The sequence below is a fragment of the Heyndrickxia coagulans 36D1 genome (assembly GCF_000169195.2).
GTDB classification, from domain to species: Bacteria; Bacillota; Bacilli; order Bacillales; family Bacillaceae_C; genus Weizmannia; species Weizmannia faecalis.
This window is the reverse complement of record NC_016023.1, coordinates 3,338,069-3,453,411: the sequence shown is the minus strand read 5'-3', so window position 1 is coordinate 3,453,411 and position 115,343 is coordinate 3,338,069. Positions and strand designations below refer to the sequence as shown.

General features: G+C 46.9%; 114 protein-coding genes, 2 rRNA genes, 1 pseudogene and 2 riboswitches. Of the genes and pseudogenes, 82 read left to right on the top strand and 35 right to left on the bottom strand.

Annotation, left to right across the window (positions count from 1 at the left end):
* Positions 1 to 86 precede the first annotated feature (86 nt).
* A complete protein-coding gene (gene odhB, locus BCOA_RS33870) occupies positions 87 to 1,355 on the top strand; it encodes a 2-oxoglutarate dehydrogenase complex dihydrolipoyllysine-residue succinyltransferase (protein WP_014098432.1) in 1,269 nt (422 codons plus the stop codon).
* A gap of 52 nt (positions 1,356 to 1,407) precedes the next feature.
* Here odhB and BCOA_RS33865 read toward each other — a convergent pair whose 3' ends face one another.
* Positions 1,408 to 2,892: an aldehyde dehydrogenase family protein gene (locus BCOA_RS33865; protein ID WP_014098431.1), complete on the bottom strand. Its 1,485-nt coding sequence runs from the start codon at positions 2,890 to 2,892 to the stop codon at positions 1,408 to 1,410.
* A gap of 304 nt (positions 2,893 to 3,196) precedes the next feature.
* Here BCOA_RS33865 and BCOA_RS33860 point away from each other — a divergent pair, with 304 nt between their 5' ends.
* Positions 3,197 to 3,751 carry a Rok-like winged helix domain-containing protein gene (locus BCOA_RS33860; RefSeq protein ID WP_225620986.1) on the top strand — a complete coding sequence of 185 codons (555 nt, stop codon included), beginning with the start codon at positions 3,197 to 3,199 and terminating at the stop codon, positions 3,749 to 3,751.
* A gap of 108 nt (positions 3,752 to 3,859) precedes the next feature.
* Here BCOA_RS33860 and yidC read toward each other — a convergent pair whose 3' ends face one another.
* From yidC to BCOA_RS33840, 4 genes are all read right to left on the bottom strand, one after another.
* Positions 3,860 to 4,636, bottom strand: coding sequence for a membrane protein insertase YidC (yidC, locus tag BCOA_RS33855; protein ID WP_014098429.1), 777 nt, complete (start codon positions 4,634 to 4,636; stop codon positions 3,860 to 3,862).
* Between the two features lie 13 nt (positions 4,637 to 4,649).
* A complete protein-coding gene (locus BCOA_RS33850; RefSeq protein ID WP_014098428.1) occupies positions 4,650 to 4,958 on the bottom strand; it encodes a hypothetical protein in 309 nt (102 codons plus the stop codon).
* A 203-nt stretch (positions 4,959 to 5,161) separates the two neighbouring features.
* Positions 5,162 to 6,052 carry a YitT family protein gene (locus tag BCOA_RS33845; RefSeq protein WP_014098427.1) on the bottom strand — a complete coding sequence of 297 codons (891 nt, stop codon included), beginning with the start codon at positions 6,050 to 6,052 and terminating at the stop codon, positions 5,162 to 5,164.
* 367 nt (positions 6,053 to 6,419) lie between these two features.
* A complete protein-coding gene (locus BCOA_RS33840; RefSeq protein WP_014098426.1) occupies positions 6,420 to 8,507 on the bottom strand; it encodes a DNA topoisomerase III in 2,088 nt (695 codons plus the stop codon).
* A gap of 204 nt (positions 8,508 to 8,711) precedes the next feature.
* Here BCOA_RS33840 and trhO point away from each other — a divergent pair, with 204 nt between their 5' ends.
* The 8 genes from trhO to BCOA_RS33795 all read left to right on the top strand — a co-directional run bounded on the left by trhO (position 8,712) and on the right by BCOA_RS33795 (position 18,135).
* A complete protein-coding gene (trhO, locus tag BCOA_RS33835) occupies positions 8,712 to 9,686 on the top strand; it encodes an oxygen-dependent tRNA uridine(34) hydroxylase TrhO (RefSeq protein ID WP_014098425.1) in 975 nt (324 codons plus the stop codon).
* Between the two features lie 380 nt (positions 9,687 to 10,066).
* A complete protein-coding gene (locus tag BCOA_RS33825) occupies positions 10,067 to 10,741 on the top strand; it encodes an SOS response-associated peptidase (protein WP_014098424.1) in 675 nt (224 codons plus the stop codon).
* 57 nt (positions 10,742 to 10,798) lie between these two features.
* A riboswitch (TPP riboswitch) is annotated at positions 10,799 to 10,899 on the top strand.
* Positions 10,900 to 10,947: 48 nt separating this feature from the next.
* On the top strand, positions 10,948 to 11,538 hold the full coding sequence (gene thiT, locus BCOA_RS33820; protein WP_014098423.1) for an energy-coupled thiamine transporter ThiT: 591 nt from the start codon (positions 10,948 to 10,950) through the stop codon (positions 11,536 to 11,538).
* A gap of 195 nt (positions 11,539 to 11,733) precedes the next feature.
* The gene (locus BCOA_RS33815) at positions 11,734 to 12,588 is read left to right on the top strand and encodes an MBL fold metallo-hydrolase (protein ID WP_014098422.1); all 855 of its coding nucleotides are present in this window, start codon (positions 11,734 to 11,736) and stop codon (positions 12,586 to 12,588) included.
* Positions 12,589 to 12,665: 77 nt separating this feature from the next.
* Positions 12,666 to 13,127 (top strand): CBS domain-containing protein, encoded by a 462-nt coding sequence (locus BCOA_RS33810; protein ID WP_014098421.1) that lies wholly within the window; start codon positions 12,666 to 12,668, stop codon positions 13,125 to 13,127.
* A 67-nt stretch (positions 13,128 to 13,194) separates the two neighbouring features.
* On the top strand, positions 13,195 to 14,724 hold the full coding sequence (locus BCOA_RS33805) for an FAD-dependent oxidoreductase (RefSeq protein ID WP_014098420.1): 1,530 nt from the start codon (positions 13,195 to 13,197) through the stop codon (positions 14,722 to 14,724).
* Positions 14,725 to 14,937: 213 nt separating this feature from the next.
* A complete protein-coding gene (locus tag BCOA_RS33800; protein WP_014098419.1) occupies positions 14,938 to 15,732 on the top strand; it encodes a 3D domain-containing protein in 795 nt (264 codons plus the stop codon).
* 237 nt (positions 15,733 to 15,969) lie between these two features.
* The gene (locus tag BCOA_RS33795; protein ID WP_014098418.1) at positions 15,970 to 18,135 is read left to right on the top strand and encodes a DNA topoisomerase III; all 2,166 of its coding nucleotides are present in this window, start codon (positions 15,970 to 15,972) and stop codon (positions 18,133 to 18,135) included.
* Here BCOA_RS33795 and BCOA_RS33790 read toward each other — a convergent pair whose 3' ends face one another.
* Both BCOA_RS33790 and BCOA_RS33785 read right to left on the bottom strand, forming a co-directional pair.
* Positions 18,136 to 19,497, bottom strand: a complete 1,362-nt coding sequence (locus BCOA_RS33790) for an amino acid permease (protein ID WP_014098417.1) — start codon at positions 19,495 to 19,497, stop codon at positions 18,136 to 18,138.
* A 72-nt stretch (positions 19,498 to 19,569) separates the two neighbouring features.
* Positions 19,570 to 20,202 carry a LysE family transporter gene (locus tag BCOA_RS33785; RefSeq protein WP_014098416.1) on the bottom strand — a complete coding sequence of 211 codons (633 nt, stop codon included), beginning with the start codon at positions 20,200 to 20,202 and terminating at the stop codon, positions 19,570 to 19,572.
* Between the two features lie 191 nt (positions 20,203 to 20,393).
* On the opposite strand from BCOA_RS33785, the gene BCOA_RS33780 reads away from it, so the two are divergent.
* The 10 genes from BCOA_RS33780 to hisIE all read left to right on the top strand — a co-directional run bounded on the left by BCOA_RS33780 (position 20,394) and on the right by hisIE (position 28,722).
* Complete coding sequence (locus tag BCOA_RS33780; RefSeq protein ID WP_014098415.1) at positions 20,394 to 21,341, top strand: magnesium transporter CorA family protein; 948 nt, start codon at positions 20,394 to 20,396, stop codon at positions 21,339 to 21,341.
* 601 nt (positions 21,342 to 21,942) lie between these two features.
* Positions 21,943 to 22,290 carry a CHY zinc finger protein gene (locus tag BCOA_RS33775; RefSeq protein WP_014098414.1) on the top strand — a complete coding sequence of 116 codons (348 nt, stop codon included), beginning with the start codon at positions 21,943 to 21,945 and terminating at the stop codon, positions 22,288 to 22,290.
* A 95-nt stretch (positions 22,291 to 22,385) separates the two neighbouring features.
* The gene (locus BCOA_RS33770) at positions 22,386 to 23,510 is read left to right on the top strand and encodes an ATP phosphoribosyltransferase regulatory subunit (RefSeq protein ID WP_014098413.1); all 1,125 of its coding nucleotides are present in this window, start codon (positions 22,386 to 22,388) and stop codon (positions 23,508 to 23,510) included.
* Positions 23,507 to 24,127 carry an ATP phosphoribosyltransferase gene (gene hisG / locus BCOA_RS33765; protein WP_014098412.1) on the top strand — a complete coding sequence of 207 codons (621 nt, stop codon included), beginning with the start codon at positions 23,507 to 23,509 and terminating at the stop codon, positions 24,125 to 24,127. The genes BCOA_RS33770 and hisG overlap by 4 nt, the downstream gene beginning before the upstream one ends.
* On the top strand, positions 24,124 to 25,407 hold the full coding sequence (hisD, locus tag BCOA_RS33760; RefSeq protein WP_014098411.1) for a histidinol dehydrogenase: 1,284 nt from the start codon (positions 24,124 to 24,126) through the stop codon (positions 25,405 to 25,407). Before hisG ends, hisD begins: the two co-directional genes overlap by 4 nt.
* A 5-nt stretch (positions 25,408 to 25,412) precedes the next feature.
* On the top strand, positions 25,413 to 26,000 hold the full coding sequence (gene hisB / locus BCOA_RS33755; protein ID WP_026683474.1) for an imidazoleglycerol-phosphate dehydratase HisB: 588 nt from the start codon (positions 25,413 to 25,415) through the stop codon (positions 25,998 to 26,000).
* Complete coding sequence (hisH, locus tag BCOA_RS33750) at positions 25,997 to 26,608, top strand: imidazole glycerol phosphate synthase subunit HisH (RefSeq protein ID WP_014098409.1); 612 nt, start codon at positions 25,997 to 25,999, stop codon at positions 26,606 to 26,608. The genes hisB and hisH overlap by 4 nt, the downstream gene beginning before the upstream one ends.
* Entirely contained in the window at positions 26,605 to 27,309 is a 705-nt protein-coding gene (gene hisA, locus BCOA_RS33745) for a 1-(5-phosphoribosyl)-5-[(5-phosphoribosylamino)methylideneamino]imidazole-4-carboxamide isomerase (protein WP_014098408.1), read from the top strand. Before hisH ends, hisA begins: the two co-directional genes overlap by 4 nt.
* Positions 27,306 to 28,067 (top strand): imidazole glycerol phosphate synthase subunit HisF, encoded by a 762-nt coding sequence (gene hisF / locus BCOA_RS33740; protein ID WP_014098407.1) that lies wholly within the window; start codon positions 27,306 to 27,308, stop codon positions 28,065 to 28,067. The genes hisA and hisF overlap by 4 nt, the downstream gene beginning before the upstream one ends.
* The gene (hisIE, locus tag BCOA_RS33735; protein ID WP_014098406.1) at positions 28,057 to 28,722 is read left to right on the top strand and encodes a bifunctional phosphoribosyl-AMP cyclohydrolase/phosphoribosyl-ATP diphosphatase HisIE; all 666 of its coding nucleotides are present in this window, start codon (positions 28,057 to 28,059) and stop codon (positions 28,720 to 28,722) included. The genes hisF and hisIE overlap by 11 nt, the downstream gene beginning before the upstream one ends.
* 63 nt (positions 28,723 to 28,785) lie before the next feature.
* Here the strand turns inward: hisIE and yedF are convergent, their stop codons facing one another.
* The gene (yedF, locus tag BCOA_RS33730) at positions 28,786 to 29,028 is read right to left on the bottom strand and encodes a sulfurtransferase-like selenium metabolism protein YedF (RefSeq protein WP_014098405.1); all 243 of its coding nucleotides are present in this window, start codon (positions 29,026 to 29,028) and stop codon (positions 28,786 to 28,788) included.
* A gap of 16 nt (positions 29,029 to 29,044) precedes the next feature.
* Positions 29,045 to 30,280 (bottom strand): selenium metabolism membrane protein YedE/FdhT, encoded by a 1,236-nt coding sequence (gene yedE, locus BCOA_RS33725; protein ID WP_014098404.1) that lies wholly within the window; start codon positions 30,278 to 30,280, stop codon positions 29,045 to 29,047.
* A gap of 157 nt (positions 30,281 to 30,437) precedes the next feature.
* Between yedE and rarD the strand changes: the two genes are divergently transcribed.
* The 3 genes from rarD to BCOA_RS33710 all read left to right on the top strand — a co-directional run bounded on the left by rarD (position 30,438) and on the right by BCOA_RS33710 (position 33,591).
* Entirely contained in the window at positions 30,438 to 31,391 is a 954-nt protein-coding gene (gene rarD, locus BCOA_RS33720) for an EamA family transporter RarD (RefSeq protein ID WP_014098403.1), read from the top strand.
* 213 nt (positions 31,392 to 31,604) lie between these two features.
* The gene (locus BCOA_RS33715; protein ID WP_014098402.1) at positions 31,605 to 32,903 is read left to right on the top strand and encodes a TrkH family potassium uptake protein; all 1,299 of its coding nucleotides are present in this window, start codon (positions 31,605 to 31,607) and stop codon (positions 32,901 to 32,903) included.
* Positions 32,904 to 32,913: 10 nt separating this feature from the next.
* Entirely contained in the window at positions 32,914 to 33,591 is a 678-nt protein-coding gene (locus BCOA_RS33710) for a potassium channel family protein (RefSeq protein ID WP_014098401.1), read from the top strand.
* Positions 33,592 to 33,728: 137 nt separating this feature from the next.
* Here BCOA_RS33710 and BCOA_RS33705 read toward each other — a convergent pair whose 3' ends face one another.
* The gene (locus BCOA_RS33705) at positions 33,729 to 34,481 is read right to left on the bottom strand and encodes a DUF1836 domain-containing protein (RefSeq protein WP_014098400.1); all 753 of its coding nucleotides are present in this window, start codon (positions 34,479 to 34,481) and stop codon (positions 33,729 to 33,731) included.
* Between the two features lie 480 nt (positions 34,482 to 34,961).
* On the opposite strand from BCOA_RS33705, the gene BCOA_RS33700 reads away from it, so the two are divergent.
* Together BCOA_RS33700 and BCOA_RS33695 are read left to right on the top strand one after the other, a co-directional pair.
* Positions 34,962 to 35,411 carry a hypothetical protein gene (locus tag BCOA_RS33700; RefSeq protein ID WP_014098399.1) on the top strand — a complete coding sequence of 150 codons (450 nt, stop codon included), beginning with the start codon at positions 34,962 to 34,964 and terminating at the stop codon, positions 35,409 to 35,411.
* Positions 35,399 to 35,692 carry a YxcD family protein gene (locus BCOA_RS33695; protein WP_014098398.1) on the top strand — a complete coding sequence of 98 codons (294 nt, stop codon included), beginning with the start codon at positions 35,399 to 35,401 and terminating at the stop codon, positions 35,690 to 35,692. The genes BCOA_RS33700 and BCOA_RS33695 overlap by 13 nt, the downstream gene beginning before the upstream one ends.
* A gap of 33 nt (positions 35,693 to 35,725) precedes the next feature.
* Here the strand turns inward: BCOA_RS33695 and BCOA_RS33690 are convergent, their stop codons facing one another.
* The 4 genes from BCOA_RS33690 to msrA form a co-directional block, all read right to left on the bottom strand.
* On the bottom strand, positions 35,726 to 36,919 hold the full coding sequence (locus tag BCOA_RS33690) for a CynX/NimT family MFS transporter (RefSeq protein ID WP_014098397.1): 1,194 nt from the start codon (positions 36,917 to 36,919) through the stop codon (positions 35,726 to 35,728).
* 16 nt (positions 36,920 to 36,935) lie between these two features.
* Complete coding sequence (locus BCOA_RS33685; RefSeq protein WP_014098396.1) at positions 36,936 to 38,606, bottom strand: ABC1 kinase family protein; 1,671 nt, start codon at positions 38,604 to 38,606, stop codon at positions 36,936 to 36,938.
* 65 nt (positions 38,607 to 38,671) lie between these two features.
* Complete coding sequence (locus BCOA_RS33680; RefSeq protein ID WP_014098395.1) at positions 38,672 to 38,968, bottom strand: phasin family protein; 297 nt, start codon at positions 38,966 to 38,968, stop codon at positions 38,672 to 38,674.
* Positions 38,969 to 39,065: 97 nt separating this feature from the next.
* Positions 39,066 to 39,596, bottom strand: a complete 531-nt coding sequence (gene msrA, locus BCOA_RS33675) for a peptide-methionine (S)-S-oxide reductase MsrA (protein ID WP_014098394.1) — start codon at positions 39,594 to 39,596, stop codon at positions 39,066 to 39,068.
* Between the two features lie 249 nt (positions 39,597 to 39,845).
* On the opposite strand from msrA, the gene BCOA_RS33670 reads away from it, so the two are divergent.
* Complete coding sequence (locus BCOA_RS33670; protein ID WP_014098393.1) at positions 39,846 to 40,097, top strand: hypothetical protein; 252 nt, start codon at positions 39,846 to 39,848, stop codon at positions 40,095 to 40,097.
* Between the two features lie 155 nt (positions 40,098 to 40,252).
* On the opposite strand, the gene BCOA_RS33665 is transcribed toward BCOA_RS33670, so the two are convergent.
* Positions 40,253 to 40,456 (bottom strand): cold-shock protein, encoded by a 204-nt coding sequence (locus BCOA_RS33665; RefSeq protein WP_013859272.1) that lies wholly within the window; start codon positions 40,454 to 40,456, stop codon positions 40,253 to 40,255.
* Between the two features lie 401 nt (positions 40,457 to 40,857).
* Between BCOA_RS33665 and folE the strand changes: the two genes are divergently transcribed.
* A complete protein-coding gene (gene folE, locus BCOA_RS33660; RefSeq protein ID WP_014098392.1) occupies positions 40,858 to 41,505 on the top strand; it encodes a GTP cyclohydrolase I FolE in 648 nt (215 codons plus the stop codon).
* 17 nt (positions 41,506 to 41,522) lie between these two features.
* Complete coding sequence (locus BCOA_RS33655) at positions 41,523 to 42,461, top strand: NAD(P)/FAD-dependent oxidoreductase (RefSeq protein ID WP_014098391.1); 939 nt, start codon at positions 41,523 to 41,525, stop codon at positions 42,459 to 42,461.
* Positions 42,462 to 42,613: 152 nt separating this feature from the next.
* Here the strand turns inward: BCOA_RS33655 and BCOA_RS33650 are convergent, their stop codons facing one another.
* Complete coding sequence (locus tag BCOA_RS33650; RefSeq protein WP_014098390.1) at positions 42,614 to 42,904, bottom strand: DUF1292 domain-containing protein; 291 nt, start codon at positions 42,902 to 42,904, stop codon at positions 42,614 to 42,616.
* 109 nt (positions 42,905 to 43,013) lie between these two features.
* Between BCOA_RS33650 and BCOA_RS33645 the strand changes: the two genes are divergently transcribed.
* Positions 43,014 to 43,313, top strand: a complete 300-nt coding sequence (locus BCOA_RS33645; protein WP_014098389.1) for a hypothetical protein — start codon at positions 43,014 to 43,016, stop codon at positions 43,311 to 43,313.
* A 95-nt stretch (positions 43,314 to 43,408) separates the two neighbouring features.
* Here BCOA_RS33645 and BCOA_RS33640 read toward each other — a convergent pair whose 3' ends face one another.
* From BCOA_RS33640 to BCOA_RS33625, 4 genes are all read right to left on the bottom strand, one after another.
* On the bottom strand, positions 43,409 to 45,352 hold the full coding sequence (locus tag BCOA_RS33640; RefSeq protein ID WP_014098388.1) for an ABC transporter permease: 1,944 nt from the start codon (positions 45,350 to 45,352) through the stop codon (positions 43,409 to 43,411).
* The gene (locus BCOA_RS33635; protein WP_088775938.1) at positions 45,342 to 46,103 is read right to left on the bottom strand and encodes an ABC transporter ATP-binding protein; all 762 of its coding nucleotides are present in this window, start codon (positions 46,101 to 46,103) and stop codon (positions 45,342 to 45,344) included. The genes BCOA_RS33640 and BCOA_RS33635 overlap by 11 nt, the downstream gene beginning before the upstream one ends.
* Before the next feature lie 96 nt (positions 46,104 to 46,199).
* Complete coding sequence (locus BCOA_RS33630; RefSeq protein ID WP_014098386.1) at positions 46,200 to 47,204, bottom strand: sensor histidine kinase; 1,005 nt, start codon at positions 47,202 to 47,204, stop codon at positions 46,200 to 46,202.
* Positions 47,201 to 47,893, bottom strand: coding sequence for a response regulator transcription factor (locus tag BCOA_RS33625; protein WP_014098385.1), 693 nt, complete (start codon positions 47,891 to 47,893; stop codon positions 47,201 to 47,203). Before BCOA_RS33625 ends, BCOA_RS33630 begins: the two co-directional genes overlap by 4 nt.
* 521 nt (positions 47,894 to 48,414) lie before the next feature.
* Here BCOA_RS33625 and BCOA_RS33620 point away from each other — a divergent pair.
* The 10 genes and pseudogenes from BCOA_RS33620 (at position 48,415) to BCOA_RS33580 (ending at position 58,030) form a co-directional block, all read left to right on the top strand.
* Positions 48,415 to 49,329 carry a DUF1672 domain-containing protein gene (locus BCOA_RS33620; RefSeq protein WP_014098384.1) on the top strand — a complete coding sequence of 305 codons (915 nt, stop codon included), beginning with the start codon at positions 48,415 to 48,417 and terminating at the stop codon, positions 49,327 to 49,329.
* Positions 49,330 to 49,549: 220 nt separating this feature from the next.
* The gene (locus tag BCOA_RS33615) at positions 49,550 to 50,170 is read left to right on the top strand and encodes a DUF1672 family protein (RefSeq protein WP_014098383.1); all 621 of its coding nucleotides are present in this window, start codon (positions 49,550 to 49,552) and stop codon (positions 50,168 to 50,170) included.
* A 32-nt stretch (positions 50,171 to 50,202) separates the two neighbouring features.
* Positions 50,203 to 50,424 carry a hypothetical protein gene (locus BCOA_RS33610; RefSeq protein WP_014098382.1) on the top strand — a complete coding sequence of 74 codons (222 nt, stop codon included), beginning with the start codon at positions 50,203 to 50,205 and terminating at the stop codon, positions 50,422 to 50,424.
* A gap of 10 nt (positions 50,425 to 50,434) precedes the next feature.
* Positions 50,435 to 52,525, top strand: coding sequence for an SA1320 family protein (locus tag BCOA_RS33605; protein ID WP_014098381.1), 2,091 nt, complete (start codon positions 50,435 to 50,437; stop codon positions 52,523 to 52,525).
* Between the two features lie 125 nt (positions 52,526 to 52,650).
* A pseudogene (locus BCOA_RS35760) lies at positions 52,651 to 53,039 on the top strand (IS1380 family transposase); the annotation flags it as partial.
* A gap of 54 nt (positions 53,040 to 53,093) precedes the next feature.
* Positions 53,094 to 53,396, top strand: a complete 303-nt coding sequence (locus BCOA_RS33595; RefSeq protein ID WP_026104548.1) for an ArsR/SmtB family transcription factor — start codon at positions 53,094 to 53,096, stop codon at positions 53,394 to 53,396.
* A 132-nt stretch (positions 53,397 to 53,528) separates the two neighbouring features.
* Positions 53,529 to 54,713, top strand: coding sequence for an MFS transporter (locus BCOA_RS33590; protein ID WP_014098378.1), 1,185 nt, complete (start codon positions 53,529 to 53,531; stop codon positions 54,711 to 54,713).
* Positions 54,714 to 55,014: 301 nt separating this feature from the next.
* Positions 55,015 to 56,046: a polysaccharide pyruvyl transferase family protein gene (locus BCOA_RS33585; protein WP_014098377.1), complete on the top strand. Its 1,032-nt coding sequence runs from the start codon at positions 55,015 to 55,017 to the stop codon at positions 56,044 to 56,046.
* A gap of 194 nt (positions 56,047 to 56,240) precedes the next feature.
* Positions 56,241 to 56,378 carry a hypothetical protein gene (locus BCOA_RS35425; RefSeq protein ID WP_014098376.1) on the top strand — a complete coding sequence of 46 codons (138 nt, stop codon included), beginning with the start codon at positions 56,241 to 56,243 and terminating at the stop codon, positions 56,376 to 56,378.
* A gap of 287 nt (positions 56,379 to 56,665) precedes the next feature.
* Positions 56,666 to 58,030 (top strand): amino acid permease, encoded by a 1,365-nt coding sequence (locus BCOA_RS33580; protein ID WP_199772173.1) that lies wholly within the window; start codon positions 56,666 to 56,668, stop codon positions 58,028 to 58,030.
* Positions 58,031 to 58,057: 27 nt separating this feature from the next.
* Here BCOA_RS33580 and BCOA_RS33575 read toward each other — a convergent pair whose 3' ends face one another.
* On the bottom strand, positions 58,058 to 59,143 hold the full coding sequence (locus BCOA_RS33575) for a DUF3900 domain-containing protein (protein WP_026104549.1): 1,086 nt from the start codon (positions 59,141 to 59,143) through the stop codon (positions 58,058 to 58,060).
* A gap of 141 nt (positions 59,144 to 59,284) precedes the next feature.
* Between BCOA_RS33575 and BCOA_RS33570 the strand changes: the two genes are divergently transcribed.
* Complete coding sequence (locus BCOA_RS33570; RefSeq protein ID WP_014098373.1) at positions 59,285 to 60,103, top strand: hypothetical protein; 819 nt, start codon at positions 59,285 to 59,287, stop codon at positions 60,101 to 60,103.
* An 840-nt stretch (positions 60,104 to 60,943) separates the two neighbouring features.
* Here BCOA_RS33570 and BCOA_RS33560 read toward each other — a convergent pair.
* Positions 60,944 to 62,296 (bottom strand): MFS transporter, encoded by a 1,353-nt coding sequence (locus tag BCOA_RS33560; RefSeq protein ID WP_014098371.1) that lies wholly within the window; start codon positions 62,294 to 62,296, stop codon positions 60,944 to 60,946.
* Positions 62,297 to 62,673: 377 nt separating this feature from the next.
* On the opposite strand from BCOA_RS33560, the gene BCOA_RS33555 reads away from it, so the two are divergent.
* From BCOA_RS33555 to BCOA_RS33545, 3 genes are all read left to right on the top strand, one after another.
* Positions 62,674 to 62,988, top strand: a complete 315-nt coding sequence (locus tag BCOA_RS33555; RefSeq protein WP_013859293.1) for a heme biosynthesis protein HemY — start codon at positions 62,674 to 62,676, stop codon at positions 62,986 to 62,988.
* A gap of 165 nt (positions 62,989 to 63,153) precedes the next feature.
* Complete coding sequence (locus BCOA_RS33550) at positions 63,154 to 64,905, top strand: ABC transporter ATP-binding protein (RefSeq protein WP_014098370.1); 1,752 nt, start codon at positions 63,154 to 63,156, stop codon at positions 64,903 to 64,905.
* Positions 64,905 to 66,923, top strand: a complete 2,019-nt coding sequence (locus BCOA_RS33545) for an ABC transporter ATP-binding protein (RefSeq protein WP_014098369.1) — start codon at positions 64,905 to 64,907, stop codon at positions 66,921 to 66,923. The genes BCOA_RS33550 and BCOA_RS33545 overlap by 1 nt, the downstream gene beginning before the upstream one ends.
* A gap of 59 nt (positions 66,924 to 66,982) precedes the next feature.
* Here the strand turns inward: BCOA_RS33545 and BCOA_RS33540 are convergent, their stop codons facing one another.
* Positions 66,983 to 67,258 (bottom strand): alpha/beta-type small acid-soluble spore protein, encoded by a 276-nt coding sequence (locus BCOA_RS33540; RefSeq protein ID WP_014098368.1) that lies wholly within the window; start codon positions 67,256 to 67,258, stop codon positions 66,983 to 66,985.
* 173 nt (positions 67,259 to 67,431) lie between these two features.
* Between BCOA_RS33540 and BCOA_RS33535 the strand changes: the two genes are divergently transcribed.
* The 4 genes from BCOA_RS33535 (at position 67,432) to BCOA_RS33520 (ending at position 70,850) form a co-directional block, all read left to right on the top strand.
* Positions 67,432 to 67,827, top strand: a complete 396-nt coding sequence (locus BCOA_RS33535; RefSeq protein WP_014098367.1) for a CidA/LrgA family protein — start codon at positions 67,432 to 67,434, stop codon at positions 67,825 to 67,827.
* A complete protein-coding gene (locus tag BCOA_RS33530; protein WP_014098366.1) occupies positions 67,796 to 68,476 on the top strand; it encodes an LrgB family protein in 681 nt (226 codons plus the stop codon). Before BCOA_RS33535 ends, BCOA_RS33530 begins: the two co-directional genes overlap by 32 nt.
* A 41-nt stretch (positions 68,477 to 68,517) precedes the next feature.
* Positions 68,518 to 70,137: a long-chain fatty acid--CoA ligase gene (locus tag BCOA_RS33525; RefSeq protein ID WP_014098365.1), complete on the top strand. Its 1,620-nt coding sequence runs from the start codon at positions 68,518 to 68,520 to the stop codon at positions 70,135 to 70,137.
* Between the two features lie 104 nt (positions 70,138 to 70,241).
* On the top strand, positions 70,242 to 70,850 hold the full coding sequence (locus BCOA_RS33520) for a lytic transglycosylase domain-containing protein (RefSeq protein ID WP_014098364.1): 609 nt from the start codon (positions 70,242 to 70,244) through the stop codon (positions 70,848 to 70,850).
* 32 nt (positions 70,851 to 70,882) lie between these two features.
* On the opposite strand, the gene BCOA_RS33515 is transcribed toward BCOA_RS33520, so the two are convergent.
* Together BCOA_RS33515 and BCOA_RS34910 are read right to left on the bottom strand one after the other, a co-directional pair.
* Positions 70,883 to 71,134, bottom strand: a complete 252-nt coding sequence (locus BCOA_RS33515) for a GlsB/YeaQ/YmgE family stress response membrane protein (RefSeq protein ID WP_013859301.1) — start codon at positions 71,132 to 71,134, stop codon at positions 70,883 to 70,885.
* Between the two features lie 168 nt (positions 71,135 to 71,302).
* Positions 71,303 to 71,449 carry a small acid-soluble spore protein P gene (locus BCOA_RS34910; RefSeq protein WP_014098363.1) on the bottom strand — a complete coding sequence of 49 codons (147 nt, stop codon included), beginning with the start codon at positions 71,447 to 71,449 and terminating at the stop codon, positions 71,303 to 71,305.
* 98 nt (positions 71,450 to 71,547) lie between these two features.
* Between BCOA_RS34910 and BCOA_RS33510 the strand changes: the two genes are divergently transcribed.
* Together BCOA_RS33510 and BCOA_RS33505 are read left to right on the top strand one after the other, a co-directional pair.
* Complete coding sequence (locus BCOA_RS33510) at positions 71,548 to 71,805, top strand: hypothetical protein (RefSeq protein WP_014098362.1); 258 nt, start codon at positions 71,548 to 71,550, stop codon at positions 71,803 to 71,805.
* A 125-nt stretch (positions 71,806 to 71,930) separates the two neighbouring features.
* Entirely contained in the window at positions 71,931 to 73,175 is a 1,245-nt protein-coding gene (locus BCOA_RS33505) for an aminopeptidase (protein WP_014098361.1), read from the top strand.
* A gap of 89 nt (positions 73,176 to 73,264) precedes the next feature.
* Here BCOA_RS33505 and sspO read toward each other — a convergent pair whose 3' ends face one another.
* Positions 73,265 to 73,414 carry a small acid-soluble spore protein O gene (gene sspO, locus BCOA_RS33500; RefSeq protein WP_014098360.1) on the bottom strand — a complete coding sequence of 50 codons (150 nt, stop codon included), beginning with the start codon at positions 73,412 to 73,414 and terminating at the stop codon, positions 73,265 to 73,267.
* 244 nt (positions 73,415 to 73,658) lie between these two features.
* Here sspO and acnA point away from each other — a divergent pair, with 244 nt between their 5' ends.
* From acnA to BCOA_RS33475, 6 genes are all read left to right on the top strand, one after another.
* The gene (gene acnA / locus BCOA_RS33495; protein WP_014098359.1) at positions 73,659 to 76,394 is read left to right on the top strand and encodes an aconitate hydratase AcnA; all 2,736 of its coding nucleotides are present in this window, start codon (positions 73,659 to 73,661) and stop codon (positions 76,392 to 76,394) included.
* 106 nt (positions 76,395 to 76,500) lie between these two features.
* Positions 76,501 to 76,635, top strand: coding sequence for an FbpB family small basic protein (locus BCOA_RS34905; protein ID WP_014098358.1), 135 nt, complete (start codon positions 76,501 to 76,503; stop codon positions 76,633 to 76,635).
* Positions 76,636 to 76,701: 66 nt separating this feature from the next.
* Positions 76,702 to 76,845, top strand: coding sequence for an acid-soluble spore protein N (locus BCOA_RS33490; protein WP_014098357.1), 144 nt, complete (start codon positions 76,702 to 76,704; stop codon positions 76,843 to 76,845).
* Positions 76,846 to 76,872: 27 nt separating this feature from the next.
* Entirely contained in the window at positions 76,873 to 77,103 is a 231-nt protein-coding gene (tlp, locus tag BCOA_RS33485; protein ID WP_013859310.1) for a small acid-soluble spore protein Tlp, read from the top strand.
* Positions 77,104 to 77,309: 206 nt separating this feature from the next.
* The gene (locus BCOA_RS33480; protein WP_014098356.1) at positions 77,310 to 77,729 is read left to right on the top strand and encodes an acyl-CoA thioesterase; all 420 of its coding nucleotides are present in this window, start codon (positions 77,310 to 77,312) and stop codon (positions 77,727 to 77,729) included.
* 15 nt (positions 77,730 to 77,744) lie between these two features.
* On the top strand, positions 77,745 to 78,047 hold the full coding sequence (locus BCOA_RS33475; protein ID WP_014098355.1) for a hypothetical protein: 303 nt from the start codon (positions 77,745 to 77,747) through the stop codon (positions 78,045 to 78,047).
* Positions 78,048 to 78,100: 53 nt separating this feature from the next.
* On the opposite strand, the gene BCOA_RS33470 is transcribed toward BCOA_RS33475, so the two are convergent.
* A complete protein-coding gene (locus BCOA_RS33470; RefSeq protein WP_014098354.1) occupies positions 78,101 to 78,394 on the bottom strand; it encodes a HesB/YadR/YfhF family protein in 294 nt (97 codons plus the stop codon).
* A 129-nt stretch (positions 78,395 to 78,523) separates the two neighbouring features.
* A complete protein-coding gene (plsY, locus tag BCOA_RS33465) occupies positions 78,524 to 79,123 on the bottom strand; it encodes a glycerol-3-phosphate 1-O-acyltransferase PlsY (RefSeq protein WP_014098353.1) in 600 nt (199 codons plus the stop codon).
* Positions 79,124 to 79,301: 178 nt separating this feature from the next.
* On the opposite strand from plsY, the gene BCOA_RS33460 reads away from it, so the two are divergent.
* From BCOA_RS33460 to BCOA_RS33420, 9 genes are all read left to right on the top strand, one after another.
* Entirely contained in the window at positions 79,302 to 79,715 is a 414-nt protein-coding gene (locus BCOA_RS33460; protein WP_014098352.1) for a CoA-binding protein, read from the top strand.
* 257 nt (positions 79,716 to 79,972) lie between these two features.
* The gene (gene parE / locus BCOA_RS33455; RefSeq protein ID WP_026683453.1) at positions 79,973 to 81,952 is read left to right on the top strand and encodes a DNA topoisomerase IV subunit B; all 1,980 of its coding nucleotides are present in this window, start codon (positions 79,973 to 79,975) and stop codon (positions 81,950 to 81,952) included.
* The gene (gene parC, locus BCOA_RS33450; protein WP_014098350.1) at positions 81,949 to 84,396 is read left to right on the top strand and encodes a DNA topoisomerase IV subunit A; all 2,448 of its coding nucleotides are present in this window, start codon (positions 81,949 to 81,951) and stop codon (positions 84,394 to 84,396) included. The genes parE and parC overlap by 4 nt, the downstream gene beginning before the upstream one ends.
* 9 nt (positions 84,397 to 84,405) lie before the next feature.
* The gene (locus tag BCOA_RS33445) at positions 84,406 to 85,269 is read left to right on the top strand and encodes a hypothetical protein (protein WP_035184925.1); all 864 of its coding nucleotides are present in this window, start codon (positions 84,406 to 84,408) and stop codon (positions 85,267 to 85,269) included.
* 113 nt (positions 85,270 to 85,382) lie between these two features.
* The gene (locus tag BCOA_RS33440) at positions 85,383 to 86,636 is read left to right on the top strand and encodes an MFS transporter (protein WP_014098348.1); all 1,254 of its coding nucleotides are present in this window, start codon (positions 85,383 to 85,385) and stop codon (positions 86,634 to 86,636) included.
* Between the two features lie 228 nt (positions 86,637 to 86,864).
* Positions 86,865 to 87,686, top strand: coding sequence for a pyruvate, water dikinase regulatory protein (locus BCOA_RS33435; protein WP_014098347.1), 822 nt, complete (start codon positions 86,865 to 86,867; stop codon positions 87,684 to 87,686).
* Positions 87,683 to 90,358 (top strand): pyruvate, phosphate dikinase, encoded by a 2,676-nt coding sequence (gene ppdK / locus BCOA_RS33430; RefSeq protein ID WP_014098346.1) that lies wholly within the window; start codon positions 87,683 to 87,685, stop codon positions 90,356 to 90,358. Before BCOA_RS33435 ends, ppdK begins: the two co-directional genes overlap by 4 nt.
* Positions 90,359 to 90,537: 179 nt before the next feature.
* On the top strand, positions 90,538 to 90,912 hold the full coding sequence (locus BCOA_RS33425) for a VOC family protein (RefSeq protein WP_014098345.1): 375 nt from the start codon (positions 90,538 to 90,540) through the stop codon (positions 90,910 to 90,912).
* A 162-nt stretch (positions 90,913 to 91,074) separates the two neighbouring features.
* Entirely contained in the window at positions 91,075 to 91,194 is a 120-nt protein-coding gene (locus BCOA_RS33420) for a DUF4023 family protein (RefSeq protein ID WP_014098344.1), read from the top strand.
* A 160-nt stretch (positions 91,195 to 91,354) separates the two neighbouring features.
* Here BCOA_RS33420 and BCOA_RS35420 read toward each other — a convergent pair whose 3' ends face one another.
* Positions 91,355 to 91,501, bottom strand: a complete 147-nt coding sequence (locus tag BCOA_RS35420) for a hypothetical protein (RefSeq protein WP_014098343.1) — start codon at positions 91,499 to 91,501, stop codon at positions 91,355 to 91,357.
* Between the two features lie 481 nt (positions 91,502 to 91,982).
* On the opposite strand from BCOA_RS35420, the gene BCOA_RS33410 reads away from it, so the two are divergent.
* Both BCOA_RS33410 and BCOA_RS33405 read left to right on the top strand, forming a co-directional pair.
* Positions 91,983 to 92,216, top strand: coding sequence for a YesK family protein (locus tag BCOA_RS33410; protein WP_230090544.1), 234 nt, complete (start codon positions 91,983 to 91,985; stop codon positions 92,214 to 92,216).
* Positions 92,217 to 92,264: 48 nt separating this feature from the next.
* Entirely contained in the window at positions 92,265 to 93,353 is a 1,089-nt protein-coding gene (locus BCOA_RS33405) for an NAD(P)H-dependent flavin oxidoreductase (protein ID WP_014098340.1), read from the top strand.
* Positions 93,354 to 94,115: 762 nt separating this feature from the next.
* Here the strand turns inward: BCOA_RS33405 and BCOA_RS33400 are convergent.
* The 4 genes from BCOA_RS33400 to BCOA_RS33375 all read right to left on the bottom strand — a co-directional run bounded on the left by BCOA_RS33400 (position 94,116) and on the right by BCOA_RS33375 (position 97,993).
* Positions 94,116 to 94,664 carry a short-chain dehydrogenase gene (locus BCOA_RS33400; protein WP_014098339.1) on the bottom strand — a complete coding sequence of 183 codons (549 nt, stop codon included), beginning with the start codon at positions 94,662 to 94,664 and terminating at the stop codon, positions 94,116 to 94,118.
* Between the two features lie 62 nt (positions 94,665 to 94,726).
* Positions 94,727 to 95,254 carry a signal peptidase I gene (lepB, locus tag BCOA_RS33395; RefSeq protein WP_014098338.1) on the bottom strand — a complete coding sequence of 176 codons (528 nt, stop codon included), beginning with the start codon at positions 95,252 to 95,254 and terminating at the stop codon, positions 94,727 to 94,729.
* A gap of 233 nt (positions 95,255 to 95,487) precedes the next feature.
* A complete protein-coding gene (locus BCOA_RS33385; protein ID WP_014098336.1) occupies positions 95,488 to 96,573 on the bottom strand; it encodes an isocitrate/isopropylmalate dehydrogenase family protein in 1,086 nt (361 codons plus the stop codon).
* Between the two features lie 592 nt (positions 96,574 to 97,165).
* Complete coding sequence (locus tag BCOA_RS33375) at positions 97,166 to 97,993, bottom strand: class I SAM-dependent methyltransferase (RefSeq protein WP_014098335.1); 828 nt, start codon at positions 97,991 to 97,993, stop codon at positions 97,166 to 97,168.
* A 437-nt stretch (positions 97,994 to 98,430) separates the two neighbouring features.
* Between BCOA_RS33375 and BCOA_RS33370 the strand changes: the two genes are divergently transcribed.
* Both BCOA_RS33370 and BCOA_RS33365 read left to right on the top strand, forming a co-directional pair.
* Positions 98,431 to 98,661 (top strand): hypothetical protein, encoded by a 231-nt coding sequence (locus tag BCOA_RS33370; protein WP_035184928.1) that lies wholly within the window; start codon positions 98,431 to 98,433, stop codon positions 98,659 to 98,661.
* Between the two features lie 111 nt (positions 98,662 to 98,772).
* Complete coding sequence (locus BCOA_RS33365; RefSeq protein WP_014098333.1) at positions 98,773 to 99,063, top strand: hypothetical protein; 291 nt, start codon at positions 98,773 to 98,775, stop codon at positions 99,061 to 99,063.
* A gap of 270 nt (positions 99,064 to 99,333) precedes the next feature.
* Here BCOA_RS33365 and BCOA_RS33360 read toward each other — a convergent pair whose 3' ends face one another.
* Both BCOA_RS33360 and BCOA_RS33355 read right to left on the bottom strand, forming a co-directional pair.
* On the bottom strand, positions 99,334 to 99,540 hold the full coding sequence (locus BCOA_RS33360; protein WP_231111528.1) for a hypothetical protein: 207 nt from the start codon (positions 99,538 to 99,540) through the stop codon (positions 99,334 to 99,336).
* Positions 99,537 to 100,280 (bottom strand): type II toxin-antitoxin system SpoIISA family toxin, encoded by a 744-nt coding sequence (locus tag BCOA_RS33355; RefSeq protein WP_014098331.1) that lies wholly within the window; start codon positions 100,278 to 100,280, stop codon positions 99,537 to 99,539. The genes BCOA_RS33360 and BCOA_RS33355 overlap by 4 nt, the downstream gene beginning before the upstream one ends.
* A gap of 137 nt (positions 100,281 to 100,417) precedes the next feature.
* On the opposite strand from BCOA_RS33355, the gene BCOA_RS33350 reads away from it, so the two are divergent.
* The 14 genes from BCOA_RS33350 to BCOA_RS33280 all read left to right on the top strand — a co-directional run bounded on the left by BCOA_RS33350 (position 100,418) and on the right by BCOA_RS33280 (position 115,202).
* Entirely contained in the window at positions 100,418 to 100,948 is a 531-nt protein-coding gene (locus BCOA_RS33350) for a GNAT family N-acetyltransferase (protein ID WP_014098330.1), read from the top strand.
* Entirely contained in the window at positions 100,948 to 101,442 is a 495-nt protein-coding gene (locus BCOA_RS33345; RefSeq protein ID WP_014098329.1) for a GNAT family N-acetyltransferase, read from the top strand. The genes BCOA_RS33350 and BCOA_RS33345 overlap by 1 nt, the downstream gene beginning before the upstream one ends.
* The gene (locus BCOA_RS33340) at positions 101,439 to 101,864 is read left to right on the top strand and encodes a GNAT family N-acetyltransferase (protein ID WP_014098328.1); all 426 of its coding nucleotides are present in this window, start codon (positions 101,439 to 101,441) and stop codon (positions 101,862 to 101,864) included. The genes BCOA_RS33345 and BCOA_RS33340 overlap by 4 nt, the downstream gene beginning before the upstream one ends.
* 332 nt (positions 101,865 to 102,196) lie before the next feature.
* Positions 102,197 to 102,637 (top strand): NUDIX domain-containing protein, encoded by a 441-nt coding sequence (locus BCOA_RS33335; protein WP_014098327.1) that lies wholly within the window; start codon positions 102,197 to 102,199, stop codon positions 102,635 to 102,637.
* 270 nt (positions 102,638 to 102,907) lie between these two features.
* The gene (gene cytX / locus BCOA_RS33330) at positions 102,908 to 104,245 is read left to right on the top strand and encodes a putative hydroxymethylpyrimidine transporter CytX (RefSeq protein ID WP_014098326.1); all 1,338 of its coding nucleotides are present in this window, start codon (positions 102,908 to 102,910) and stop codon (positions 104,243 to 104,245) included.
* Positions 104,246 to 104,346: 101 nt separating this feature from the next.
* A complete protein-coding gene (thiD, locus tag BCOA_RS33325; RefSeq protein ID WP_014098325.1) occupies positions 104,347 to 105,156 on the top strand; it encodes a bifunctional hydroxymethylpyrimidine kinase/phosphomethylpyrimidine kinase in 810 nt (269 codons plus the stop codon).
* Between the two features lie 95 nt (positions 105,157 to 105,251).
* Positions 105,252 to 105,363: riboswitch (TPP riboswitch) on the top strand.
* A 67-nt stretch (positions 105,364 to 105,430) separates the two neighbouring features.
* Positions 105,431 to 106,192: a 3-oxoacyl-ACP reductase gene (locus BCOA_RS33320; RefSeq protein WP_014098324.1), complete on the top strand. Its 762-nt coding sequence runs from the start codon at positions 105,431 to 105,433 to the stop codon at positions 106,190 to 106,192.
* Positions 106,193 to 106,204: 12 nt separating this feature from the next.
* On the top strand, positions 106,205 to 107,029 hold the full coding sequence (gene thiM / locus BCOA_RS33315) for a hydroxyethylthiazole kinase (RefSeq protein ID WP_014098323.1): 825 nt from the start codon (positions 106,205 to 106,207) through the stop codon (positions 107,027 to 107,029).
* A gap of 5 nt (positions 107,030 to 107,034) precedes the next feature.
* Entirely contained in the window at positions 107,035 to 107,841 is an 807-nt protein-coding gene (thiD, locus tag BCOA_RS33310) for a bifunctional hydroxymethylpyrimidine kinase/phosphomethylpyrimidine kinase (RefSeq protein WP_014098322.1), read from the top strand.
* The gene (gene thiE, locus BCOA_RS33305; RefSeq protein WP_014098321.1) at positions 107,838 to 108,482 is read left to right on the top strand and encodes a thiamine phosphate synthase; all 645 of its coding nucleotides are present in this window, start codon (positions 107,838 to 107,840) and stop codon (positions 108,480 to 108,482) included. Before thiD (BCOA_RS33310) ends, thiE begins: the two co-directional genes overlap by 4 nt.
* Before the next feature lie 294 nt (positions 108,483 to 108,776).
* Complete coding sequence (locus BCOA_RS33295) at positions 108,777 to 109,373, top strand: YkyB family protein (protein ID WP_013859340.1); 597 nt, start codon at positions 108,777 to 108,779, stop codon at positions 109,371 to 109,373.
* A gap of 117 nt (positions 109,374 to 109,490) precedes the next feature.
* Positions 109,491 to 110,147, top strand: coding sequence for an MOSC domain-containing protein (locus BCOA_RS33290; protein WP_014098320.1), 657 nt, complete (start codon positions 109,491 to 109,493; stop codon positions 110,145 to 110,147).
* 403 nt (positions 110,148 to 110,550) lie between these two features.
* Positions 110,551 to 112,104: ribosomal RNA gene (locus BCOA_RS33285) — 16S ribosomal RNA — on the top strand.
* A 165-nt stretch (positions 112,105 to 112,269) separates the two neighbouring features.
* Positions 112,270 to 115,202: ribosomal RNA gene (locus BCOA_RS33280) — 23S ribosomal RNA — on the top strand.
* The 16S and 23S rRNA genes sit together here, the layout of an rRNA operon.
* The last annotated feature ends 141 nt before the right edge of the window (positions 115,203 to 115,343 follow it).

Genomic DNA, 115,343 nt, shown 5'->3' with positions numbered 1-115,343 from the left:
TTCATCCTGCAGCCCGTGCTGCTCGGAAGATGAAGGAGGAGGCTTTGATATAAAAAAAGTGATACTTTTAAGGGAGGACAAGTGTTGTGGCTGAAATTAAAGTGCCTGAACTGGCAGAATCCATCACGGAAGGAACCATTGCACAATGGTTGAAACATCCGGGGGACCATGTGGACAAAGGTGAATATATTGTAGAACTTGAGACAGATAAAGTAAATGTAGAAGTCATTTCAGAAGAAGAGGGTGTCGTCCAGTCCCTCCTTTTTGAAGAAGGGGACACAGTACAAGTTGGCGATGTCATTGCAATTGTCGGCGAAGGAACAGGGGAAAACAGTGCAACGCCATCCGCGCCGCAAAAAGAAGCGGAAGCACCACAACCGGCACAAGCAGAGGCGCCGGCGCAAACACAAGCGCCTGCTCCGGAACAACAAAAGCCGGCTCAGGAAGAAAGCGAAAGCCGCCCGATTGCTTCTCCGGCTGCCCGCAAACTGGCACGCGAAAAAGGCATTGACTTATCGCAAGTGCCGGCAGTGGATCCGCTTGGCAGGGTAAGGAAACAAGATGTGGAAACTTTCAATCCGCAAGCTGCGGCAAAAGCGCCGGCAGCACCGGAAAAACCTGCAGCTGGAAAAGTTGTGCCGGAAGAAGCCGGCAAACCGATTGAAAGAATCCGCATGTCACGCCGCCGCCAGACGATCGCAAAACGGCTCGTTGAAGTGACACAGACAACGGCGATGCTGACGACATTCAACGAAATTGATATGACAGCTGTCATGGATTTAAGAAAGCGGAAAAAAGAACAGTTCGTTAAAGATCATGACATCCGTCTCGGTTTTATGTCGTTCTTTACAAAAGCCGTGGTTGCGGGATTGAAGAAATATCCGTATGTTAATGCGGAGATTCAGGGCAATGAGCTGCTGCTGAAAAAATATTATGATATCGGCATTGCAGTATCCACAGAAGAAGGGCTTGTCGTACCGGTTGTCCGGGATTGCGACCGGAAATCGTTCGCGGAAATTGAAGCGGATATTGCTGCATTTGCCCAAAAAGCACGCGATAATAAACTTGCATTAAGCGATCTGCAGGGGGGAACCTTTACGATTACAAACGGCGGTGTCTTCGGCTCGTTGTTCTCGACACCGATTATCAACGGGACACAGGTTGGTATCCTCGGCATGCACACCATACAAAAACGCCCGGTTGCAGTCGATGGAGACCGAATTGAGATCCGCCCGATGATGTACGTGGCGCTTTCCTATGACCACCGCGTCATTGACGGAAAGGATGCTGTCGGTTTCTTGAAAACGGTGAAGACATTAATTGAAAATCCTGAAGATTTGCTGCTGGAATCTTAATAGTATGAAAGAAAAGCATCGGCAAAACCGATGCTTTTCTTTTTGGTGCCCTTTAAGGGTTGGCAATCCAGACGCTTTTGACTTCCGTATAGTTTTGGAGTGCGTAAGAACCCATTTCACGTCCGATGCCAGATTGTTTATAACCGCCAAACGGGGAAGCGGCATCAAACACATTGTAGCAGTTCACCCAAACCGTGCCCGCACGGAGACGGTTTGCAATATAGTGCGCATTGGCCACATTTTCCGTCCAAACCCCTGCCGCAAGCCCGTACTCGCTGCAGTTGGCGCGGCTGATTACTTCATCAAGGGATTCATATGGCATGGCCGCAATAACAGGACCGAAAATTTCCTCTTTGGCGATCGTCATCTCATCACGGACATCTGCAAAAATCGTCGGTTCAACAAAGAAGCCTTCTTCACGCGGTTTTTTCCCGCCTGTTACAATTTCCGCTCCTTCATCGAGTCCTTTTTCAATGTAATTCAAAACGCGCGCTTGCTGCTCATCTGAAACAAGCGGCCCCATTTCCGTATCTTTATTGAGCCCGAAGCCCTGCTTAATCGACTGGGCGTGGGAGGCCATATCGGCAATGACATTATCAAAATGTTTCTTTTGAATGAACACGCGCGAACCGGCACAGCATACTTGCCCCTGGTTGAACATGACACCGTTTAAGGCGCCAGGAATCGCTTTCGACAAGTCGGCATCTGGCAAAATAATATTCGGGGATTTTCCGCCAAGTTCGAGCGTCACCCGTTTTAACGTTTTCGAGGCATTGGCCATAATCAGTTTTCCGACTTCAGTAGAACCGGTAAAGGCAATTTTATCTACAAGCGGGTGGTCGACAAGGGCGGCTCCGGCAGTTTCCCCAAAGCCTGGCACAATATTGACAACGCCGTCCGGGAAGCCAGCCTCGCTTACCAGCTGCGCCAAGTAAAGGGCGGAAAGCGGCGTTTGTTCAGCCGGTTTTAAGATAATCGTGCAGCCGGTCGCAAGCGCGGCACCCATTTTCCACATTGCCATTAAAAGAGGGAAGTTCCAAGGGATAATTTGCCCGACAACCCCGACCGGTTCATGGCGGGTATAGTTAAAGTAAGGGCCGTTTACGGGAATGGTCTGGCCGGTGATTTTCGTTGTCCAGCCGGCATAATACCGCATATGTTCGATGGCAAGCGGAATATCGGCATTTGCCGTTTCACGGATCGGTTTCCCGTTGTCGAGCGTTTCGAGCTGCGCCAGCGCTTCCCGGTGCTCTTCCATCAGATCCGCCAATTTATACATTAACCGGCTTCTATCGGCAGGGTTCATCCGCGGCCACGGGCCTTCGTCAAATGCTTTTCTGGCTGCTTGTACGGCACGGTCGATATCTTGTTTATCCCCTTCATAGATCGTAGCCAGCGTTTCGCCGGTAGCCGGATTCGGCGTATCAAATGTTTTTCCGGATGCACTTTCAACAAATTGCCCGTTGATGAACATTTTCTTTTTGCCCTGAAGGAAATGCTGAACCCTTTCATCCAACTGCACGGTTAATTGTTCCATTCCAACCCCTCCATTTATGTTAATTTCAAGGAGACAAGCCTCCTTATATACTTGCTTTGTGCGCCAGCCTGTCAGCGCTTACATCCATATTCTACTAAATATCAAAAATAGACGCAATAGAAATCATTCGAATAATTTGAACATAATCTGCGGAAAATCGCAAAAATTCGACATACCCCTTTATGAATAATTATTCGCTACTAATTTTCTAATAAAAAATAATTATTTTATCTTTTTATTTTACTAGTTTCATATTATAATCTATATATACATATATTTTAAGAAACGAGGGATAAAATTGACAATGAATGAGAGAATGGCACTAAAAATCCGCCTGGAGCAGCTGGAAGACGCTGAGATTCGGGTTATACAGGAATTCCAAAAAGAACGGGAAAATATTTTTAAAAGATTAAGGGAGCTGGATGAAAATGAAGGCCAGCAGGTAAAAGCATCCGGCAAACCGGAATATGTATCTTTTAATGCACTTGCGTCCGTCTCGCCGGAAACCTCAGGCGGCGAAGCCCTTACGAATGAAAGAAAGGTGCGGAAATCGCGGTCGTCAAAAAAGGGCAGGTCGGGCAAGATGAGAGAAGAGGCTATCCAAATACTAAAAAACGTTTCGGAACCGATCAGAGGGGCTGAACTGCAGCGGATGATCGAAGAAAAAACCGGCTATAAAATCGCTAATATGACCTCTTTCATGAAATCCGTCGAAAAACTCGATCCGCGTATCCGCAAACCGGACCGTGGGTTGTACGAATTTGTGAATGATACAGCAAATACGGAAGAACCGCATCAGGAAATGGAGCAAAATGAGAACTTGCCGGAGGAAAACGAGGCAGTTACTGAACAGAAGTAAACCTGTATAAAAAATCCCCGGAAACCCGGGGCTGTAAACAACATAAAAGCGGCGGGAACACATCAACTGTGACCCGCCGCTTTTTTATATTTTGATGATCAGATACAATTATGAATTGGATTCTTCCTTCGGCGGATGGGACTGATAAAATTTTTTCTGAATCAGTGTTTGTCCGATCATAAAGAGCCCGCTCACTGTCCAGTACAGCGGCAGAACCGCCGGAGCTGAAAAAGAAACAAAAAGGATCATGATCGGCGACATGAGCATCATATATTTCATTTGTTTCTTCTGTTCCTCAGGAATACCGATCAGTGAAATTTGGGCTTGGATAAAATAAATGACACCAGCGAGAATGGCCATCGGAATATCTGTTTGTCCGAGATTAAACCATAAAAAGGAGTGGGTGGCGATTTCTTTCGAGCCGCGGATCGCATAATAAAACCCCATTAAAATCGGCATTTGGATGATAATCGGCAGGCAGCCCATATTCAGCGGGTTAACGCCGTGTTTTTGATACAACCCCATCATTTCCTGCTGCAGCTTTGCCTGTTCTTCTTTCGTTTTGGCCGCTTTGATTTTTGTCTGCAGCTTATCCATTTCCGGCTTCAAAACTTTCATTTTATCCTGCATGATTTGCTGTTTTTTGAATGTATGCAGCATAAAAGGCATGAGAATCAGCCGGATGATTAACGTCAAAACAATAATGGCAATCCCGTAATCACCATGAAGCAGCTGGGCCGTTGCTTTAATGACAACTGAAAACGGGGAAACAAAATAATGATGGAAAAATCCACCGCTGTGCGTGCTGTTTGTTGAATTTGAACATGCGCTTAAAACGAACAGCAAACTGCTTAAAACCAATGTAAAACTGAAAAATCTTTTCATGAAATATCCTCCTTTAGTATATTGCACAAATCCTGTCCTTTCTGACCGGTCTTAAATCCGGTTCCGAATCAGGATCTTCAGAAGGATATGTCCGTATTCTGACGCAACTTAAAATCCAAATCGTAAAGAAATTGCACCGGCATTCCGCAGCCGGGCGGGTGTGTACAGTAAAATCCTGCATGACGGCGGCAGGCCTTGCTTCAACAAACGCTGCCGGCCTGATCACAAACCGGCTCAAATAAAGAAAACCTGCTGCCAGTACGTAAAATGACAGCGTGCAGACGGCCGGGTCATTTACAAAATCGATGATGTTTTGAATCAAAGCTATTCACTCACTTTAAAGAGATCAGTACAAAGTATACTTTAATTTTGTCTGTTTTACAATCGTAATCATCATTTTACCATACACTGCGAAAGAATCCTAATTTAAGGGAGGGGGAGTATGCCCGGGCAGCATGAAAATGGAAAAATTTTTACGCGCATATAAAACGGGACTGCCCGGATGGACAGTCCTCAGTTACGCTGTTAGTGAATGTCTTTCTTCTTAAATCTGCCGCCGCGCACTTCTGATATGTTTCCAACCGCGATAAAGGCGCTTTTGTCAAATTCTTCTACAATCGATTTCAATTTTGCTTCCTCAAGGCGGGTGATGACGCAGAAAATGACTTTTTTATTGTCTCCGGTATAAGCGCCTTCCCCGTTTAGATAGGTTACCCCGCGGCCGAGGCGGGCCATGATCGCATCACCGATGTCATACATCTCGTCGCTGATGATCCATACCGATTTGGATTCATCCAGCCCCTGTACAACCACGTCGATTGCTTTTGTGGCGATAAAATAGGTAATGACCGAATACATAGCATATTTCCAGCTGAACACAAAGCCGGCACAGGTAAAAATGAAGAGATTGAGACCGAGTATGATTTCACCGACAGAGAAAGGAAGCTTTTTGTTTAATAGAATGGCAAGCGCTTCTGTTCCGTCAAGGCAGCCACCCCAGCGGATGACAAGGCCGACGCCGATGCCAAGGATAATACCGCCAAAAACCGTACACAGCAGCAAATCATCCGTAAACACTTTTACAGGGGTCAGCAGGATGGTTGTCACCGACATGATGGAGATGCCGTAAAGGGTGGTCAAGGCAAAAGTTTTCCCGATTTGCTTGTACCCGATATAAAAGAATGGGAGATTTAAGATGAAAATAACTGGCCCCAGTTTCCAGCCGGCAAGGTGGGAAAGGATAATCGAGATGCCGGTGATGCCGCCGTCCAGAATCTGGTTCGGGACAAGGAACAGCTCGAGGGCAACCCCCATAATCATCGCGCCGAGGCTGACAAAGATAAAACGCTGGCCAAGTACCGCCCACTTATTTTTCTTCTGCCTGAATTGGGCATATGTTTTTGCCGTTTCTTCCATATTTTATCCCCTTTCCAAATGTTTTTGTGAAAAAATGTACATTTTACGCATACATAAGCCGTTCCTTTAAGAGCGGGGTTTTCCAAAGCCAAGGATTTTTCCCTGAACCGGAGAACGAAAAAATATTTACAATGAAGGACGCTCCCGATCAAACAGATGAGAAAAAGCGGTATAAATATCTATAATATAATTATATTATAAGAAAGTTAAAAAGTGAATGAATATGCATTTCCATGTTGTTTAAATTTTTCCCGGCCGTTTTGAATCATGGGGAAGGGCGCGCTTTTAGGGGCCCAAATTGCCCGTATTGACCGCGAAAATGTTTATAAAAAAAGCCCGGCTCGGCCGGGCTTTTCAAATATCCAATCTATTCTTTTTCCAAGGCGGCTTTTAAAGCATCTGCCAGGCTGTTGCCGAAACTTTCCTCTTTCTTTGTGTATTTTTGCAGCAATTTCTTTTCTTCATGTTTTGACAAAGTTTTTTTCTTTTCGTCTGCTTTTTGGACAATATTGCAGTGGCGGCACTGGAAATAGACGCCGGATTTGCCGTGATGAATCTCCATCTTTTTATGGCAGGTCGGGCAGCGCCTATTTGATAGTTTCGGGCTTTTCCGCTTTGTAAACCGGCATTCCCGGTTTGAACAGACAAGCTTTTTCCCGTCTTTTCCGTTTACTTCTTTCATAAGGGAACCGCATTCCGGGCATTTTGTTCCCGTTAAATTGTGGGCGCGGTATTTTTTGTCACTCGTCCGGATTTCACGGACGAGGCGTACGGTTTCCCGGCGGATGGTTTCCAAAAACTGCTTCGGGTTGCCTTTTCCGCGGGCAATTGCTTCAAGCTGTTCTTCCCATTTGGCGGTGAGTTCCGGCGATTTTAGCTCGTCATTGACAAGGTCGATCAGTTGCTTGCCTTTCGGGGTCGGCACAAGGCGGCCGGACTCACGGCTGATCGTTTCGGAGGAGACGAGCCGTTCAATGATATCGGCGCGTGTTGCCGGCGTCCCGAGTCCGTATTTTTCCATTCTCGAAAGAATATCCGCTTCGGAATACCGTTTCGGTGCTTCGGTTAAATGCTGGCTGAGCCGGATTTGTTCCAGCTTAAATTTTTTTCCTTCTTTGATCGAAAGCAGCGCCGTATTTTCCCGCTCCTGTTCATGGTGCAAAACAGCGGTAAAACCGGCATTTTTCACGGCCATTGTCCGCCCGGTCATGGTTTTTCCGCCTGCTTGAAGTTTAAATTGGACGGTTTCATATTCATAAACCGGATAGAATAGCGCAAGGAACCGTTTTACAATCAGATCATAGATTTTCCGTTCATCGGCAGACAAATCTGATAAGGCCGGGCGTTCATCTGTTGGAATAATCGCATGGTGGTCCGTCACCTTCGCATCATTGATGACACGTTTGGCCAGTATTTTACCTTTCCGGGAAAGGATCGGCTGAACTTCTTCTTTGTATGCATCTTTCACCGCAAGCAGCCGGTCGTACATCATATTTTCCATATCTTTCGTCAAATATTTCGAATCGGTGCGCGGGTAGGTAACGAGTTTATGCTGTTCATATAAGTTTTGCAGCACGTTCAATGTTTTCTTTGCTGTAAAACCAAAACGGTGGTTGGCATCGCGTTGCAGTTCCGTCAAATCGTAAGGGAGCGGCTGCTGCTCTTGCTTCTGTTTGCGGATCACTTCTGTCACGACGGCAGTCTGCCCGGATAAAGCCGCATGTATGGCATTTGCTTTTTGCTCGTCAAATATCCGTTTTTCGCCATGATGGTCATACGATACTTCGAGTTTTCCGGCGAGCGCTTCAATGGTCCAGTATTTTTTCGGCACAAAAGACTGGATTTCCCGTTCGCGCTCGAGCACCATCGCCAATGTCGGTGTCTGCACGCGCCCGGCGGAGAGCGGATCGTTGTATTTCACGGTTAAAGCACGGGATACGTTCAATCCGATCAGCCAGTCTGCTTCGCTGCGGCAAACGGCGGAGTGGTACAGATTGTCATACTGCTTTGCCGGTTTTAACTGCTTGAATCCGTCTTTAATCGCTTTATCGGTCTGGGAAGAAATCCATAACCGTTTCACCGGTTTTCTCCAGTGCATTTTTTCCAGAATCCAGCGTGCGACAAGTTCGCCTTCGCGCCCGGCATCGGTTGCGATAATGCAGTCTTTGATGTCGCTTCTTTTGCCAAGCTGTTCGATCGCTTTATATTGCGGATAGGTCTGCCGGATTGTTTTAATTTCCATTTTATCCGGAAGAATCGGCAGGTCTTCCATACGCCATTCTTTATATTTCGGATGATAATCTTCCGGCATTTTCAGTTCGATCAAATGGCCGAGCGCCCATGTCACGATATAGCGCGGCCCTTCAATATAACGTTTTTTATTTTCCGTGCAGCCGAGGACGCGCGCAAGTTCGCGCCCGACGCTCGGCTTTTCGGCGAGTACAAGCGATTTCATTGCATAACACCTTTCTTTTATTCCTGTCTGAACAAGTATAACGCATCAAACAGGATTGATAAATCATTTCGTTTCTTCTGTTTTCACAGTGAAAATTTTGAAATGCAAACGGGCTTTTGGTAAAATGGTGGTTTGTAAGAGACAGTGTAACCTGAAAGCCTGCATTATATCTTGCAAATATAATTGGATAGGTGGTTATCAATAATGGAACAAACAAAGCCGTACAGAGTCTTATTGTATTACAAGTATGTTGAAATTGAAAATCCGGAAGCCTTTGCAGCCGAGCATTTGCAGTTCTGCAAAGAGACCGGTTTAAAGGGGCGTATCCTCGTTGCCAAAGAAGGGATCAACGGCACCGTTTCCGGAACGGTTGAACAAACAACCAAATATAAAGAAAAGATGCACGCCGATCCCCGGTTCCGGGACATGGTCTTTAAAGAAGATGAAGCAGATGGCCATGCGTTTAAAAAAATGCACGTCCGCCCGCGCAAGGAACTTGTTACGCTGCGGCTTGAAAAAGATATCAATCCGAATGAAAAAACGGGAAAATATTTATCCCCGAAAGAATTTCGCGAGGCGCTGCTGGCTGAAGATACCGTTGTACTGGATGCGCGCAATGATTATGAGTATGATCTCGGCCATTTCCGCGGAGCATTGCGTCCGGATATCCGCACTTTCCGCGAACTGCCGGGATGGGTGCGCGAACATAAAGATCAATTAAAAGGCAAAAGAATTGTGACGTATTGCACAGGCGGCATCCGCTGTGAAAAATTTTCGGGCTGGCTTTTGGAAGAAGGGTTTGAAGATGTCGGCCAACTGCACGGCGGGATTGTAACATACGGAAAGGATCCGGAAGTGCAGGGCGAGCTGTGGGACGGCAAACTGTATGTATTCGACGAACGGATTTCCGTTCCGGTCAATCGAAAAGAACATGTCGTTGTCGGCCGGGATTATTTTACGGGGGAACCGTGCGAACGTTATGTCAACTGCGCCAACCCGGCCTGCAACAAGCAAATTTTATGCTCGGAAGAAAATGAACATAAATATATGCGGAGCTGCTCGCATGAATGCCGTACCGTACCAAATAACTTATATGTAAAAGAACACGGCCTTACACCGGAAGAAGTGGCTGAACGGCTGCGCCGGATCGAAGAAGAAGACGCGGCGTTAAACCGGTAAACGGTGCGGCTTTTAACCTTACTATCCGAAAAGCGGATGGTGAAAAAGGGCATGGAAACCGTGCTCGCTCCCTGCCGGAACGATTCCTTGCTTCGGAAACGGCATTTTCTTGAAAGAAACAAGGCCTAAAGAGCGGAATGTGAAAAAGAGAAGAAAAACCGGGAACTGCTGCAAACATCCCAGCTCGGGGGCAGGGTTAACAAGCGGTGCGTTCCGGAACAGAGAAAGGATTTGGTGCAACTGGGCCAAATCCTTTTTATCTGCCTGTTTTTTGTGTAAAATGGGGAAAAATGGGCATCTTTGCCGCTTCATACGCGGTATGGCAGAGGATGAAAATCAGCGGGCAATATTTTCAGGATAGAAAGAAAGGCGGGATTTGGATGTGCGGGAGGTACACGTTAACGGCATCTGTAAATGAATTGGAAGAAAGGTTCCATGCCAAAGCTTCTTTTTCAAGCAGTGAATATGCCAAAAGTTATAATGTCGCGCCTTCGCAAATGGTGGCTGCCGTGATCAGCGCCCATGGGCAGTACAGACTCGGTTTTTTAAAATGGGGCTTGATTCCTTCCTGGGCAAAAGATCCGAAAATCGGGCATAAGATGATCAATGCCAGAAGCGAAACCGTATTTCAGAAACCGGGTTTCCGGGAGGCAGTGAAAAGGCGGCGCTGCCTCATTCCGGCCGATTCTTTTTTTGAGTGGAACCGAAAAGACGGCACCCGGGAGCCGATGCGGATCAGGCTTAAGAACAGGGGCATTTTTGCGATGGCCGGGCTTTGGGAAAAATGGATGGACCAGGAAGGGAATCCGGTCTTTACTTGCACGATTTTAACGACAAAGGCGAACAGGATGATGGCAAAAATTCACGACCGGATGCCGGTGATTTTACGCAGGGAAGATGAAGAAAAATGGCTGGACACATCGGTCACTGAGGCGGGCCGGCTGTTGCCACTCCTTTCGCAGTATGATGCAGACCTAATGGAAATGTATGCCGTATCTGAACGCGTCAATTCGCCGAAAAACAATTTTCCGGAGCTGTTATTGCCAAAAGATTAAATTTTTTGTTGAAATGTTGTGGCAAAAAGTTTATCATAAAGGTGACAATTTCATGAACGTAACCACAGGGGGAGCGTTAAGCTGAGAGTGAACGCCATGTTCTGACCCTTTGAACCTGTCCGGTTAATGCCGGCGTAGGGATGTGGAATTTCTTTTGTCCTCCCATGGTTCGTTATGTTCATGCATACCAAAAGGGGGATTTTTTTATGGGCAAATTAAGTTTACAGGCTATGATTGAAGCGGCTATTTTTGCGGCGTTCGCGCTCGTGTTGGACTTATTGCCGTCCATTAAGGTGACGTCCGCGATTTCTCTGTCGTTTGCCATGCTGCCGATTTTTGTGGTCGCTTTTCGCTGGGGATTTAAAGCAAGTGTTGCTTCCGGATTTATTTGGAGCCTGCTGCAGATCGTCACCGGTGATGCTAATGATATTCTTAACCCGCTTCAGGGCATCATGGAATATCCGGTCGCTTTTTCGTTCATCGGGTTTGCCGGGCTTTTCCGGCCGCTTGTCGAAAGAAGCTGTCGTCACGATAAAAAGGGCACGATGACTTTTTGGATATGCCTTTCCGTTCTTACCGGAAGTTTCGCCCGCTATTTCTGGCATTTCGTAGCCGGCGTGATTTTTTGGGGTTCCTATGCGCCTAAAGGACAGTCGGCGTTTCTCTATTCTCTCATCATGAACGGCGGCACGATGATTGGGAATGCGATTTTATGCGCAGCTGTTGCGGCGATTCTCTTGAATGCCGCCCCGCAGCTGCTGACAAAATACCGCAATCCGCACAGGCATGCGGCATAAAAGCAACTTGAAAACGGCAAGGCCAACTGCGCCTTGCCGTTTTCGCTGAAGGAAAGAGGCTTCATGGTAACAGGCGCCTTGTAAAGCCGGCAGTCCGGTTTTATTGCTTTTTCGGTTGATGATAGGAGGCTACGGGTAAGGCTTTCGAGAAACGGGAAAAGATAAATAGAAGGAAAATGAAAGAAAGGGGATTTTATGGACAAAGACATTCATCACCCGTTTGGCCACCGGGTCATCCCGATGACTTCGATTGAAAGCGGAACAGGCAGAGAATTGCTGCCGGATCTCTATTGCCTTACCATCCAAATTGTCAATGTGTGCCTGATCGGCAGGGCCGGAACCGATGCATTTGTTCTCGTGGATGCCGGCATGCCGGGTTCTGCCGAAGCGATATTTTCAGCCGTGCGGGCACGCTTCGGGGAAAAGGCAAAACCAAAAGCGGTTTTACTGACGCACGGCCATTTTGACCATGTCGGAGCGATTGCGCCATTATTGGAAAAGTGGGACGTGCCGGTTTTTGCACATCGATTGGAGTTGCCCTATTTAACCGGGCGTGAAACGTATCCGGATCCCGATCCGTCCGTTGAAGGCGGCCTGCTGGCGAAGATTTCCATGATTTATCCGAATGAACCGGTTGATCTTGGCCATGCTGTCCAGCCCCTTCCCGAAGACGGGACGGTCCCATTTTTGCCGGGCTGGAAATGGATCCATACGCCCGGCCATTCGAGAGGGCATGTGTCGTTCTTCAGGGAAGCAGACAGCGTGTTGATCACGGGGGACGCATTTATCACCGTCAGGCAGGATGAATTTTGGAAAGTGCTGGTGCAAAGGCAGGAAGTAAACGGGCCGCCGCGCTATTTTACAAATGACTGGAAAGCGGCCAAACGCTCAGTTGAAAAATTAGCTGCCTTAAAGCCAGAAACTGCTGTTTGCGGCCACGGGATCCCGATGTCTGGCTCCGGCTTGCGGAAAGGGCTTGAGGCCCTTGTATCCGGATTTGATGAAATCGCGCTCCCGGATCACGGGAAATACGTAGATGGCACACAATAGGCGGTTTGTTCATTGCTTCCTTCCCCGCAAAGGTTTACAATAATTTGTAAATGGATGGATATAAAGGGGCGAGAAAATTGGAAGTCAAAGATTTTATGATCCGGGATGTTATTACGGTAAAAAAAGAGACAACGATCCGGGAACTGTTAAAGGTGCTTGCCCACCACCGGATCGGCGGCGTACCGGTCGTGGACGCGGAAGGAAAGCTGCTCGGTATGATCAGCGACGGGGATGTCATCCGCTTTTTGCAGCCAAAGGCACGGACCGTTTACGATTTTTATATTACGATCGTGGTAAATGAGCAGGAAGACTTTAATGAAAAATTGGTGCACAGCCTGGACTTCCCGGTGGAAAAGATTATGAAACGGCGGGAACTGTATACGGTAAGGCCTGAAGACGATTTTGAAAATGCGCTCAGGATTCTGGCAAAACACCATTTTAAAAAGCTTCCGGTCGTCAATCAGGCAGGGCGTGTTGTCGGCGTCATCTCAAGAGGCGATATCATGCGCCAGATTACGGATAAATTGCTCAACAGCTAAATCGCAATGTTTAGACCGGCCTCCCCGGGGAAGACTATACATAACAGTCTTTCGGGGAGGTCAAATCATGAACGGAACTTCAATGCCGCAATCTCCTGAACCGTTGTGGCGCAAAACGGTCATGATGCCGCAATTTCCATCGTTAACGCAGGATATGGAAGCCGATGTGGCCGTTGTGGGTGCCGGAATGGCCGGGATTGTAACTACCTATTTGCTGGCAAACGAAGGGTATAAAACGATCCTGTTTGATGCCGGATCCATTGCAAATGGCACAAGCGGGCATACGACGGCAAAAATCACCGCACAGCACGGGCTCATTTATGATGAATTGATCCAGCATATAGGAAAAGAAAAAGCATCCCTTTATTACAAAGCAAACGAAACAGCTGCATCGTTCATTGAACAAACGATCCTGAAGCACGGGATCCGCTGTGATTTTTCGCGGCAGGATGCCTTTCTCTATACCAATTCCGATGCATATATTGAAAAACTGGAAAAAGAAATGCAGGCGTATGAAACCCTCGGCATCCCGGGAGAATGGATCGGTTCGCTGCCGGACGGGATTCCCGGGAAAAAAGCGGTGAAAATGGCCGGGCAGGCACAGTTCCATCCGCTTTCGTACTTAAAAGCACTGATTGAATATTTAATGGACAAAAATGTCCCGATTTTTGAACAAACCACTGCGAAAGATATCGATTTTGGCAGCCCATTAAAAATCAAAACGGAAAAAGGGCATACCATGACGTGCAAATACATTTGCATCTGTACACACTATCCTTTTTACAATGCGAAAGGCTTGTATTTCTCAAGAATGTATCCGGAACGTTCGTACTTGCTTGCCGTGAAACCTGTAAAACCTTTTCCGGGCGGCATGTACATTAATGCGGAGCAGCCGTCGCGTTCATTCCGGGAAGCGGAAGGAGCCGGGGAAAAACTGCTTTTGGTCGGCGGAGAGAACCATAAAACCGGCCATGGGGAACCGGAGATCCGCCACTATGAAGCATTGCAGCAATTTGCAGAAGAAACATTCGGAATCGGGGCATTCTGCTGTCGCTGGTCAGCCCAGGATATGACCACATTAGATAAAATCCCTTATATCGGCCCCATTACCAAAAATGAAGAAAGGGTCATGGTCGCAACAGGGTTCCGCAAATGGGGGATGACCGGCACCCATCTCGCCGCCATGCTGATGCGGGACCGGATTATGCAAAAAGAGAACCCTTATGCCGATATCTTTTCCCCGCAGCGTTTTGAAGCGGATCCGATGGTCAAAAAATTTATCTCGGCAAATGTCGATGTTGCCGGGCAGCTCGTCAAAGGAAAACTTGACATGCGGAATCAATCTTTAGATGCGTTAAAAAATGACGAAGGGGCCGTTGTCCGTATCAATGGAAAGCGGGCAGGCGCCTACAAAGACCAGGACGGGAACATCTATCTGCTTGATACGACGTGTACCCATATGGGCTGTGAAGTGAAATGGAACTCGGGAGACCGCACATGGGACTGCCCGTGCCACGGTTCGCGGTTTGCTTGTACAGGCGAAGTGGTAGAAGGGCCGGCGAAAGAACCGCTGAAAAAAATCGATCAACAGGACTAAAGTGCTGCAAACACCGCCGCAATTCGACGGTGTTTTTCTGCTTCTATGCGCGAATTCGTGACTTTATGCCTATGTTACAAATTTTTCACGGGATTACAAAGAAGCGTTTTTGTGTAACCAAATCAACATTTTGCCGTTATCCGCCTGTTAAATCCGTGTGTTAGGATTTACGGTGTTGGCACAAAAGCCGGCAAAAAGAGGAGGTTACAATTTATGAAAAAAGCAGTATCAGCACTTGCAGCTGCGGTGACAATCACAAGCGTAATGGCTGTCAATGCACAAGCCGCAGCGCCGGATACTTATACCGTAAAACCGGGGGATACACTTTGGGGGATCTCTCAAAAATACAATACATCCGTTAAAACATTAAAACAAAATAACCAACTTTCCACCGAAATGATTTATCCTTCACAAAAGTTAACCATTTCCCCGAAAAACGTTTATGTCATTAAAGCCGGTGACACGCTGTCGGATATCTCGAAAAAATACGGCGTGCCGGTTGAACAAATAAAAGAATGGAACGATCTGTCATCGGATGTCATTTTCCCGCATGATCAAATCGTGATTCGTTCCAATCCGAACAGCAAAGTGACAGTAAAAGAACGTGCAGCGGAAGTTTCCGTCCAGCCGCAAACAAACACGGAAAATGCAAAAGTGGACGTGAAAAAGCCGACCGTGCACGTGGAATCTTCCAAAGAGGCGGCTCCAAAACCGCAGGGAAAAACGATGACCGTCACCGCGACCGCTTATACAGCCAATGATCCGGGCTGCTCCGGCGTTACAGCGACCGGCATCAATGTTAAAAATAATCCAAACGCAAAAGTGATTGCCGTCGATCCGAACGTGATTCCGCTCGGTTCAAAAGTATATGTCGAAGGGTACGGGACCGCTGTTGCAGGTGATACGGGCGGCGCCATTAAAGGAAACCGTATTGATGTCCTCGTCCCGGATTCAGGAAAAGCCGCCAACTGGGGGCGCCGTACGATCCAAATCACCGTGCTGAATTAATGGGCGCACGGATGGTGATCCGGTACTTGCACCCGAAACATTCAACAGGCACAGCAAAACAGAAAACAACCATTTAGGAAGTGACAATGAACGATGGGGGAAATACCGCATTTTGAAACACCGCCCGGCCGCGTAAATCCAGTGGAAAAGGATTTACCCGGCCGGGCGTTTATTTTTTCTTGGCAGCGTGTGAAAAACATTGTAAAGTAGAGCTAGAAAAAGAAAGGAGTGATCTGTTTGTCTTTTCCTTTGATCATCGCTGAAAAACCTGACCAGGGGCGCACCCTTTGTTCGGTTTTTCCGCATGTGAAACGGGAGGGGTATATTGAAATCCGGCCGAATGAGATCTTCCCGGAAGGCGCTTTCTGCACATGGGCGATCGGCCATTTAACCCAGCTCGTCCCGCCGGAACATTACAATCCCGCCTGGGAGCAGTGGAAACTGGAAACGCTGCCGATTCTCCCGGAAACATTCAAATATGAAGTGGCAAAGTCAAAATACAAGCAATTTCAAATCGTCAAAAAACTGGTAAAAGACGCGCGTGTAACAAATATTATTCATGCAGGCGATGCCGGCCGCGAAGGGGAACTGATCATCCGCAACATCCTTCATTTGTGCGGCGCCAAAAAACCGCTCCGGCGTCTATGGATCTCGTCTTTAACCCCGCAGTCGATCCGGGAAGGGTTCCGCCATTTATTACATGATGAAGACACCCGCCCTTTGTATGATGAAGCATACGCCCGCGCTTGTGCAGACTGGCTGGTTGGCATGAACGCCTCCCGTGTCTACAGCCTGCTTTTAAGGCAAAAAGGCATGCGCGATGTCTTTTCGGTCGGTCGCGTCCAGACACCTACGCTCGCTTTAATCGTAAAAAGGGAGCTGGAAATTGAACATTTTAAACCCGAACCGTTTTGGGAAGTCACCGCAATGTTTCAATTTGATGACAAACAATACGAAGGCAAATGGGTGAAAGATGGCGAATCGCGTTTGAATGACCCGGCCATGGCAGCACGGATTGCCGCATTTTGCCGCCAAAAACCGGCGGAAGTTGCAGAATTGAAAAAAGAAAAAAAGGAATTCCAGCCTCCGCTGTTGTTTAACTTGTCATCTTTGCAGGCAGCCGCGAACAGGGCTTTTCAATTTCCACCGAAAAAAACGCTTGATCTTGTCCAATCCCTCTACCAAAAAGGGATCGTTTCCTATCCCCGTTCCGATTCCCAATACGTGACAAAAGGGGAAGCCGAAACTTTTCCCGGTATTTTGGAAAAACTATCCGCCTGCCCGGAATATGCTCCGTATTTCCCGCTTCCAAAGCGTTCCATCCTTCAAAATAAGCGTTATGTAAATGAGAAAAAGGTTTCCGACCACTACGCGATAATTCCGACCGAACAGGTTGTGGCACCAGGCAGTCTTCCGGACGGTGAGAAAAAAATTTATGATATGATCGTCCGCCGCCTTATTGCTGCCCATTACGGCAATGCCGTTTTTCATTACACGACGGTGAAAACGGTCGTGGATAGCCGTGCAACATTTCTTTCCAAGGGCACGCAAATGGAAGCGGAAGGCTGGCGCAAAGTCATTTTTTCGAAAGAAAAGGAAAAAGATGGCATTTTGCCGGATGTAAAGCAGGGGGAAAAAGGGGTTGTCATCGATACAAACGTCAAAGAAGGCAAAACGCAGCCGCCGAAACGGTACACGGAAGGCCAGCTCATCACGCTGATGAAAACGGCCGGAAAATATATTGAGGATAGGGAACTAGAAAAAGTCATGGCGGAAGTGGAAGGGCTCGGTACGGAAGCAACAAGGGCCGGCGTCATCACCATTTTAAAAGACCGGAAGTATATTGAGGTGAAAAAGAATCAGGTCTATGCCACTGATAAAGCGAAAGTGCTCATCCGTGCCATTGGCGGCAAAATTCTGGCTTCTCCGGAAATGACTGCAAAATGGGAAAAACGGCTCCGCGAAATCGGGAAGGGGGCGGCAGAAGCAGCCGCTTTTATGGAACAGACGAAAAAGCTGTCCAGAAAAATTGTGCAAGATGCTGTTCAGGCAGCGGCCGAATGGGATTTTTCCGGCTTAAAAACGGATGACATTAAAAGGCCGGAATCAAAATATACAATCGGGAAAAAAGCCGGCAAATGCCCGGCATGCGGCGGCGACATTGTGGACAAGGGCGATTTTTACGGTTGCAGTGCCTATCGGAAATCAGGCTGCACCTTTACGCTGTCAAAATCGATCCTTGGCAAGAAAATCAGCCTGGCCAATGTAAGGAAACTGCTGGCCGGTGAAGAAACAAACATGATCAAGGGATTCCGAAAAAATGGCAAAACCTTTGATGCAAAATTGAAATGGGAGGACGGGAAACTCCGGTTTATTTTTGCAAAGCAACAAACCGGCCGTTGATTATTCAGGGGCCGGTTTGTGCGAAGCTTGTTTTTTCTTCCGGCTCACGAAAACGGCAATGGCAATGATGATCACCATGACGATGAAACTGGCATAAAACCCGGGGCGGATTTCTTTTTCCGCCAGTGTCCCGCTGATCGCAAGCAGCAGGAAAAGGATACCGGCTATGGCCGTGATTTTTCCGCCGCCGTTTAGTTTTAAGACGCGAAAAGCCGAAAGGATAATAAATAGCCAGTTCATCAGCAGCAAAATCCCGGCTGCTGTTGTAATGTATTCATAAATTTTCCCCGGCAGCAAAAGGGCTGTAATAATGGAAAGAACCAGGCCGCAAGCCGCAAGCCCGAGCGAAGGAAGCGGAAGGTTTTTCCATTTTTTTATTTTTTTGCCGAACCATTTTGGCGCATCCCCGTCATTCGACAAGGTTACGAGCAAATTGGTAACCCCGAACAGCGCGGCCGTCATCGTCGAAAATCCGGCAATGATAATGGCGCCGTTAAAGACGTGGGGGAAAAAGGTGAGATGATAGTCCGCCATTGCCTTGACAAACGGACTTTCTTTATCATTAAAAGCCGTATAGTGTTCCATTGTGACGGCAAGCCCGAGCGAGACCACGTAAATCATCGTTAGAACGACTAGCATGATCGATCCGGCTTTCGGCGCATCTTCTTTGTTTTTCAATTGCATCGCCATCAGCCCGATCACTTCAATGCCGCCAAACGCATAAAACGCATAAATGAGCGAAGCCCAAAAGCCTAACGCGCCATGGGGAAAATAGCCGTGGAGACCATCAGGGAGGCACCCGCCCGTTCCCCGCCCGCCGTCAATCCAACCAAAAAGGGCACAAAAGGCAAGCACAATAAACATGATGATGGCGGCCGTTTTGATGACAGCGAGAATATTTTCCACCTTATCAAAACCTTTTGTGCCAAGCAGGACAACAACAATGGAAAGGGCTGCGTAAATGGCGGCCAGTATCCACAGCGGCACCGCATGAAACCAGAATTTTGTTAAAATGGACAATGCGGTCAGCTGGCTCCCCATAATAAGCACATTCGAACACCAGTAATTCCAGCCGCAGCTGAATCCTGCCCAGTTGCCGTAAGCTTTTTTTGCATAATAACAAAACGAGCCTTCGTGCGGGTCGCGTGCCGTCATTTTCGCAAGCGCGCGGAAAACAATATATGTACCGGCGGCCGCAATCAGGAATGACAACACGATGGAAGGGCCTGTCGTTTTGATCCCGATACCCGATCCGAGAAAATAGCCGGTTCCGATCGTACAGCCGACACCGACAAGCGAAAGCTGCCACCACGTCAGGTTGCCGTTTTTTGTCGCTTTAGATGGTTGCTTCTGGTTGCCCATCCCGGTTCCCTCCTTTACCTTACATACTGTTTGATAAAGCAGGCCGGTTTATGTACAAGTCCTTGATGTTTCTTAAGACAGAAGCGTTTTGATCCCCTGCACGCCGAAATACAGGCCGAATCCGATTAAAGACGCGCCGGAAGCGAGGGAAATGATTTGCAGTGTCCGGTGATTGAAATAGCGCCGGAATCCGCCCGTCAAACCGGCGATGAACACATCCCAGATGGCAAGTCCCACAAAAATCATGCTGCTGTATGCCAGCAACATGCCCGTCCCGTAATGGCCGGCGGTTTTGGCAAGGACAGACCCGTATATGCCAAGCCAGAACAAAATGGATAAAGGACTTGTGATCGACATGATAAATCCTGTTAAAAAGCATGCGGCAAGCGGATCTTTCTTCCGGTATAAATCAACGGTGATTGTTTTTGAGCTGATTACACTTTCCACGCCGGTATAAATGAGGATAAATCCGCCAAACAGCCAGAGAAAGACCTGCACCATTTCAATATTTAAAAACCGGACAAGCCCCAAGTACACTGCCGCCATAAAAATGCCGTCCGCGATCATCGACCCGGTCCCGACCATCCACGCATGCCAAAAACCGTTTTTAATGCCTTTGTCAATGCGCGCGGAATTGACCGGCCCGATCGGCGCAGCCAAAGAAAGCCCGAGAAACACATAGCCGGCAAAAATGCCGATGTCCACATCCCCCACTCCTCCCGAGGAAAACTTGTACATTTTATGCACGGGCTTGCCTTTTCATGTATGCCATGCCTTGACAAAGCGTGTTACCCGTTCGCTTTTCCGCCACCAACAGTGAAAACCTAAAAGGAAGAGAAACGTTTGATACAGCAGGCAAGCGGGAATAAAAAAGGGAAGAGAAAGTGGGAAGACGTTTGTTACATCTGTATAAAAACAAGGAAAACAACTGGAAATGGTATCAGCTGGAAAGTGCGGACGAGAAAGAAATCGCACGGATTATTGATGAAAACGAGGAATGCAAAACATGGATTAAAAATATAAAAAATGATGATACAAACACTTTAAAGATTGATACGACCCAAAATGACCGGCCGTTTGTCGAAGGCTCGCTTATTTTTGACCAGCACACGATCAACCGTGAGGAACATGATATGTTTCACTTTTACATCACCGAAAAAACGCTGTTGACGGTAGATCTTGATTTTTCCAAGCTGAAAAATACGGAAATCGAAAAAGTCATCGGGCAGATGGCCTATTCCCGCAATGCCATTGAGGCATTTTTTATTATCATCGGCGCGATCGTAAACAATTACCTAGATAAAATAGACGAATTTGAAATTAAATTAAACGAACTGATCTGGGAGATCCAGAAAAGGAACAATATTGACACGCTTGATAAAATATACGAACGCCGCCACGAACTGCTCGTCTGCCGGAATTTGATGATCCCGGTGAAAGAGATATTATACGGCATGCAGGAAGGATTTGGCACTGATATTTTGGAATATCCGCAAGTCCGGCAAAGGGTCATGAAAATCGAAAGATGCCTTGCGCTTTTGCAGGATTACCAACAGGAAATCGATACGCTGCTCAAAGTGGAAGAAGTGGTTTCAGGCCACAGGGGAAATTCGATTATGAAAACTCTGACCGTTTTAACGACGCTGTTTACCCCGATTTCCGCCTGGAGCGCCTTATGGGGCATGAACTTTAAAAACATGCCGGAACTCTCCTGGCGCTACGGCTATATTGCAGCACTCGGCCTAATTGTCGTAAATACCATCCTGCTTTATATCTATTTGTACCGGAAAGGATGGACAGGCGATATTTTAAAAGGGAATAAGAAAAAATCATTATTTAAATAGCCCTTGCTGAACGAATCCGATTCTGAGTTTGTACCCAATTTGTCAGTAAGTTCTAGAAGAATCCATCTTTAAAAATACGATTCTGTCTTCTCTATACATTGAATCAGCTTTCAAGTGCAAGCTTTTCTCTGGATTTTTATAACACCCTTGCATCTAAATTTTTGCCAAAGCTGTCAGCATCCTTGCCAGATCTAGGAATTTTGGTTATTTTTGCAAGCCCTATGTTAAGAAAGCCTGGAAAATTGACGGCCTTTCTTCACATAGGACTCGTCTACGTTAAGGAAGCAAGCAAAAACGAGGCTCTTCCTTGACATAGAGCCCGTCTATGTTAAGGAAGCGTGGAAAATTGGTGGCCTTCCTTAACATAGGGTGCGTTTCAAGTGCAAGCTTTTCCCTGTATTCTTTATAAAACCCTTGTATTAAATTTATGCCAAAGCTGTCAGCATCCTTGCCAAATCTAGGAATTTTGCTAATTCAGCAAGCCCTAAATAGCCCTTTTCCGGCTCGGGACCGCCAGCTTTTTTGCGCCCGTTTCATTGATGTGAAAGCCAAATTCCTGTATGTTAAAAACAAAGAAAAAATTTCAAAAGGAGCGTTTCCAATGAAAGTGTACGGCCCGGTGGTAGATGATGAGACGCGCTGCATCCATTATGCTTCTCCGTTGGATGTCGTAGCCATCCGTTTTAAATGCTGCGGAAAGTATTATCCGTGTTATCAATGCCATGAGGAAGCGGAAGCCCATCCGATCGAGCGGTGGGAAAAACGGGAATGGGATACAAAAGCGGTTCTTTGCGGTGTCTGCAAGCATGAAATGACGATCCGGGAATATATGGGGGCAAGCGCTTGCCCGCATTGCGGCGCGCCATTTAACCCCGGATGCGCCGCCCATTATCCGCTCTATTTCCAAATCGACCGGGACAAGCCGGCTTGTCAAAAATTTTCACCTTGACCGCTTTTCTGAAATATGGTATCTTAAATGCAATCAAATCCTTTAGTGTATTAGAGTACTAACATAATAAAGAGAAAGTACAGGATGTGAAACCGATGTTTTTACCGGAAGGCAGCCAGGATGAAATGGGCACGGTTGTCAAAAACCGCGCAACCGTGTTTGAAATGTTCCGTCGCACGGCGGAGAAGCGGAATTATACGGAAATCTCGACACCGCTTGTTGAGTACGCGGATACGTTTACAAATGAAAAGGTTGGCATGAAGCTTCAAAATATGCTGAAATGGTTTGATGGCCGCGGCCAGATTGAAGTTTTGCGCCCGGACTGGACCACCTCCATCGCAAGGGCGCTTTCGCAAAAACCGTTCCGGGCGTGTAAATGGGCTTACCAGGGTTCAGTGTTCAGAATGGATACCCCCGGCCTTGAGAGCCGCCAGGTCGGGATCGAAATGGTGGACCTGCCGGAACTTTTAGGCGAAGGCGAATGCCTGTTTTTTGCCCATGACTTTTTTAACAGGCTTGGCGTTACCGGGGTGATGGTGGAGCTTGGTCACGCCGGTATTTTTGAGGAACTGGTCGCACGCCTGAACCTGGAAGACGGTCAGGTTGACCGGTTAAGGGGGGCCATGCACGATAAACGAAAAGATGAAGTATTCGAGATTGCAAGTTTAAGCGGCAATGCAAAAATTGCCGCGGAACTGGCGGGACTTGTGGATGCGTACGGCTCGTTCGAAATGATCCGGACATTTCAGGAAAGATGGAAAACGGAACCGGCACTTTCGGATATGCTTATTCATATCGAAAAGCTTGGCAAAATTTGCATGGCTGTCGGAATGGAAGACATCATGATTGACCTTGGCCGGGTGAAAAATCTGCCCTATTATACCGGCATTTTGTTCCGGGGATTTTTAAAACAAACCGGCGCTTCCTGCTTTTCTGGCGGGCGGTACGACATGCTGTACGAACAGTTTCACCGCCAAACAACAGCTGTCGGCATTGCTTTTGATGCCGATATGCTGGCAGAGGAACTGGCTCAGGAAGAAAAACCGGAAAAAATCTGCATCATTGCCGGGGAAGAAACGCTTGCGGAAGCAGAAAAGCTGCGAGCTGCATACGGCGGAAAAATCGTGGATATCCGTTTCGCGCCGCCTGCAGAAGGCGAATTCAATAAGGTTCTCAAGTTTAAAAACGTGAGCGGCCATTGGGAGGCGGAAGAAATTTGACGATCAGCATTGCCCTTACAAAAGGGAGAGTGGAAAAACAATTTTTGCAATATTTAAAGTCGCGCGGCTTTCATGTTGAACCGCTCGTTGAAAAAGGGAGAAAACTCCTCGTTGAAACGGATGCATTCACCTGCATTTTCGTAAAAGGCTTTGATGTTGCAACATATGTAGAGTACGGCATTTGCGATCTTGGCATTGTCGGGGAGGACATTTTGGCGGAAACGCATCCCGATGTTTTCGATTTAATGCCGCTTCCGTTCGGGAAATGCCGGTTTGCCCTTGCAGGTAAACCGGAGGCTGTCCGCCATCAGCGGAAACGCCGGATCGCAACCAAATACCCAAATGTGACCGAGCAATTTTTCCGCGAAAAAGGGGAATCTGTGGACATCGTGAAACTCGAAGGCTCCGTTGAACTCGCGCCGATCGTTGGCCTTGCTGATGCAATTGTCGACATCGTGGAAACGGGTAACACATTGAGAGAAAACGGGCTTACCGTCATAGAGGAGATTCAGCCGGTCACAGCGCGGCTGATCGCCAACCGGTCGGCGTTAAAAATAAAAAAGCAGGCAATCTGGCCGTTTATTGAAAAACTACAGGGAGAAGGGGTCGCAAAATGATACGGGAATACACAAAAGAAGCATTTGCCGAAACGTTTTTGCAATCGAAAAACAAGAGCGGCGTGCATGATGAAGGCGTGCTGCGCACCGCGAAGGAAGTGCTGGAAGACATTCGCTTAAATGGGGATGCCGCCGTGAAAAAATATACCGCCAAATTTGACGGGGAAGTGCCGGAATCGTGGGAAGTTTTACCGGAAGAACGCAAACAGGCATGGCACGAAGTCCCGCAAGATGTGATTTCCGCCTTGCAAAAAGCAGCGGAAAATATTCGCCGTTTCCACGCGAAACAGCTGCAAAACTCCCGGATCATGGAAATGAATGAAAACATCATTTCAGGCCAGCTGTTTCGGCCAGTGGAAAAAGCCGGGATTTATGTGCCGGGCGGGACTGCCTGCTATCCGTCATCCGTTCTCATGAACGCAATCCCAGCTGTCCTTGCCGGCGTGGAAGAAGTGATCATGGCGACACCGGCGAGAAACGGCACGAAAATTGCACCGGTTTTATCCGTAGCGGCCGATATTGCCGGTGTCGGGACCATTTACAAACTTGGCGGCATCCAGGCGATCGGGGCGCTTGCATACGGCACGGAAACGATTCCTAAAGTCGATAAAATTGTTGGCCCTGGGAACGCATATGTCGCTGCCGCCAAATCGCTCGTATATGGCACGGTCGGCATCGACATGATCGCAGGCCCGTCGGAAGTCGCCATCATTGCCGATGAAAATGCTAATCCAGTATATATAGCAGCCGATCTGATCGCCCAGGCCGAACACGACGAACGTGCAAGAACGTTTTTGTTCACCACCTCACAGAAACTGATCAATGAAACAAAGTCGGCACTTGAAAAACAGCTTGTTGTCCTCCCACGCCGCGACATCGGGGAAGTGTCCATCAAGATGCAAAGTGCAGCCGTGCTTGTTGAATCGATAGATGAAGCCTTTGCACTTTCGAACCGGCTTGCGCCAGAACATTTGGAAATCCAGGTGGAAAATCCGCTCTTGCAGCTCTCAAAAGTGAAAAATGCCGGCTCCGTTTTTCTCGGAGAAAACACGCCGGAAGCCATCGGCGATTATTACGGCGGCCCGAACCACATCCTGCCGACATCGGGAACGGCGCGGTTTTCTTCCGGTTTGTCTGTTGACGATTTTTATAAAAAAATTACGTATTTATATTATGGTGAAAAAGCTTTACAGCAAGCGGCGCCGGATGTGATGGCGATTGCTACGGAAGAGCAGCTCGCCGGGCATGCGCGGGCGGTCCAAAAACGGGTGAAAGGGTGAGTGCGTTGCGGAAAGCGGCAAAAAGCAGAAAAACAAATGAAACATGTATTGAGATTGCCGTCAATCTGGACGATCCGGCGGAAGTGAAAGTGGATACGGGTGTTGGATTTTTTGACCATATGCTCGAACTGTTCGCGCGGCACGGGCGCATCGGACTTGTTGTAAAAGCGGAAGGCGATTTGCATATTGACAGCCACCATACCGTCGAAGACACAGGGATTGTGCTCGGCCAGCTGGTACGTGAAGCGCTCGGCGATAAAAAAGGCATCACCCGTTACGGCTCCGCTTATGTCCCGATGGATGAAGCGCTCGGCTTTGTCGCCCTCGACATCAGCGGCCGGCCTTTCCTGCATTTTGAAGCGGAATTTGAAAACCCGAAACTCGGCAATTTTGACACAGAACTTGTGCGCGAATTTTTCCAGGCGTTTGCGTTCCAGGCGGCGGTTACTCTTCACGCCAGGGTGCTGTACGGCGAAAACACCCATCACAAAATCGAATCGCTGTTTAAGGCGTTGGGACGGGCGCTTCACCAGGCAGTGGAAGTTGACCCGGAAATCAAAGGCGTCAATTCGACAAAGGGGCTGATAGAATGATCGCAATTGTCGACTACGGCATGGGTAATATTGCAAGCGCCTCGAACGCTTTCCGTACGCTTGGGCTTGAGGTTGCCGTAACGGACGACCCGGAAAAACTCGCTGCCGCCACCCACATCATCCTGCCCGGCGTCGGTGCATTTAAAGCAGCAGTGGACGAAATTGAAAAGCGCGGGCTGCGGCCGGTTTTAACGGAGCTTGGGAAGAAAAAGCCGTTTCTCGGCATTTGCCTCGGGATGCAGCTGTTATTTGAAACAGGATTTGAAAATGGTGTTGCGGAAGGGCTCGGCTTTATTCCGGGGACGGTGGAACGGATTCAGACGAATGAAATTTTACCGCATATCGGCTGGAATACGCTCGATGTGAAACCGGGTTTTCCGGCTTTTGCGCCGTTTCAGCATCAACATGTGTATTTCGTTCACTCCTACCAGGCGAAAACAGAGGCGCCGTATATTGTGGCTTCAACCGATTACGGGGCGGAAATTCCGGCCATTGTCAAAAACGGGAATGTGTATGGGATGCAGTTTCATCCCGAAAAAAGCGGCAAAACCGGCATGGCACTGTTAAAAATATTTTTGCAGGAAAGCAGTTTGGAGGTACAGGCATGAGAATTATCCCGGCTATCGATTTAATTGGCGGAAAATGCGTAAGGCTTTACCAGGGGGATTTTAACCAAACGACAGAAGTGGCACCCGACCCGGTGGCACAGCTGGAACGCTTTATTGAAATGGGGGCGGAAATGGTCCATATTGTCGATTTGGACGGCGCAAAGACAGGCCGGCCGGCACAGTTTGAACTGATTGCCTCTTTATGCAAGACTGCCGCCGTTCCAGTCGAGGTAGGCGGCGGCATCCGCAATTTGGACACAGTCCATCAATATGCGGAAATAGGCGTTTCCCGGATTGTGCTCGGAACGGCCGCAATCGAAAACCGGGATTTTTTAAAAGCGGCGGTCGCCGAATATCCGGAGAAAATCGTCGCCGGCATTGATGCAAAAAACGGGAAAGTCGCGGCACACGGCTGGCTTGCTGTTACCGAAATGGATTACATCGGTTTTGCAAAAGAAATAGAAAGCCTGGGCGTTTCGCGCATCGTCTTTACCGATATATCGAGGGATGGCACGATGAAAGGCCCGAACCTTGATGCGTTAAAAGCGCTCATTGAAGCGGTCAGCTGTGACATCATTGCTTCCGGCGGCATCACAAGCGAACAAGACGTGAAAAACCTGGATGCAATCGGCGTCAAGGAAGGCATTGTTGGCAAAGCGATTTACGAAGGCAAAATCCGGCTCAAGGGGGCGGCACGATGATCGCAAAACGGATTATTCCGTGCCTCGATGTGAAAGACGGGCAGGTTGTAAAAGGAACAAATTTTGTCGGGCTCCGCAATGTCGGCGATCCCGTTGAGCTTGCAACATTTTATTCGGAAAGCGGCGCTGATGAACTGGTTTTTCTTGATATTACCGCAACCCACGAACAGCGCGATACGGTCATCAATATGGTGGAAAGGACAGCTGAAAATGTGTTTATCCCGTTTACGGTCGGCGGCGGCGTGCGGACGATTTTCGACGTGACCCGCCTGTTAAAGGCCGGCGCCGATAAAGTGTCGGTGAACTCGGCGGCGATCAAAAACCCGGACCTGATCCGAAAGGCGTCCGACCGGTTTGGTGCGCAGTGTGTCGTCGTGGCGATTGATGCCAAAAAAACTGCGGAGGGGAAATGGACTTGTGTCGTAAACGGTGGCCGCATCGATACCGGAATCGATGCGATTGAATGGGCGAAGGAAGCAGAACGGCTCGGTGCCGGGGAAATTTTACTGACGAGCGTTGATACCGACGGGGTAAAAGACGGCTTTGACCTGGCGCTGACAAAAGCGGTCGCCGGTGCCGTCAAAATTCCAGTGATCGCATCGGGCGGTTGTGGCAAACCGGAACATTTTGCCGAAGTGTTGAAAGAAACAGGCGCTTCTGCAGCCCTTGCCGCCTCCATTTTTCACGATGGCACGTTTACCATCCGGGAAGTAAAAGACATTTGCAGCAAAGAAGGGGTGAACATCCGTGAAGCTTGATTTTTCGAAAGGGCTGATTCCGGCCATTGTGGTCGACGATGCGACGGGGGATGTGCTCATGCTCGCTTATATGAATGAAGAAGCGTACGAAAAAACGCTTGAAACGAAAGAAACCTGGTTTTATTCCCGGTCCCGCGGCAGCCTTTGGCATAAAGGCGAAACGAGTGGAAACACGCAAAAAGTAAAATCGCTCCAGGTGGATTGTGATGCCGACACGCTTTTAATCCGTGTTGACCCGGAAGGCCCTGCCTGCCACACGGGGGAAAGGACATGCTTTTATACAAGGCTAGATGAAAAAGGGGAAGCGGTGGAAGCGGAAATTCCCTCCAACCGGCGCATCTTTGACGTGCTGGAAGAGGAGATGGAAAGCCGGAAAATCAAGCCGGTTGAAAATTCCTATACCAATTATTTGTTTGAGAAGGGCATCGATAAAATCGCAAAAAAATTTATTGAAGAAGCGGGCGAGGTCATCATCGCTGCCAAAAACAACAGCAAATCAGAACTCATTTACGAAACAGCGGATTTGTTGTTTCATACCTTTGTCCTTCTGTCTAATCAGAATGTCAAACTATCGGAAGTGGAAGCCGAACTGCAGGCCCGTTCTGCCAAAAAAGGCAACAGCAAAGGCGACCGGAAAAAAATCGAAAAATGGTAATGAAAAAAGGATGTCCGGATAAAGGACATCCTTTTTCCATTACTTGATGCCGGCACGGCAGGGTTATTTACAAACGCGGATGTAATAATACAGCGTCGTTCCGTCTTTCACTTTCGAGAGCACTTCATGCCCATGCCGTTTGCACGACGCCGGCACGTTAATAAAAGATTGCGGGCAGTCGGCGATCACTTCCAATATTTTCCCGTCTTCTAATTTTTCGATGGCCTCAAGCGTATAAAGCTCCGGATACGGGCATGATTCGCCACGGACATCCAGTGTTGCATCCACAGTAAAATTTTCCGCCATTTTTACCGCCTCCTGATTACGCAGACGTTTTCTTTTCGAATAACGTGCGTTTTGCGTTTATTTTTTTCGTATACCAATTTTCCCGCCATACGATAAGAAGATAAAGGGCCAGCAGAAAAGCGCCCGTACCGAAAAGCGCCCCGCCCCATCCGAATGACGTGACAATATTGACTTCCGGCCATCCTTTGACAAACACATCGAAAATGCCCCAATGATCCCATCCGTATGCCAGGAGGGTTGCCCCAACGATATTGCCGGCGCCGACTGCAAAAAATTGCACTTGCCCCTCTGTAATGCGGTACATCCACCCTGTTTCACAACCTCCGGCAATGACAATGCCAATGCCAAACAGGACGCCGCCGACAAGGGCACCCGGGCTTGCCCAGTGGATAACAGGGGCTTCGCCTTTAAATATGAAAATAGCGGTGCCTGCCGTCTGGATCGCCATTCCCACAATGATCGCTTTTCCGAGCGTGCCCCGCCCGGTCAGCCATAAATCCCTGAGCCCGGAAGTAAAGCAAATTTGGCCGCGCTGGATCAGTATCCCAAATGCCGCCCCGAACAGTGCGGCAAGCCCCAGCATTATTTTACCGGATATGAGATACCAGGCGGCAATCAGCGCGATAAAAAGCAAAACCAAAACAGCAGCATAAAGCTGGTAGTTCCCGTGTTGCGGATCCGGCTGTGTGCTTTTGGCAGCATGCCGGCTGAACGATATTTTTGGTTTTCCTTTAAAAATGGGCAATACGGCAAGTTTGACGCCAAAATAAGTACCGATCGCGGTGCCGGCAATAAAGAACCAGGCGTGGAGAGAAAATTGCGGCAGTCCCGTAAAAAACGCAGCCAAATTGCAGCCCATCGCAAGGCGCGTTCCGAATCCGGCAATGATGCCGCCAATGAAACCCCACACCCAGCGTCGTTTCAGGCGGGGAATCTTCCATTTGAAATGCTTGCTGGCAAGGGCACTGAACAAACTGCCAAGCAGCATGCCGATGACCAGCCATCCGTCTGTCCGGTCCTGCGGCTCTCCGATCAGTTTGATCGCTTTAAAATACGCCCAATCAGCCGTATCGACGCCGAACAGCTGAAGCAAATTCCCTCCCCAGCGGGTAAATTCGCCTGTGACGGCCCAGAGCGTTCCGGTCAGCCCAAAATAAAAAGCAGCAAACACGCCTGCCAACAGTAAGACAATAAAAGGATTCCAAAACCCGCTGAAGTACTTTTCATGGGCTTTTTCCAACCATATACGCATGCCTTTCCGGCCTCCTTCATGAAAAATCATACATTCCCTATTATAGCAGAGTTTTCCGTCGGCACATTGATAAAAGTAAAGGTTGTAAAGCGGTTTGCTTTTTCAAATCTGAAAATAATGGTAAAATAATGAAACATATCATGGGGAAAGGGGGGAGATGGCCCGGGGACGGCGTATACCTGGACCAGCGAAGCAACAAATGGGAAACAATCAAAAAAGCGGGGTGTTATACACCTTTTTTGCTTATTTTTTGTGGGGGCTTTTTCCGATTTACTGGAAAATGATTGAGCAGGTGCCTGCTATTGAAATTCTCGCACACCGCATTTTCTGGTCTTTTATTTTTATGATCATACTTTTAGCCTTTTTAAGGAAAATGGGTGATTTAAAAACGAGCATAAAAGAAGGGGTCCGCCACCCGCGCACGCCGCTTTTATTGCTTCTCGCGTCCGTGCTTGTGAGCGGGAACTGGTTTATCTACATATGGGCGGTCAACAACGGGCATGTCATTGAAACAAGTATGGGATATTACATCAACCCACTTGTCAGCATCCTGCTCGGGATGGTCTTTTTGAAAGAAAAACTGAACCGATGGCAATGTCTTGCTTTTCTGCTGGCAGCGTGCGGCGTCGCGATCCAGACGTTCAGCTACGGGCATATTCCCTGGATCGCCATCGGCCTTGCCCTCACATTTGGGTTTTACGGCCTTGTGAAAAAGAAAGTGGACATTGATGCTTTTATCGGCCTGACATTCGAAACATTCTTTGTGATGCCGGTTGCGCTCCTCTACTTACTGGTGATCCAGGTAAAAGGCACGGCATCTTTTGCAACGGTTTCACCGGGATTAACCGTATTGTTAATTGGCACAGGCGTTGTGACGGCAATCCCGCTCATTTGCTTTGCACAGGGGGCAAGAAGCATTTCCCTGACAATGATCGGCTTTTTCCAATACTTGACGCCGACGATGACGCTGATCATGGGCATTGCCTTTTTCAAGGAACCTTTTACGCATGTGCAGCTTTTGTCCTTTGCTTTTATCTGGCTGGCGCTTATCGTGTTTTCCGTTTCCGGTTTTTTGCCGAAGAAGAAATTCCATGTGGAAGAAGTTGCCTGAGGTTGCCATGCCGGAACGGGTTTACTGGAAAAGTTTTTAAATGCATACAAAAAAGCGGCGGGAACCCACCTGGTTTGTCCCGCCGCTTTTATATATGCGGCAACTTGTCTGCTAAAAAAGGTATTTTAACAAATGATCTTTTCGGCCGGCTTTTTTTTAACGGGAAATTTCAGGTATAATAGGGAAGATCGAAGTCACAAGGGAGATTGGTTTATGTCCAGGTTCCAGTTCCGCCCGGCAACGTTTAAAATGGTTTTTTTCATGTATTTGCTGGGCACGGTTATTTTTGCCATTTTGTATTTGCTGCCGGTTTCACACAAACAGCCGTTGCTGCCGGTAGATGCTTTTTTCCTGTCCGCAAGCGCCATTAGTGCAACAGGGCTGTCCACTGTTACCGTTGCGCAAGAACTTACAACGGCTGGAAAAATCATCCTGCTCATCCAGATGGAAATCGGCGGGATCGGCGTCATGGCCTTGGTCGGTGCGCTTTTAATTGCATTGCGGACGAACGCGCCTGTTCCGTCTCAAACATTGATGATTTTTGACCAGAACCAGAACAGCAGCCGTTCGATATCCAAACTGATGGCCTTTATTGTAAAATACACATTAATCGTCGAGACGGCAGGCTTTCTGCTGATTCTGCCGTCTGCACTACAGCACGGCAGCCATGCTTTTGCCGCTTTTTTTCTTTCGGTGTCGACATTTACAAACGCCGGCTTTGAAATTTCGGGAAACGGGCTTGATAATTTTAAAGGCGAACCGTTCGTGCTTGCCGTTTTAAGCTGTATGATCATTCTGGGCGTCCTCGGGTTTGCCGTCGTCATGGAGTTTTTGCAGTCGCGCCGGAAAAAGAAAAGCCTTTATTTCAAAGTAAATGTTTTGATGCACGGCATTTTGCTTTTGGTCGGCTTTCTTTTCTTCTTTTTTGTCGATTTTATACATATGCCGGGGCTTTCTTTTACAGAAAAAATTATCCAGTCCCTTTTCTTCAGTGCGGCGCCGAGAAGCGGGGGGCTGGCATCACTCGATTTGCACGTTTTTTCTTTCCCGTCTCTGCTGTTTATGATCATGCTCATGTTTATCGGCGGGTCGCCAAGCAGCTGCGCCGGCGGAATCCGGACGACCACATTCGCCGTCATTCTTGCCAAATTGTGGTCTGTCATCCGCGGTTCAAATGAGACGCATATGTTCAGAAAGACGCTGTTTGCCGAAGACGTAAACAAAGCCTTTCTCGTCTTTTTCGCTTTTCTTTTTTTGTTCTTTTTCTCTTTTTTTGTATTGTCTTTTACGGAAAAAGCAGCACCGTTTCCGCTTGCATTTGAAATTATGTCGGCGCTGTCGACATGCGGCTTTTCACTCGGGATCACGGCCGGCCTGACGGTGTTCGGCAAAATTTGGCTGGCTTTCCTTATGCTGATTGGCCGTCTCGGGGTGATTATTTTGATCTATACTTTTATGAATCAAAAAAAATCCACAATCAAATATGCAAAAGAATCCATTTTAATCGGTTAGGGGTGGGATTGTGAAACATTTAAAAGAAAGTTTTCTAGTGCTCGGGCTCGGCCGCTTCGGGTCAAGTGTGCTGAAAGAATTGGCGAGGCTCGGATACGATGTTGTCGGCGCCGATAAAAATGAAAAGGTACTTCAGGATGAGGAACTGCAGGACGCCGCATCGTACCTTGCAGAAGGCGATGTGACCAGCACCGCTTTTTTGGAAGAACTAAATGTGACCAATTTCGATGCGGTGGTCGTCAGCATGGGAGATGATTTTGAGTCCGCCATTTTAACGGTGCTTGCTTTAAAAGATCTTGGCTGTGAAACGGTTTATGCGAAGGCGAATGATCAAAAGCGGGGGAGAGGCTTGAAAGGGGCCGGTGCGACGGACGTGTTTTTTCCCGAAGAAGAAACGGGGCGCCGGGTTGCCTACCATATTGCAAACCCGGGCATTTTGCAGTATATCCGCCTGTCACCGTATTGCTCCGGCCTTGAGATGACAGTGCCGGAAGATTTTATCGGAAAGTCTCTGACAGAACTCGATTTCCGCAACAGGTATAAAGCCCTTGTTGTCATGGTCACTTCCCAGACTGAAGAAACACCGGTTGTCTCGCCGGCGCCGGATTATATTTTTCAGCCAGGGGACACCATTTTCACAGTCGGTGCGGAAAAAGATTTGGAAAGACTGCGCCGGAAATTTTACTAGAAAGGTGAGGTATTTTCCGGCTGCGTTGAATTGAACTGCAGGAGCTGCCGTTTTTCCGGCCTGGGGATTCCCATTCGGGGCGTCGGCACGGGAGCCGGAAAAACTTATCCGCCGGGGGATAAGTCTCCTGGCCCCTACTACATATTTTGCAGAAAAATCGTTGCGGTTAAATACCGCCTTGCGAGCATTTGAAAATAAGCCGTAAAAACGGAAAGGGTCGCGATGACGATGGTGTTGCGGATGGCTTCTTTTTTCGGGTCGTCCGGCGATATGTATTTCGATATCATCTCTTCCGCTTTTTCAGTAACCATACCTTCCATTGCCGAAATCATATGTTCATGTTTTTCGGCCGGGAACCGCCCGACTTCCCGCATGGAATTCAGCTCCTCGAAAAGCTGGGAATAAGTGGCATACAGCTGTACCGGATTAATCAAATCATCATGCTCATCTTCGGGGTCATTGACGATCAATTGCAACAGCTTACGGATGGAATCGAAATCGAGCGCCGTTTTCAAGTCTTCCACCAGAAACAGTAGCGCCATCTGGTCAATCGAATATTTTTTCCCTTTTTCCGGCGCCACGATCATTTCTTTAATATCGCGCTTTACCCAGTTTTGAATCGCGGTCAGTGTAAAATTTGTATTTTCAATCTGGCTTCCGAGCGCCACGATTTCATTTAACGAAAATCCGAAGTCATCCGTGTTCTTCTTCAGTATTTTTGTAAAGATGGGGGGCATTACAGCAGCTGCAAAGGGGTGATGCGGGTCTTTGCCACCGTTTTTCTTTGCCCATAAGCCTTGTAAAAACGTTGCAGGCGTCATGGGGCCTGCTCCCTTCAGCGCAAGTAGCAGATCTGCCATTTCCCTGCGTGTCATTTGGAATAGTTCCATTAACAGCACCTCCCAAACATTGGCATGCTACTTTTTATCGTAAGATTGATGGATGGAAAAGTCAATGATGATGATAAGACTCTTTGTATCCTTTCATCATCCAGCAATTCGTGATATTATATCTATGGGAAGACCTCTCTATAGATGTTTATTTTACGGTGTACATTTAGATAATAGAGTGTCTTCCCATTTTTTCTCCTCATCTGCCCCTTCGAGAAAAATTTTTACACATACGGCGTGACAAGATTTCTCCGGTGTCCCGGAATGCCAAGGATGCCTTATTCTTTCAGGTGAAACAATCCGCACTTTTAGGAAGAAAATTGCCCCCGCCCTGGTTTGAAAACGTTTAATGTCAGCATTTCAGGGGAAATAAAAACCGGGAATCGCAATCTTTTGTCAAAAAAGCTTGCATTTTGATTGATAAGTTCATATAATAAGTTCATAGGAACCTAGTATAAAAATAGAAAAGGGGAAATGAAGTTGAAGAAATTTTTTGCGCTGCTCCTGGCATTTACGTTTGCCTTTTCAGTTGTCGGGATTCACTTTTCAAACCCGGTTGATGCAAGGGGATACCGTTCTGTAAAACGGTCTTACCAGACGGTGCCAAAGACAACAACACCATCGTCAAAACAACAGTCCCATTACCAGTCGAAAACGAACCAAAATACAAATTCGGTTTCCGGCAATAAAGCCAATACAGCGTCGTCTTCATCGAGAGGCAGCTTTGTAAAGGGGATGCTGCTCGGCGGTCTTGGCGGCATGCTGTTCGGATCGATGTTCGGCCATCTCGGCGGTTTGGGAACGGCTTTGACGGCAATGGTCAATATTTTAATCTTTATTGCGCTGATTCTCATCGTCATCAAATTGTTCCAATCCGTATTCGGCAACAGGAAAAAAGATCGTGAGGCTTATGACAGATGGAAGAATTAAAACTGTCAGAGCAAGATTTGATTAACGCGGTTTGCACGTTTGTGGCAGATCAGCATTATGCTTATCCGGAAAATGTGATGGCGATGCTCACATACGATGATGATACCGGCTACGGCGCAGATGTCGAACTGAACGGTAAAGATCTCGAGCCGCTGACTGAGCCGAAACTGATTCAGGCCATCCGCAAATATTTAGAAGAAGAATACAGCATTGACCCGTTTGCCGTCAGTATCCGACTGGAAATTGAAGATCAAGATGGTATGGTGGCATACGTAGATTAAGAAACAGCCCGGCAAATGCCGGGCTGTTTTACACTATTTTGATACATATTTGTTTCGTCCTGCGCCGGCTCCTGCGGCAAGCATGAGGATGCCACAGATAATCATGACCACAACCGGCATATGCCAGTTATGCGCCCGGTCATACAACCAGCCGATCAAAAATGGGCCGGCTGCCGCCACGAGATAACCAGCAGACTGGCTCATGCCGGACAAATTGGCAGCTTCAGTGGCCGTTTTCGAACGGAGGCCGATAAACGCAAGCGCGAGGCTGATGCTGGCACCCTGGGCGATGCCGATCAAAATGATACAAATCCACATCCACAACATATGCCCGCCGTACAAAAGGCCTGTAAGCCCGCACAAATAAAAAATCGTAATCCCGAAAACAAGGGGAATCTGGTTTTTCATCCGCTCCGCCCAAATCGGCGTCATAAAAGTGGCGGGCAGGCTGACGAACTGCATGATTGACACCATCCAGCCGGCCGCTACGAGGCTTGCCCCATGGCTGACCATAATTTCCGCAAGCCAGGCGATGGTGCTGTAAAATAGAAACGACTGCAGGCCGAGAAAAAGCGTCACCTGCCAGGCGAGCGAAGACAGCCAGACCGATCTTCCGGGCGTTTCCTGATGGGTGGAAAACTTTACTTTGGCGTGCTCACGCAATTGCGGGATCCACACCAAAGCAGCCAGGATAGAGAGGATGCCCCAGACGAGCAGCCCCCATTTCCACCCGAGCCCCAGGCCGTTCACAATCGGGACGCTGACGCCGGAAGCGAGCGCGGCAAATCCGCCCATAACGGTTGTATAAATACTTGTCATCAACCCGAGTTTTGCAGGCACCCGGTGTTTAATGAGGCTTGGCAGCAGCACATTCCCGATGGCAATGCCTGTTCCGATAAAAGCCGTGCCGATATAAAGCATGGCGGCATTCCCGGCCGTACGCGCCAAAATGCCGATAAATAATATGACGATCCCAAGAAGCAATGTCAACTCCTGGCCAATCCGGCTTGCCAGTTTTGGCGCAAGCGGTGAAATCAGTGCGAAGGCAAGAAGCGGGAGCGTTGTAATAAATCCCGCTTGTGCATTTGACATATGAAGGCTGTGGCGGATCGTGCCGATTACGGGCCCGATGGAAGTGATTGCCGGCCTGAGGTTTGCTGCAATACAGATAACGCCTGCCACAAGCAGCCCGGATAATACTTTTTCTTTTTCTTTCTGATCACCCATCTTTTTCTAAACTCCTTTAAAACTTTCCTGATTTAAAAATGGACAGCAACAGCCATAAAAGCATCAATGTTGCGACACCAAATCCGATCTCAATGATCGGGTTTTTCCAGATCACCGTCGATTGGCCGCTGATGGACGTTCCGATCATCAGCCCGACCATCAGGATACTAAAGGCGAGCAGGACGATCGCGAAGGAAAGCCGGTTGCTGATCCTGTCAAGTTTTTCCAAAAATAAATGCAAATCCGGTATGACGACTTCCATCCTGAATTTGCCTTTCCGCATCGTTTTGGAAATATCGCGCAAATTTTTCGGAAGCTCAAGCAAAATTTCCGCCTGGTCCAAAAACGTTTTCCATCCTTTCTGTGCGACCCTGCCCGGCCGCAAACGGTCCCGAAGCAGCCTTTCCCCAAATGGGCGCGCAGCTTCGATCAGGCTGAATTCCGGGTCAAGCGATTCCACGACACCCTCCACCGTAATCAGCGATTTGCCGAGTATCGTCAGATCGGCAGGGAAGCGGATATGGTATTTGAACGCAAGATGGTATAAATCATTGATGGCTTCCCGCAAGCTTAACTGGCTGAGCGGCAGATCATAATATTTTTCGCGGAGAACTTCGACATCTTCCTTCAGCAGATGAAGATCGGTTTCTTCCGGAATTTCCGCAAGCGCATCGACCGACTTCATAATGGCATTCGTATCCGCCCGCATCAGCGCAATGACAAGTGAGGCGCAATGGTACTTGGTCTCTTCCGTAAGCCGGCCGACCATGCCAAAATCCATATAACAAATCACATCGCCGGGCAAAACGACAATGTTTCCCGGATGCGGATCGCCGTGAAAAAATCCCTCCACAAAAATCTGCTGCAGCATCGAATGGATCAGCCGTTCAGAAATGGCTTTTTTTCGGTATCCGGGGACTGTTTCACTGAAAAATTCGCTGATTTTCCTGCCCTTTATGTACTCCATGGTCAGGACTCTTTTTGTGGAAAAGTCCCAGTAAATTTTCGGAATCCGGATGTTTTCATCGCCTTCAAATTGTTTGGCGATCCGTTCCGCATTCCGGCCTTCATGGTAGTAATCTAGCTCGGACAACAGCGCCTGGGAAAATTCTTCGACAATGTCCCGCAATTGGTATGCCCTTGCCCATTCAAAACGGGACTCTAGGGAGAGGGACAGGCTTTCCAATATTTCAAGATCGGTTTCAATGACTGGGCGGATATTCGGGCGCTGGATTTTGATCGCAACCGGCTCTTCCGTATGCAATTTGGCTTTATGCACTTGTCCGATCGATGCGGTTGCGAGCGGCTCCGGATCGAATTCGGCAAAAAGCTCCTCAACGCCCGCTCCAAATTCGTCCCTGATAATCTTTTTTACTTCTTCAAACGGAAACGGCGTGGCCTTATCCTGTAATTTTTCCAGGTCAGCAATAATCGATTCCGGCAAAATATCACGGCGGGAGCTGGCAAGCTGCCCGAGTTTAATAAAGGTCGGGCCCAATTCCTCTAAAAACAGCCGGATCCTTTCCCCGGTGCTGCGGTGGGGGGTGCGGGGAGCCGCTTTTTTCGAGGGAAAAGGAAGTAAATCCGAAAGGCCCCAATCGCTGATTAAATAACCGAGGCCATTTTTAATCAGGGCGCCGGCAATTTCCTGGTATCTTTTTCCGTGCTTCATTTTTCTGGAAAGCAAGCAACCACCCCCGGTTTTGTTTTATGCAAAAAAACAGCCGGCCCCGGGCAAAAGGGCCAACCGGTTTACGGATTCAACCGTTCTTCAAGCTGCTGGATGCGAAGTTCCAGCGCCTTGATTTCATCTTTTGTCGCAACATTCATTTCAGAAAGGATCTCGTTGACCCGGTCTTTCAAGGCCTGATTCAGTTCTTGTTTGGATTGTTCCCCTTTTTCCAGCAGTTCATCAATCAATTGTGTGGATTCCGCTTTTGTCAGGTTGCCTTTTTCCACGAGGCGGTTGACTGCTTTTTCCACTTGTTCTTTGCTGAGCACCGCCATGCCGAGGCCAAGTGATAACAATTGGTTCACTTTATCGCGCATTCCAATTCCTTCCTTTCTCCTCTATCTTAATGTAATCATAGCCCAATCCGGCCGGAATCACAAACGGAAAGGTGTGAAAAAACGGCCAATGAACGGGCTATTTTTCCCAGTGGGAAGCAATAAACGTGTCACGGCCCGATTTCGTCCGGTCTTCGTGATAGGCATTCGGGTTTTTCTTGTAAAAATCCTGGTGGTAGTCTTCGGCAGGATAAAAAGGCTTCGCCGGCAAAATTTCAGTGACAATCGGCTTTTTGAATTTGCCGCTTTCTGCAAGCTGCTTTTTTGAAGCTTCCGCCAGCCGCTTTTGTTCTTCATTATGGTAAAAAATGGCTGCCCGGTAGTTGGAGCCGCGGTCCTGGAACTGGCCGCCGGCATCGGTCGGATCGATTTGCTGCCAAAAAATTTCGAGCAGTTTTTCGTACGGAAAAACTGCCGGATCATATGTAATTTGGACGGCTTCGTAATGGCCGGTCGTTCCGGTTTTTACTTGCTCATACGAAGGATTTTCAACCGTTCCCCCCGTGTACCCGGAAACGACTTTTTCAATGCCGTCCCACTGGTCGAAAGGTTTGACCATGCACCAAAAACAGCCGCCGGCAAAAGTTGCTTTCTGAAATTGTTCCGCCATTTCTTCTCCTCCAAAGGTGATACTTTTTCTAAATCGTAACATTTCCTGCGCATCACGACAAGAAAGAATGCCCGGTCTGCTGCGGAAAAATCAAAAAATTCCGGCTGTATTTGCCCGGTTTTGGATTTTAGAACATATCTTTTTTGTGTTGTCCACTAAAGTGCAAAAAATTTTTAAAAAAATGTGTTTAAAATTTGAACATTTTGTGAACATAAAGTAATATAATATACAAAAGGGAGGGGTTGTGAAATGAAGGAATTTAAGGGGTACTATCTGCTTGCAACCGCTGAGCTGATCATGAGTGTGGTTTTTCTTGCCATTCACTTCATTGTAAGCGCTCACACAACGGACTGGTCTTTGATTTTGTTTTGGGGTTTCCTGCTAGGAGGAATGATTACCTATGGGCTCGGAATGGCATACTTGATGATGCTTTGCGCGTCAGGGAAAGAATTGCCGCATGAATATCCGGAAGGCGATCCGTCATACAGAAAAGCTGGATAATCGTTCGCACAGCATGAACCCTGTATACACGGGGTTTCTTTTTTTGGTGGGGAAGTGGGCACCGATCCAATCGGATTTACGATGGCTGAAAAAATTTAAGTGGCGGGAAATGCGGCCTTTTTCATGCAAAAAAAACGATGCCGCAAAGGGCACCGTTAGTCTTCTTTTTGAACATTTGCCGCCTGCGGGCCGCGTGATCCTTCTTCCACATCAAACGATACTTTCTGGCCTTCTTCGAGCGTTTTATAGCCTTCACCCTGGATGGCTGAGAAATGGACAAACACGTCGTCTCCGCCTTCCCGTTCAATAAAACCATAGCCTTTTTCACTGTTAAACCATTTTACTGTACCATGTTCCACGTTTAATGCCTCCTAATTTTTAACCTTTCTTGCTTTTAATATATCCAGAATCCCGGGTTTTAAACGCCATTTCTCATTTGCAGGTAAAATTTGCGGCTTTTTTTGCTTTATCTTTATAAAAAAAACTTCAGTTTTTCGTGACAAAATCAATTGTGATCGCGACAGACATCGCTTCTGGCAACACATACAGAAGTAGTAATCCAACTTATATGTCCTGAAAATATGCGCCGGCCGGTTTTTACCCCCCGTTGGTGCCCGCATTCATCCCAGGCGTGGACTTCCATTTGGAAAAAAGCTTGGTACACTTTGCGGCATCAACATTGATATAATCGGGCAGCCGTTGTACACTTTTAAATAGCCGGATAGTGAAAACTTCATTGCAAAAGGAGCTGTACCCATTCATGATTGTTTCCGGACAAAAGGAACATCAACTCATAGAAGAAACTTTTAAAGATCAAATAGATCATCACACTGTGATCAGCAAAAAACTCGAACAGTCAGGCCAATTTATGGAAGCCGTCCGCAGTCTGATTGACTTATGCGGTGATGATCCGGACCGCGACGGATTGCAGGAAACGCCTTACCGGGTGCTGAAGGCATTTTTGGAATATACAGAAGGGTACCGGGAAGACCCGAAATTGCATTTGGCAAAAACATTTGATGTCGATCACGATCACAAGGAGCTTGTACTCGTAAAAGATATTGAATTTTATTCCATATGCGAGCACCACTTCGCGCCATTTTTCGGCGTCGCTCATGTCGCCTATTTTCCAAATGAAAAAATCACCGGCCTGTCGAAAATTGCGCGCATGGTCGACGGCTACGCCAGGCGTTTTCAAGTTCAGGAACGGCTGACAAAACAAATTGCGGATGCGGTGGAAGAAGTGCTTGAACCGCAGGGCACGATGGTGGTTTTAGAGGCCAAGCATATGTGCATGTGCGGGCGGGGCGTGAAAAAGTCGGATGCGTCCACGACAACGATGTCTTACCGCGGTATTTTTGAAGGGCGGGCGGATTTGCGCGCCGAATTTTTGTCCTTACTCAAATAGAAAAAAGGATGGTGCTTATGCTGGATGCGGACATATTGATCATCGGGGGCGGCCCTGCCGGCATTTCAGCAGCGATCTGGTGCAGCCGGCTTGGCATGGACCATCTGCTCGTTGAGGAACAGCAGATGCTTGGCGGGCAGCTCGGGCTGATCCATAATCGCATTATTGATTATCCCGGCCTGCAAGCGGAAAACGGGGAGGAAATGCGCCGCTATTTTGTTCGGCATGCCGAGTCGTTGCAATGCCGGTACCGGGTGAATACGCGTGCCGTAAAGATAGATGCCAAAAGAAAAGTTGCGGTGGCGGAAACAGGCGGGCTTAAGACCCAAATCGGTTTTCGCTACTTGATTTATGCTGCCGGTGCCGTCCGGAGAAAGCTCGGCGTGCCGGGGGAAAAAGAGATGTTCTCCCGCGGGGAAACTTATTCGGCTACGAAGGACAGTCATTTGTTTAAAGGGAAATCTGTTGCAGTTGTCGGCGGCGGCGACCGTGCTTTTGAGGGGGCTTGTTTGCTTGCCGAAGCAGGGGCGCACGTCTATCTTATTCACCGCTCGGAACGTTTCAGGGCCAGGCAGGCATATCTCAGTCGGGCCCAATCATATAGGAACATTCGGATTTTGCCGAATATGCGTGTGAAAACCATTATCGGGGAAAACCAAACCGAAGCGGTGGAACTCATCCATTCAAGCGGTGAATCCTGTTTTTTGCCGGTATCCGCAGTTTTCGTCCGGATTGGGATGGAACCGAACAGCGGTCTCGTTCAGGATGTTGCCGGGACGGATGCGGACGGGTACATTGTTTCGGACGGTTACGGGAAAACCGAATGTGAATGGCTGTATGCAATCGGAGACAACTGCCTTGGCCCGCTTTATTCCAGTATTGCAGGGGCGGCCGGGCAGGGGGCTGCTGCAGCAAAGCATATTGCCTCCCGTTTGGCGGGAGTACCCGCCCGGTAAAATAAACGATCTACCGGCTTCACGGCCCTGCGCACGCCGGCATAAGGCCGGGCAATGCGTTCCGGCGAGAAGATGGGGCGTTTTTCGGAAAAAGCAACGAAAGTGTACAGAGGCGATGGTCTGTAAAACATTTTGCCCCGTGCCTTTCTGTTTTAATCCCGGCCGCCAGTTTGTGGGGCATCTTCCCCGCCCAGCACCCGGCTGAATGCGGCAGAAACTTTTTCATATTCTTCGTCCGAATGGAGGGCGTCCAGGTCGCCTTCTTCGTCTGTTTTCAAGAAAAACACATCTAAGTCCCGGCCTGTCTGTTCCTCTAAATCTTCAACAAAAGAAACGGCGGCATATTCTGTTCCTTCCAGCGACAATACGCCGATGATTTCCACTTCCTGCTCATGCCCGTTTTCCGTAATTGTAAACACTTCACCCTGTTCAATATTTGCCATCGGGTCTCCTCCTTCGCTTCTTGTTCGGTATTGTATACAAAAACGGAAAAAACATGCCGAAAAAATACGCTTATGATCGCAGCCGACTATCGGAAAGGAGTGTTTATATATGGATAAAAAAGACATGGAAGAAAAAATCATTCAGCAATACAAAATGGATGAGAAAATGATGGCACTCATTTTTGCCCAGTGGTGCGTGAACAATGGGCTTGATCCGGAAGAACTTTACAGCAGGGCATATCCGCAACAAGAAAAAAATGGCTTGCTGGAAGAAGCGCTTGCCCTAACGGTACCGAAAGAAGAAGCGGGAGAAATCAGCACCGGGACTGTATTGAATGTATTATCCTTATTTGGCAATGACGATTTGGCTTTCGTTGTGTCGGAAGAAAACGCCAAGTTAAAACGGTGAGTCCAGAAACAAACCTGCGTGGAGACGACCCATAATGGTGTTTTTTCAATTCCGGAAATGACAAAATCACCCCTTGGATGCCCAAGGGGTGATCATTATAAGGAATCGCGTATCGCCTTTTTAAATCCTTCGACAGAGAGCAGGGCAAATACCGAATAAAACAACGTATATAGGCCCATCACGATCAGCATCGGTGTCCACAGTTCGGACCCGAAAAAGAACCAGCCGGATTTTACTGCAAAGTAGCTGTGCGCAAGACCGAGCAAAAGTGGAATGCCGAAATTGTAAAGCTGCTTGATCCGGATCCCTGTTGTTAAATCCTGCATGGTAAAGCCAAGCTTGCGCAAAATGGTGTAGGCCGGTTTTTCTTCTTCGCTTTCTTCCATTTGTTTGAAATACAAAATGCAGCCGGATGTGACCAGGAAAGTGAGTCCAAGAAATCCGACAATAAACATCATAACCCCCATGTTTTCTTTTTGCATTTTGATGATTTCAGGACTGGAGTAGGCAAAGGAATCCGAAGGGAAATGCAGACTTTGGAACAACCGGTTTGCTTTGCCAAGATCTTCATCCTTTTTCAGATTGATGCCGGTAAAAAGATTCGAGTCCAATTGAATTTTTGGGTCCGTATCCTTTTTTAACGCCTGGAATAATGCATCATCCGTTACCAGAACGGGCATGCTGCCTGAAAAATAATTGGAAAGAACCTGGTCTTTTCGAAGGGCAACGGTGCGCAGTCTGGCTGTTTTCCGCTTGCCCGTTAAGTCAATCATCCCTTCCGATTTCATCGGCATAAATCTGGCTAAAGCATCGGAATAGCCGGAAAAAACCGCCTGCCCGGGTTTTACATCCATTCCTTTTACTGCCGCATCGCTTACGACCGCTATCGGTACAGCTTTGGAGTCGAACTTCAGATCTTTTGACTTTTTATCGAACAGGCTGCTTAAATCGGCTGTAACCCTTACGACTTCAATTTCTTCTTTTTCATAGGCGATGTTGTTTTCATTTAAACGTTCTGTAAATTGTTTTGCCTCATTCGTCTTGATAAATGAAAAGTCCGCAGCTGTCATATTATGGGCTGTTTCTTCAGCAGAATAAAAGGTAATGTAGCTTAATGACAATAAGCCGATCGCAAGCGCCGACACGGTTGTGATAATGGTCAGCAGCACTGCGTTCGAACGGATCCGGAACATGATGGCGGATAGTGACATGACATCCCGGATATTCAGATACCCGCCTTTCTTTTTCCGGATAAGGTAAAAGACAAACCGGACAGAAGTCTTATAAAATAGATAGGTCCCGAAAATAACAAGGGCTAAAATGCTAATCATTGCCGTATACAGAGCACGCACTGTTACAAAGTCTCCATTGAACAATTCTGATGAAATATAGTATCCTGCCCCGATGCATACAAATCCGATGACCCCGAGCAGCAATCCCGCTTTGGAGATTCGTCCGGCCCGGTCTTCCGTGGAGGAAACGGTACGGAAAAGGGAAAGGATCGTCTGCCGTTTGATAAAGATGCTGTTGATCAGCAGGACCAGGATGAAAATAATGGTAAAGACAAGGAGCGTCTGCCCGAAAGCCTTCATCGAAAAATAAAGGGAAACCTTTGTTTCCACTTGAATGATCCGGAGCAGCAGCATCATCAGCAGCTTGGATGCCGCAAACCCGAAAAAGATGCCGGCAAAGAGTGAGCCGTAGTAGAGCAAAAAATTCTCCGTCCCTAAAATCCGGAACACTTCTTTTTTCGTCATGCCGACAAGCTGGAAAAGCCCGATTTCCTTGCTCCGCCTTTTCATAAACAAATGGTTGGCATAAAAGAGAAACACCGCCACAATGACGATCAGCAAAACCGACGCCACCTTCAGCGCGGCCAGCCCTTTTACGGAAGATTTTACTTCGACGAGAGAAGGGGCGTATTGCAGTGTCACAAACGCAAAGTATAATGCAGCACTGAAGGCGAGTGCGAAAATATACAGCGCATAATGCGGAAGGTTCTTTTTAAAATTGCGGTAAATCAAACCGTTAATCGTCATGCTGCACACCTCCCAGCACGGCCTGTGTTTTCAGGATGGCCTGATAGAAATCCTGTCTTGATTCGGTGCCTTTATGCAGTTGCGAATAAATCTGCCCGTCTTTAATGAAAATGACCCTGCCCGAATAGCTGGCTGCGGCCGCATCATGGGTGACCATTAAGATGGTTGCTTTTCTTTTTTCGTTCAGGCGGCTTAATTTATTCAAAAGGTCGGATGCCGACTTTGAATCGAGCGCACCTGTTGGTTCGTCGGCAAAAATAAGACCCGGTTCATGGACAAACGCCCGCGCTGCCGATGTCCGCTGCTTCTGCCCGCCGGATATTTCATTCGGATACTTGTCCTGAATATCCATAATGCCAAGTTCTTCCGCAACCGCATGGAATTTTTCGTCCGCCTCGCGTTTTGAAACTTTTTTCACAGACAGCGGCAGCAATATATTTTCCTTCACCGTTAACGTATCAAGCAAATGGTATTCCTGGAAAATAAAGCCTAAATGCCTTTTCCGGAACTCCGCCAGCTGCTTGTCTTTCATTTTCGTCAACGCCTTGCCTTCGATTTCAATGGAACCGCGGCTGGGCCGGTCAATAGAGGATAAAACATTTAACAATGTCGTTTTTCCGGAACCTGACGGCCCCATAATGCTCGTGAATTCTCCTTTTTCAACATTTAAATCAATCCCTTTTAAAACTTCTTGTTTGTTCCACTTGTTGCCGTACGTTTTATAAACATTTTTTGCTTCAAGGATCATGATTGGCTCCCCCTTTCTGATATGATTTCATTATAGAAAAGCCGGCATGTTTCTTCCTTCGTTTCAGCTAACAATACAGAAAAGCATATGACAGTTTTGTCACATGCCTGTAATTTGCTGCAAGCTATTTCTTTCCGGGAAGATGAGCGTAAAGGTCGAACCGGCGCCGGGAACCGACTGGACAGTAAGCAGGATATTTAATTTTTCTGCCGCCCTTTTGGCAAGATACAGGCCGAGGCCGGTTGCCCCCCTGTTTTGGCTGCGGTCAGAAGAGGTGAAGCCCTTTTCAAAAATGCGCGGCAAATCTTTCGGGTCAATGCCGCGCCCCTTGTCTGCCACCGATAATTGGAAGCGGCCGTCTGCTATTTTTCCGGAAATGGAGATGTCTGTCCCGCAACTGTACTGGACCGCATTTACCAGCAATTGCCGGAGGATAAACGACAGCCATTTTGCATCTGTAACCATTGCCGGAACCCCCGGTGAGACGTCAAAACCGATGCCTTTTTGAATGCACCATGGCTGAATCGCTTTGATTTCCTGGAAGATCAGGCGTTTCAGGTCAACATTTTCCATATAAACGTCATTTTCCATATTGCCGATCCGTTTTTCATGAAGCTGTTTGTCAAGCAGGTGGTGGATGCGCAGCCATTCATAATTGAGCGACACTTTTGCTTCTTCATCTTGAAGCCGGTCAATGATGAGCTGCATGGCGGTCATCGGCGTTTTGACCTCATGTACCCATGCTGTTAATTCATCTTGTTCTTCTTGCACCGCGGACGCGTTCCGGTCGGTTTCCGCCCGTAGATGTTCCGCCTGCGCTTGTACGGCCTGATGCACGATCTGTTCAAAAGGGGTTCTGGGGCGGGTGATCTCGCTCGTATCAAGATCCCCATCCCATTCTGAAAGGCTTTGATAAAATTTCACTTCTTTCCGGGCGCGGAAGAAAAGGAAAAGAAGAAAAGCAATCGTTTCTAAAAAAACGATATAAAGAACGGATGAAAGCGCGATTTGCGGATCAAGCCATGCAATGAAAAGCAGCATCAGCTGGCAGGCGGCAAAAAATATTACCCAGCTTTTTCGTTCAACAAGAAATATCCGGATCATAGGCCGGCATCCTTTTCAAGCGCCATATAGCCTTGGCCCACTTTTGTTTCGATACAGTCACCGAGCCCGATCGTGGAAAGTTTTTTCCGCAGGCGGTTGACGTTCACGGTCAATGTATTATCGCTCACAAACCTTTCATCGTCCCATAAACATTCGATCAGATGCGTGCGGCTCACAATCCGGTTTTTCATGTCCACCAATATTTTTAAAATAAACATTTCGTTTTTTGACAGTTCAATGCATCCATGTTCATTTTCGACCGTGTTTTTCTGCAAATCGATTGTGGCCCCGCACCATGTTTTTAAAACCGTCTGCTCGCTCGTGTAGGCATATACCCGACGCAAAATAGCCTGGATTTTGGCGATTAACACGTCGATATGAAAAGGCTTTTGCACATAATCGTCCGCGCCGAGCTGCATCGCCATCACCATATCTGTCGGATGGTCGCGGGAAGAAAGGAAAAGGATTGGGACATGGGAGTGCGCGCGAATTTGTCGGCACCAGTGGAACCCGTCAAATTTCGGTAGCTGGATGTCAATGACTACCAGATCAGGCCGGAATTCCGCAAATTCCTCCATCACCTGTCCAAAATCGCGGATCCCCGCAACTTCAAATGACCACTGCGAAAGTCTTTCTTTCACTTCACGAAACAGCGTCACATCGTCTTCAATGATTAGAATTTTTATCAACCGGACCACTCTTTCTATTTTTGCTACCCTCCATTTTACAAGAAAAGGCGAAAGCAGGCTACATTAACCATCAACGAGAAAGCGCGGCATACTTCCTTTTGCTGCGCTTTTTCCTTATCACTTCTTTTAGAAAGCAAACCAATGCTCTTCCAAATCACAGAAAAAGGAACGCAATGCCCGAAAGCGCTAAAATATATGAATGATAATCCCAGATGCGTGCAATCAGAATGCTTATCGAGAACCCGAAAAGAATAAATTGGTACCTGTAGAAAGGACGTTTTTCGTTGGAGAAACGCGGGAGATGCGTCAATTGGCTGATGGACGCTATGCAGTACAGCTGTTAAAATCAACTTAAATGAAAATTTTGAGGATGTACAAATATAAAAATTTTGGTTTATTTTCCAAGGAAGATGGGTAGATAATATTGCTTTTTAATAGAATGAAAGTAGAAAGGTAATTTTTTTCGCGGATTTATGTACTGTTTGCAGCGGGCTAAATGCTGGTATTGTTGAGGTGAGAACATGAAGTTTAAAAGAAGCGTAATAATCATGATGATGCTGTTTTTGTTAGGAAGTTGTAGCTTGATGCCGAATAAAGCGGATGAAAAAAAGCAGGCGGAAGCATCAGAGTACATGCCGGTACAAGATTACACGGGGCAAGGTTATTCGTTTGATAATGGAGAAGAGACAGGGAAATTTGCCAATCAGCACCGGAAACAAATCGTTGAAAAGGTTAAGCAATATTTTAGACAAAAATACCATCTGGATATTACTGTCCATCAGATCTACGGGGCAACTGACGCGGCAGTAGTTTTTGTTGAATCCAAAAAAGATCCGAAATTTCACACCTCTGTCATCGTTGGAATTGATTTGGAAAACAAAAAGATTGGCAATGTAGGCGCCTATGAGGGCTCGGTTGAAGGGGCAATTACATCAGGTTTGTACGTCATGGCATATGAAAAGGAATTTCAAAGACTGGATGATTTTTGTACGGCGATTACGAAAGAATACCCGGTTATTGGCAGGACAAAGGAAGCTGTGGATCATACAGTTGATTCCGGTTATGCTACGCCATATTATTATTTAAATACGACGCATTTAGAGTTTTTAAAGGCTTACAAATCTTTTCTAAATAACCCAAAAACCACTGGTCAGAATCTAAAAAAGCAGATAGAAGATCAAAAATTCGTTCCTGACAATATGATAATAGAATTAACATTTTATATGCGAAAAAAACATGAGCACCCTGATAAAACGCTTGTAAATAAGATAAAAGATGAATTGAAAAAACAAAAAGATTTTCCGCCGGGTGAATATTCAATATCCGTAAATAGTAATGATATTTTAATGCGGACTGGAACCGAAAAGGATTATGAAGATTCAGATACAAAAAACAATGATGTGATTATTGAACCAAATGGGGAAGTGGCGAAATGAAAAAACGTATTTCTGATCAGGATTTGATTAAATTGAGCGGATTCCATATATGTGACCATCCTCAAAAGATAAATAAATTTCGTTCGTATATCTATTGTTAAACAAACTAACTATAATCATTCATCTTCCGGTCCTGATGCAATGGTAGTCGGATACAACGCCAGGCATTTTAGATCAGTTTTTCTAAAAAGGAAAATTACTTTTGTTTGGAGTGTAAATAATGACTTTTAAAAGAAGCGGAATGGTCGTGATGCTGCTGTTTTTATTAGGGGGGTGTAGCTTAATGCCGCATAAAGGGGATGAAAAAAAGCGGGCGGAAGCATCAGAGTACATGCCGGTACAGGATTACACGGGGCAAGGTTATTCGTTTGATAACGGAGAAGAGACAGGGAAATTTGCGAATCAGCACCGGAAACAAATCGTTCAAAGGGTCAAGCAATATTTTATCCAAAAATACCATCTGGATATCACCGTCCATCATATATACGGCGCAACTGACGCGGCAGTTGTATTTGTTGAATCCAAAAAAGATCCGAAATTTCATACCTCTGTCATCGTTGGAATTGATTTGGAAAACAAAAAGATTGGCGATGTGGGCGCCTATGAGGGCTCTGTTGAAGGGGCAATTACAACAGGTTTGTATGTCATGGCATATGAAAAGGAATTTCAAAAGCTGGATGCATTTTGTACGGCGATTGCGAGAGAATACCCGGTTATTGGTAGGACCAAAGAAGCTGTGGATCATACTGCCAGCACTGGTTTCACCACCCCATATTACTACACAAGTACGTCGGATTTAATATTTCCAGAAGCCTATCATGCCTTTCTGCTATACATTTAATAAAGCAAACACCATTCGATAAGGAGGGAATGATGATTACGCTCACATTTTTTATGGAGAAAAAACATAGTCTCCCAGATAAATCAATAGCCAAAGAAGTGATTAATAAATTAAAAAAATCAAATGGGTTACCACCGGGGAATTATGGTGTTTATATCAAAAGTAACGAAATATTAAAAAGAACAGGAACGGCGAAAAAGCAGGAAGGTACGACATCAGGGATAGATGATATCATCTTGGAACCTAGTAAATGAGGTGTGGTTAATGAGCATTTTAAAACAAAATGATAATACTTCTGATCGAGATCTTATTAAATTGTGTGGTTTTAATGTTTATCAACATCCTGAAGATCGTGCACTACTAAAAATCAATAGGAAATTGTACCATGTCCGGTATACTTACTTTAACCGTGCATCTTCCGGCCTCGATGCAATGGTCGTCGAAAATAAGGCAACAGGCGAAATTTCCCTCATTTATGAAGGCACACAAAAAGAAAAACGTAACCAAGATGTGCTGACAGATGGGGATTTGGTATTATCGGATGCAACGCCCCAGCAGTTTAAAGATGCCGATCAATTTTTTCGTAAAATGAAAAAGAAGTACGGCCGTATTGATCATGTTGCCGGCAATTCATTAGGCGGTGCGCTGGCAAACTATGTTGCTGTAAAAGAAGGCGTTCATTCCGTCACGCTCGATCCGGCCATATTGCCACCAGAGGTTACCGATGACATGAAAGGCAAAAAGACGAAGAAACTCCGGATCACCAATTACTGTGGTTCCTATGATCCTTTAACGTTACTGGAAAAAGCGGCTGGTTTGGAAAACCGCCTTCCAGGTGAAAAAGTAAAACTTGATTTTGGCATTAGCTGGTTTAAATGGTTTGCAAACAATCACACCGGTTATATCGAGGATAAAAACACCGGCATGCCCGTGGAAAAAGTGACAATCGGCCAAAAAGGCACTGTCTCTTACGGAAAAATCCGGTTCAGCGCCGATGCTTGGGTTCCGGCAAGTGTCTGGACAGGGGAAACGTTAACAGCAGAAAGCGCAGGAAAGGGGCAAAAAATTGATATTGATACGGAACATATCGGACAACTCGCTCAAGTATTGGAATCGCGCATCCTCGCAGCATGCGAAGAATCTTTTCAATATTTGAAGAAATCGATTGACATCGTGGAGACAGAGGGGAGCAGACTTGATAACAGAAAAACAAATCTCCAGCATGCCTTTGACGCAATCATGGTAGAACATCAAGTACTGAAAGAAATCTTGCATATTAGTGAAAAATGGTTGGCCGAAAAGGCCGTAGTGGCAGTCTCGCCCGATATATCCCGATTTTTAAAATTAAAGGACGCGGTTCATATCCCGCTTGCTGATCAGATGTTTGCAGCAGTTGAAGCAGCGGCAGCCCGCCTCGCAGGCCCTTTGCTGGAAATTCCTTATACCATTGAAAAAATCATACATGCAATTGATAAAATGAAAGAAGCACTTACAAATTTAAAATACAATCACCTGCCGCTCATATTTTGGGGCATTGACAATGGCTTTCTTGATGGCATTGTCGATGAACTGAAAGCGCATTACCGGGTGATTGAGACGAATAACAAAAATGTCCGCCGGGATGTTTCCCTTTTTCTTACACACACGAAAGATGTAAAAATGGGGATGGAAAAAATAGATAGAGAAATCGGAGAAGCCATGCAAATGGGATCGGGAAATGCCCAGGTTGCGGCAACAGTTTCTGCATCGCCAGCTGAAAAAATAAATTGTATTGATTCACCATATTTAAAATCGGGAATGGCAATTCGACGTAACCAGCTTAACAAAAGCTTTCAAAAATTTGCCGACCGGTTTACAGCATTTATGGAACCGCTCATTGCCGCATCACTGAATGAGGTATACAAATTGGAAGCATTGCTTTGTGAAGTAGATTTACTTGTGAAAGCATTAAAATGGGAAATGGCCATCATTCGTATCCCGTTTACAAATGTAGACAATCTTATCCGTTCTGAATTTTCCGCTTTAGATCATTTTCTCCGGGAGAAAATGGATACGGTTCAACATCTGCAAAAATTGTTTTTGACTTTAATGAAAGAAATGCCTGATATTCTAGATGCATTAAAACCGTATATTGAAACCGCGATTTTTAACGGCACACAGTATGAAGCTGTTATTCTTTACAACAAAGCGGCTTTAGCCGTTTTGGAAGCCATGAAACTGGAGTTTGCCGACATTGCGTACCAGCTTCAAGAAAACGAATCACTTGCCATTTCTGAACTGGGAAAGCATGCTGCCAATGTCAACCATAACATTAGCACTTTAATGGAGCAAGTAAAGATGGGGACTTTAATTTAATAATTCGAACAATTCGCATCCGTTATCATTTTATAAAGACAAAAAAGAGATAATCCTGAATTACGAAAGTAAAATAAAAAGGTGCCCTGAATCTCTCATATAAGGGAGGGGAGGGCACCTTTAAGTTGAATGATATCACCTCTGTCTTAAAAATCAATTATGCGTTCCATTTAGGGAAGAGTGTCAATTTTAGCAGGCTGCTCCCGATTTTGCAGTTTCTGGAAAGTATGAAGATTAAACAGACTTTCCAGGATTTTGACTGCTTGAAAAAATACAATGCCAAATATTCTTTAAGCAAAATCTTTGTATACCTGTGATTGACTGGCTGGCCAATTGTTTCCGGCTGTTTCATTTCCAGACTTTGCAGGATAATCCTTTTCTCACGTCCTTTATAGACGGAACCTGTCGGCGCGATACGCTTTTAAATAAGGACCTGTTATAGCTGAAAAAGATGGAGGGTGCCGATCTTGAATTCAAAACACGCACGATGGATCTGATGGAACCCTTTTTGGATTTTGTTTCAGAATCATATGTTGACATATCGTTATTTTTCGATATAATGATTTGTATGGAACTCATTGAAGTCTTTAAAGCCTTATCCAATGAATCAAGATTGCAAATTTTACAATGGCTGAAAGAACCGGATCGTCATTTTACGCCCCACGAAGGGATTGATATGAATACTACAGGGGTATGTGTTAGTCAAATAACAGATAAATTGAAAATGACGCAATCCACAGCATCTCAATACCTTTCCATACTGCAACGAGCTGGGTTAATTACGGCAGAACGTATTGGTAAATATACTTACTACAAAAGAGATGAAGAAGCCATAAAAAAAATTGCCACTCTCTTTGAAAAGAATATTTAAGGAAATGAAACTGAATCCTAATTATGAATTCAGTTTCATTTCCTTAAACATATCGACATATCACGATATGTGTTTTTGTCGATACAAAACGTTCAACCCTGATATATTTTGATGATGAAGGAGTGATTTATTTTGTCAAACACTGGTAAGATCTATATCTTAGCGATCGTAAGTTTTTTAGTTGGAACTTCACAGTATATCATTTCCGGAATTTTGGATAATATTTCGGAATCATTAGGCATTACTCTCGCAGCAGCTGGTCAGTTAATAACCATTTTTTCGCTTGTATATGCTATTTTCACACCTGTATTAATGGCTATCACCTCCAGAATGGATAAACGTAAGTTAATGATATATTCACTTGGTCTATTTGTTATTGGAAATATTCTTGCATTCATCCTTCCTGGTTATGGATTCTTTATTGTCTCAAGGATTATTATGGCCTTTGGTGCAGGAATGGTTGTAGTGACAGCCTTAACGATTGCGGAGAAAATTGCTCCAAAAGGGAAGAAAGCTAGCGCCATTGCCACTGTCATTATGGGATTGACAGCATCATTAATCATTGGCGTTCCACTTGGAAGAATGACGAGTGAGGTACTGGGTTGGAAGGCTGTTTTTGGAGGGATTGCCTTACTTGGATTAGTTGCGATGGTTATTATTTCGCTTACCATTCCAAAAATTCAGGTGGAAAAATTGACACCTTTAAATCAGCAACTCGCTTTATTAAAAAAACCAAAAGTGGTACTCGGATTAGCCATCACTTTTTTCTGGCTTGGCGGATATTCCATTGTTTATACCTACTTATCCCCTTACCTGCTAAATATTTCAGGTGTAAGTGACAAATTGCTTAGCGGCGTTCTCCTTATATTTGGTATTGCCAGTCTAGTTGGATCAAAGTTTGGCGGATTTAGTACCGATCGGTGGGGTGTGCGGTTCACACTCATTGGTGGCATGATCTTACATATCACCATGCTCGTTCTGTTATCAATCGTTACCCACTCTTACGTGGGCGTGTTGGTCATATTAATATTATGGTCCTTTGCAGCATGGTCTACTGGCCCGACTCAACAATATCACCTAGCTACAATAGAGCCGGAATCATCTAGTGTATTGCTCGGTCTCAATCAATCAATGATGCAGTTGGCCATGGCGGCAGGGGCAGGCATTGGGGGTATCTTTGTAGAGAGAATTTCCCTCACTTCCATTACCTGGTTAGCCGCTTTAGGCGTTACAATTGCAATTGGATTAACAATATTGACTTCACGTTCTCCTTCTAAAAAGACCTCAGTCGACTGCAACGTCGTGAAGTCGCAATAAATTGTTAGAATCGTACCTTGTTGTCAAATTAGTGAATTGAAAGTTCAAAGCAAGGAACGAATACCAAGTAAGAATTCCTGCACATGCTCAGATTGTAGACAAATAGGGGTTCAGAACTTGTCCCTAAGTTCTGAACCCCATTATGATGCTCATCTTCAAACTCGTAAATAGAATATAAAAAATATACTAAAATAACAAATTTTAGGTTTTGTTCGCTCATCCAAGTGTATTGCCCCTTATAAATGGGTACAAGAAATTATCCGGCAAGCATAATCACGTAACGATGACGGAGGGATAATGTATGAGTGAACAAATCCGAAATGGTCAAAAACCGGCAAAGGGGATTGCCCCAAATGTGGAACCCGATGCCTTATACAATGATAAAAGAAAAGTTTTCCTCTTTGGTTCCCCAAGCTACACAAATATCGGGGACCAGGCCATTGCCTATGCAGAGGAAAAATTTATCCGTAACCATTTTCCTTATTACGAATACATCGAAATAATGGATTATGCGACGGATGAGGGAATTGATTTTGTGAAAAAGATCATTGGGAAAGAGGACATCGTCTGCTTTACGGGCGGCGGTAATCTCGGCAGTCTCTACCTGGACATTGAAGAAGACCGTCGAAAAGTAATCTCGGCTTTTAAAGATTATAAAACCATCTCTATGCCGCAATCCGTTTATTTTGAACCTACCGAAAAAGGACAGCGGGAGAAAAGGAAATCGCAGGAAGCCTATGGCAGTAATCCAAATCTCACCATATGTGTCCGCGAATCACAAAGCCTGGAATTCGTCAAGGAGACCTTCAACGCAAATGTATTGTACACCCCGGATATGGTTCTGTCGTTAAAAATTGAACCGCAGGATCTAAAAAGGGATGGCGTGCTTTTTGTATTAAGGGCGGATAAAGAAAAAGTGACAGATGAAAATTTTGTCTCCGAACTCATGGAAAGAGCTGCGAACATCGGGCCTGTTGACCGCACGGATACCGTTTTATCGGAAGTGGACACGATCGATTATGCGGACAGGGAAACCTATTTTATGAAAATGCTGCACCGGATCGGCTCGCGCAAACTTGTCATTACCGACCGGTTGCACGCGATGATTTTTTCAATTATCACCAGAACGCCGTGCCTCGTATTCGGCAATAGCTACGGGAAAGCTAAACATTCCTATACCGACTGGCTTTCCGGATTGAATTTTATCCAGTATACGGACAAGCAGGATCCGGATGAACTGGAACCGTTGATTGCCCGCTTGCTCCAGACGGAACCGAATGAAATAGATTTGTCGGAAGATTTCCAGGTACTGCGGGATTATTTTAAATCTTAAAATGGTGCACGTCTATCCGATGTCGGCCGTATTAAACCCACTTTTATGTTCAGCTTGTATCCGCCGGGCTTTTTTAACAAGGCGTGCATGTTTACCACTTGCCTGCAAATAGTAAAACAAGGGCGCAAAATTAGGCGGGGCAGCCTGACGCGCGGTCCCGGCTGAACGTGAATCAACAACAAAGGAGAATGCACATGAAGAAAAAAGATCGATTTTTGGAAGGCGCGAAAGTCACGAAAGACAATCAAATATTCGGGACACCGAACAGCAAAGCAAAAGATGGAACTGGAAACTCACCGAACGATGATGTAAGAGAAAGAAACAACCGGTAGCGGGCCCGATGCACTGTTTAAAAAGACTGCTCCTCTTTGGGGACAGTCTTTTTTAAAAACAAATAAAAAAAGGAATGTTTAAATTATTCTATGATAATAAAATACTTGTTCCTTGTATATAAACAATTGTATTTCGGGTAAAAACATATTACAATGAAAAAGTAATTTGTTATAAAGACTGACAATGCTATTTTTCTATTTTTTAAGCATGTTTGAAAAAAACAGCGGGAGTGAATGGCGTGGAAGAAAGAGAGTTAAACAGAGGCTTGCATGCGCGGCATATTCAAATGATTGCGATTGGCGGTACAATCGGTGTCGGGTTGTTTATGGGGTCTGCCAGCACCATTAAGTGGACAGGGCCGTCCGTGTTGCTGGCGTATGCGATTGCCGGGATTTTTATCTTTTTTATTATGCGTGCAATGGGAGAAATGCTCTACGTTGAGCCAAGCACGGGCTCCTTTGCCACATTCGGCCATCAGTACATTCATCCGCTCGCAGGTTTTCTCACAGCCTGGAGCAACTGGTTCCAGTGGGTGATTGTCGGTATGTCGGAAATCATTGCCGTTGGATCTTACATGCAATTTTGGTTTCCGCACTTGCCGGCATGGATTCCGGGGCTTGTAGCCATGGTGATCCTCGGAACGGCCAACCTCGTATCTGTAAAATCGTTTGGCGAGTTTGAGTTCTGGTTTGCGATGATTAAAGTGGTAACGATTATTTTTATGATTATAGCCGGGCTTGCCATCATTTTATTCGGGATCGGCAACGGGGGGCATGCCGTCGGGTTTTCCAATCTGTGGGAGCATGGCGGTTTCTTTACCGGCGGGCTGAAAGGTTTCTTCTTTGCCTTATCTTTGGTCGTAGCAGCCTACCAGGGTGTTGAACTGATCGGCATTACGGCAGGCGAAGCAAAAAACCCCAGCCATACATTGAAAAATGCGATCCAAAATATCATTTGGCGCATATTGATCTTCTATATTGGCGCCATTTTCGTCATTGTTACGCTTTATCCGTGGAATGAACTTGATTCCATCGGCAGCCCGTTTGTGGCGACTTTTGCAAAAATCGGCATTACGGCCGCAGCCGGCATCATTAATTTTGTTGTCGTTACCGCCGCATTATCCGGTTGCAACAGCGGTATCTACAGTGCCGGCCGGATGCTGTATACGCTCGGCGTGAACGGCCAGGCACCGAAAATTTTCACGAAAGTATCAAGCAATGGCGTTCCACTTTTAGGTACAATCGGTGTTCTTGTCGGCCTTGTGATTGGTGTAGTGTTAAGCTATATCGCACCGAAAAATCTGTTCGTATATGTATACAGTGCAAGCGTCCTGCCGGGGATGGTGCCATGGTTTGTCATTTTAATCAGTCAGATCCGGTTTAGAAAGATGAAAAAGGCTGAAATGAAAAACCATCCGTTTAAAATGCCGTTTGCACCGGTTTCCAACTATGTAACCATTGCATTTTTAATCGCTGTCCTGATCGGCATGTGGTTTAATGATGAAACAAGGATGTCACTTGTTGCGGGCATTGTCTTTCTTGGCCTTGTCACGGTCTGTTACTTTGTTTTCGGCATTGGCCGTGCAAGTTCAAAAAATGCGAAAGTGCAAGCATCCAAAGGGAAAAAGATACTGGATCACCCCCAATCATGAACAAAAATAGCGTGCGAATGGAGCACGCTATTTTTGTTCATTTACGATGGCCCCGGCTTTCTTCTTCAACCGTTCAAGCACATGATCCAGTTCGTCCGGCTGCAGAAATTCAACGGGGGAAAACCCTTTTTCAAAGAGGATGGATTCAGACTCGACGATCGTGACATACCGGTCTCCGATTTTGGCGAGATGGACCGTTTCGCCAAAATCGGAAAGGAGGGCATTCACCGAAATATGGTCCAGTTTCATTCGCAAATCGGCCTCCGGGGCAGTTTCGACAATCTGGGCCGCGGCTTCGATAACCTGTTCCGCCGGCAATCGTTCCTGTAACGTCCGCTTGGGGCTTGCTTCCCAAATCTCAAGTTCTTTTTCGAATTGCTCGTATTCGATGCTGTCTTCATGCAGCACTTCCTGAAAATGTTCTTCCACCATCGTCTTCACTTGCGCTTTCATGATTTCCGGCATCGATTCGCCGTATTCCACATACTTTAAAAATTCTTCGAAATAACGGGCGTGAGATGCCTGGTGAATTTTCAGCTCTGATTCTTCAATCATGCCTTCTTCCGGCATATGCGGATACTGGATGGATTTCATGCCTTTTGTGGTAATCGCCATTTCCACTTTTTTCAACAATGTGGATTCATCGGCAATCGTGGCGACTTTCGGTTCGAAATCGCATTTCAACAAAAAAACAAACGGTTCATCGAAGTATTTCCGCATCGTTGCATTTGCGATCAGAAACGCGCCGTCCCTGACAGCATTGGTGTCCAGATAGGCGGCGAGAAAGGCTTCGCTTGCTTTTTGAAACTCACCAATCGTGCCGGCCATACGCGCACGGTTAAACAAATTGAAGTTCGGGTTGGAGTCAAGGCCGTAGCCCGGTTCCACAATAAAGCGGCCGATTTTCGTCGGTACTTGTTCGGACTTCGGATGCTTATCCACTTTCCTTTTTACGATTTTTTCAAGTTCGCCATCGAGAAAGTCTTTTACGTTACTTATCTCATAATTTTCGCGATCTAAAGTTTGAAAGTGCCTGAACTGTTTTCTCGTTTGTTCGCCTTCCCCGTCTGTCTGGATGACATAGAAGGAAAGGAAATTGATGTTAAAATCCAATCGTTTCACCCGGTTTCTCTTTTTTCACTGAGCACTATTTTACTTGAAAAAACGGGTTTCCACAATGTGCTTGCTGGACGCGGATGATTTGCGGGATTAAAATGGATAGGAAAACGGATTTTTGAAAAAAGAGGTGGAGATTTGCAAACCTTTTTACATATTCTGCTTTTAAGTACGGTTGAACTTTTCAACCTGCTTGGAACGATCATTGTGGTCGGGTTTGTGCTCGGTTTTTTGGAAAAGCGGGCAACGGCCTTCATTTACCACGTTTTCGGGTGGAAGGGGATTGCGGTGACGGCATGGCTCGGTACGCCGGTCCATGAATTTAGCCATGCCTTGATGTGCGGCATTTTTAGGCATGAAATTGTCGAGATCAAATGGCTCCAGCTGAAAAGCGGTGATGGCACGCTTGGGTATGTAAGCCACCAATACAACCCGGACAGCGTTTACCAAAAAATCGGAAATTTTTTCATTGGAACTGCCCCGGTGTATATCGGCATTTTGATTTTGTCGCTAGGCATGTATGTGCTATTGCCGGATACATACCGGCCGTTCATGCAGGCAATCAGGGCAGGTCTTCATCCGTATTCCGGCCTCGAAAGTTTCTTTGCATTTTTTGGCCATTCCATCGGCGCACTCGCTAGTCATCTTTTTTCAATCGAAAACTTAATGAACCCCCGTTTTTGGATTTTTGCTATTGCCGGCATTTGCATTTCCGCGCATATTTCGTTGAGCACCGCGGATTTAAAAGGGGCATGGAACGGCTGCCTGTCAATTTTTGGTTTTCTTGTTTTCCTGAATGTGGCCGGTTTTCTCTTCGGATTCCGGACAAACGGCCTGATTGCGCGCATCTCGGCTTATAATTTATATATTTTAGCGTTTTCGGGCATTGCGTTCCTGTTTTCTCTTGTTTGGATGAGCATTGGGTTGCTTTCTGTATGGGCAAAAAAGATCCGATAACGAAAAAGCGTGGCATGCTTCCTTTTGCCGCGCTTTTTCCGTTACCCCTCGTGCACACGCAGTTTTCTTCTTGAAGGTTGTAAAAGGAACATCGATGCCTCGAATCATCTCTTTTTTGATAGGCTTCATTTTCGTAGTTGAATGACGCTTAAATGCCCGAAGTAATTGCAACCAAAAGAAAGCTGTTAATCAAAATACTCAACACAATGAGGATGATGGTTAGAATCGGAACAAATTTCAAGTGTTTCGATGATTTGGATTTAGCCAGTTTTATATATCCAATGAACAGATAGATAATACTCACGATTGCCAATATATAAGGTATCGAAAAGGAAATAATCGGATTGTGTATGATCGTAAGTAGGTCTTGTACACCTGCTGATAAAAAAAACGAAAACAAGGAAAAAATCAATGAAACCACAAAGAAATTCGTCTTTTTTGATGACAAAATGATCACCTCTATTCGACTCTACAGTTATACTCCATTATATACCATTACAATAAATAAGGGCTTGCTGAACGAATCCAATTTTGACTTTGTCTCAATATATAGAAGAATGGTGTATCTGTGAAAATGCGTCAAGCTGCCTTCTCTATACATTGAATCAGCTTTCGAGTGCAAGCTTTTTCTGGATTCCATTGAAAACGATATCCAGTGGGTGAAAGAAAAAGCTGGAAAGGCGGAATCAGATGCTTAGAGAAAAAGGCCAGGCGTATGACACCCCTGACCTCATCCGTAAAATAAAATTTGACAAAGAAAAGCAGCATTTGGATGCATAATACATTAGTAAGTTGTATGCTTTGATGACGGGGTCTCAAAAGCCGTTACCTTCCTCTATTTTATACCGCCCGGGCACGCGCAGTTTTTAAGCTGAGGAGAAAGAAAAATGCGCTCACTGCAACTAAAACAGCTGACAGGATAAGAAAACGGGCTGTTGACATGCCGCTTGCGAACACAACGCCGAGCACGACCGATGACAGGATCGAGCCTAAATACCGGCATGTTTGGAAAAGGCCGGAGCTTGTGCCAACCATGGCTTCAGGCGATTCGTTCAGCATTGCCGCCTGCAGCGCAACATTGCCGATCCCGTAACCGATACCGAGGATAAACAGGATCACACCCATCAGCCAGACCGAGGCATGGATAAAGAAAACGGCCATGAAAACGGCGCCGGCAATCATAGTCAAAGCACTGATCCGGATCGGTCCGGCGGTTCCGGCACGGTCAATCCATTTACCCGAAACGAGGGAAATGAGGATGCTTGCGCCGGACATAAAGAGCATCATGAACCCGCTTGTGTGCACGCTGAAATGAAGCCCGTCCTGGTAGAAGCTCGGCAGTCCGAAGAATAAGCAGTAATTAAATAAATTCAGCACGATGAATTGCAAATACACAACAGAAAGGGAACGGTGCTTGGATAAAAAGCGGACATCAATAAACGGGCGGCCTGTTCTGGCTTCATAGATCACAAATAGGACAAGCAGCACAATGCCTGCCACACCCGTCCAAATATGGACAGCCGACTCCAGTTCCAACAGAAAATACAGAAGCAGTACAAGCCCGGCCGCAAATAAGAAAATGCCGGTCCAGTCGAGCTCGTGCACAACATCTTTGAAAGAAGCATGTCTGTTCTCCGGATCTTTCGGGAAGATAAACCAGCCAAGTAGAAAACTAATCACGATAAAAGGGAAGTTCACGAGAAAAATCGACGGCCAGCCGCCAATCCCGATTAAAATTCCGCCGGCAGTCGGTCCGAGCGCCGTCATGGCAGACGCAAAAATGGACAAAACAGCAAGCGCAGAGGCTTGGTTTTCATGAATATGGGTACGAATCAGTGCGACACCGGACGGATAAATAGCACTGGAACCGATCGATTGGAAAAGCCGCATGAGCAGCAGCACGAAAAAGGCCGGGGCAAGCGGCGCACCGATTGCCGAAACGGCAACAAGCAAAAGCCCTGCAAGAAACATTTTTTTGCGCCCGATCATATCGCCGATTTTTCCGGTCACAGGCTGGGCGACCGCGCTTGCCAAATAAAAGGATGAAATGAGCCACGACACAGTTGAAAAACTCAAATGGAAATCTTTTTGAATGCTGTGAAGGGCGAGCGAGATCATCGATGAATTCAGCGGGTTCAGCATCGTACCAGATGCAATGGCTGTTAAAAAAACCGTTCTTTTCGATAAAGGCATCACAATCCTCCTCGCTTCAGATGAAAGCCTTCTTTCTAGAGCATATCTTTTACCTTGTCTTCCACGTCCATTCAAAACAGAAGTATCATACAACAAATATTTCGGGGGTGCAAATATTATGTCAGTGAAGGTCCGCTTTTCTAAGCCCGCCTTTTTCGTGCAGCTGAAACAAGCCATCCTGAGTGCTCTCCCAAGCCGCAAAACCAGCCAAAACTGCCGGAAAGCACCTGCTTAGTAAACTTGAACCCCAGCAATGAAACAAAAGCGGTTTGTCCTGTAAGAATGCTTCAACCCTTTACGTGAAGCATTCCAGTTTGCGATTTCCGTTTTTTCTGTCATAATAAAGAAACAAAAACAAGAAGAATTGAGGTAGGAACATGAACGTTAAAATCAATCGGAATGCCGCAAAAATGTTTAAAAAAATATTGGAGGAGGAAGATGCGGAAGGAAAAATGATCCGCGTCTTTGTGACCGAGATGCACGGCGACCATGCCCATTACGACATCACGCTGGATACACCGGGAGAACATGATGAAATTGTCAAAACGGATAAGGGCATTGATATTTTACTTGATTCACGCGAGCCGTATTTGGACGGCATCTGGATCCAGTATTTTTACGTGCCGCAGGAAGAATTCGTCATTACAAACCCGAGGATTGAACGCGAACACGGTCATCACCATCATCATTGATTTTTTTTATGTTGAAAGGCAGTGCTTTTTAAATTGGCCAGCCATCAGGCGATGCACATTTTGAAAAAGGGGATGAACAAGATGAAGCATCATCCGGTTTTACTGTTGTCTTACGGAGAGAAAGAAGGCGGATAGAGACAGAAATGACGGGAGGAGGACGACGGTTTGTTTAGTGTATTGGGGAAATTAGGGTGGTTTTTTAAAGCCTATTGGAAAAGATATGCGATTGCAGTGCTTGCGCTTTCAATTGTTAACTTGTTGGAAGTGCTCCCGCCGATGATTCTCGGCGATTCCATTGATAAAATATTCACCGGGGAAATGACAGCACACATTTTTTCCCTCTACATCGGCGTCATGCTGGCGATTGCAGCTGCCCTTTACGGCCTGACCTATATATGGCAGTATAACTTGTTTGGCGGGGCGTTTATCGTGGAAAAAATGCTGCGGTCCCGGTTAATGAATCATTTTTTAAAAATGGCGCCTCCTTTTTTTGAGCGGAATCGTACGGGCGACTTAATGGCGCGGGCGACGAATGACTTGCGGGCGGTGTCCCAGACAGCGGGTTTCGGGATTCTGACGCTTGTTGATTCAACCATGTATATGCTGACCATTATTCTGACCATGGCCGTGCTGATCTCCTGGAAGTTAACGCTTGTTTCGATCTTGCCGCTTCCGTTTCTGGCAGCCGGCATTAAAGTGCTGGGAGAGAAAATTCATAGACGTTTTACTGTTGCCCAGGACGCCTTTGGGGATTTAAATAACCGGGTGCTGGAATCGGTTGCCGGTGTCCGCGTCATCCGTGCCTATAACCAGGAAATAGCGGACGAAACAAGATTCCAGTCGATGACGGAAGACGTTTATCAAAAAAACATTGCGGTCGAAAAAATTGACGCGCTTTTTAATCCGCTGACAAAAATCATTACCGGGATGAGTTACACGATCGGCCTTGCTTACGGCACTTATCTCGTTTTTCACCAGCAAATTACACTCGGAAATCTTGTTTCCTTTAATGTCTATTTGGGCATGCTGACATGGCCGATGTTTGCGATTGGGGAATTGATGAATGTCATGCAGCGCGGCAATGCTTCACTTGACCGTGTAAATGAAACGTTGCGGCATGTGGAAGATGTAAAAGACCCGGAAGCCCCGAAAACGGTTGAACAGCCGGATATCATAGAATTTGCCGATTATACTTTCCGCTATCCAAAATCGCGGGAAGAGAACCTGAAGCATATTCATTTAAAGATCAAAAAAGGGGAGACGATCGGGATCACCGGTAAAACCGGCAGCGGGAAAACAACGCTGATCAAACAACTGTTGCGCGAATATCCGCTTGGAAGCGGCCGGCTGCTTGTCTCCGGTGTTCCAATTGAACAATTGACCAAAGAGGAAGTATTAAGCTGGATCGGGTATGTGCCGCAGGACCATGTGCTTTTTTCCAGAACGGTGAAAGAAAACATCCTGTTCGGTACCGATTCGGCCGGGGAAGCGGAACTGCAAAAAGCGATCCGGACTGCATCACTTGAAAAAGATATCGAGATGCTCCCGGACGGACTTGAAACGCTTGTCGGTGAAAAAGGGGTCGCTTTATCAGGCGGGCAGAAACAGCGGATCTCGATTGCACGGGCGGTCATAAAAGATCCGGAAATTTTGATCCTGGATGACGCGCTGTCCGCTGTGGATGCTAAAACCGAGGCGGCCATTATTTCGAACATCCGAAAAGAGCGGAAAAACAAAACGACCATCATCGCGACCCATCGGCTGTCGGCGATTGAACACGCCCAGTGGATTGTCGTCCTCGATAACGGCCGGATCACGGAGGAAGGGGCGCACGAACAGCTGTTGAAAAACAAGGGCTGGTATTACGAACAGTATATGCGCCAACAGCTCATGTCCCGTGAGGAGGTGGAAGCATAATGGTTGCAAAACGGCTTTTCCGCTATGCGATGAACTTTAAACGTTCCATTTTGATTGCGCTCGCGGCCCTTATGGTTGCCGTTGGGGCGGATGTGTTCAGCCCGATCGTGGCAAAAACGATGATTGACCGCCATATCACCGGCATTGAAAGCGTATGGGTGGAGACCCATGATGCCCGCCAGGCGGTTTCTTATCACGGCCGCCATTACAAACGGCTTGTTTATGCTTCCGCTGAGGAGAAAAAAGGGAAGAAGCGGACGATTGTCCAGGCAGGAAGAAACTTTTATTTCGTAAAAGGCCGTGTTGAAACCGGCGGGAAAAATACGTACCGGGACGGAAAACTGTATATGACCTATAATGGCAAAACGGCTTCTTACCGGGCGGAAAAGATATCCTATGCGGGCGTGCTCCGCTTTTACAGCCCGGAAATCCCGTATATTTTGAAACTGTTAATCTTGTATTTCGGCCTTTATGTTGTGTCGGGATTCGGCCAGTTTACGCAATATTTTTATTTGCAAAAAGCTGCAAACCGGATTATCCAGAAAATGCGGAATGACCTTTTTATCCACTTGCAAAAATTGCCGATCCCATTTTTTGACAACCTGCCGGCCGGAAAGATTGTCTCGCGCATCACCAATGATACGGAAGCCATCCACGAATTGTATGTGGCTGTGCTGTCAAACTTTTTCAGCGGCCTGGTTTATATTGCCGGCATTTATATTGCAATGTTTTTGCTCGACTGGAAACTTGCGCTTGTCTGCCTGTTGTTAATGCCAATTTTATGGCTGTGGATGCGGGTATACCGGAAGTTTGCCCAGCAGTACAACCGGATGATCCGTTCGAAAGTGAGCGAAATGAATGCCATGATCAATGAGTCGATCCAGGGCATGCCGGTCATCCAGGCTTTCCGGCGCGAAAAGCAAACGAAGGAAACCTTTGAACAGCTGAATCGGACGCATTTTAAATACCAGAACAAAATGCTGGTGTTAAACGCCTTGTCGGCCCATAATTTAACCGGCATTTTAAAAAATCTCGTGCTTGTGGCGTTTCTCTGGTATTTCGGGCACAGCGCCCTTTCCGGTTTGTCAGCCGGGCTCTCCGTCGGCCTTTTGTATGCCTATGTGGACTATATTAACCGGCTGTTTAACCCGATCAGCAATATTGTCAACCAGTTCAGCAATCTTGAGCAGGCGCTTGTTGCCGGGGAACGGGTTTTCAGGCTGCTGGATGAAAAAGGCGAGGATGTGGGGACAAAATCCGTACCGCGCTTTAAAGGGCATGTGGAGTTTCGCCACGTCTATTTCGGCTACAAAGAAAACGAATATGTGCTGAAAGACATTGACTTTGAGGCAAAGCCGGGTGAAACGGTCGCGCTTGTCGGCCATACCGGATCCGGAAAAAGTTCGATTATGAATGTGCTGTTCCGTTTTTACGACTGCAATGAAGGAGAAATCCGGATTGACGGGACGGATATCCGGTCGCTTCCGCGGCAGTCCGTCCGTGAACATATGGCGATCGTGCTGCAGGACCCGTATTTGTTTACCGGCACGATTTATTCAAATGTCAGCCTCGGGGACCCGCGCATTACAAAAGAAAAAGCGGCTGCCGTGTTAAAAGCGGTCGGCGCCGATCAAGTGCTCGGAAATCTGGAAGAAGGGCTTGATGAACCGGTCTTTGAAAAGGGGAGCACTTTATCGAGCGGGCAGCGCCAGCTCATTTCGTTTGCCCGTGCACTTGCTTTTGACCCGGCCATCTTAATTCTTGATGAAGCGACATCCAATATTGATACGGAAACGGAATTGGCCATCCAGCATGCCATGGATGTCCTGAAAAAAGGAAGGACCACTTTTATCATTGCCCACCGGCTTTCCACCATCAAAAATGCCGACCAGATTTTGGTGCTGGACCGTGGCCAGATTGTGGAACGCGGCAGCCATGAAGAGCTGATGGAAAGAAAAGGAAAGTATTATCAAATGTACCAAATGCAACATTCAGGCGGAACGGAAGCAGCCGGGTAAATCGGCATGCGAAGCGAATCTGTACTATAACAAACGGGCAGGGAAATTCTCTGCCCGTTTTACTGTTTCTTTAATTGTTCCTGCGCCATCCGGACCAGTTCTTTCACCATGTTTCCGCCGATCGGCCCGCCAATTTTTCCGGCCTGTTCAGCCGTCAGTTTGCCATTATAGCCCTTTTGAAGCGGAATGCCGCGTTCACTGGCTACCTCGTATTTGATATCGTCAGGTTGATCCGTATCAGTACGATACCCTTCTTTGGCCATGACTTCGGTTTTGAACCGGTCAAGCGCGCTTCTTGATTCTGCGATAAGCGGTTTTCTTTTTCGTTTTGGCATGCGGATTCCCTCCCTTTATAGGATGCGGACGGCCCGCTGCCTTTATACACCGGGGAGAAAAAGCGAAAAATGATTTTTTTTAAAAAAATCATACAGGATATTTAAAATCTGTATGGAATATTTGTATAATAAGAACTGTAATAATACAGCAAATCAAAAAGGGAGTATGCAACGTGAAAAAAGCAGTTATTGGTGCATTGCAGATCGGTTTGCTCTGGGTCATTTACGAATTCGGGCTGGAAGCGGTCAAAATCCTGCATTTGCCGGTTCCGGGGAATGTATTTGGCATGTTGGTTCTGTTTCTTTTATTGATCACGGGCATTTTGAAGCTGCAGTGGATCGATACGGGCGCAACGTGGATTTTAAAACATTTATCATTCTTTTTTATTCCGATTTCCGTCGGGCTGATGTCGCTCGGTTCATTTTTCCTCCATAATGGCGTGGTGCTGATCGTAATACTAGCTGTCAGCGCGGTTGCCGGCATTGTAGGGACAGGGATGTCCGCCCAACTTTTGGCAAGGGGGCGTGAGGCAAGCCATGAGCAGCAGTTACGCCGTGACACTTTATAGCATTTTCATCACCGTTTTCGTTTACCTGTTGTCGTTGCGGTTATCGAGAAGGTTTCCTTCCCCGTTTACAACGCCTGTATTTTTCAGTACGGTGGTATTGATCGTGCTATTGGCCGCAAGCCATATATCCTATAAAGCGTATCTTCCCGCAAAAGGGGTCATGACCTATTTTCTCGGCCCGGCCACCGTTGCGCTGGCTGTGCCGCTTTATAAAAACAGGGCGATTCTTGCGCGCTATTTTCTGCCGGTTGTCGGCGGCATTCTTTCAGGCAGCATGCTGACTGTCGGGACCGCCCTCGCCCTGGCCAAAATTTTCCAGCTGTCGCACAATATTTTTGCTTCCCTTGCCGTGAAATCCGTCACCGTGCCGGTTGCAAGCGAGGTAGCAAAAATCATCGGCGGCAATGAGGTGCTGGTTGCGGGGTTTGTCATGATTACCGGGATGATCGGTGCCATGTTCGGCCTGAAGCTCTTAACTTTGGCGCGCGTCCACGACCCGGTATCACGAGGCCTTGCGCTCGGCACGATTTCCCATGGGATTGGAACGGGGGAAGCCGTGAAGGAAGGAGAACTGCAAGGTGCCGTATCAGGGGTGGCGATGGGGATGGCCGCCATTTTAACTTCTTTTATCCTGCCATGGTTGTTCTAAACCGGGATAAACATATATTACAGCTAAAGGGGTAGATACTGATGATGAAGACACCGCTTCTGCTTTCTACTATGATCGAGAGGGCTGAACGCTATTTTCCCGAAAAATATGTCATTTCACGTACACACACCGGGATTCAGCGGATTCCGTATCGTGAAATTGCAAAACGGACACGCCGGCTTGCCAGTGCGCTGGAAAAACTCGGGATGAAAAAAGGAGACCGGGTTGGTACGTTTGCATGGAACCACCACCGCCATTTGGAGGCCTATTTTGCCGTGCCATGCCGCGGGGCTGTCCTTCATATGGTCAACATCCGTTTGTCAGAAGACCATCTCACCCATGTCATTAACCATGCGGAAGATAAAATTTTGCTGATCGATGAAGATCTCGTCCCGGTGATTGAAAAAATCCGGGATCGCCTGAAAACGGTCGAGCATTTTATCATTATGAGCGATGAGAAGGCGGTTCCGGAAACTACCTTGTTTCCTGTCTCCTCTTATGAAGCCATCCTGGAAGAAGGCGATGAGCGTTATCCGTTTTTACACGACCTTGATGAACATGCGCCAGCCGCGATGTGCTACACGTCGGCAACAACCGGCTATCCGAAAGGGGTTGTCTATTCCCACCGCGGCCTTTATTTGCACAGCATGGCGCTCGGGCTTAGTGACCAGCTCAGCGTTCAGGAACGCGACATCGCCATGACGGTCGTTCCGATGTTTCATGTCAATGCCTGGGGGCTTCCCTATGCAGCCACTTGGTTCGGGGCAACCCAGGTGCTGCCGGGGCCTTCTTTTACACCGGAAATTCTCGCACAGCTCATTGAAAAAGAAAAAGTCACGATGACAGCAGGCGTCCCGACGATTTGGATCGGCATGCTGAAAGTGCTGCAGGAAAAGCCGTATGATATCAGCAGCCTGCGCCTGATCGTAAGCGGGGGTGCGGCATCGCCTAAGGGATTGATCCGTGCTTACGAGGAAACGTACAAAGTGCCGTTTATGACCGGCTACGGGATGACGGAAACGACCCCGGTTGTTTCGTTGGCCACGTTAAAAAGCAGCATGGATCATTTTACCGTGGACGAAATGGTGGATGTGAGAGGAAAAACCGGGCTGCCTGTTCCCGGCGTTGAAGTGAAAGTCGTCAATGAGAACGGAGAAGTACCGTGGGACGGAAAAACAATGGGGGAACTGATCGTAAGAGGGCCGTGGATTGCGGATGAATATTACAATGACGAGCGTACGCAGGAAGCATTCAGGGATGGCTGGCTGTATACCGGAGATATTGCAGTCGTGGATCAGGAAGGGTACCTAAAGATTACCGACCGGACAAAAGACCTGATTAAAAGCGGCGGCGAGTGGATTTCTTCCGTCGAACTTGAAAACGCTCTCATGTCGCACGAAGCGGTCTTTGAAGCAGCCGTCATTGCCGTTCCCCACCCGAAATGGCAGGAACGCCCGCTCGGCTGTGTGGTTTTAAAAAGCGAATATGAAAACAAAATCACGGCTGCGGAACTAAAAGATTATTTAAAAACACAATTTGCCTCATGGTGGGTCCCTGACGACATTTTGTTTATGAAAGAAATCCCGAAAACGTCTGTCGGCAAGTTTTTAAAACGGGCATTGCGTGAACAGCTGCAAGACCATTATGCAGGCGTGCAGTAATGCATGCGGGAAAAAGCCGGAATCTTTCTATGGATTTCGGCTTTTTCATTCGATAATATAAAGGGGAGAGGTTTTAACGGAAAGACGAAAGGATTCAAACGGAAATGCCCAAAACATGGAAGAAAAAGAAGCGGAACCGGGGTAAAACGTGGATCGTCCTGCTTATTCCGGTCATCGTGTTAAGCGCCTATTTTATTTTCGAAGAGAACATCCAGAAAAAAACGGATCCCCAAATCCCTGAAAAATATTTGTCCATCTATTTGGAAGCAGAGAAAATATACGGGGTTCCCTGGTATGTGCTTGCCGCTCATCACCGGGTGGAAACCAGGTTTTCAACGATGAAGCCGATGGTCTCGCCGGCCGGCGCCCAAGGCCCGATGCAATTTATGCCGTGCACATTTGTCGGCTGGAAACATCCGTCATGCAGCGGCCTTGGAAAAGGAGACATCCCGAAAAATGAAGAAACGAACCCGGCTGTCATAAAAAAATACGGAGGATATGGCGTCGATGCGGACGGGGACGGGAAAGCAGACCCGTTTAACGATAAAGATGCGATTTTCAGCGCGGCAAATTATTTGTCGAAAAACGGGGCGGCAAACGGGCAGATTCAAAAAGCGGTTTTTGCGTATAACCACAGCCGTAAATACGTGTCCGAAGTGATGCATTATGTACACCTTTATCAAAAAGAAGGTTTAGAAAAAGCAAGCAAGTAAAAAAGGGCGGTTCTGGCCGCCCTTTTTTACTGTTATGCTTTTCTTGCTATTCTTAAAATGAAGCTTAACACAAAGACGAGAATGATGGCCCCGATTAAAGCAGGTATGATGGCCATCCCTGCAATATGCGGCCCCCAATTCCCGAAAATTGCGCCGCCAAGCCATGCACCGACAATCCCAGCAATAATATTTCCGATAATTCCGCCTGGGATGTCCCGGCCCATGATCAATCCTGCAAGCCATCCGATAATCCCACCTACGATTAAATATAGAATAAACGACATTTTCACATTCCTCCTGTTAACTTAAGTTTCATGTCTTTTTATCGAACTTGGTGTACTTATTACCTTTTTTGTACCAGACTAAACATGCGCAGGCGTATTCTAAAACGTCTAAAATGACAAATATGCGGAACTTTTCAGGAGAAAGCGGGAAATCCTCTGGTTTGAAGTTTATAGATCATGCCCGGGATTGTGCTTTTGCCTTGAATGATTCCGGTTTTTAACCTTTTTTGAGCCGCTTAACGGTTCCGGCTGCCCGCTGTTGTTTGCTTTTGGCTGGTTTCTGCGTATATCATTTCCGTCGTTTTTATTTACCATTTTCATCCCTCCAACTATACAATTTGCTTTTTGTAAAGCGGTTATACAGCATACCATGAAAAAAATTGAACATACTATCGTTTGAAGGAGAGATGACAATGCCTTACCATAAAGACAAACAGCAGGCGTTCCAAGCGGCCGAGCAGCACATGGCCTTGACGGAAGACATCTTGCAGAATGTAGAGATGGGAAGTGAAGACGCCGGGCACCAGCTCGCCCATTTGAAAGAAGAAATCAACGAAACGTACCAAGAGATCGAAAATGCACTCGAAGTGGCGAGCGAAACGCAACGGGTGCAATTGGAACAGTTCCGGCGCGATTTGGATACAATCGTAAAACATACAGATTTGCATTAAAGCGGGGAGGAGGATCCCTGCTTTTTTTCATCTGCGCCCGGATCTGGTATAATATAGAATGGTATCAAGCCTGCGACCGGGCGGGGTTCATACATATGAAAAATAATAAACAGGAGGGAATCGAAATGGCTTTGCCAAATTTTGAACAGAATTTACAAAAATATGCGAAATTGCTCGTGACAAAGGGCATCAATGTAAAGCAGGGCGACTGGGTAAAAGTATATATTGCAGTCGACCAGGCAAAACTTGCGCGCCTTGTCGTAAAAGAAGCGTATGCACTAGGCGCGGAAAAAGTAATCGTCGAATGGTCGGATGATGAAATTACAAAACAGCATTATCTGAATCAGCCGCAGGAAGTGCTGACACATATTCCGGATTACAAAATTGCCGAGACGGAAGACCATGTGCTTAACCATAAAGTGAGCCGGCTGTCTATTCTTTCAAGCGATCCCGGCCTGCTCAATGATGTCGATCCGCACAAAGTGGCCGCTTATCAAAATACAGCAGCGAAAGCTTTCAAAGCGCAGCGGGTTGCCACGCAAAATGACGATATCAAATGGACGGTTGCTGCAGCGGCGGGGGCCGGATGGGCAAAAGCAGTATTCCCGGATTTAGAAACCGAAGAAGCACAAGTCGATGCGCTTTGGGATCAGATTTTTAAAACATGCCGTGTCTACGCGGACGACCCGGTTGCCGCCTGGGAACAGCATAAACAGACGTTAAATGAAAAAGCGGCGAAGTTAAACGACATTCAATTCGATGCCCTTCATTATACGGCGCCGGGGACGGACCTTACACTCGGCCTTCCGAAAAACCATATTTGGGCCAGTGCGGGCAGCGTGAACCCGAAAGGCGAAGAATTCATTGCCAATATGCCAACGGAGGAAGTGTTTACTGCACCGGATACGCACAGGATGGAAGGCGTCGTGCGCAGCACAAAACCATTAAGTTATGCAGGCACTTTAATCGAAGGCATTGTTGTCCACTTTAAAGACGGGAAAATCGTCGATATTTCTGCTGAAAAAGGCGAAGAAGCGATCAAAAAACTCGTGTTTGAAAACGAGGGTGCAACAGGGCTCGGGGAAGTTGCGCTTGTACCGGATCCGTCGCCGATTTCACAGTCCGGCATTACATTTTTCAATACATTGTTTGACGAGAATGCCTCGAACCACCTGGCCATTGGTGCAGCCTATCCGACAACGATCCAGGGCGGCACGAAAATGAGCGAAGAAGAACTGTTAAAACACGGCATGAATGTCTCCAATGTCCACGTTGACTTCATGATCGGCTCTGCTGATATGAATATTGACGGCATCAAGCAGGATGGAACCGTTGTGCCGGTATTCCGCAATGGGGACTGGGCCATCTAAAGAAAAACATTAATATTATATTGATAAAGATTCTCAATGGCCAAAACAAAGAAATCAGCCCATAAAGCTGATTTCTTTGCCATCCCATGCTACTGGTTTTTCTTGCGTTTTTTGTTAAACTGTCTTTCTTTTTCCGTTAAAGGCTCGTTTGAAAATTCTTCATTGTATCCGGCGCCTTTCCCTTGCGCTTTTGCCGTATTCATGCCCGGCCGGATATGGTTTGCTTTCTGTCTTGTCACAAGGCTCACCTCCCTGGCCACAGTTTCAGTATGTTGAATAAAGGAAAAATCATACCTTGCCGATAAATTTTTTGCAAACCAAACGACAGGTGATATAATTAAAACTTATCACACACAATAATATTATTGTTATTTACTTATGTCATTTCTTGTAATAAGATGAAACTGTGAGGCGTTTTTTACGAATCATTCTGTTAATCTTTTAAATGATGAAAATATGAATCTTGACAAAGGGGGAAAAGACATGTCCAATGATGTCTTTAAAGCGCGTTCCATTTTTGAAGTAAATGGGAAACGCTATCACTATTACCGCCTAACAGCGCTGCAAGACGCAGGAATCGCCAATGTGTCGCGCCTGCCTTATTCGATTAAAGTGCTGCTTGAATCGGTGCTCCGCCAAATGGACGGCCGCGCGATTACGAAAGAACATGTTGAAGATTTGGCAAAATGGGGATCGGATGAAGTAAAGGACAAAGAAGTCCCGTTTAAGCCGTCACGCGTTATTTTGCAGGATTTTACCGGTGTTCCAGTTGTTGTCGATCTTGCATCGCTCCGCAAAGCGATGGCTGATTTGGGCGGAAACGCGGATAAAATCAATCCGGAAGTACCGGTTGACCTTGTGATCGACCACTCGGTTCAGGTTGATAAATACGGTGCGCCGGATGCCCTTCAGGTGAATATGGATTTTGAATTCAAACGCAATGCCGAACGCTATAAATTTTTAAACTGGGCCCAAAAAGCGTTTGACAATTACCGTGCCGTTCCGCCTGCAACGGGGATTGTCCACCAGGTAAACCTTGAGTATCTGGCAAGTGTCGTCCATGAAAAAGAACTGGAAAACGGCGAATATGAAACGTATCCGGATACCCTCGTCGGGACCGATTCCCATACGACAATGGTCAATGGACTCGGGGTGCTCGGATGGGGTGTCGGCGGTATCGAAGCGGAAGCCGGCATGCTCGGCCAGCCTTCGTATTTCCCAATTCCGGAAGTTATCGGCGTAAAAATGACCGGATCGCTTCCGAACGGGGCAACCGCAACCGACCTTGCGTTAAAAGTCACCCAGCTTTTGCGCCAAAAAGGCGTGGTCGGCAAATTTGTCGAATTCTTTGGCCCGGGCGTCTCAACGCTGCCGCTTGCAGACCGTGCGACGATTGCAAACATGGCGCCTGAATACGGGGCAACTTGCGGTTTCTTCCCGGTTGACGATGAGTCGCTTGCCTATTTGCGCTTAACCGGCCGCAGCGAAGAACATGTAAAAGTGGTGGAAACTTACTTGAAAGAAAACGGCATGTTCTTTACGCCGGACAAAGAAGACCCGGTTTATACGGATGTGCTTGAACTGAACCTTTCTGAAATTGAAGCCAACCTTTCCGGCCCGAAACGCCCGCAGGATTTGATTCCGTTATCGCAAATGCAGTCTGCTTTCCAAAAAGCGATTACGGCGCCTGCCGGCAACCAAGGTTTCGGACTGGATGAAAAAGAGCTCGATAAAGAAGCTGTGATCCATTTTAACAACGGCGAAACAGCTGCGATAAAAACCGGCGCAGTCGCCATTGCAGCGATTACGAGCTGCACAAACACTTCAAACCCTTACGTTATGCTCGGGGCCGGCCTGCTTGCGAAAAAAGCGGTTGAAAAAGGGCTGGAAGTGCCGAAATATGTGAAAACATCGCTTGCGCCTGGATCAAAAGTCGTGACCGGCTACTTAAAAGACTCCGGTTTAATGCCGTACCTCGAACAACTTGGCTTTAACCTGGTCGGTTATGGTTGTACAACCTGTATCGGAAACTCCGGTCCGTTGAAGGAAGAAATTGAAAAAACCATCATGGACAATGATTTGCTCGTAACGAGTGTCCTTTCCGGGAACCGGAATTTTGAAGGCCGGATCCATCCGCTTGTCAAAGCCAACTATCTGGCTTCGCCGCCGCTTGTCGTTGCTTATGCGCTCGCAGGAACGGTGAATATCGATTTAAACCATGACCCGATCGGCAAAGACAAAGACGGCCAAGACGTCTACCTGAAGGATATTTGGCCGCAAGCGGATGAAATCAAAGAAAATGTTCAAAAAGTCGTCACGCCGGAACTGTTCCGCAAACAATATGAAAACGTCTTTACCGACAATGAACGGTGGAATGCGATCGAAACGAGCGACGAACCGTTGTATACATGGGATGCAGAATCGACTTACATTCAAAATCCGCCGTTCTTTGAAAATCTCTCGCCTGAACCGGGCGAAGTACAGCCGCTGTCGAGCCTGCGCGTCATCGGCAAATTCGGCGATTCGGTGACAACGGACCATATTTCGCCTGCAGGTGCGATCGGCAAAGACACCCCTGCCGGAAAATACCTGTTGTCAAAAGGAGTCGAACCGCGTGACTTTAACTCTTATGGTTCCCGTCGCGGCAACCATGAAGTCATGATGCGCGGAACATTTGCCAACATCCGCATCCGCAACCAAATTGCACCGGGTACGGAAGGCGGCTACACGACTTACTGGCCGACGAATGAAGTGACGTCGATTTATGATGCAGCCATGCGTTATAAAGAAAACGGCACCGGCCTTGTGGTTCTTGCCGGCAAAGATTACGGCATGGGCTCATCGCGCGACTGGGCGGCAAAAGGCACATACCTGCTTGGCATTAAAACCGTGATTGCGGAAAGCTTTGAACGGATCCACCGTTCCAACCTCGTTCTCATGGGCGTGCTGCCGCTGCAGTTCAAAAAAGGGGAAAATGCCGACACACTCGGCTTATCCGGCAAAGAAACATTTGATGTCCATATTGACGAAAATGTTAAACCGCATGACTGGATAAAAGTGACGGCTACCGACGAAAACGGGAAGAAAACGGAATTTGAAGCGCTTGTCCGTTTCGATTCCGATGTAGAAATTGACTATTACCGCCACGGCGGCATCCTGCAAATGGTGCTGCGCGAAAAACTACAGCAGTCCAAAAATGAAGTGAAATCAAAATCATAATGTTTAAAAAAGCTGCGGCCAAAGCCGCAGCTTTTTTTGAATCAAATTTATAATTTTTCCCATAATTGCCCATACTAAGTAAAAATACTTGTAAGGAGTGGCAAATATGAGAAAAACCCATAAAAAGACCCTTTCGGATCTTGTTGCCGAAAATAAACAGGAACTGTTGCGCGACAGGGATGCGCTGATGCGGATAGAAGAACGGCTGGACCGGAAACACGAGATGAAATTAGCAGAATAAGCCACTGTTTGTGAATCATAATCCGCTTTCCTCCTGGGGAAAATGTATAAGGAGGGGGGAGATAGGATGGGCAACCCAAACAAGAAAAGCAAATATTTCGTTCCCGATCATCTTGGCACGCAGCCGCGCGGATTTTCCGGCAATAAGGGGAAGAAGATGCAGGACCGTTCGGGACAGCACGCCCAGGTGATACAGACAAAAGGGGAGTAGCTTTCACAGCCGAAGGAGGAGAACACAATGGCGCATAACCGACCGAAACCGGACGACCGCAGCGATAATGTGGAAAAACTGCAAAACATGATCCACAATACGATCGAAAACATGGAAAGCGCGGAAGAATCGCTTGCCGTTACAAGCGATGAAACGCAAATCCAACAAATAAAGGAAAAAAATGAGCGGCGCCGTGAAAGCCTCGAAGCGATGAGAACCGAGGTAAAAGACGAAGCCGCATACAAACAGCAGCAATAAACGAAAACGGCCTTTCGACGGAAAACAGCAGCGTTTCTTTGGAACCACGCCTTTTCCCTCTCGGAAAGGCCGTTTTTTCTCTCCTTTTGCTGCGACCATGCGTGCATCCGAAGTTTTCCCGGCCCCGTATCAGGCATCCTTTTAGGAGGGGGAATTTTCTTTATGCTAAAATAAAATTGACTGTACATATGAAAGAGGTGTCCGGGATGTTTGTATCAGAAACAGAAGTCAAAGTGCGGTATGCAGAAACAGACCAAATGGGGGTTGTGTACCACGCCAATTACCTGATTTGGATGGAAGTGGGGCGGACGAAATTAATCGAAGACCTTGGCTTCCGTTATGCGGATATGGAAAAAGACGGGATTTTGTCGCCGGTCATCGATATTCAAATTTCATACAAAAAACCGGCCCGTTACGGGGAAACAGTGACCGTAAAAACATGGGTCGATGCATATGACGGGCTGCGCGTAACGTACGGCTATGAGATTTACACAGAAACCGGCGACCTTGCCGTGGCCGCGAGTTCAACACATGTCTGCGTAAAGAAAGACAGCTTCCGACCGGTTTCGTTCCGCCGCCTCTACCCAAAATGGCATGAAGCATATGAAAAAGCAAAAAAATCATAAAGCGGGGGGATGGATTTGGCTTTTGGCATACACCGCAACCAGCTTAAAGCGTGGAAAGCGGCGATTGACCGCGGGGAGATTGCGTTTTTAACGCATTTTTGGCTGGACGACCGTTTCCCCGGCGCAAAATCGGTCACAAAAGTCGGCTGTAAAGATCTGGAGAAACTCGCTGCATGGGGAGCACGCTACCAGCTGAAAAAAGAATGGATTCATGTCCGTAAAGACGGTTACAGCCATTTCGACCTGCTTGGCAGGAAGCAGCGAGAAATTTTGCAAAAAGAAGGGCGCCTTGCGGAAGCAAAAAAATTTTTAAAATGAAAAACCGGCATCACTGGCAGCAAAAAAGCAAAAGCTGCCGGATGATCCCGGTTTTAACCTTTTTTATATTCATATACCGGTTCATCCCGTTTCGGGTCATACCCGATATACAAATCATGGCCGTCAAAATACCATTCGTCCGTGCCTTCAATGAAAAAAGCATGGCCGTTCCGTTCAACGGCCGCCACCGGATCGTCGGGAACGTCTTTTTGAACACCAAGTGAAAACCCGTGTTGGACAGGCGTGGAGCCGCCGTATTTGGCAAAAAAACGGACGGACTCGCCGTCGTCCAGTTCCAGTTCCCTTTTAAACCAGTTTACTGCCTCATCTGTAATGTGCATTTTCATGCCGCCACTTCCTTCCAACTGCCTTTTACATTTTCATTATAGACCAAAGCACGTTTTTTCCCTAACCTTTTGCCTTCGTTTACCGGCCCCGGGTTATAGGAAACATCAGATTTAGAAACAATGGCTGCCTTACAGCCACTTGACTTTTGGCTCGGTCTTATTTTTAATCCGCTTAATATTGGCTTTATGGCGGTAAATAATGAAAGAGGCAAGCGCCAGAACGATGACGAACAGCGGCCAGTCATGTGTTGCAATCATATAAATGAGCGTATACAGGATGCCAAAAACAGCCGCCATGATAGAAGAAAGCGAAACGTATTTGCTCCATTTTAATGTAATCAAAAAAACGATGATGACCATGACAAACAATGGCCATTGATAGGCAAGAACAACGCCGGCGGAAGTTGCCACCGCTTTGCCGCCTTTAAATTTGGCAAATACCGGAAGCATATGGCCGATAACAGCGATCATCCCGATTAAAAGCGGGTGCACCGTATGCTCCAGGCCAAAAAAGTGGGGCAATAAGGTGGCGATTGTCCCTTTCAGAATATCCACCACTGTTACGACACTGCCGGCTTTGAACCCGAGCACACGGAACGTATTGGTCGCACCGAGATTTCCGCTGCCGTGTTCGCGGATGTCTATACCGTAAAAAAGCTTACCAACGATCAGGCCTGTCGGGATTGAGCCGAGCAGGTAAGCCAAAAGGATCATCAGGACAATATTCATGTACAAAACTCCTTGGAAAAAATCTATGCTTATTGTAGCATGTTCTTAAAGGAAAGAGGAATATTTTTTGCCGATTCCGTGCAGATTTTCTAACCGAGCAGGAATTGGAAAAGATCAAGCGAATGTTTAAGTTGGGATCAGACTGGCGAAAGTACAAGAAAGGAGAGGTGTTGATCAAATGGCAATCGAAAATCCGAGCAGGGAAGAAATCAGGGAAATTTTACAAAAAGCAAAACGAATTGCAGTGGTTGGCTTGAGCAATAACCCGGAAAAAACATCTTATACGGTAGCCAAAGCCATGCAGGATGCCGGCTATGAGATTATTCCGGTCAATCCGAAAGCAACGGAAATTCTCGGGGAAAAGGCTGTCCCGAGCTTAAAAGATATCGAAGGCCATGTGGACATTGTGGATATTTTCAGGCGGCCCGAATATTTGCCGGAGCTGGCACGGGAGTTTGATGAAATCGATGCGGACGTTTTCTGGGCGCAGCTCGGCATCGAAAACGAGGAAGCATACCGGTTTTTAAAAGAAAAAGGCTATACCGTTGTGATGAACCGCTGCATTAAAGTGGAACATGCCCTGACAAAATAGGCTTTTTCAAGCAGGCGCCAGCTTAAAGGGCGCTTGCTTTCTTTATATTTTCCCAATAAAACGGCCGTTTACTGGAGAAGTTTTTATAACCGTTGCTTTGCCCCTCCCGTTCCCGTCACTTCCGCATGCCCTTTTACAAATTCCGTTTTATCGTTAAAATGAGTATGATAAAAACGGCAAATGATGTTATAATGAGAACGAATATTTGTTCTTATGAACGCCGGTGCACGTGCTTTGCAATTGAAAGGGGAATAGATGTGGCGAAGAAACAAAATATATTGGAATATAATGATGATGCAATCCAGGTGCTGGAAGGGCTGGAGGCCGTAAGGAAAAGGCCGGGCATGTACATCGGGTCGACCGATGCGCGCGGTTTGCACCATCTTGTCTATGAAATCGTCGACAATGCGGTGGATGAGGCGTTGTCCGGGTACGGAAACCATATCATCGTCAACATTCACAAAGATAACAGCATCAGCGTCCAGGACTTCGGGCGCGGCATGCCGGTCGGGATGCACAAGCTCGGTAAGCCGACGACAGAAGTGATCTTGACGATTTTGCACGCCGGCGGAAAATTTGGGCAGGGCGGCTATAAAACGAGCGGCGGCCTGCACGGTGTCGGCGCGTCCGTCGTCAATGCCCTGTCGGAATGGCTTGTTGTTACCATACATCGCGACGGTTACGTGTATGAACAGCGTTTCCGTGACGGCGGCAAACCGGAAACAACGCTCGAGAAAACCGGGAAAACCAATAAGACCGGCACAACGATCCATTTTAAACCCGACCCGTCCATTTTTAGCACCATCACTTTTAACTACGATACATTATGCGAACGGCTGCGCGAATCGGCCTTTCTTTTAAAAGGGTTAAAAATTGAAATCACTGATGAACGTTTCGGGCGGCATGATCTGTTCCACTACGAAAACGGCATTGAAGCCTTTGTCCAGTACTTGAACGAAGGAAAAGAAGTGCTCCATCCGGTTGTGTTTATCGAGGGGGAAACAAACGGAATCGAAGCGGAATTTGCGTTTCAGTTTAACGACGGCTTTTCGGAAAACATTTTATCTTTCGTGAACAACGTGCGCACGAAAGACGGCGGCACGCACGAAGCCGGGGCAAAAACGGCATTGACGCGCGTCGTGAACGATTATGCAAGAAAAACCGGGCTGTTAAAAGAAAAAGATAAAAACTTAGAAGGGACGGATATCCGCGAAGGGCTGTCCGCCATTATTTCCGTCCGCATTCCGGAAGAACTGCTCCAATTTGAAGGACAAACGAAAGGGAAACTTGGCACAAGTGAAGCCCGCTCTGCAGTTGATACGATTGTTTCGGAACACCTTTCTTATTTTCTTGAAGAAAACCCGGATACGAGCAATCTTTTAATCCGGAAAGCCATCAAGGCGTCGCAGGCAAGGGAAGCAGCGAGGAAAGCACGGGAAGAAGCGAGAAGTGGCAAAAAGCGGAAGAAATCGGAAACGACTTTGTCCGGAAAGCTGACGCCGGCGCAAAGCCGCAATCCGCAGCGGAACGAACTGTATCTCGTTGAAGGGGATTCCGCGGGCGGTTCTGCGAAACAGGGGCGCGACCGGAAATTCCAGGCTGTTTTGCCGCTGCGCGGAAAAGTCATCAATACGGAAAAAGCAAAGCTTGCGGATATTTTTAAAAATGAAGAAATCAATACCATTATTTATACGATTGGTGCCGGCGTCGGCCCTGAATTCAATTTGGAAGACGTCAATTACGACAAAGTCATTATTATGACCGATGCCGACACGGACGGTGCCCACATCCAGGTGCTGCTTCTTACGTTCTTTTACCGCTATATGCGGCCTTTGATTGAAGCGGGAAAAGTGTACATCGCGCTGCCACCGCTTTATAAAGTCAGCAAAGGCACCGGCAGGAAAGAAATCGTGGAATATGCTTGGACCGAAAAAGAACTGGATGAAACGATCAAAAAAGTCGGGCGTGGCTATATCCTGCAGCGTTATAAAGGGCTCGGTGAAATGAACGCCGACCAGCTTTGGGAAACGACGATGAATCCGGAAACGCGGACTTTGATCCGTGTCCGTATTGATGATGCGGCCCGGGCTGAACGGCGGGTGACCACGCTTATGGGCGATAAGGTCGAACCGCGTCGGCAATGGATTGAAAGCCATGTGGAATTCGGGCTTGAAGACGACACCAATATTTTAGACAATGAGAATTTGATGATTGAGGAAGGGGACATGAACGGATGAAGACGGCTGAACGTTTTCAAGATTTGCCTTTGGAAGAGGTGCTGGGCGACCGCTTCGGCCGGTACAGCAAATATATTATCCAGGATCGTGCCCTTCCGGATGCGCGGGACGGCCTGAAGCCGGTGCAGCGGCGGATTCTTTATGCGATGCATGTAGAGGGCAACACTGCTGACAAGCATTTCCGGAAATCGGCAAAAACGGTCGGCAACGTCATCGGCAATTACCATCCGCACGGGGATTCTTCCGTTTATGAAGCGATGGTGCGGATGAGCCAGGACTGGAAGCTGCGAAACGTGCTCATCGAGATGCACGGCAATAACGGGAGCATTGACGGCGACCCGGCCGCGGCTATGCGGTATACAGAAGCAAGGCTCGCTCCGATTGCATCCGAACTCCTTCATGATATTGATAAAGAAACGGTTAAATTTATCCCGAATTTCGATGATACCGCAAATGAGCCGGTTGTGCTGCCCGCCCGGTTTCCCAACCTGCTCGTGAACGGATCGACCGGCATCTCGGCTGGATATGCAACTGAAATTCCGCCGCATCACCTCGGGGAAATCATTGACGGGGCCATCATGCGGATGGAAAACCCGGACTGTACGGTAGAAGATTTGATGACGGTCATAAAAGGCCCTGATTTTCCAACAGGCGGCATTGTCCAGGGAATTGACGGAATTAAAAAAGCGTATGAAACCGGAAAAGGCAAAATGGTCGTAAGAGGCAGGACATCGATCGAAGAGATCCGCGGCGGGCGAAAGCAGATTGTCATCGCAGAGATTCCTTATGAAGTCAATAAAGCCAATCTTGTCAAAAAAATCGACGAGCTCCGGATTGACCGGAAAGTGGAAGGCATATCTGAAGTCCGCGATGAAACCGACCGGACCGGGCTCCGGATTGTGATCGAACTGAAAAAAGATGCGGATGCAGATAGCGTCCTGAATTATTTATTCAAAAACACCGATCTCCAGGTATCATACAATTTCAACATGGTGGCCATCCATAACCGTCGGCCGCAGCTGATGGGCCTCCGTGAACTGCTCGATGCTTATATTGAACACCAGAAAGAAGTGGTCACAAAAAGGACGGAATTCGATCTCAAAAAAGCGCGTGACCGCAAGCATATTGTTGACGGCCTGATGAAGGCACTTTCCATCCTGGATGAAGTCATTGCGGCGATTCGGGCATCCAAAGATAAAAAAGATGCAAAAGCGAACTTAATCGCAAAGTTTGCTTTTACCGAACCCCAGGCTGAAGCGATTGTCACGCTGCAGCTCTACCGCCTGACCAATACGGATATTACGACGCTGGAGAATGAAGCGGCAGACCTTGAGAAAAAAATTGAGACCTATCTCGCGATTTTATCCAGTGAGAAAAAACTGTTTACGGTGATCAAAAAAGAACTGAGAGATATCCGGAAAAAATACGCGGATAACAGAAGGACAACGATTGAAGCGGAAATACAGGAATTAAAAATCAATCTGGAAGCGATGATCCCGAATGAAGATGTGATGGTCACCATTACAAAAGACGGTTATATCAAACGGACAAGCCTCCGTTCATATACCGCTTCAAACGGCCGGGACCTTGCTATTAAAGATAGCGACCGCCTGCTCTTTAAACAGCAGCTCAATACCGTCCAGACGGTGCTGCTTTTCACAAATAAAGGGAGCTATATCTATTTGCCGGTCCATGAACTGCCGGATATCCGCTGGAAAGATCTCGGGCAGCATGTTTCCAATCTTGTGACGCTTGAACGCGATGAAGGCATCATCAAAGTGCTCCCGATTGAAGATTTCAACCAGCCGCAGTTTATTTTGTTTTTCACGAAAAACGGCATGGCGAAGAAAACGGAATTGCAGCAATACCAGGCACAGCGCTATTCGAAAGCCCTCGTTGCAATCAACTTAAAGGGCGATGATGAAGTGCTCGATGTTCACCTGACAGACGGCTCGAAAGAAGTCTTCCTCGCTTCCCGCCTCGGTTACGGGCTCCGGTTTGATGAAGCGGAAATCAGCGTTGTCGGCCAGCGGGCAGCAGGGGTAAAAGGCATGAACCTAAAAGAAGGCGACAGGCTCGTTAGCGGGAAAATCATTGAAGATCCGGAAAAAGACAAAGTATTTATTGCCACCCAAAGAGGAGCCGTCAAGAAGATGAAAGTGTCCGAATTTGACAAAACAAGCCGGGCCAAACGCGGTGTCATCATGCTGCGCGAATTAAAAGCCCATCCGCACCGGATCGCCGGAGCCGTGATTGCAGGCGACGATGAAACCGTCTCGGTCATCACGGAAAAAGGGCATCAGGAAGACATTCGGCTCCATGATTTGCGCGACCATGACCGTTATTCAAATGGCTCATTTGCCATTGATGAAGAAGAGAACGGGACAGTGGCAGAAGTATGGAAGCAGGAACCGGAAGAGGGTGCTGCGGAAGAAAACGATTGAAAAAAGTGTTTGCCGTTTTCGGCAAACACTTTTTTCATCTTCAGGCAAGTTTTACATAATTCTATTCTTGCGGCGTATCCTAAAGGAAAACGGATGCGGGGTGAGAAGATGAAAAAAGAATACATGCTTGCACTGCTCGCATTATGGTTTATGGCAGCCGGCACGGTTGTGATCGCGGACGCGGGCGGGAAGACGAAAGCCGGCAAAACGGTGATTCACCGGTACGAGGCGGATGTAACCGGCGACGGAAAAAAGGATGCGATTGTATTGGAAGGCATCCCGTTTGCAGCCGGCAGCCCGTATATGAAAAAAATTTGGGCGCGGATTGCCACGTCGGAAGGAAAGAAATATAAATTGCCGTATGAGCCTGGGTATGAACCGGAAATCCAGTTCATCGATCTCAACCATGACGGCGTAAAGGACATGCTTGGATCAAGCAACAGCGGCGGAAGCGGGGGCATAAACCAGTACCGCCTCGATACGCTGAAAGGCGGCATTTTAAAACATTTGCCGATGCCGCCCGTGTTAAAGCTTAGCGGCAAATTTGAAAATGCATTGTCGGCCAGGCTCAACATTGAAAATACGAACGAAACATTTTTGATTGATTTAAGAAAACGGAAAAAAGATTATATCCGGCTCGGTATTTACCGAAAGGACGGAATGCTCAATGAGCCGTTTGAACTGATGATCGATCCGGCGGCGGTTTACAAACCGGTGAAAATAAAAGGCAAAAAAGGCGTCGGGCTCGAAGGTTTCCAGCAAGTAAGCGGTGCCTACCATGCAGATAGACTGGGTGATGTAAAGGCAACATGGTATTTTAAAGACGGAAAATGGATCCTGGTTCGTGCCAAATGGCAGCCTACAAACGCATAAAAAAACTCCCGGCGGGGGAGTTTTTTTATTGCGGATTCGAAAATTGAAAATGTTTTTGCGCAAAAATAGATTATAATAGTAATAAATTACAAACAAAACAGGGGTAGAGCAGATTGGACAGACAAAAAAGCAAGTACAGATGGGTTGTTTTTTTCGCGGTGCTGTTTTCCTACATGGTGATTGTCAGCCAGCGAACGGCGCCAGGCTTGATTTCGGATAAACTGATGAGCGAGTTTCATATGACAGCGTCCGTCATCGGTTTATTGACAGGTGCGCAGTTTCTCGCTTATGCGGGGCTGCAAATTCCGATTGGGATTTTTTCCGACCGGTTCGGGCCGAACGTTTTTTTGGTCACAGGCACTTTATTCAGTGGCATCGGCACGTTCTTATACAGCATTTCGCCGAATGAAGCCTGTTTGCTCGTATCCCGGGTGCTTGCCGGCATGGGAGATGCGACCATTTGGATTAATCTTGTCTTGATTTTAAGTCAGTGGTTTTATGCGAAAGAGTTTGTCGGGCTGATCGGTTATGCCGGCATGGCCGGAAGCGTGGGTTCTTTGCTCGCAACCGTTCCGCTAACGGCCTGGATTTCAGCTTCGGGATGGCGCCAGCCGTTTTTTGTAACCGGTATTCTGCTCCTCGCAAGTACGGTGATGCTGTATGTCGTGCTGATCCGACTCCCGCAAAAGCGGGAAGGGGGAACGCATGCGAATACAAAAGTCCGCCATGAAAAAATGCTTTTGGTTCTAAAGCGGATCTTGAAAAGCAGGCAGGCGTGGGCTGCATTTTTATGCCATTTCGGCCTTGTCGGCACATATGTTGGTTTTATTGGTACATGGGCTGTGCCGTACGGGATGCATATTTTCGGCATGAACCGCCCGGAAGCGAGCCAGCTGGTCATGACAGGATTAATCGGAGCAATTATCGGCGCGCCGGTTACCGGATGGATCGCAAGCAGACTCGGTTCAAGGAAGAAGCCATATTTGCTGATTCAAACCCTGATTTTTCTGGCATGGACGGTTTTCTTTTTGAGCGGGGGCAAACCGCCGTTATTTTTCGCGGTGCTGTTAATGTTTGTCATCGGATATGGTAATGGTGCAAGCGCGCTGACGTTTGCGGTCGTCCGCCACTCCTTTGACGTAAGGGAAGTCGGATCGGTTTCCGGATTTGCCAATACCGGCGGCTTTTTAAGCGCGGTGCTTTTGCCGAGCTTGTTTGGAAAAGTGCTGGACCATTTTCATGCTGAAGCGAGTGTGGTCGGTTATCATTACGGCTTTTTAATCCCGGCGTTCTTTTCGCTTTTTGGCGTGCTCGGGACGGTGATGATCCGGGAGAAAATCCGCGCCGGAGAGAATCAGGCAGCATAAAAATTTTTAAACGGTGCACAGCAGTTGCCTGTTTTACATGAAATAAAAATTTTTAAAAAAAACCGGTAAAATGGTTCACGCATCCTTTTAAATGTGTTATACTAATGAACGATAAGTATAACACATTTGTCAAACAGTGCATATACTGATGGCATACGGGAGGGGCAGTGAAAAGAAACCATATACATACGGAGCCATTTTCCGGTTCGAAAAGGATGGGAACCATACATGGAACAAAAAGAAATTGTGCATATCATCTCGGACTCGGTCGGAGAAACGGCTGAATTTGTTGTAAAAGCGGTTGCTGCGCAGTTTAACGGCGGACACATCGAAATCAGGCGGCATCCGCATGTGGAAGAAACAGACGATATCGAACCGGTGATTGAGACGGCAAAAAAACAAAATGCCATCATTGCTTACACGATAGTCGTTACCCCTTTGAAAGCATACATTGACCGCCGTGCCAGCGAAGAAGGGATCATTGCGGTCGACCTGATGAATCCGTTGATGGAAGCTTTTATGAAAAAGTTTCACAAGGAGCCGTACCACCGTCCGAAGTTAATGCGCAAGCTGGATCAGGAATATTTTAAAAAAATTGAAGCAATTGAGTTTGCCGTAAAATATGATGACGGGCGCGATCCAACCGGACTGAAAAAGGCGGACATTGTCCTGCTCGGCGTCTCGCGGACGTCGAAAACGCCGTTATCGATGTATCTGGCGCATCACAGCTTTAAAGTGGCGAATGTTCCGATCGTGCCGGAAATCGCACCGCCTGATGAATTGTTTTCCATCCCGCGGGAAAAGTGCATCGGGCTGATGATTTCGCCCGAGAAACTGAATGAAATCCGGAAAGAACGGATCAAGGCAATGGGGTTAAAATCGGACGCCAATTATGCGAGCTTTGAACGGATTTATAAAGAACTCGTTTACGCGGAGAACATCATGCGGAAACTCAGATGCCCGGTCATTGATGTTTCAAACAAAGCGGTGGAAGAAACAGCAAGCCTTATTATTGAAATGTTCAAAAACAGGGAGGAGCTGCTCAAATGACAAAATTTGTCTACTTGTTCAACGAAGGGAACAGCCATATGCGTGACCTGCTTGGCGGCAAAGGAGCCAATCTGGCGGAAATGACAAACATCGGCCTGCCGGTGCCGTTCGGATTCACGATTACAACCGAGGCATGCAATGACTATTATTCAAACGGCAAAAAAATTTCAGATGCAGTCGAAACACAAATGGAAGAAGCGCTTTTGAAACTGGAAGAAAAAACCGGCAAAAAACTGGGCGGGAACGAGAACCCGCTGCTCGTCTCCGTCCGTTCCGGCTCTGTGTTTTCGATGCCGGGGATGATGGATACGGTACTGAACCTCGGCATGAACGATGAGACCGTGGAAGCCGTTGCGAAACTGACCGGCAATCCGCGCTTTGCCTATGATTCGTACCGCCGGTTTATCCAAATGTTTTCTGACGTGGTGCTCGGGATCGAGGTATACCATTTCGAACATTTGCTTGAACAAACCCGGGAACAAAAAGGGTATACAGCTGATCCGGAAATGACTGCGGAAGACTGGAAAGACATCATTGCCGGCTATAAAAAGATCGTTAAAAAACATACGAAACAGGATTTTCCGCAAGACCCGAAAACGCAACTGTACCTTGCCGTAAATGCCGTTTTTGATTCGTGGAATAACCAGCGTGCCATTGTATACCGCCGCCTGAATAAAATTCCGGACCATCTTGGGACCGCTGTCAATATCCAAAGCATGGTATTCGGAAATATGGGGGATGATTCCGGAACCGGCGTCGCTTTTACACGGAACCCGTCAACAGGCGAACGCGTGCTGTACGGCGAATATTTAATCAATGCCCAAGGCGAAGATGTCGTTGCCGGTATCCGCACCCCGCAGCCGATCCAGGTACTGGCAAAAGACATGCCGGAAGTGTACCGCCAGTTTGTAAAAACAAGCAAATTATTGGAAGAACATTACCAAGATATGCAGGATATTGAATTTACGGTGGAACGCGGCAAACTGTACCTGCTACAAACCCGGAACGGCAAACGGACGGCGCAGGCTGCGATCCGCATCGCCGTTGAAATGGTGAAGGAAGGCATTCTCGATAAAAAGACAGCGCTTTTAAGAGTCGATCCGGATCAGATGAACCAGCTCTTGCACCGCCGCATTGATGGTTCCGCGACTAAAAACCATCTTGCAAAAGGGCTGCCGGCATCCCCTGGAGCTGCAACCGGCACCGTTGTGTTTGATGCTGATGAAGCGGAACGGCTCGGCAAGGAAGGGGAAAAAGTGATTTTGGTCCGCCCCGAAACGACACCGGATGATATTCACGGCATTGTTGCATCCCAGGCGGTTGTGACAAGCCGCGGCGGGATGACGAGCCATGCGGCGGTTGTCGCGCGCGGGATGGGGAAAGCGTGCATCTGCGGCTGCGAATCTATGAAAATCGATTTGAAAGCAAAACAATTTACGGTCGGTGACACCGTTGTCCGTTATGGGGATGTCATCACGATTGACGGTTCGACAGGTGAAGTGATGCTCGGCGAAGTCCCGATGATTGACCCTGAGCTTTCCGGCGAATTCAAAACGCTGCTTGAATGGGCGGATGAGGTGCGCGATCTCGGCGTGCGCGCCAATGCTGACAACCCAACGGATGCGAAAAAATCGCTCGAATTCGGTGCAGACGGCATCGGCCTTTGCCGGACGGAGCATATGTTCATGGATATTAAGCGCGTGCCGATCGTTCAGGAAATGATCCTCGCCGAGACTTTGGAAGAACGCGAAAAAGCTTTAGATAAACTGCTTCCGATGCAGCAGGGCGATTTTGAAGGCATCTTTGAGGAAATGGCCGGCCATCCGGTGACAATCCGCCTGCTCGATCCGCCAATGCACGAATTTTTGCCGGATAAGGAAGAACTGCTCGTAGAAGTAACAAAACTGCAGCTTACGGCACCAGAATCAAAAGAACTGGAAGAAAAAGAATACTTGCTGAAAAAAGTCCAGCATCTTGCTGAATTCAATCCGATGCTCGGCCACCGCGGCTGCCGGCTCGGCGTGATTTTCCCTGAAATCTACGAAATGCAGGTCAAGGCGATTTTTTACGCTGCCGCTGCCGTTCTGCAAAAAGGGATAAAAGTTCAGCCGGAAATTATGATTCCACTTGTCGGCCATGTGAATGAGCTGAAACGGATGCGCGCGCTTGTGACGGACATGGCGAATCAGGTCATGGAGGAAAAAGGCTTGAAATTCGATTATACGGTCGGCACGATGATCGAAATTCCGCGCGCCGCCCTCACCGCAGACCAAATTGCAGAAGAAGCGGATTTCTTCTCGTTTGGTACGAATGACTTGACGCAAACGACGTTCGGCTTTAGCCGTGACGATGCGGAAGGAAAATTCTTGCAACAGTACATCGAGCAAAAAGTGCTGCCGGAAAATCCGTTTGCCGTCCTTGATCAGGAAGGCGTCGGCAAACTTGTCGAAACCGGTGTCAAACTCGGCCGTCAGACAAAACCGGGCTTAAAAACCGGCATTTGCGGCGAACACGGCGGGGAAAAAAGCTCGATCGAATTCTGCTACAAAACCGGCCTGAACTACGTCAGCTGTTCGCCTTACCGCGTACCGCTCGCAAGGCTCGCCGCTGCACAGGCCACCATCCGGAACAAAAAAGAAGACACCGACAAAGTGACAGTCGCTGCAAAATAAATCATTTTCCTTAAGGCACACGGTGGATTGCCCCCGTGTGCTTTTTTCTGCGCAAGTCCATGAAATAGGCATGCCGGGGGTGTAAAGAAGCCATAAGCAAATCTTATCAAATGAGTTGTCAAAGCCATTATTTAAATGACAAAAGAATGAATGTAAGATGAATGTAAGGAGGGATGAGATTGGCATTTAATTTTATCGCAATCGACCATGTTCAGCTTGCTGCTCCACGTGGCAGTGAGCAGACAGCAAAAAAGTTTTACGCAGAAATCCTCGGATTTACGGAAATTGAAAAACCAGCAGAATTGAAAAAACGCGGCGGCTGCTGGTTTCAAAACGGAAAAATACAAATCCACATCGGCATTGAAGAGCCTTTTTCACCCGCCAAAAAAGCGCATCCTGCATTTGAAGTCAGAAATCTCGAAAGCTTGAAAGAAAGGTTTACCCACTATCAAATGAAGTGGACAGAAGACGGTAAACTACCAGGGGCAGCGCGCATTTACGCAACAGATCCATTCGGAAACAGGCTGGAATTTTTAGAATGGAAGAGCAAGTAAAAAAACGTGCGAAATGGTGAAATGAGAAATTGGCAGGGGGTGGAATATGGCTGTAAATTGCACAATGATGAAAGCGAATCTCCCGTCCGGAAATCCAAAATGCATGCATGCCTGACCGGGTCTTGGTTAAAGTAACAATGACGGGCGGAAAGGAGGCACGACATGGACAATACGCATGGATTTGTGCAGAAGCTGAATGAACAGCAAAAGAAACAGGAACAAAACAAAAAACGGCAGGGGAACGGAAACCCAAGTGAAAAGCTGCCGACAAACCGGCATTAAAAAAATGGCGTGTGGGATACACGCCATTTTTCAAAAGAACGGGACAGCCACGCTCTAAAAACGGGAATTGGTTTACATAATAATATTATAAAAAACCACACATTTCTTTTCCGCTGTTGGGAAGATGTCTGTTTATCCTGAAAATGGAAAAGGCAGCCAATCAGATGGCTGACTGGTTGCCCATGTTTTCTTCCATTTTCATGCTTCGCGCGATTTGTTGTGCATGGCGCTTCGCTTCTTTCACGGACTTTCCTTTTACCGTAATCAATCGTCCGTCAATAATGAAGTTGAAAATTCTGGTTCTCATATGCTATCACCTCTTCTTTGTTTACCCATTGTTCTTTTTTTAAAACATATGCTTCTTTCGGAAAGTTTTTCAGAAGTTGAAGATGCAGTGAGTAGAAAAATATTGCAGCGGGCAGTTTCATGTTATCCGTCGTGCGCAGGGATTTTTTGCGGAACTCGGGCTTTACATTTATAGAATTATAACAGATAAACGAAAAAAATACAACATATTGATATGGAAAGAGTTTTTCTGCCCATATTTTGAAAAGCGCTGCATTCATTTGGACGGGCAACAGGAGAGGGTTTTCACTATTTTTAAAATGTTTAAAATAAATCAGAATCCTGTTATAATGGGATAAAGGCGAATGGGGAGGCATATGGCCACTTTTGTGATGGATGTCGTGAGTTGAACACTCGTCATTTTGCTTGTTTGCTATATTTTTAGGCATATTGTAGAGCTTCCGGTATATGTCATTCCGGTATTCAGTGCGGTATGCAGCATTGTGCTCTTGTTCAGCAGCTTTTTCAAAGGAGGATGGGGCGGAATGGGGCTGGGTGCAATAGGGCTTGTGCTGTTGCTCGCATCCGTCCTGCCTTTTATGCTATCCGCGTTATTTTTAAGGCCGATGGTGGAAAAAAATCGTGAGCTGTCCGGAAAACGGCGGCACATGGCATGCTGCTATCAGAAAAACGGAACGCGAAGATCAGTAACAAGCATTTTACAAGCAGGACTGTAAGCGCTATGATCAGAAAAAAGGTAGAATGGTTTTGAGGGAGGAATTTGGATGTTGAAAAACGTTTTGACCGAACGGCTGAAAATACGGTACCCGATGATTCAGGCTCCGATGGCAGGGGGCATCACCAAACCGGCATTGGTGGCTGCGGTCTCAAACGCCGGCGGGCTGGGCATGATCGGGGCGGGGTACTTAACCGCTGCTCAAACAAAAGAACAAATCCGGGAAATCAAACAGTTAACCGGAAAACCTTTTGGCATCAATCTTTTTGTTCCCGGCGAGTTTGAAGTAGATGAAAAAGTAACAGCCGCAAATGGCATTTTAAATCGGGTCCGCAAACAGTTAAAAATAGAGGCAAAAGCGGAAATAGAAGTTCCTGATTTACATAGCGTACAAGATCAATTTTTGGCACAGGTGCAAGTGGCCATCGAAGAGAAAGTGCCTGTTTGTTCATTCACTTTTGGAATACCTTCCAGGGAAGTGATCGAAAAGCTGAAACAAAACGGGATCCTCCTCATTGGAACGGCAACAACCGTTGATGAAGCGATCGAAGTGGAGCAAGCCGGAATGGATATGGTGGTTGCACAAGGCAGTGAAGCGGGAGGCCATCGCGGGAATTTTTTGAAAGAACATGAGGAAAGTATGATTGGCCTGATGTCACTAATTCCCCAGGTTGCCGACAATGTCCGGATTCCCGTCATTGCGGCAGGCGGTATTATGGATGGCAGGGGGCTTGCAGCAGCGCTTTGCTTAGGGGCAAAAGGCGTGCAAATGGGAACTGCCTTCCTGGCCTGTGCGGAAAGCGGCGCACCTCAGTCCCATAAGGAAGCCGTTCTCCATGCGAAAGAAGATGAGCTTGTCCTCACCCGGTCATTTTCCGGAAAATGGGCAAGAGGCGTAAAAAATGCATTCATCTCGGAAATGAAGCCGCATGAAGCGCTTTTTCCGGATTATCCCGTGCAAAATACGCTCACACAGGATATCAGAAAGGCTGCCGGAAAGCAGAACAACCGTGAGTTTATGTCACTTTGGGCCGGCCAAAGCCCGCGACTCGCAAAACATCAAACGGCAAAAGCATTGATAGGCCATGTCATAAAAGAAGCTGAAGAAATCATGGGCAAAATGCCTGAAACTCTATAATTTTTCGCCGGCAATGAAACAAGGCATCAAGGCACACGAGAGGGTGAATCATTTTCATGACAGGTTTTCTTGCCGTGTTTTAGGTGGCGTGGAAATCTACGTGAAGGAAGCAGGCGCAAAAGATGATGTTTCTTAATGTAGAGTGCGTCTACGTTAAGGAAGCGCGTGGAAAAAACGATGTTTCTTAACGTAGAGTGCGTCTAGGTGAAGGAAGCTGGGGCAAAAGTCGGTATTTCTTAACGTAGAAGGCGTCTACGTGAAAGAAGCGCGGAAAAAAGACGATGTTCCTTAAAATAGAGTGCGTCTACGTTAAGAAAGCAGGCGCAAAAGACGATGTTTCTTAACGTAGAAGGTGTCTACGTTAAGGAAACGCGTGGAAAAAACGATGTTTCTTAACGTAGAGTGCGTCTATGTTAAGGAAGGGAGCGAAAAAATTGATGTTTCTTAACGTAAAAGGCGTCTACGTTAAGGAAGCGCAGAAAAATGCTGGTCTTTCTTAACATAACCCGCAAAGTGAAGGAAATGTGAAAAAATATCAGCAGGATCTGCTAAGATTGAAGGAATAGTTGTTATCTATAATTTTATTATGTTAACTAAAAATATGACCATATCAAATGATCCTCCTATTATTGTCTGCATTGTAAGCCGAAATAAGCAGGACAAACCCGGACTGAAGACGAATCATAGCGTAAATAGCTGTGAAGTGTGCCAAAGCCATAACAGGTTTGTCCCCCTTTCCCTTTCGCAATTTCTCGGACCACCTTACGGGCGTTTGTCCCACGGTTCCAGTTGCCCGACAATATGCCTTTTTTTGCCTGACTGGATGGCTTCGATGACGCCGTCCGAAATTTCTTCATTTGTCAGCCATCTTGACTGATGATTTTCGAGAATAAATCCAAGCTGGATTTGATGGTAATTGCAATTTTCCAAACCGGCAAGCTCGTTCAAAAGTTCATCCGGATTCCGGGTGCTTCCGAGGACGTGATACAGTTCCCATTGGCGGCTGTTCTGTGAAAAAACATTTGAAATCGTTACAAGTGCTTGATCTGCATAAGAATGGATCCAGGCTACTGCAAGGTCAACCGGTCCGTGCTGCCCAATCAGTTTATCTAAATGTTCACGCAGTGCACTCGAATCAGCGTAATCCGTTAAAACAGGGGTAATCCGGCTCCGGTCAGCGGCCCGGGAAATGCATGCATCCATTTTTTCGGGATTGCGCGCAATAATGGAAACATGGTCAGCCTGTCCGGCGAGCCACAGAGATACATTGCATAGCATGCCGGTTCCGCCGACGACTAAAGCGTGTTTCAAGGAAGTTCCCCCCTGCTTTTTATGAATAGATATCCTAAGCTCTCTGCTGCCCGCAAGGAAAGTTAATGGACTTCCCGAATTTGCGAGAGCGGGTAAAATACCGCTTCGGTTTTTCCCACGAGTTCTTTCTTCGGAATAAGGCCGAGCCCGTTTCTGCTGTCTTCGCTGTACAACCGGTTATCGCCCATTACGAAATATTTATTTCTTGGTACGGTGAGAGGCCCGAAGTTATTCGTCAACTTGCTGCCTTTTTTACGTGCTGCTTTCAGGTTTTTTGCAAGGTAAGGCTCTTTGTGCAACTTCCCATTAATGTAGAGATGGTCATTTTTGACTAGAATGGTATCTCCGGGAAGGCCGATAATCCGCTTTACATAGTTTTCCGTTTCTCCCTTGATGATGATGATATCGCCTCTTTGGTAATCGGCAGCAGAATGGACTTTATAAACGAGAATTTTATCGTGGTTATGAAGTGTCGGCTCCATTGATTCCCCTTCAACCATATAAGGGGCAATGAAAAATCCCCTGATGACCGCAACAAGCAGAATGGCAAATATGAATGATTTTAACAAGGTTTTTATCCCTTTGCTCATTTGACCAGCTCCCATGCATATCTTCATCGTATTCTATTCTTCCAGAAAGACAGGAAATCCTTTATATTGTTTAATAATATGCAACATTTCCATGTTATAAACATAAGAGATGGGGCACAGGAGCGATTTGTGCCATTCAAGGCGGCGGGAAATTGCGGAATCATCCGCCGTCCGCGGGATCTCGGAAAGCTGTAAAAATGCCCGTTCAACAGTCTTTAGGCAATTCGCACAAATCATGAGAGCTGGTAAATTTTTTTGATCACAGCATCTGTAAAAGCTGTTGTGGAAGCAGAGCCCCCCAAATCATGGGTAACGGTCCCATCTGCAATGGTACCCAAACATGCATCTTCCATTTTTTTCGCAATTTCATTCAGGCGGGGATCGCGGTGATGTGCACTTAACCATTGCAACAGCATGACAGCTGACAGCAGCATGCTTGTTGGATTTGCAAGATCCTGTCCGGCAATGTCCGGTGCTGAACCGTGTGCCGCCTGGGCCATTGCCTGTTTCCCGTTTGTGTTTAAGGAAGGGGATAATCCCAAGCTTCCCGCCAATTCACCGGCCAGGTCCGACAAGATATCACCGAATAAGTTTTCTGTCACAATGACATCAAAGTCACCGGCCCTGCGCACGAGGCGTGCTGCCATTGCATCAATAAGGACATCTTCCACTTTGACTTCAGGATAATATTTTTTGCCGGTTTCATAGCAAATATCGCGGAATAACCCGAATGCCAATCTAATGACATTGGCTTTGTGGACAATCGTGACCTTCTTTCTCCGGGACATAGCCAGCTTAAATGCTTCATGGGCAATTCTTTCAATTGATTTTCTGGTAAAAACGCCGGTTACAAGTGCTACATCCGGTGTAACCATACACTCTCCGGTACCGATGTACATATTCCGATCGGATAAAAAGCCTTCGGAGTTTTCGCGTAAAATTATCAGGTCGCTAAACCCGGCGACACTTTTTGTCCCGGGAAAAGTCCGACTTGGGCGAATATTGGCAAATAAATCAAAGCAATGCCGTAACTCGCCGCTTGGATTTCTTTTGAATAAACGGTGTTCATCCGGATATGCGGAGGAATCATGCGGCCCCATCAACCAGCCATCGGTTTCTTTCAGCCCTTGTTTTGTCACGTCCGGCATAGGATCATTGTATTTTTTAATTCCTTCCCAGCCCATTGGAAGCTCTATGAAAACAAATTCGGTTCCGTTTGCTGCTTTTGAAGCTGCAGCTTTCAACACTTTAACAGTAGCGCTTACAATCTCAGGCCCGATCCCGTCGCCATATAATACACCTAATTTATACGTTGTCATCTTTCAAACTCCTCTCAACTGTTTTAAAAAATCGAAGGGGGTGCCTGGTGATCATCTTGACTTACAGGAAGGACAGCCGTATTGGGGAAGTGTTCAATGGATCATCGGGGCTGAATTTCTAAAATTACTTTGTCCCTTTTCTATTATTTTAGCATTTTATAAAAATCAGATAAAGGTTTAAAATATTGTTGCCAAAGATCAAGCAGTCCCACTTCCGGCGGAAAAATGCCCTGATTTCTCATGGCCAGAGGCCGGGCGTGAGAAAAGGGGAAGGAAGAGATCAACCGGAGACTGCAATCTGCCAGCAGGGGTTATTTGGAAACCTTTTGGATTAAACAAAATAAACGTCTGGCATTTTGGACAAACCCAACCGGATCCATTTCTGATCCGGTTCCTTCTTCATTTTGAAAAATGGCGTTGATAATAGAAATTATTGCAGGGATGATGATAAAGCCAAGCCGGATACCCACCCAGTAATCCCTTTGGGCGCGCCGCCTAATTGAAAGTTTTTTTGTACCATAATCCGCCGCTTTGTATTTTGACGTAATCCTCAATAGGCGAGAATAATTTTGTCTCTATTTTCGACCATCTGTTATTGATCTTCCGGCTTTTGCGATTCATGGTACTTGCTCATCTTTCCTCCCCATGTAAGTGCAGATGGTTTGATTCCAATCACCCGGATGCGTTTATAGTCTGCGATCCAGTGCCCGTTTTTCCACAAACTGCCTTTCAGTTGTTTTTCTGTATTCGCAATGATCATTTCTGTTTCCTGTTCCGGGATGCCTTCCAGCAACTGCGTACAAAACATTCGGATCCAGTTTTTCAGGCCGTCTTCTCCCTCCAACGGTGTCGGCCGGTCAAAATGCATAGCGAACGTAACATAAAATCCGGCTTTTTCCATCAAAGCGGTATACTCGCCAATGCTGGGATAGTACCAGGGAAACTGTTCCGGAGAGAACTCGAACCCGGTTTCTGTGATTTGCTGGATGAGCGAAGACGTGATCAATTCTACATTACCTTTGCCGCCAAATTCTGCGACAAATCGGCCGCCTTGTTTCAGGCTCCGGAACACACCTTCCAATGCGGCGCCCGGTTCCTTGATCCAATGGAGGACAGCATTTGAAAAAACAGCATCAAATTGGTTCGTATAGGGCAGTTTTGCCGCATTCTGTACATCAAAAGCGATGTCTGGATATTTGCTTGAAGCCTGCCGGATCATATTTTCCGACTGATCGATGCCAACAATATGTGCGCCGCTTTCCCCGATTTTATAAGATAAATCGCCGGTTCCGCAGCCGAGGTCGAGAATGTTTTCGCTGGGTTGCGGAGAGAGCAGCCCGATCAGGCTGTTTCCGTATTCCGATACAAATTTGTGTTTGGTATCATACAATTCGGCATTCCAATTGTCTGCTGGCTTCATTACGGATTCTCCTTCTCTATTTTGCTGAAAAGTAAAAATAATATGGGTTTAAATAAAATATATCATACATCAAAAGGAAATGAGGATTGTAAAATTTTATTTTTCCGGATTGCGGTTGCTGCCCGGCACATGAATTCGTTTCCAAGAGCAGATCCCGCGTGATAAAATGGTTGTAATACCCGAGGAAAATAAATGCCCTGGTTTTAACCGTGGCGCTGGTGGGATTGTTATTTTCGTATTACTGAAAAAAGCCTTAACACCGGTTTGCCTGCTTTTGATCCGGTTATCAATGTCCGGCTTCTCTGCTTTGCCATATTGGAGATTATCATTTTGCTACAAATGAAAATATTCAATTTACAAGAAGGAATTTTGCATGTGTGCCCACAATAGTTAATATTAGATGTATCGCTTGCAGACAGGGGATGATTTTTTTGAAAATGGCTGGCGTGATTTTTGTGGTTATCGGTGTGATTCTTCTTCCGTTTGGCATTTTGCAGTTTAAAAAAGAATGGAAAGCCTACCGGAAATTTTCCCCGAAAACCCAAAAGGTATTTGTGCTGATTGAAATATTCGATGTATTATCGGGTGTCCCCATCCTGTCAACCTGGTTGATGTACCTTTCAGCATTCTGTATTGTGATGGGTGTCATCATGATCACAACGCATTAAGAAAGATGATGAAAAACGCGAAAAGATGGCGTCCTGCGGTTGTTTTGAGCCGAATGGGGAGTACATCGCCAAGTTGACATAAAAAAGCGCTGGAGATGAGGGGGCAACTGGATGTTAAAAAAATGCTTATTGGTGCTGACTGTATTTTTACTGGCTGCTGATGCTACTATTTTGTATATATGGCTTGCCAAATGGCAAAAACTTGCAACGATTCCCGGTATGGTGGGCTGGGGAATAGCCTTTTTGTCAGGATTGCTTTTATATATGATCTTAAAAAAGTTGAGTTCCGGAGAAAAAATGGTGATGGTCTTCAGCCGGCTTGCACTCGGTTCCGCTGTCCTGCTTTGCGGTTTAGCGGTTTTGACGGTTCTCATTACCCTTACTGTCCGCTCAATGCCGTAAGAGAGGTATGTTACATATCCCATTTGCAAGAACAAAAAATCTGCGGGTGCTAATCTGATTTCATGTTGCCCGCTTATTTTTCAGCTTATCAATAAAGCTGAGGAGTTCCACTGTCTGTTTTTTTCTGTTTTTTTCCATTGGGGAAGGAGAAGGGGGCGGAGAGTAAACGCTTGTTTCTTTATGGAACTTTTTCACATGATCACCTCTGCTGATTATCTGCAATAGTGTATGTAGAGTTGTTAAAAAGTATGAAGGGCAATAACCAGTTTGTTATTGCCCTTGAGAAGATTTTTTGCCGTACTTTTTCAGGATCTGTTCGTTTTCTTCCATGATTTTTAAAGTCGTCGGGCTGATGCCCACTGAAGGAACACGGACTCTTGATTTTCTTCTGAAAGTTCCCCGAATATTTCCGGTTTCATTTCTCTGTGCCAGGAGTGCACTGCTTTTTTTCATTTTTGTCACCGCCTTGTTTTTCAATCCATGTCGTCCGGCGGAGCCGCAAAATCATAAACATGGGCCATGATGACAAACAGGATACAATCCATTTCTGTAATGGCTCTGGAACCGGATATTTTTAATAGATACAATTCGTCATGAAAAAGATAAATCGGATGGAGCGCATCGTTTCCATCGACATGATACACCGTCTCCAGCCTGTCCAATTTTGCGCGGACGGAACCGGGATTTTTGTAACGATACAATGCCTGATCTTTCTCTAACGGTGTTGTAAACGGCAAAATATTAACGCTCATATCCGCTTTTTCCGCATAAGATGACAGTACTTCTTTTAAACCTAACAGATATCCTTCTTTACTACCATAATACCCTACGATGCCCTCGTTATTCAAGATGTCGAGCATATTTTTAGCCATTGACAGATTGTCCTGGATCAGAGACTCATTTGCAGAAACGGTTTTCGTAAATCTCTCCAATTCATATTTTCCGGCTTTACGGAAATACATATTTAAAAAAATAAAACCGTCGATTGCTGCAAAAATAAGCGCGGTGATGGCATAGTTTTTAAAATCCGTGAAAATGCTCGCCGGATGGATCGTCCAGTAAACCAGCGCGCCAAATAAATAAACCAAATACCAGATTTTCCGGATCAGAAAAACTTTTGCATCCATCTTTTCTTCATTTTTTCCATACAGGTAAGTGTATATCACGAGACCGGCAAAACAAAGCCAAACAAAAGTTTTAAAAAACAGCGTTTCCAAATCTCCGCCCCCCTATATTCCAGAAAAGTACTGTCTGCCATTATTTTATCATAAAAAGGGGAACTATTGTTTGGCTTTCTTCATAAAAGGCAGAATTGATGAAATGTTCCTAGGATGATAGACGGATAAAGAGAGATATGTTAGAATTTAACAAAATATGGGGGGAGCTGGCAGTTTTGGAAGCAAAAAACGCGTTAAACATCCGACAACTGGGAAACAAGGAAAAACTGCCGATGGATTTACTGCTCCTTGCCGACCCGTCACGCGAAATGGTGATGGCCTATGCCAAACGCGGGGAATGCTATGTGGCGGAAATCGAAGGAAAAGTGATCGGGGTTTACATCCTGCTAGCGGCAAGGCCGGGAATCGTGGAATTGGCGAATGTGGCGGTTTCAAAAGAACATCAAGGGAAAGGCTTTGGAAAACGGCTTGTGCTGGATGTCATCCAGAGGGCAGGAAGAAAAGGATTTAAATCGATCGAAGTGGGTACCGGTAATTCCAGCATCAGCCAGCTGGCCTTGTATCAAAAATGCGGTTTTCGGATCTCCGGGGTGGACAGAGACTTTTTCGTCAGGCATTATGATGAAGCGATTTATGAAAACGGGATTCACTGCCGGGATATGGTACGGTTATCACTCGATTTGGAAGAAACGACATGTAAGGGGTAATGGAATTGGAACTGGTCTTTTACAATGATGATTTAAAGCAACAATTGGACAACTATACGATAACGGATGATCAGCTCCGTTTTACGGGGCATCCAAATGAAGCCATTGCCATTGCAAAAGAGGATCCGGAACGGCACCCTGTTGTTGCAGTCCGCCATAACATGATCACAAACTTTTTTGTGCTTCATGAAAAAAATGGCGCCAGGCTCTATACAAATCATCCGCATGCCATATTGCTGCGGACTTTTTCAACCGATTTCCACCAGCAGGGAAAAGGATACGCCAGGCAATGTTTAAAACAGCTGCCCCATTTTGTCTGTACCCATTTTCCGGAAATAGAGCAAATGGTCCTTGGGGTGAATGCGGAAAATCTTGCTGCCCAAAATTTATACAGACAAGCCGGGTTTGTGGATGAAGGGGACAGGATGATGGGGAAAAAGGGCGAATTGATCATTATGCATTACCATTTAGACAAAGAAGGGGTATACAGGTGAAAATAAAAGAACTTACAACCCGGGAAGAGTGGAAAGCGGCGTTTCCGGTGATGAAACAGCTGCGGAAACATTTGGACGAAGAAAACGATCTTCAGCTGGTGGAGGCGGCGGCAAAGACATCGGATTACAAGATGGCCGCTGTAATAGATGGCGGAAATATTGTGGCGGTAACCGGGTATATGCCGATGATTACTTTGTACAACGGGCGGTTCATTTGGGTATGCGACCTGGTGACGGATGAAGCGCACCGATCAAAAGGATACGGCGCCAGGCTTTTGGCGTATGTGGAAAAACAGGCTGGCGAAAACGGATACGGCATTGTTTCCCTGTCATCCGGCCTGCAAAGAAAAGACGCCCACCGGTTTTATGAAGAAAAAATGGATTATGATAAAGTCAGTTATGTGTTTTTGAAAAGACTGTAGTTTTTGCATTTTGGCTTAAAAAGCGCAGTTTATCGCCGTACCTCTTCATCTGCGGGCTGGCCGGTGTCATAATGCTGATAAGAATCAAAATTGAGTTAAAAATGCGGCAATCTCTTGACATTGTGATTAACTTAATATAAAATATTGTCGAACTGGAAAACTGGAGCTAGGGTTCCGCTTCATTCAGAAGGTCTGCGACCGAGGGCTTCATCTCTTGTAATAAAACAAGAGGCACCTATTGATATAAAAGATCCGAGGGGAAAGGTTCAGTGTATTTCTTATGCGCTGATTCTTTCCCCTCTTTTTTTATTTTTTGAAGGAGGAATGAAGCATTGAATGTAATCGACCAAATTTATCCGGGTGTAGCCGTTGTTCTTTTTGATCAACAGGAAAGAGTATTACTTCAAAAGCGGGCAGATGTTGGAAAATGGGGTCTTCCAACCGGCCATGTTGAACCTGGGGAAACTGTTTTGCAAGCAGCAATCAGAGAGATGCAAGAAGAGACAAACTTAACAATTCGGATAAAACAAATAATTGGTGTTTATTCCGACCCTGAATTTCAAGTTTTCAAGTATCCTGATGGAAAGTGTGTCCATTTTATCACCACTTGTTTTTTGGCGGAAATTGCAGGAGGAAAGCTGCGAAACAATTCTTCCGAATCTTTAGCACTCCAGTTTTTTCAGAAAGATCAGCTTCCTGCAAATTTATTAAAAATGGTTCCGCTGTGGCTTGGGGACGCTTTAGCAGGCTATGCAGGTGCATTTATCCGATAAGATTTAAACGAAAAGAACAGGAGAGGCAGTTCAATATGAAACAAAAAATCTTTCTGACAGCACCTTTTAAAAAAGTGATGGATCTCCAAACATTATAATTGTAAGTCTCTCTGTTTCCAAATTTCAGATAAAAACAAATGTCAGCAAGAGCTACATAAAACCGTCCAGAAAAGATATACCGTCATTCTTTTGGTCGTAAAAATGTAATTACCAAACCAATTGTTTTAACAATATATTTCGTTATCAAAAAATGTGAAAGGTCGTTTTCAAATGGAATCGAATGAGAAATTAAAAGTCCAATACTCATTAGAAGTAGTGCCAAAAAAGGAACAGCAAATTGCTTCGTTGCAGATTGCACTGTTATGGATCGGAGCAGGATTAGGACTGGCTGCTATTTTTTCAGGAAATACACTGGCAGGTCTTGGTTTGAAGAATGGATTACTGACGATTATCGTTGGCATGCTTGTCGGGTCAGTTCCTATGTATTTCATGTCCCGCATTGGAACAAGAGAGGGAGTATCAGGTATGATTGCTACCCGTGCTTCATTTGGGATTAGAGGTTCTTTTTTTCCGAGCTTGTGCAATGCACTGCAGTTAATTGGCTGGACAGCTGTGATGATTCTGATGGCAGCTGAAGCCTGTGTATCTTTAAAATTTGCAGGAGTTCTTGGGAACCGGGATTTTTGGATTATCTTGATTGGTTTGATCACAACGGTTAACGCGCTTTTGAAACACAATCATTTAAAATGGTTTCAGATATTTACAGTTGGTGCAACATTGATTTTATCCATCATCATGACCTATGCTGTTTTGTCAACAGTAAATGTTGCAGACTTAATGGACAAGAAACCTAAAGGTCATCTTACTTTCTCTCTCGGATTAGATTATGTGATCGGCATGTGCCTTTCCTGGGTTCCTTTGGTTGCAGACTATTCCCGGTATGCAAGGAATATTAACGGGGCCGCACACGCTACATATTGGGGTTATGCTCTATCCAGCATCTGGATGTACTTTGTTGGCTTGCTTTGTACCATTGCTACTGGCCTTTGGAATGCAAGCCCAATTCCAATCATGGGTGCACTGGGCTTGGGTATCCCAGGTCTGCTTATTATTTTTTTCTCCACTGTAACGACAGCTTTTCTAGATGTTTTTTCAGCAGGTGTTTCTGCAAGCAATTTATTTCCAAAGTTTTCGGAGAGGCGGCTTGTATTCATTGCAGGAGTGTCAGGCACACTGATTTCGCTGGTGTTTCCAATTGATAAATATCAAAGCTTTTTATTAATCCTTGGTGCTGTCTTTATTCCCATTGAAAGCATCGTATTGGTTGATTATTTTTTGATCCGTAAACACCTGAAGCCAGCAGACTTGACTAAACCAGAAGGATCGTACTGGTACCGGGGCGGTGTTAATCTGGTAGCTTTCGTCGCTTTTGTGGTTGGTTTTGCTCTCTATGAAGTCAGCTATTTTCAAGCTTGGCCAATTGGTTCGTCATTTATTAGTCTGATTATTACGGCAGTCCTTTATTATTTCCTTATGAGACTTCTTCATAGGGATCAATTTTCAAAGGTTAGAAGCAGTGGCATATACAAGAATCATGCAGCAGGCTGATAAGTTATTTTCAAAAACATTATAACAAATGGATGGGATCCAATCTGTCAAATGCAGAAAAAAAATAATACTATGATCATTTTAGAAGAGGTGTATATTAGATGAGACCACAGGTATTAACAATTGCAGGAACTGACAGCGGTGGCGGTGCAGGTATTCAGGCCGACCTGAAAACTTTTGAAGAGAGGGGTGTCTACGGCATGTCTGTAATCGTTGCCGTGACAGCGCAAAATACAAAAGGAGTTCAGGGAATTTTTCCAATGCCGGTTGACAGCATTGTCCGTCAAATGGAATCCATTGCGGACGACTTTTCAATTGCAGCTTTAAAAACGGGTATGCTGTTTGATGCAGAACGCATAGAAGCTGTTGTTGACGGAATTAAACGATTTAAATGGAGGCCGCTGGTTGTGGATCCGGTCATGATTGCAAAAGGTGGGACACATCTCGTTGCTCCTGAAGCAATTGCGACGATTAAAAAGAAATTGGTTCCGGTTGCTGATGTCATTACACCGAATACACCGGAGGCGGAAGTTCTGTCAGAAATGACGATACGTACTGATCAGGACCGGGAGCACGCAGCACGACTGATTCTCAAAAGAGGGGCAGGTGCTGTGCTGTTAAAGGGCGGACATGATCTGGTTACATCAGAAACTGTTCGTGATTGTCTGGTGACGAGGGAGCAGACAATATGGCTCGAATCTAAACGCATTGATACCGTTCACACTCATGGAACTGGTTGTACATTGTCTTCATTGATTACAGCTGAGTTGGCGAAGGGCCATCCCTTAGAAGACAGCGTAAAAACAGCTAAAAAATTATTGACAAGAGCAATCTCTGAGAGCCCGGGAATTGGGCATGGCCATGGACCAATTGCCCATTGGGTATTAAGAGATGAAGATGGAGAAAGATAACAAAGCTAAATTCACATAATATAACCCCTGCCGGTGATTTTCATTAAGCTTTACAAAGCATAATAGAAAAGCTATAATTGAAAAAAGTAAATCTTTCAAACTACTAGGGGTGCCCGGATTTGGCGGGCTGAGAGAAAAACCGGCGTTTTTCAACCCTTTGGACCTGATCCGGATCATACCGGCGTAGGAAAGTAGGAATTTGTAAAAAAATTTCTTGCTGATGAAGTCAGGTCTTTTCGGGCCTGGCTTTTTTGCATGGGAAGGGGTGGGACAAATGAAACTGGATGAGCAGGTGGTTGTCGTCACAGGCGGAAGCAGGGGGTTAGGCAAAGCAGTTGTAAAAGCTTTTGCAAGAGAAGGGGCGGGCGTTGTCATCAACTATTTTGAGAGTGAGGGGAAGGCAAAGGATCTTCAGAATATTTTAGGAGAAAAAGCGGTTGCCCTGAAGGCGGATGTAAGGGATCCGGCGCAGGTAAGAAAGATGTTCCGGCAGGCCGAAGCTTATTTTTCCAGGCCTGTCACGACAATTGTAAATAATGCCCTCGTGCATTTCCGCTTTGATCCGGAATCCCGGCACGATGCTTCCCGAATTTCGTGGGAGGAATACAGCTTGCAGATGGAAGGTGCGGTTCGCGGCGCATTAAATACCATACAGGCCGGCCTTGCGGAAATGAAACGGCTGCATTTCGGCAGGGTGATCAATATTGGCACAAACCTGTTTCAAAATCCGGTTGTCGCCTACCATGATTACAATACGAGCAAGGCAGCGCTCCTCGGCTTCACCCGGAGCATGGCGAAAGATCTGGGGCAATATGGCATTACCGTTAATATGGTATCCGGCGGCCTTCTGAAAACGACGGATGCAAGTGCAGCCACATCTGAAGCGGTTTTTCAATTGATTCAGGAAACTACTCCGCTGCAAAAGGTGACAGAACCGGAAGACGTTGCGGATGCCGTGTTGTTTTTTGCATCGCCATGGGCGAGGGCGGTAACCGGACAAAATCTCGTCGTTGACGGCGGACTTGTAATGGATTAGGAGGGAATGGAAATGGAAAAGGAAAAACCAATTGAACTGCTTGAAAAAATCAGGGAAGCCAATCCGCTTATCCATAATATCACGAATATTGTGGTGGCTAATTTTACAGCAAACGGGCTGTTGGCACTTGGCGCATCTCCGGTAATGGCCGATGCGGTGGAAGAAGTTGCCGATATGGCGAAAGCGGCAAATGCGGTCGTGTTAAATATCGGCACTTTAAATGAAAAAGCCGTCGAAGCAATGATATTGGCGGGAAAGTCTGCAAATGAAAATGGCGTTCCGGTCGTCCTTGATCCGGTAGCTGCCGGTTCAACCCGTTACCGGACAGAAACGGCAAAAAAATTGCTGAAAGAAATCCGCTTCACATCCATCAGGGGAAATGCCGGAGAAATCGCCAATCTGATCGGAATAGATGCCAAAGTTAAAGGCGTCGATGCAGGAGATACCGGCCTGGATACGGGCGAACTCGCTTTAAAAGCGGCAAAAACGCTTCATACTACGGTCGTGGTAAGTGGCAAGACGGATGCGGTGTCAAACGGTACAAACCTTTATCTCGTACATAACGGCCACCCGCTTTTAACAAAAGTCACCGGGACAGGCTGCCTTTTGTCCGCGGTTTGCGGCGCCTTTCTCGCTGTTGAGAAAGATCCTGTTCAGGCATCTGTTTCGGCGCTTGCGATTTACGGCGCTGCTGCGGAAATCGCAAGAGAAAAAACAGGCGGGGATTTGCCGGGCAGTTTTCAAATGGCGTTTTTAGACCAGCTGGCAGAAATAGGAGCTGAAGAAATCCAAAAATATGCCTCTAAATATGCCTCTTTTGAAAAGAAAGAAGGGTGAACATCATGAAAAAAGCACTCACGATTGCCGGTTCTGATTCCGGGGGCGGTGCCGGCATCCAGGCGGACTTGAAAACATTTCAGGAATTAGAAGTATACGGCATGTCCGTGATTACCGCGGTGACGGCGCAAAATACACGCGGGGTCCAGGGGGTATTTCCGCTCGGTCCCGAAGCAGTCTCCCGCCAATTGGCGTCCATTGCCGAAGATATGGGGACAGATGCACTAAAAACCGGCATGTTGTTTGATTCCGGGATCATCGAAGTGGTTGCGGAAAAAATCAAAGCCTACCACTGGGAAAAACTCGTTGTAGACCCGGTGATCATTGCAAAGGGCGGAGAAACCCTTTTGCAAAAGGAAGCGGTTAAAGCCTTAAAAAGCCAGCTGCTTCCGCTCGCCTTCATTGTGACGCCGAATCTTCCGGAAGCGGAGGAACTGGCAGGAATGCCCATCCGACATACTGATGATATGAAGGAAGCGGCACGCATCATTGCGGATTGCGGTCCTCGGTATTGTCTCATTAAAGGCGGACATCATGAGTCTTCCCCGGTTTCGAGCGACTTGCTTTTTGACGGGGCGAACTTTTACGAATATACAGCGAAAAGATACGTAACAAAAAATACGCACGGCACCGGCTGTACGTTTTCTTCAGCGATTACGGCAGAATTAGCAAAAGGCGCGGATATATTTGCTGCTGTGTCGACAGCAAAAGCATTCATTTCCGCGGCGATCGAAGACGGCATTCAAATTGGACACGGGCACGGGCCGACGAACCATTGGGCCTACCAAAAAAGGAGAATGAAAAACCGATGACAGGCGAACATTTGCGTGACGCATTGAAACTGTATTTTATTATGGGCAGCCCGAACTGCACGCTGCCGCCGGAACAAGTGCTGGAAAACGCCATCAGAGGCGGCGTCACCCTTTTTCAATTCCGTGAAAAAGGAAAAGGTGCACGAAAAGGCGAAGAAAAGAAAGTGCTTGGTGAAAAATTGAAGTGGATATGCCAAAAAAACGGGATTCCTTTTCTTGTAAATGATGATATTGCACTTGCTTTGGAACTGGATGCTGACGGTGTGCATGTCGGGCAAGAAGATGAACCGCTGGCATCCGTACGGGAAAAGTTGGGGGATAAGATTATTGGCGTCTCTGCCTATACGTTGGAGGAAGCCAGGCAGGCAGCAAACGGAGGCGCGGATTATCTTGGCGTTGGCCCCATTTTTCCGACGAAATCGAAAGAAGATGCGAAAGCGGCGAAAGGGACAACCGTCATTCGCGAAATCCGCCAAAATGGCATCCGGATTCCAATTGTCGGAATTGGCGGCATAGGGCCGGGCAATGCAAAAAGCGTCATAGAAGCAGGGGCAGACGGCGTTTCCGTCATTTCTGCCATTGCAGGCGCGGAAGATGCAGAAGCGGCGGCTGCCCTGTTGAAAAGGGAACTCACTTTATAATGAAGGCGTAAACCCCCCTGCGCCTTTTGACAGTTTAAAAATGGAATGCAAGATAAGCCGGGTGTACGAGCCTGGCTTTTTTGATGCCAAGCGCGCTGGATGGCGGCTGAATTTTTTGCGGGAATTTTTCAATATTTTAGTTGATAAAACATTTGTTCCTGTGATAAAATACAAACAAATATTCTGGTGGAAAGGAAGGTGAGGGCTGTAAAAACCAGATAACCTCTCATCATTTGTTGTTTTTTGTGCTGGCAAGGCGCAGAGAATGGTTTATGCGAATAGGGGGGAGAGGCAGTGGAAAATTACAGAAAATGGGAGGATGTACCGGAAAATCTGAAAACAAAAACACAGCTGAAAGCATTAAAACGGAAGCCTGTCGGGGAACCAAAAGCGATGAAAATCGGCTATCGCGGAAAAAAATATCCTTTGTACGATATAAACGAAACACAGGTCGTGAAACAAAGACAAACGGACATATCCAAACTCGAAATGACGATTCATAACATCGCTGAATCTCTATATATTATCAACAAGTCAGCTAAAAAAAGCAGGGATACAAAAAAGATAAACTATTTTGACAGGAATTATGGTGTGGTCAACAGAGCAAAAACACGGCAATTAAAACTGTATGCATTAAAAGATGCCGTCCTCCGCAAGTTGCTTGATGAAAATAAGGCTGAAATGATCGGCTATCATACTCAGAATGGAAAGAAATTGCTGCTCATTCAACTGGAAGACTACACCTTTCATTTACCGGCAGAACAAGGACAGACGAAATGTTTGAAGCACCTTGGCGAAATTGCTATTATTCCGGCAGCGGCAACAAGGAAAGTTACGCTAAAATATAATGAAGCGGTAAAACTTTTAGAAACCTTCCTGCAAAAGGATTGAAAACAGCGATTCCGGAAAGCCGAACGGAAGACCCGCGGGATTTTCTTAAAATGTTTTTCAAAGTTTACGCAAATGATGGTAAAATTTAGATAGCAATTTGGGAAAGGAGCGAACGCGATGGCGGACGGTGTTGTTGTTTCGGTAAATACAGGCAAACCAAAGGCGCTTGCCTATAAACAGAAAGTGGTGCAGAGCGGCATTTTTAAAATACCGCAGGAGGGCCCGGTATATCTGGCAAAAGAAAATTTTGAAGGGGACAAGCAGGCGGACCTTGTTCATCATGGCGGAGCGGATAAAGCAGTCTGCGTATATGTTGGTGATCATTTTCCGGTATGGGGGAAGAAATTTAACCGAACTTTTGAGCCGGGGGCATTTGGCGAAAATATTACGCTCTCGGGATGGTCGGAAGCAGATATCCATATCGGTGATGTTTTTCAAATGGGGGAAGCGGTTGTGCAGGTATCACAGCCGCGGGAGCCTTGCTATAAAATTGCTGCGAAACACGGATTGGACAGTTTTCCTGCCGACATTGTTGAAACCGGTTGGTCCGGCTTCTATATGCGTGTGCTTGAGGAAGGCTTTGTCCGGAAAAATGACAGCTTTATCCTGCTTGAAAAAGGGGAAAAACAGCTTTCCATTCTGCATATCAATAAAATCAGATACCATGATAGAACAAATTTTGATGCGATAGAAGAAATTTTAAGTGTAAAGGCACTTGCCGGCGACTGGCAAAAAGCATTCCGAAAATTATGGATGAAAAAAGGGAATAGATAAAAGAAGCGGCAGCTGTGACAGTTTTCTCCAATGTAAACATACGAAGGAGTACTGCGGTTCCCTGAAAATGACCGGTACGTATGTAACTGAGGAAGTTCAATGCCGTTCCGCCATCTTAACTCGCAGCATAGATCCCTGTTTCTTCATTATATTATGGAGCAGGGATCTAAAAAAAGATGGAAAACATTACCTTGCTCTATCATATTGACTTAAGTTACGAATAAGTGATATGATATATGAGCTGGCCCGTTAGATAATTAAAAAACGGGTTTAAAAAAAGATGTTGACAGCGAATTGATATTTTGGTATAATAATTGAGTTGCTGTTAAGAACAGCAAAGATTGTTCCTTGAAAACTGGACAAAATGAAACGTCAAATTCTTTTTGAGCTTTTATCAAACATCTTTACTGAGAGTTTGATCCTGGCTCAGGACGAACGCTGGCGGCGTGCCTAATACATGCAAGTCGTGCGGACCTTTTAAGAGCTTGCTTTTAAAAGGTTAGCGGCGGACGGGTGAGTAACACGTGGGCAACCTGCCTGTAAGATCGGGATAACGCCGGGAAACCGGGGCTAATACCGGATAGTTTTTTCCTCCGCATGGAGGAAAAAGGAAAGACGGCTTCGGCTGTCACTTACAGATGGGCCCGCGGCGCATTAGCTTGTTGGTGGGGTAACGGCTCACCAAGGCAACGATGCGTAGCCGACCTGAGAGGGTGATCGGCCACATTGGGACTGAGACACGGCCCAAACTCCTACGGGAGGCAGCAGTAGGGAATCTTCCGCAATGGACGAAAGTCTGACGGAGCAACGCCGCGTGAGTGAAGAAGGCCTTCGGGTCGTAAAACTCTGTTGCCGGGGAAGAACAAGTGCCGTTCGAACAGGGCGGTGCCTTGACGGTACCCGGCCAGAAAGCCACGGCTAACTACGTGCCAGCAGCCGCGGTAATACGTAGGTGGCAAGCGTTGTCCGGAATTATTGGGCGTAAAGCGCGCGCAGGCGGCTTCTTAAGTCTGATGTGAAATCTTGCGGCTCAACCGCAAACGGTCATTGGAAACTGGGAGGCTTGAGTGCAGAAGAGGAGAGTGGAATTCCACGTGTAGCGGTGAAATGCGTAGAGATGTGGAGGAACACCAGTGGCGAAGGCGGCTCTCTGGTCTGTAACTGACGCTGAGGCGCGAAAGCGTGGGGAGCAAACAGGATTAGATACCCTGGTAGTCCACGCCGTAAACGATGAGTGCTAAGTGTTAGAGGGTTTCCGCCCTTTAGTGCTGCAGCTAACGCATTAAGCACTCCGCCTGGGGAGTACGGCCGCAAGGCTGAAACTCAAAGGAATTGACGGGGGCCCGCACAAGCGGTGGAGCATGTGGTTTAATTCGAAGCAACGCGAAGAACCTTACCAGGTCTTGACATCCTCTGACCTCCCTGGAGACAGGGCCTTCCCCTTCGGGGGACAGAGTGACAGGTGGTGCATGGTTGTCGTCAGCTCGTGTCGTGAGATGTTGGGTTAAGTCCCGCAACGAGCGCAACCCTTGACCTTAGTTGCCAGCATTCAGTTGGGCACTCTAAGGTGACTGCCGGTGACAAACCGGAGGAAGGTGGGGATGACGTCAAATCATCATGCCCCTTATGACCTGGGCTACACACGTGCTACAATGGATGGTACAAAGGGCTGCGAGACCGCGAGGTTAAGCCAATCCCAGAAAACCATTCCCAGTTCGGATTGCAGGCTGCAACCCGCCTGCATGAAGCCGGAATCGCTAGTAATCGCGGATCAGCATGCCGCGGTGAATACGTTCCCGGGCCTTGTACACACCGCCCGTCACACCACGAGAGTTTGTAACACCCGAAGTCGGTGAGGTAACCTTTACGGAGCCAGCCGCCGAAGGTGGGACAGATGATTGGGGTGAAGTCGTAACAAGGTAGCCGTATCGGAAGGTGCGGCTGGATCACCTCCTTTCTAAGGAATAAAAGGAAAACTTCGTTTTCCAAAATCAAGTTTGACGTTTCCGTTTTGTTCAGTTTTGAAGGTTCAATCCTTCAACATGTGTTCTTTGAAAACCGGATAGGAGAAACAAACCAAGTAAACCGAGAATCGCTTATTTTTGGATTTAAACCTTTTTATGGTTAAGTTAGAAAGGGCGCACGGTGAATGCCTTGGCACTAGGAGCCGATGAAGGACGGTACAAACACCGATATGCTCCGGGGAGCTGTACGTAAGCTTTGATCCGGAGATTTCCGAATGGGGAAACCCCCTGTCTTTAATCGGACAGGATTCCTGCCTGAATCCATAGGGCAGGAAGGGCACACCCGGGGAACTGAAACATCTCAGTACCCGGAGGAAGAGAAAGCAATTGCGATTTCCCAAGTAGCGGCGAGCGAACAGGAAACAGCCCAAACCGGAAGGCTTGCCTTCCGGGGTTGTAGGACACTCATATGGGAGTTACAAAAGAACGGGGTAAGTGAAGCGGCCTGGAAAGGCCTGCCGGAGAAGGTAAAAGCCCTGTAACTGAAACTTCGTTCTCTCCCGAGTGGATCCTGAGTACGGCGGGACACGAGGAATCCCGCCGGAATCCGGGAGGACCATCTCCCAAGGCTAAATACTCCCTAGTGACCGATAGTGAACCAGTACCGTGAGGGAAAGGTGAAAAGCACCCCGGGAGGGGAGTGAAAGAGATCCTGAAACCGTGTGCCTACAAGTAGTCAGAGCCCGTTAACGGGTGATGGCGTGCCTTTTGTAGAATGAACCGGCGAGTTACGGTCTCATGCAAGGTTAAGCTGAAGAAGCGGAGCCGCAGCGAAAGCGAGTCTGAACAGGGCGAAAGAGTATGAGGCCGCAGACCCGAAACCAGGTGATCTACCCATGTCCAGGGTGAAGGCAAGGTAACACTTGCTGGAGGCCCGAACCCACGCACGTTGAAAAGTGCGGGGATGAGGTGTGGGTAGCGGAGAAATTCCAATCGAACTTGGAGATAGCTGGTTCTCTCCGAAATAGCTTTAGGGCTAGCCTCAAGCGGAGAGTTTTGGAGGTAGAGCACTGTTTGGACGAGGGGCCCTCATCGGGTTACCGAATTCAGACAAACTCCGAATGCCAAAAACTTATGCTTGGGAGTCAGACTGTGAGTGATAAGATCCATGGTCGAAAGGGAAACAGCCCGGACCGCCAGCTAAGGTCCCAAAGTATACGTTAAGTGGAAAAGGATGTGGCGTTGCTTAGACAACCAGGATGTTGGCTTAGAAGCAGCCATCATTTAAAGAGTGCGTAATAGCTCACTGGTCGAGTGACGCTGCGCCGAAAATGTACCGGGGCTAAACGTATCACCGAAGCTGCGGATGGACACCGTATGGTGTCCGTGGTAGGAGAGCGTTCTAAGGGCGTTGAAGCCGGACCGGAAGGACCGGTGGAGCGCTTAGAAGTGAGAATGCCGGTATGAGTAGCGAAAGAAGGGTGAGAATCCCTTCCACCGAATGCCTAAGGTTTCCTGAGGAAGGCTCGTCCGCTCAGGGTTAGTCGGGGCCTAAGCCGAGGCCGAAAGGCGTAGGCGATGGACAACAGGTTGATATTCCTGTACCGCCTCTTCACCGTTTGAACGATGGGGGGACGCAGGAGGATAGGGCAAGCGCGACACTGGTTGATCGCGTCCAAGCAGTTAGGCCGGTGCGGAGGCAAATCCTTCGCGCCAAGGCGGAGCTGTGATGGCGAGGGAAATTTTAGTACCGAAGTTCCTGATTCCACACTGCCAAGAAAAGCCTCTAGTGAGGTGAAAGGCGCCCGTACCGCAAACCGACACAGGTAGGCGAGGAGAGAATCCTAAGGTGAGCGAGAGAACTCTCGTTAAGGAACTCGGCAAAATGACCCCGTAACTTCGGGAGAAGGGGTGCTTTTTGGGGTGTATGCCCCGGGAAGCCGCAGTGAATAGGCCCAGGCGACTGTTTAGCAAAAACACAGGTCTCTGCGAAGCCGCAAGGCGAAGTATAGGGGCTGACACCTGCCCGGTGCTGGAAGGTTAAGGAGAGGGGTTAGCCGTAAGGCGAAGCTCTGAACTGAAGCCCCAGTAAACGGCGGCCGTAACTATAACGGTCCTAAGGTAGCGAAATTCCTTGTCAGGTAAGTTCTGACCCGCACGAAAGGTGTAACGATCTGGGCACTGTCTCAACGAGAGACTCGGTGAAATTATAGTACCTGTGAAGATGCAGGTTACCCGCGACAGGACGGAAAGACCCCATGGAGCTTTACTGCAGCCTGATATTGAATTTTGGTACAGCTTGTACAGGATAGGTAGGAGCCTTGGAAACCGGAGCGCCAGCTTCGGCGGAGGCATCGGTGGGATACTACCCTGGCTGTATTGAAATTCTAACCCGCACCCCTTACCGGGGTGGGAGACAGTGTCAGGCAGGCAGTTTGACTGGGGCGGTCGCCTCCTAAAAGGTAACGGAGGCGCCCAAAGGTTCCCTCAGAATGGTTGGAAATCATTCGCAGAGTGTAAAGGCATAAGGGAGCTTGACTGCGAGACTTACAAGTCGGGCAGGGACGAAAGTCGGGCTTAGTGATCCGGTGGTTCCGCATGGAAGGGCCATCGCTCAACGGATAAAAGCTACCCTGGGGATAACAGGCTGATCTCCCCCAAGAGTCCACATCGACGGGGAGGTTTGGCACCTCGATGTCGGCTCATCGCATCCTGGGGCTGTAGTCGGTCCCAAGGGTTGGGCTGTTCGCCCATTAAAGCGGTACGCGAGCTGGGTTCAGAACGTCGTGAGACAGTTCGGTCCCTATCCGTCGCGGGCGCAGGAAATTTGAGAGGAGCTGTCCTTAGTACGAGAGGACCGGGATGGACGCACCGCTGGTGTACCAGTTGTCTTGCCAAAGGCATCGCTGGGTAGCTATGTGCGGAAGGGATAAGTGCTGAAAGCATCTAAGCATGAAGCCCCCCTCAAGATGAGATTTCCCACAGTTTATACTGGTAAGATCCCTGAAAGATGATCAGGTTGATAGGTCCGGGGTGGAAGCGCGGCGACGCGTGGAGCTGACGGATACTAATCGATCGAGGACTTAACCACGAAAAGCGGAAGCGCCTCGCTCATCGGCGTACGGATTTCGGAGCTTTCGACTGAGATAAAGGAAACACGGCGAGCCCCTAAAGGCGAGCCGATGTTGACTTATCGTAGGGAGAAAGCGTAGAAATACGCTAGCCGATAGGC

Coding starts and splice junctions, on each gene's coding strand:
- BCOA_RS33865 (WP_014098431.1), bottom strand. CDS start 2,892: ATGGAACAATTAACCGTGCAGTTGGATGAAAGGGTTCAGCATTTCCTT.
- BCOA_RS33860 (WP_225620986.1), top strand. CDS start 3,197: ATGAATGAGAGAATGGCACTAAAAATCCGCCTGGAGCAGCTGGAAGAC.
- yidC (WP_014098429.1), bottom strand. CDS start 4,636: ATGAAAAGATTTTTCAGTTTTACATTGGTTTTAAGCAGTTTGCTGTTC.
- BCOA_RS33845 (WP_014098427.1), bottom strand. CDS start 6,052: ATGGAAGAAACGGCAAAAACATATGCCCAATTCAGGCAGAAGAAAAAT.
- BCOA_RS33840 (WP_014098426.1), bottom strand. CDS start 8,507: ATGAAATCGCTTGTACTCGCCGAAAAGCCGAGCGTCGGGCGCGAACTT.
- trhO (WP_014098425.1), top strand. CDS start 8,712: ATGGAACAAACAAAGCCGTACAGAGTCTTATTGTATTACAAGTATGTT.
- BCOA_RS33825 (WP_014098424.1), top strand. CDS start 10,067: ATGTGCGGGAGGTACACGTTAACGGCATCTGTAAATGAATTGGAAGAA.
- thiT (WP_014098423.1), top strand. CDS start 10,948: ATGGGCAAATTAAGTTTACAGGCTATGATTGAAGCGGCTATTTTTGCG.
- BCOA_RS33815 (WP_014098422.1), top strand. CDS start 11,734: ATGGACAAAGACATTCATCACCCGTTTGGCCACCGGGTCATCCCGATG.
- BCOA_RS33805 (WP_014098420.1), top strand. CDS start 13,195: ATGAACGGAACTTCAATGCCGCAATCTCCTGAACCGTTGTGGCGCAAA.
- BCOA_RS33800 (WP_014098419.1), top strand. CDS start 14,938: ATGAAAAAAGCAGTATCAGCACTTGCAGCTGCGGTGACAATCACAAGC.
- BCOA_RS33790 (WP_014098417.1), bottom strand. CDS start 19,497: ATGGGCAACCAGAAGCAACCATCTAAAGCGACAAAAAACGGCAACCTG.
- BCOA_RS33775 (WP_014098414.1), top strand. CDS start 21,943: ATGAAAGTGTACGGCCCGGTGGTAGATGATGAGACGCGCTGCATCCAT.
- BCOA_RS33770 (WP_014098413.1), top strand. CDS start 22,386: ATGTTTTTACCGGAAGGCAGCCAGGATGAAATGGGCACGGTTGTCAAA.
- hisD (WP_014098411.1), top strand. CDS start 24,124: ATGATACGGGAATACACAAAAGAAGCATTTGCCGAAACGTTTTTGCAA.
- hisH (WP_014098409.1), top strand. CDS start 25,997: ATGATCGCAATTGTCGACTACGGCATGGGTAATATTGCAAGCGCCTCG.
- hisA (WP_014098408.1), top strand. CDS start 26,605: ATGAGAATTATCCCGGCTATCGATTTAATTGGCGGAAAATGCGTAAGG.
- hisF (WP_014098407.1), top strand. CDS start 27,306: ATGATCGCAAAACGGATTATTCCGTGCCTCGATGTGAAAGACGGGCAG.
- yedF (WP_014098405.1), bottom strand. CDS start 29,028: ATGGCGGAAAATTTTACTGTGGATGCAACACTGGATGTCCGTGGCGAA.
- yedE (WP_014098404.1), bottom strand. CDS start 30,280: ATGCGTATATGGTTGGAAAAAGCCCATGAAAAGTACTTCAGCGGGTTT.
- rarD (WP_014098403.1), top strand. CDS start 30,438: ATGGCCCGGGGACGGCGTATACCTGGACCAGCGAAGCAACAAATGGGA.
- BCOA_RS33715 (WP_014098402.1), top strand. CDS start 31,605: ATGTCCAGGTTCCAGTTCCGCCCGGCAACGTTTAAAATGGTTTTTTTC.
- BCOA_RS33705 (WP_014098400.1), bottom strand. CDS start 34,481: ATGGAACTATTCCAAATGACACGCAGGGAAATGGCAGATCTGCTACTT.
- BCOA_RS33695 (WP_014098398.1), top strand. CDS start 35,399: ATGGAAGAATTAAAACTGTCAGAGCAAGATTTGATTAACGCGGTTTGC.
- BCOA_RS33690 (WP_014098397.1), bottom strand. CDS start 36,919: ATGGGTGATCAGAAAGAAAAAGAAAAAGTATTATCCGGGCTGCTTGTG.
- BCOA_RS33680 (WP_014098395.1), bottom strand. CDS start 38,968: ATGCGCGATAAAGTGAACCAATTGTTATCACTTGGCCTCGGCATGGCG.
- msrA (WP_014098394.1), bottom strand. CDS start 39,596: ATGGCGGAACAATTTCAGAAAGCAACTTTTGCCGGCGGCTGTTTTTGG.
- BCOA_RS33670 (WP_014098393.1), top strand. CDS start 39,846: ATGAAGGAATTTAAGGGGTACTATCTGCTTGCAACCGCTGAGCTGATC.
- folE (WP_014098392.1), top strand. CDS start 40,858: ATGATTGTTTCCGGACAAAAGGAACATCAACTCATAGAAGAAACTTTT.
- BCOA_RS33655 (WP_014098391.1), top strand. CDS start 41,523: ATGCTGGATGCGGACATATTGATCATCGGGGGCGGCCCTGCCGGCATT.
- BCOA_RS33650 (WP_014098390.1), bottom strand. CDS start 42,904: ATGGCAAATATTGAACAGGGTGAAGTGTTTACAATTACGGAAAACGGG.
- BCOA_RS33645 (WP_014098389.1), top strand. CDS start 43,014: ATGGATAAAAAAGACATGGAAGAAAAAATCATTCAGCAATACAAAATG.
- BCOA_RS33640 (WP_014098388.1), bottom strand. CDS start 45,352: ATGACGATTAACGGTTTGATTTACCGCAATTTTAAAAAGAACCTTCCG.
- BCOA_RS33630 (WP_014098386.1), bottom strand. CDS start 47,204: ATGATCCGGATATTTCTTGTTGAACGAAAAAGCTGGGTAATATTTTTT.
- BCOA_RS33620 (WP_014098384.1), top strand. CDS start 48,415: ATGAAGTTTAAAAGAAGCGTAATAATCATGATGATGCTGTTTTTGTTA.
- BCOA_RS33615 (WP_014098383.1), top strand. CDS start 49,550: ATGACTTTTAAAAGAAGCGGAATGGTCGTGATGCTGCTGTTTTTATTA.
- BCOA_RS33610 (WP_014098382.1), top strand. CDS start 50,203: ATGATTACGCTCACATTTTTTATGGAGAAAAAACATAGTCTCCCAGAT.
- BCOA_RS33605 (WP_014098381.1), top strand. CDS start 50,435: ATGAGCATTTTAAAACAAAATGATAATACTTCTGATCGAGATCTTATT.
- BCOA_RS33595 (WP_026104548.1), top strand. CDS start 53,094: ATGGAACTCATTGAAGTCTTTAAAGCCTTATCCAATGAATCAAGATTG.
- BCOA_RS33585 (WP_014098377.1), top strand. CDS start 55,015: ATGAGTGAACAAATCCGAAATGGTCAAAAACCGGCAAAGGGGATTGCC.
- BCOA_RS35425 (WP_014098376.1), top strand. CDS start 56,241: ATGAAGAAAAAAGATCGATTTTTGGAAGGCGCGAAAGTCACGAAAGAC.
- BCOA_RS33580 (WP_199772173.1), top strand. CDS start 56,666: ATGATTGCGATTGGCGGTACAATCGGTGTCGGGTTGTTTATGGGGTCT.
- BCOA_RS33560 (WP_014098371.1), bottom strand. CDS start 62,296: ATGCCTTTATCGAAAAGAACGGTTTTTTTAACAGCCATTGCATCTGGT.
- BCOA_RS33555 (WP_013859293.1), top strand. CDS start 62,674: ATGAACGTTAAAATCAATCGGAATGCCGCAAAAATGTTTAAAAAAATA.
- BCOA_RS33545 (WP_014098369.1), top strand. CDS start 64,905: ATGGTTGCAAAACGGCTTTTCCGCTATGCGATGAACTTTAAACGTTCC.
- BCOA_RS33540 (WP_014098368.1), bottom strand. CDS start 67,258: ATGCCAAAACGAAAAAGAAAACCGCTTATCGCAGAATCAAGAAGCGCG.
- BCOA_RS33530 (WP_014098366.1), top strand. CDS start 67,796: ATGAGCAGCAGTTACGCCGTGACACTTTATAGCATTTTCATCACCGTT.
- BCOA_RS33525 (WP_014098365.1), top strand. CDS start 68,518: ATGATGAAGACACCGCTTCTGCTTTCTACTATGATCGAGAGGGCTGAA.
- BCOA_RS33520 (WP_014098364.1), top strand. CDS start 70,242: ATGCCCAAAACATGGAAGAAAAAGAAGCGGAACCGGGGTAAAACGTGG.
- BCOA_RS33515 (WP_013859301.1), bottom strand. CDS start 71,134: ATGTCGTTTATTCTATATTTAATCGTAGGTGGGATTATCGGATGGCTT.
- BCOA_RS34910 (WP_014098363.1), bottom strand. CDS start 71,449: ATGGTAAATAAAAACGACGGAAATGATATACGCAGAAACCAGCCAAAA.
- BCOA_RS33510 (WP_014098362.1), top strand. CDS start 71,548: ATGCCTTACCATAAAGACAAACAGCAGGCGTTCCAAGCGGCCGAGCAG.
- BCOA_RS33505 (WP_014098361.1), top strand. CDS start 71,931: ATGGCTTTGCCAAATTTTGAACAGAATTTACAAAAATATGCGAAATTG.
- acnA (WP_014098359.1), top strand. CDS start 73,659: ATGTCCAATGATGTCTTTAAAGCGCGTTCCATTTTTGAAGTAAATGGG.
- BCOA_RS34905 (WP_014098358.1), top strand. CDS start 76,501: ATGAGAAAAACCCATAAAAAGACCCTTTCGGATCTTGTTGCCGAAAAT.
- BCOA_RS33490 (WP_014098357.1), top strand. CDS start 76,702: ATGGGCAACCCAAACAAGAAAAGCAAATATTTCGTTCCCGATCATCTT.
- tlp (WP_013859310.1), top strand. CDS start 76,873: ATGGCGCATAACCGACCGAAACCGGACGACCGCAGCGATAATGTGGAA.
- BCOA_RS33480 (WP_014098356.1), top strand. CDS start 77,310: ATGTTTGTATCAGAAACAGAAGTCAAAGTGCGGTATGCAGAAACAGAC.
- BCOA_RS33470 (WP_014098354.1), bottom strand. CDS start 78,394: ATGAAAATGCACATTACAGATGAGGCAGTAAACTGGTTTAAAAGGGAA.
- plsY (WP_014098353.1), bottom strand. CDS start 79,123: ATGAATATTGTCCTGATGATCCTTTTGGCTTACCTGCTCGGCTCAATC.
- BCOA_RS33460 (WP_014098352.1), top strand. CDS start 79,302: ATGGCAATCGAAAATCCGAGCAGGGAAGAAATCAGGGAAATTTTACAA.
- parC (WP_014098350.1), top strand. CDS start 81,949: ATGAAGACGGCTGAACGTTTTCAAGATTTGCCTTTGGAAGAGGTGCTG.
- BCOA_RS33435 (WP_014098347.1), top strand. CDS start 86,865: ATGGAACAAAAAGAAATTGTGCATATCATCTCGGACTCGGTCGGAGAA.
- ppdK (WP_014098346.1), top strand. CDS start 87,683: ATGACAAAATTTGTCTACTTGTTCAACGAAGGGAACAGCCATATGCGT.
- BCOA_RS33420 (WP_014098344.1), top strand. CDS start 91,075: ATGGACAATACGCATGGATTTGTGCAGAAGCTGAATGAACAGCAAAAG.
- BCOA_RS35420 (WP_014098343.1), bottom strand. CDS start 91,501: ATGAGAACCAGAATTTTCAACTTCATTATTGACGGACGATTGATTACG.
- BCOA_RS33405 (WP_014098340.1), top strand. CDS start 92,265: ATGTTGAAAAACGTTTTGACCGAACGGCTGAAAATACGGTACCCGATG.
- lepB (WP_014098338.1), bottom strand. CDS start 95,254: ATGAGCAAAGGGATAAAAACCTTGTTAAAATCATTCATATTTGCCATT.
- BCOA_RS33385 (WP_014098336.1), bottom strand. CDS start 96,573: ATGACAACGTATAAATTAGGTGTATTATATGGCGACGGGATCGGGCCT.
- BCOA_RS33375 (WP_014098335.1), bottom strand. CDS start 97,993: ATGAAGCCAGCAGACAATTGGAATGCCGAATTGTATGATACCAAACAC.
- BCOA_RS33370 (WP_035184928.1), top strand. CDS start 98,431: ATGGCTGGCGTGATTTTTGTGGTTATCGGTGTGATTCTTCTTCCGTTT.
- BCOA_RS33365 (WP_014098333.1), top strand. CDS start 98,773: ATGTTAAAAAAATGCTTATTGGTGCTGACTGTATTTTTACTGGCTGCT.
- BCOA_RS33350 (WP_014098330.1), top strand. CDS start 100,418: ATGTTAGAATTTAACAAAATATGGGGGGAGCTGGCAGTTTTGGAAGCA.
- BCOA_RS33345 (WP_014098329.1), top strand. CDS start 100,948: ATGGAATTGGAACTGGTCTTTTACAATGATGATTTAAAGCAACAATTG.
- cytX (WP_014098326.1), top strand. CDS start 102,908: ATGGAATCGAATGAGAAATTAAAAGTCCAATACTCATTAGAAGTAGTG.
- thiD (WP_014098325.1), top strand. CDS start 104,347: ATGAGACCACAGGTATTAACAATTGCAGGAACTGACAGCGGTGGCGGT.
- BCOA_RS33320 (WP_014098324.1), top strand. CDS start 105,431: ATGAAACTGGATGAGCAGGTGGTTGTCGTCACAGGCGGAAGCAGGGGG.
- thiM (WP_014098323.1), top strand. CDS start 106,205: ATGGAAAAGGAAAAACCAATTGAACTGCTTGAAAAAATCAGGGAAGCC.
- thiD (WP_014098322.1), top strand. CDS start 107,035: ATGAAAAAAGCACTCACGATTGCCGGTTCTGATTCCGGGGGCGGTGCC.
- thiE (WP_014098321.1), top strand. CDS start 107,838: ATGACAGGCGAACATTTGCGTGACGCATTGAAACTGTATTTTATTATG.
- BCOA_RS33290 (WP_014098320.1), top strand. CDS start 109,491: ATGGCGGACGGTGTTGTTGTTTCGGTAAATACAGGCAAACCAAAGGCG.